A 112,635-nucleotide genomic window follows, 5' to 3' on the forward strand; every position below is an offset into this window, starting at 1 on the left:
TCCCGCACAGCAAGGTCAACATCCACGGCGGCGCCTGCGCGCTGGGCCACCCGATCGGCGCCTCGGGCGCGCGCATCATCGTCACCCTGCTGGGCGCGCTGAAGCGCACCGGCGGCAAGCGCGGCGTGGCCTCGCTGTGCATCGGCGGCGGCGAAGCCACCGCGATGGCGGTCGAGCTGGTTTAAGCGTAGTGCGTAGCGCTGGCGGCTTGCCGCCGGCGCATTCAAGCAACAGCAGTGTTATCCAGGGAGTCTGCCATGCCTACCGCATTGATCCTCGGCGCTTCGCGCGGCATCGGCCGCGAGATGGTGCGCCAGTACAAGCAGGACGGCTGGCGCGTGATCGCCACCGCCCGCAAGCAGGAAGACTGCGACGCGCTCGTGCGGCTGGGCGCGGAAGCCCACCCGCTCGACGTCACCAACGCCGACTCCATCGCCGCCCTGGGCTGGCGGCTGGACGACGAAAAGATCGACACCGCCTGGCTGGTGGCCGGCGTCTACGGCCCGGTCCATTCGGGCTTCCCGACCCAGCAGGAATTCGACAGCGTCATGCACACCAACGTGCTGGCGGCGATGCGCCTGATCCCGATCGTGGCGCCGCTGCTGGCCGCAACGCAAGGCAAGCTGGCCGTGCTGTCCTCGAAGATGGGCTCGATCGGGGCACGCCACAGCACCGAAGGCACGCTCTACCGCGCCAGCAAGGCCGCGCTCAATTCCGTGCTGGCCGATGCGGCCATCACCTGGAGACCGCAGGGCGTGACCTGCCTGTCCTTCCACCCGGGCTGGGTGCAGACCGACATGGGCGGCGAAGGCGCCCCGCTCACCCCCGAGGAAAGCGTGCGTGACCTGCGCGCCACGCTGGCCAGGGTGGATGCCTCGTCCAACGGCGCCTTCCTCGACCACGACGGCACGCCGATCCCGTGGTAACCGCAGTACAACGCATATAACAACGAACGAGACACCATGATTCTGAACGAAGAACACCAGATGATCCGCGACGCCCTGCGCAGCTATGCGCAGGAGCGCCTGGCCCCCAACGCCGCCCGCTGGGACCGCGAGCATTACTTCCCCAAGGACGAACTGAAGGAGCTGGCCCAGCTGGGCGCCTTCGGCGTGGCGGTGCCGGAGCAGTACGGCGGCGCGGGCCTGGACTACGTGGCGCTGGCCCTGGTGCTGGAAGAAATCGCGGCCGGCGACGGCGGCACCTCGACCATCATCTCGGTGAACAACTGCCCGGTCTGCAGCATCGCCATGATGTATGCGAACGAAGAGCAAAAAGCACGCTTCCTGCGCCCGCTGGCGCAAGGCGAGATGCTGGGCGCCTTCGCCCTGACCGAGCCGCATACCGGCAGCGACGCGGCCGCGCTGCGCACCACCGCGGTCCGCGAGGGCAACGAGTACGTCATCAACGGCACCAAGCAATTCATCACCAGCGGCAAGCACGGCGATGTGGCCATCGTCATGGCCGTAACAAGCAAGGCCGCCGGCAAGAAGGGCATCAGCGCCTTCTGGGTGCCGACCAATACCCCGGGCTACACCGTGGCCGGCATCGAGCACAAGATGGGCCAGCATTCGTCGGACACGGCGCAGATCGTGTTCGAAAACTGCCGTGTCCCGGCCGAGAACCTGATCGGCGAGGAAGGCATGGGCTACAAGATCGCCCTGTCCGGCCTGGAGGGCGGCCGCATCGGCATCGCCTCGCAGTCGGTCGGCATGGCGCGCGCGGCCTACGAGGCGGCCCTGGCCTACGCCAAGGAGCGCGAGAGCTTCGGCAAGCCGATCTTCGAACACCAGTCGGTGCAGTTCCGCCTGGCCGAGATGGCGATGAAGATCGAGGCCGCGCGCCAGCTCATCCTGCACGCCGCCTCGATGAAGGACGCCGGCCTGCCCTGCCTGAAGGAAGCCGCGATGGCCAAGCTGTTCGCCTCCGAGATGGCCGAGCGCGTGGTGTCGGACGCGATGCAGGTGTTCGGCGGCTACGGCTACGTGGCCGACTTCCCGATCGAGCGCATCTACCGCGACGTGCGCGTGTGCCAGATCTACGAAGGCACCAGCGACATCCAGAAGATCCTGATCGCACGAGCGTTGTGACCAGCCATCAGTGATCGGCTTTTGACGCGGATCATGCCCAATGCATTGAAGTGAACATAACGGCCACCTATACTGGCCTTTGTTCCTATAATGCATTTTTTGCCATGAAACCTTCCTCCGCGCTCTTCCTGTCCAGCCTCGCCTTTGCAGCCACCGCCCAGGCGGACGAAGCTCCCGCTTATCTCGGCGCCGCGGATTGCCGCATCGCGCAAGTAACGCCCGCGCCCGCCGAGGGCAAGATCGCCTGGAGCGGCGCCTGCAAGGACGGTTACGCAGAAGGTAAAGGCACGCTGGAATGGAAGTCCGGCGAGGACCGCAGCCCGTGGAAGATCGAGGGCGCCCTGGCGCGCGGCGAGATCAGCGGCGAAGCCACCCGGACCAGCAAGGGCGGCACCTACATCGGCACTTTCCGCAACGGCGTGCCGCACGGCGCCGGCTATTTCAGGACCAGCGGCGGCTACCAGTACGAAGGCGGCGTGGTTAACGGACGCCGCGAAGGAAAGGGCACGATGGTCGACCCGGACGGTTCGCGCTACGACGGCGACTGGAAGGACGGCGAACGCTCCGGCAAGGGCAAGGCCACTTTCGCTCTTGGCGGCAGCTACGATGGCAGCTGGTACAACGATCAGTTCAACGGCAGGGGCAAGATCGTCTACGCGGGCAACGGCCACGTCTACGAAGGCGATTTCCTGGACGGCCGTCCGGTGAACGCCAAGCCCCTCATCAAAGAGGAAGCGGCCCGCTTCAGCATGAAACGCGCCAATGCGGCCACCGGCTCGAAACTGAGCGACGAAATGGCGTATACCTACCTTCCCCCGGCGGCGAAATGGGAAGACCTGACGCCGGGCCAGCAAGACCTGGTCAGGGCCTCCTATCCGGCGCTGGAACCGGGAGACGAGCCTCCTTATCCGCTCAAAGGCTCGCGCGTCTTCCTCGAAGAAGTATCCAAGGTCTCCGGCCTGTTCCCCAACTTCAAGGGCAACGTGGCGCTCTACATCACCGTCGACGCCAAGGGCGCGCCGACCAAGGCCCAGACGGTCGGGGTGACGATCGCCGACCTGAATCGCGCGCTGTCGGTGGTCGCGCTCTCCAAGCGCTTCAAGCCAGCCCTGTGCCGCGGGCAGGCTTGCGAGATGATCTATCCGATCAACCTGAATCTGAACGCGGAGTGATCCTCCGGTTCAGGACACAGCGGCTTCGAGCAGGGTCAGGGTCTGCCGCCCGGTGTCGAGGCTAGCCCTGACGCCCATCGGCAGGGTGAACTGGTTGCGGATATGGCCGATCGAGTAGCCGCTCACGGCCGGGACGACCAGGGGCTTGAGGTGCAGGTCGAGCGTCTGGTCGAGCGTCAGCGAAATCTCCTCATGGTCGGGGCCGCAGTTGTCGCAGATGCCGATCATCAGGGCGGCCGCCTTGTCGAAGCCGAGCGCCAGGTCGAGCTGGGTCATCCAGCGGTCGATGCGGTAGGGCGCTTCGTTGACCTCTTCCAGGAACAAGATGCAGTCGCGGTAATCGCACGCATAGGGCGTGCCCGCCAGGGCCGCCACCAGCGACAGGTTGCCGCCCATGAGCGGCCCGGTAGCCACGCCGGCGGTCACGGTGCGGATGCCGTAGTGCGGCTCGCTCAGCGCGCGCCTGGCGTTCTCCTCCGCCATCGGGATCGTGTAGGTGGGCTGCGGATCGGTGAGCACGGCCATCATGTGCTCGCGCGAGTAATCCGACATCGTCGACGAAGCCACGGGTCCGTGGAAAGTCACCAGGCCGGTGCGCTTGGTGATGGCCAGGTGCAGGGCCGTGATGTCGGAGTAGCCGAGCAGGACTTTCGGGTTCTTGCGGATCAGTTCGTAGTCGAGGCCGGCCAGCAGCGAGATGCAGCCGGAGCCGCCGCGGATCGGCCAGATGGCTTTCACCTCAGGATCGGCGAACATGGCGTGCAGGTCGGCCAGGCGCTGTTGCACGGAGCCGGCGTAGTTGCCGAATACCGAGCGCAGGTAGGCGCCGGTCTTGACCCTGAAGCCGAGCGATTCGATGTTGCGCACGGCTTTCTCGATGGAGCGGTCGTTGGTGTAGCCGCCCGGGGCGATCAGGCCGACGACATCGCCCTGGCGCAGGCGTGGGGGTTTGATGAGCTGTTTCATGGGGCGATGGGGCGAGCGGCGGCGAGCGGCGTAAGCAGCGCCAGGTAGCGTAGCGGACAAGGTGGCTGCGACAAGGGCGCCGAAGCCGCGGCGGTCGATCTTCATGGACGCTTACCAACGTCGTCCCGGCGCAGGCCGGGATGACGTTCGAAGGTTGTGGGACATAGCGACTGTAGCCACTACTCCTCTTTCACAATAAAAAACGGCCCGCGCCGAAGGCGCAGGGCGCCTTGCGGACGACGGGCCGCCAACGGGGCCAATCAGAAGAACTTGTAGGTCGCCATCAGGGTGAACGAGCGGCCACGCGGGTCGGCCACGCGTGGTTCCCACGAGCTGCCGGCGCCGGTGTTGGCGTCGTAGGTGATCGCGAACGGCGGATCCTCGTCCAGCAGGTTCTTCACGCCGGCGGTCAAGGTCAGGTTCTTGAAGCCGGTGTAGTTCACACTCAGGTTGTAGATCGAGTAGGCGTCCACTTTCGGGTTGTACTCCGACGGCGTCACACGGCCGTTGGCCACGCCCGGCAGCACCTGGTCGTTATACCCCGAGCGGTAGATGTTCTGCAGCATGCCGCTCCAGTTGCCGTACTTGTAGGTCGCGTAGGCGCTGTGCTTCCACTTCAGGCCCAGGTCGCCGGTGAACAGGAAGCGGCCCACTTCGCTCTGGCCGAAGGGCGCGCCGGCGGCGACGCGCGATTTCTTCTCCAGCAGGCGCGAGCCGTCGATGCCCAGGCCCCACTGCGAACCGGTGCTGAACTTGCCGTTCAGGCGCGCGCCCACTTCGACGCCGCGCGTAATGCGCTCACTCGTATTCACCCAGCGCTGGTCGATCTGCAGCAAGGTGCCGTCCGGCGCGCGCAGGAAGAAGTCCTTGAAGTAGTCGTAGTTCGCCACCATGGTCTGGACGTTGAACGAGTCGATCGTGTTCTTCCTGCGGATTTCCCACAGGTCGGCGCTGGCCGAGAAGAAGTTCGCCGGCTCGAAGACGACGCCGATGCTGCCTTGCTTCGCGGTCTCGGGTTCGAGACCCAGACGGCCGCCGTTCACGGTTTCCGGATTCACCACAGCGCAGCCCGGCTTGGTGCTGTCGGCCTTGCCGCCCGGGCAGCTGGCCGGATCGGCGATATCCCTGCTGGAGTACGGCGACACGGTGCGGCCATTGAACAGCTGGCTGAACGACGGCGCGCGGAAGCTCTCGTTGTACGAGCCGCGGAACATCAGCGAAGCCAGCGGCTGGTAACGGAAGGAGACCTTCGGATTGGTGGTGGCGCCGAAGTCCGAGTAATCGTCGCGGCGCAGGGCGATGGTCAGTTCCAGCGCCTTGGTTACCGGTACCAGAACCTCGGTGTACACGGCCTTGATATCGCGCTTGGCGCCGCCGATCGCATTGACGTCGTCGAACGGGGCATTGAGGATCGCACGGCGGCTGGCGAGATCGCGCTCGTCGCCGTTGAACTTGTATTCCTCGCGGCGCAGGTCGGCGCCGACCGCAGCCATGACCGAGCCGGCCGGCAGCTTGAAGATCTCGCCCGAGACCGCCGCATCGAACTGGGTCAGGGTCGAGGTGCCGCCGTACAGCACCACGCCGGCGGCGGAAGTGGCCTTGATCAGGTCAATGGCTTCCTGCGACTGGGTCTGGCCCGGCATCAGGAAGGGATTGACCTTGCCCGAACCCAGCGCGGCAGCCAGCTGCGCCGTGTAGTTGTAGCCGCTGCCCAGGGTCGATTTCGATTCGCTGGAGGCGCGCGACAGGCCGACACGGTAGTCGAAGGTACGGCCGAACAGGGTCAGCGGACCGTCGGCGCCGACCAGCACGCGGCCAGCCTTGGTTTCGGTCTCGATCTCGCGGTTGCCGCACTCCATGCAGCGCCAGCGGTAGGCGATCGGCTTGCCGTAGTTGGCTGCGACGTTCGGGAAGACCTTGACCAGGGCATTGTAGACGTCGTTATAAGCCGCGCCGGTGCTCGGATAGAACGAGCTTGCGCCGAAGGTCGCGGCGTTCGGCGAGATCTGGTTCGGCGAGAAGCGCTTGGACACGTCGACGCGCGAACCGAGCGCCTCGGCGAACAGCTGATGCTGGCCCACGTTGAAGGTGGCGCGCGCCAGGGCATTGGTGTTCTTGACCGGCTGCTGCAGCACGGCCGCGCGCCCGGTATCCCAGGCGCAGCCATAGGCGGCGCTCGGCGTATCCCACAGCTTCTCGTCGTAAGGACCCATGCCGTCGATGCTGTTGCAGCCAGGGCCGCCCGGCAGGTCCAGCAGGCTGATGCCGTTGAAGGTGGTGGCGCCGCTCAGCAGGTTCGGTCCCACCGTGGTGGAGAAGATGTTGGCGTGCGGTGCGCCGCGAGTGTCGACCGACACGCCGCGGTTCGGCTGGAAGGTGTTGACGAAGTCGCGCTGGTCGCCGCGCAGGGCCTTGTTCTCGCTGTGCGCGAAGGTCGCCAGGACGTTCCAGCCATCGTTGTCGAGGTCGCCCCAGCCGCCGGTGAGCGTGGCGCGGCCGATTTCGCCGCCGCTCGCTTCGGCGACGTCGATGAAGGACTGGGCTTCCAGGCCCTTGTAGTTCTTGCGCAGGATAAAGTTGATCACGCCGCCGATCGCATCGGTGCCATAGGTCGAGGAAGCGCCATCCTTCAGCACTTCGACACGCTCCACCGCCGCCATCGGGATCGAGTTCAGGTCGACCGCCGAGCCGCTCATGCCGTGGGTCGCCACGCGGCGGCCGTTGAGCAGGACCAGGGTCGAGTCGGCGCCCTGGCCGCGCAGGTTGGCGGAGGACGCGCCGTTCCTGCCGCGCTGGGAGCCCGAGGTCACGTCGGCGTTCGATGCCAGGTTGTCCGAACCGTTGGCGTTCACGTTCAGGGTCGCAATCAGCTGCTCGGCGGTCACGATACCCTGGTCTTCCAGCTGCTTGCGCGAGATGATCTCCACCGGCAGCGCACCTTCCTTGGCGATGCGCTTGATGCTACTGCCGGTGATCTCCACCCGTTGCATCCCCTGCACCTGCGGCTGCTCCTGCGCTACCGCCGGGCTCATCACCCCGATCAGGGCGATCAAATGTGCCAGCTTCTTTACCTTCACGCGTTTCTCCTAATATTTCCCTTGGTCTGCGAACCCGGAACCGGGTCTGCTCCATGCGCAATGTCTTAGCATTCCGCCATTTTTATTGATTCAGGGTACGCCCAACAATTTGGGCCTATCCAATGAATAATCCGGAGGCCAGTATAACTAAGGGGAATGTTTTCTTTAGGAAAAACTCACTCTTTCCCTTATTTCGCTCTGGAGCTACGTGCTCTTTCCGCAACATCGACATCCAGATAACGCCAGGTCGTGAATTCCACCGGATGGCGTTTGTAGTTTTTCAACCACGGATGACGCAAATCGCCCGACAGGACATGGGTCAGCGGCACCCAGGGGTTGTAGGCGTGGATCAGCTGGTTCATCTCAAAATACAGCTTCTGGCGCGCCGGGCCGTCGCGTAACAGGCGCGCCTGCTCGTAGCGCTGGTTATAGGCCGGCAGGTTGAAGCGCGCATAGTTGGCGCGTCCCGCGTTGGGGCCGTAGAGCAGCTGGTAGAAGTTGTCGCCGTCGGGGAAATCGGCGATCCAGTTACTTTCGAACATCTGCACCGTGCCCAGGCGCGACGCCTTGATGATCTCGGTCTTCTTGTCCGACTTGAACACCACGCGCAGGCCGATGCTGTTCAGGCACTTGCGCCACAACTCGTCGCGCAGGCGTCCGCCGACGGTGGCCTCGCTGTGCATGGTCAGGGTCAGCGGCTTGCCGTCCGGGGCGCGGCGAAAGCCGTCCGGGTCGCGCCGCGTGTAGCCGTGGCGGTCCAGCAGCGCGTTCGCCAGGAGCGGATCGTAGGGCACCGGGCTGCGGTAGTTCGGGTCGTAGCCCAGCACGTTGGGCGGCAGCGGCGATTCGGCCTTGATCGCGAAGCCTTTCTTGAGCAGCGCGATGTCCTCGGCATTGTTGTAGGCCATCGAGATCGCGCGCCGCAGCGCCACCTTGTCCTTGCCGTAGCCGCCGACCACCGGGTCGTTCATGTTCATCCACATGTAATAGGTCTGGAGCACCGGGAAGCGCGACAGCACGATGCCGCGCGCCGCCAACTCCGGCTTGAGCTGGCCGTCGCGCACCACCATGTCGGTCATCGACTCGGGAATCTGCTCCAGGTAGTCGTATTCGGCGTTCAGGAAGCCCAGCATGCGGCCCTGGAATTCCTCGGCGATCTTCACCTCGACCCGGTCGACCCGCGGCAGGCGCTTGCCTTCCAGCGCGCCGGCGATCGCCCGGTCTTCCGGGTTGTCTCCCGGCGTGGCGTGGAACACGGCCGTCGAATCCGGATTGGCCAGCAGGACGATGCGGTCGCTGCGCTTCCAGTCGCCGATCATGAAGGGGCCGGTGCCGACCGGATGGTTGCCGGCCTGGCCCGGATAGGCCTCGATCACTTCGCGCGCCACCACGCCGGTGGCGGCGGTGGCGAGGTAGAACAGGAAGTTGTTGTCCGGCGCGTTCAGGCGGATGCGCAGGGTATGGCGATCAAGCGCCTGCAGGCCGGCGACGGGAACATCGTGGCCGAAGCGCTTGCGCAGGACCTCGTCGCCGGCGATCTTCCCTTCGAACATATAGGCCCAGGGCGACTTGAGCGTGGGGTCGTACAGGCGCTTGATGCTGTAAACGTAGTCCTGGGCCGTCACCTCGCGCCGCGCGCCCTTGAAGGCCGGATCGGGCGTGAACAGGATGCCGGGGCGGATGCGGAAGGTATAGGTCAGCCCGTCCGCGCTCACCTCAGGCAGGGCTGTGGCCGTGTTCGGGCGCAGTCTGGCCGGGCGCGCCAGGTAGTCGTAGCGCAGCAAGGGGTCGAACAGGTTTTCCAGCAGCGACAGGGTGGCGTTGTCGGAGGCGACCGCCGGGTCCAGCCCGGTCTCGCTGGTGGACAGGAACATGCGCAAGACCTTCTCTTCCCCGGGCGCTGCCTGAGAGGCGGCGCCGCACAGCAGTGGTAGCAACATGGCAAGGGTAGTCAGGCGGAGTTTCATGGCGGCGGGTCCTCGAAAGCGTTGCGTATCATATGCGCGCCTGCGCGGGCCAGGCAAATGCGATAGCGCGGCAGCGCAGGCTTATAACTTTTTCGCATGGCGCGGCTGCATTCTTTCATCGTGGCAGCACGAACTCGGCCTATACTCTCCGCTGCACAATCTGCTGTACCTCTGCGGCGACCGACTCATGGCACTCAATTACATCTGGACCGGCTTCTTCCTCGTGGGCTTCATTGCGGCGCTGGCGCAATGGCTCTTCCTTGGCGATACAGAGATCTTCAAGCGCATCATCGACGGCACCTTCGACTCGGCCAAGTTGGCGGTGATGGACATCGCCCTGCCGCTGGCCGGCGTCATGACCTTCTGGCTGGGGATCATGAACGTGGGCGAGAAGGCCGGGGCCATCCGGGTATTCGCGCACGTCATCGGCCCCTTCTTTTCGCGCATCTTCCCGGGCGTTCCGCGCGACCATCCAGCCAACGGCCACATGGTGATGAACTTCTCGGCCAACATGCTGGGCCTGGACAACGCCGCCACCCCCTTTGGCCTGAAGGCGATGGAGAGCCTGCAGTCGCTGAATCCGAAAAAGGATGAAGCCACCGACGCCCAGCTGATGTTCCTGGTGATCCAGACCTCGGGCCTGACCATCATTCCGCTGGCCGTCATGGCCCAGCGCGCGGTGCTGGGCGCCGCCAACCCGGCCGACATCTTCATCCCGACCCTGATCGCAACCTATACCGCCACCATCGCCAGCATCATCGCCGTCGGCCTGCGCCAGCGCATCAACCTGCTCGATCCGGTGGTATTCGGCTGGATCGGCGGCACCGCCGCGCTGATCGCCTCGATCGTGTTCAGCTTCACCTACTTCCTCGACAAGGCGCAGATCCAGCTGGTCTCGAACGTGATCGCCAACCTGGTCCTGTTCTCGGTCATCGCCGCCTTCATGACAGGCGCGGTCATCAAGAAGGTCAACGTGTTCGAGAACTTCATCGAGGGCGCCAAGGCCGGCGTCGAGACCTCGATCAAGATCATTCCCTACCTGGTCGGCATGATCGTCGCCATCAGCGTGGTGCGCAATTCCGGCGTGCTGGGCCTGATCGTCAGCGGCTTCGCCTGGATCTTCAATGCGCTCGGCCTGCAGACCGACTTCGTCGGCGCCCTACCCACCGCGCTGATGAAATCCCTGTCCGGCAGCGGCGCGCGCGCCATGATGATCGACGCGATCAAGACCTACGGCGTGGATTCCTTCGTGGGCCGGCTGTCCAGCATCCTGCAGGGCGCGTCCGACACCACCTTCTACATCATCGCGCTGTACTTCGGTTCGGTCGGCATCCGCAAGACCCGCTATGCGGTCAGCTACGGCCTGCTGGCGGACCTGATCGGCATCATCGCCGCCATTTTCGTCGCCTACCTCTTCTTCGGTTAAGGAGTCCCATGCTGCGCCGCCTAGCCCTTGTCGCCGCCCTGTTCGCCGCCCCGGCCTTCGTCCACGCCCAGCTGCCGGAACCGGTGGCCCAGGTCCTGGCCCGGAACGGCCTGCCCCAGGATGCGCTCGGGGTGCTGGTGCTCAAGGGCGACGCGGTGGTGCTGTCGCACCAGGCCGGCCTGCCGATGCAGCCCGCCTCCACCATGAAGCTGGTGACCACGCTGGTGGGCCTGGAGCGCCTCGGCCCCGTGTTCCGCGGCCGCACCGAGCTGCGCACTACGGGCGAGATCGAGGGCGAGGTCCTGCGCGGCAACCTGATCCTGAAAGGCGGCGCCGATACCGACCTCTCGGGCGAAGCGATCGAAACCATGCTGCGCGCCCTGCGCTACCAGGGCGTCAGGCGCATCGAGGGCGACCTGGTGCTGGACCGCCAGCTGTTCCAGCCGGCGCGCCAGGACCTCGGCGCGCCGCCTTTCGACGAGTCGCCGGAAGCCTATTACAACGTGATTCCGGACGCCCTGCTGGTCAACAAGAACATGGTGCAGGTCGACATGCGTTCCACCGCCAGGCGCCTGCAGCTGCGCATGCAGCCGGAGCTGGAGCGGGTATCGATTGGCTCCGACATGACCCTGGTCGATGCCGACTGCGCCAAATGGGAGGACGGCTGGAAGCTGCCCGAAGCGGTGCGCGGCAAGGACGGGCGGATCCGCATTGTCCTGCACGGCACCTTCCCCAGGAACTGCAACCGCAGCTACAGCATCAACGTGCTGGACCGCGACGACTACGTCGGCCGCCTGGTGCGCCAGACCTGGACCGCGCTGGGCGGGCGCATGAGCGGCAAGACCGTCGAAGGCGTGACGCCGCCGGAATCGGCCCTGCTGGCCGAGCACAGCTCGCGCATGCTGCCGGAGCTGGTCCGCGACATCAACAAACCCTCGGACAACGCGCTGGCGCGCACCCTCTTCCTGAGCCTGGGCAGCCTGCAGGCCGACCCCGCCAGCGGCAGCACCGCCCTGCCGCCCCCGCTTGAAGGTGAGACCACCTTCGTGCGCGCCGACGCCGCCGTGCGCGAATGGATGCGCAGCCAGCGCATCGACGACACCGGATTCGTGATCGAGAACGGCTCGGGCCTGTCGCGCATCGAGCGCATCAGCCCGAACCAGATGGGCTACCTGCTGCAGGCCGGCCTGCGCAGCCCGTGGGCGCCGGAATTCCAGGCCAGCATGCCGATCGTGGCGATGGACGGCACCATGCGCCGCCGCCTGCACGGCAGCCCGGCGGCCGGGCGCGCGCGCCTCAAGACCGGCACCCTGCGCAACGTGACGGCGCTGGCGGGCTATGTGCCGGATGCGAACGGGACTCTGTGCGTGTTCGTGGCCATGGTCAACAGCGAGCAGGCGGGGAATGGCAAGGGGCGCGCGGTGCTCGATGCGCTGGTGGATTGGGTGGCGCGCTCGGGAGCGCCTGCTCAGGAAGTGCAGGCTGCGCCGTAATTGTTGACCTTAGCGGTACGCTTACAAACTTGGGTTCCGGCCTCCGCCGGAACGACGGTTTTGAAGTTGGCGACTACGAAAGTGTCCGTTTGCCCGCTCCCTCAGCACGTCGTTCCGGCGAAGGCCGGAACCCAAGTTTCTTAGCAACTCGACACATCAACAAAAACGCCGGCCCAGCCGGCGTTTCACGTTAACCACCCTAAGCACATCCTTTAAAGATCAACGACTTACGCGAAGCTGACGCCGAAACCGCACTAATATTTATAACAGTAAAAGAGTTTGAACACGATGTTGCAAATGAGTTAGCTTTCGTGAGATTTGAGCAAGGTCAAAGCTGTCAGAATGCGCAAACAACCTATCTGCATACGCCGATTTCCCACGTTTCCGCGGTTCCGCCACCACCACCGATTGCCATGCACACCCTTTCGCTCACTGGTGAGTTCGTTCATCCCGCCACGGAATCCGCCTTCCTCGAACACCAGCTGGCGCGCACCCGCGCGCTGCTCGGCTTCACCCTGCTGTTCTGCACCTTCTTTTACCTGTGCTTCTTCGTCACCGACGTGGCGGCGCTGGGCATGGACACCGCGCTGGCGGCGACCTTCCCCGCGCGCCTGCTGGTAGCGCTCACCGCAGGCAGCTGCGCCTGGCTGGCCTACCGCCGGCCGCTGTCGGTCCGCACCACCTGGCTGGCCGCCACCGTCGCCGAAACCGTGGCGCTGGCGAGCTTCATGCACATCGCCGTGCAGCGCCCGCAGGAGTTCCACTGGCACGCGATGTCGCTGGCGATCATGCTGGTCGTGATCTACCTCTACATTCCGAACCGCCTGAGCCACGCGATCGTGCTGGCGGGTACCGCCACCGGCGTGTTCCTGGGACTGGTGCTGCGCCTGACCGCCATGTCCTTCGCCGACATCCTGACCATGGGCCTGCTGCTGGTGCTGGTGAATACCTTCGGCGCGCTGGCGGCGCGGCGCTACAACCACGTGTCGCGCGAGGAGTTCCGCCTGCAGACCGACCTGAAGGAAGTCGCCGAACGCGACCACCTGACCGGATGCTACAACCGGCGCTACCTGCACCAGCACCTGCTCGGCCTGGAACTGTCGCGCGCGCGGCGCTTCGGCCGTCCCCTGACGGTGGTGCTGTGCGATATCGACAACTTCAAGCTGATCAACGATAACTTCGGCCACACCAAGGGGGACGAGGTGATCAAGGCCTTCGCGGACCTCCTGGCCGGGGCCACGCGCGACCAGGTCGACACGGTGGTGCGCTATGGCGGCGAGGAGTTCCTGCTGATCCTGCCCGAGACCGATCTCGCCGGCGGCGAGCACCTGGCGGAGCGGCTGCGCGAGGCCTTCGCGGCGGACCGCCTGCTGCTCGGCGATAACGCGTTCGGGCTGCGCACCACCGCCAGCTTCGGTGTGGCCTGCTTCGATTTCGCCAACTCCCAGGTGAGCTACAACCTGCCGGACCTGATCTCGGCGGCCGACAAGCTGATGTACGAAGCCAAGCGCAGCGGCCGCAACCGCGTCGAGTCGATGGAGCTCAAGTAGGCTAGTAGCCTTTTTTCTTCAGCAGCTCGATCTCGGCATCGCCATCGTCCATCAGGCGCGGCCCGATGTCGGCGGTGCCCAGCCCCAGGCTGCGGGCCATGGACAGCAGCAGGCTCTGGCCGGGCACGTCGCGGCTCGGGGCCAGCTGGTAGACCGGGTCGGCGAAGGCCTCGTCCGGCGTGACCAGGCTCCAGTCCATCTCCTTGAACTGGGCGATGACGTCGTCCAGCCACAGCGCATTGATCAGGTTATGGTGCAGCAGCAGCACCTGCGGGATGTCCCTGCCCTGCAGCCTGCGCGCCAGATCGCGGTAGGCCAGCGCGCGCTGCTTCACGTGGTCGAGGTAGGCCTGGCGGATCGGCGCCAGCTCGGCATCGGTCGCATCCGGCTTGCGGTCCAGGACCTCGATCAGCTTGTCGTTCAGGCGCCAGTCGCTGGTGTCGAGCGTGACGTAGCCGTTGCGGTAGCCATGCTCACGCAGGAAGGCGCGCATGCCGTCGCGCTTCTCAGGCGTGTTCCCTTCCCGCAGGTAGGTGAAGCGGAACCACTTGCGGTAGCCCGGCAGGGCCGCGATGACGCGGTCGCAGTCGAGCAGCTCCTGCTGGTACTGCGCCAGGCTCACCTTCGCGTTGTTAAGCGAGGGATGGGTCATCGTGTGGTTGCCGATCAGGTGCCCGGCCCGGCTCCAGGCCTGGGCCAGCGCCAGGCCTTCCGGACGGTCGGCGCCGTTGCCGGCGGTGACGAACAGCGCGGCCTTGAGCTTGTGCTTTGCCAGCGCGGCCAGCATGGCCTCGTTGCGCGCCTGCGGCGACAGGCGCGGCGTGCTTGCCAGGGTAGGTCCGTCGTCGAAGCTGAAGGCGACCGGCTGGGCGTGCAGCGGCGCCGCCGCCAGGCCGAGCGCAAGCAGCGCGGCGCGCACCAGGCCGGCAAGAGAAAACGTCATCAGAGCACGCGCCGGAAAGTGCGGCGCACCAGCTCGCGGTCGCCGCAATCGAAATGCCACCACTCGGTGTTGATGCCCAGGAAGCCGGCCTGCAGCATCGCTTCGCGCAGCAGGCGGCGGTTGGCGACCTGCTCCTCGGTCAGCTGGCCGGCCTGCAGGAAGCCTTCCTCCAGCGCCGGATGCGAGAGGTTGGTCATGTCGTCGAAGCCGGTGCCCATGTCCAGCTCCCGCCCCTGCGCGTCGAGCAGGGTGATGTCGAGCGCCATGCCGTAGGAGTGGATCGAGCCGCGTTCCGGGTTGGCCAGGTACATCTGCAGGCCAGTGCCTTCCAGCGCATCCCATAGCTGCTGCTGCACGCGCTGCGGACGCAGGGCGTCCAGCACCAGCGGGGTCAGGTCGGGACGGCGCTCGGCCAGCCAGGCGACCACTTTCTCGAGGGCGCTGGCGGCGTCGACGTGCAGCCAGGCGCAGTCGTAGGGCGAATACAGGTCGCGTCCGACGAAGTTGTTGTCCGTGGCGTAGCGCAGGTCGACCTGGATGCCGGCGATGCTGCTCAGGTGGCGGAATTCGGGGCTGCCGGCGATCTCCTCGCTGGCCACGCTCAAGCTCATTTACGTACAACCCTTTTCAAGACAGGCGCGCGCGGTCGCGCCGATACAATTGGCCAGCTCGCGCGCCCCGTGCGAGAGCGGCGAATGGCTGGCGGTCAGCAGGTACAGGTTTACCGCGATGTCCGGCTCCCACGGACGGCAGATCACCTTGGCCGGCGAGGCCGAGGCGGCCGTGAACGGGTCCAGCACGGCGGTGCCGGCGCCCGCTTCGACCAGCGAGCGGGCGATCTGGTAGGTCTGCACGACGGTATTGAACACCGGGTGCACGTCGGCCGCTTCGCAGGACGCGGTCATCAGTTCGCCGAGCGGGTCGCCGTCGTTCAGGCCGATCAGTTCGCCCTTCAGGGCGGCGGGAGAAACCGGTTTGCCGCGCTCTTCCTCGCCCCAGGTGCCGATCGGCGCCATCACGGTCAGCAGGCCGTGCGCGATCGGCTCGGCCACGATGCCGGGGTGGCGCGGGTCCTGCAGCGACAGCGCCAGGTCGGCTTCGCCCAGGCGCAGCACGTTGACGATCTCGCTGGTGTGGTGGGTGGCCAGTTCGCAGCGGGTCTGCGGGAATTCGCGCCGCCACTGGGTCATGGCGCCGGGCAGCACGCTCATCGCGATGGTCGGCGTCGACACCAGGCGCACGGTCTCCACCGCGCGTCCCTTGAGGCTGGCGGCCAGGCGGCGGATGCCCTGCAGGTCGCGGTTGAGCTTTTCGGTTTCCGCGAACAGGCGGTGCGCTTCCGGCTTCGGATACAGCTTGCCGCGCACCCGCTCGAACAGCGGCATGCCCAGCTGCAGTTCGGCGTGCTGGAGCACCTTGGTCACCGCCGGCTGGGAAATGTGGAGAACCTGGGCGGCACCGCTGATGGTGCCGACCTGCATGATGGCGTGGAAAACTTCGATATGACGCAGGCGCATCGCTAATCCTTCAGTGAGAGCCGCGCAAGACGCGGATTTTCCGAAGGATACAGCGAAATGGCGCGCACCGCGACCGTCACGGCGTTGTCACCGGCGAGGGGCCGGCAGGCGCCGGCACGGGCGGAGGCGGCGGGGCGGCGGGCGCCGGGGCCGTTTCGGGAACCACCGGCGTGGGCGCGACCGGCACGGGCGGCGCCGGGACGCTCGGCGCGGTCAGCGGCGCAGGCGACGGTGGTACTGGCGGGACGGCCGGCGTCGGCGGGACCGGCGGCACCGGCGCAGTCGGGACCGGGAACACCGGCAGCGGCGCATTCGGCGGCGTGGTCAGCACTTCGAGCAGGGTCGCGGTCTCGGCATCCGGGTTGCCGGCATAGTCGGCCGGGCGGTATTTCATCTGGAAGGCGGCCAGGGTGGTGCGGGTCGCCTCATCCAGCACGCCGGTCTGCGGCAGCGAGAAACCGTGCATGACCAGCTTGCGCTGGAACCAGCCGGCGTCCGGCAGGAAGGCGTCGAAGGCTGGGCGCACCAGGGCCACGCGCGCGGCGTCAGGCCATTTCACCAGGCCTTCCTGGGCCAGGCGCTGCCACGGGAACAGCGGGCCAGGGTCCTGCTTGCGCAGCGGCGCGATGTCGCTGTGGCCGAGGACGTTTTCCGGCGCCACGCCGTGGCGCTGCACGATGTCCTTCACCAGCCCCACCAGGGCGTCGACCTGGGTTTGCGGGAAAGGCGCGAACACGCGGCCGTTCGGGGTGTCCTTCCAGCCGGCGTTGACGATCTCGATGCCGATCGAGCTGTTGTTGAGCTGGGTGTAGTTCTTCCAGCTCGAGTTGCCGGCGTGGTAGGCCGCGCGGGTTTCGTCCACCAGGCGGTAGATCACCGGCTCGGGGTCGTCGGTCAACAGGTAGTGAGCGCTCACCTGCTGCTCGGTCAGGATCTTGATCGAGGACGGCTTGTCGGCCACGGTGTAGTGCAGCACCAGGAAGCGCACGCGGCTGGACTGGCCGACGGAGTTGTAGGTGGTGTCGTAGCGCGGTCCGGTGGCGCAGCCGGCCAGCAAGGCGAGGGTAAGGGCGGCGATCAGGGTTTTCATGGTTCTTCCTGGTTGGTCTAGTCGATGCCGGGCAGCGGCCCGGCCGCCAGGCGCGCGGCGGCGTGGTGGGCGCGCAGGCCGGTCTGGCTGAGCGGGGTGTCGGGCGGCAGCGCGGCGCGCATGGTCTGCACGATCACGGGATGCAGCTCGGCGGCGCGGCCGGTCAGGGCCACCGGGCGCGGGCCGAAGCGGCGGATCATGGCCAGCGCCAGGCGCGCCAGTTCCTTGCCCGCTTCGCGCAGGATGCCCGCCGCCGCCGGGTCGCGCTCGGCGCTGGCGGCCACGGCCAGCGCCAGCTTGCCGACTTCGCCGCGCTCGCTGTGGTAGATGAACTGGCGCGAATACGACCAGTCACTGCCGCCGATGTGCTGGAACACGGCCTTGGCCATCGGCGAGGCTTCCCAGCTGCCGGGGTATTCGTCTTCGTTGCGCCAGATGTGGCGCAGCGCCTCGCGCGCGATCCAGAAACCGCCGCCGCCATCGTCGAGCACCACGCCGCGCCCGCCGGCGCGGTGCAGCTCGCCGCTGGCGTCGATGAAGGCGCCGATCGAGCCGGTGCCGGCATAGACCAGGTAGCCTTCGCCGGGACTGAAGCTGGCCAGGTAGGCGATCTCGATGTCGTTGCAGAGCGTGACCGCGCTGGATTCGATGCCGAGGAAGCCGGCCAGCCAGCGCGCCAGCTGTTCGCCCTCGCCGCCGAAACCGGTCATGCCGGCGCGGACGGCCGCCGGGCGGCCGTGCTCCAGCACCGCCTGGGCCATGCCGGCGAAGGTGGCGCGCACCGTGCCGCGGCCTTCGCTGCTGGCCATTTGCAGGGCGGACAGGCCGTCCACCGTGCCTTCGGCCACGATGTGGCCGCCGGGCGCGGCCAGGGCCCAGCGCGTCTGGGTGCCGCCGGCGTCGATGCCGAGGCCCATGCCCTCAGCGGCGTGTTGTGCGTGTGTTTGCATGACCGTCAAGTTTACGCTCCCGGCGCGCCATGGCGCGAATGAATGCTGGCGCTTGCAGCATGAGCCAGGGTTATGCCTGCGAAGTGCAGCCCAATCATCTCAGGACTTGTTCCAGACCTGCACCCGCGCGCCTTCGACGCCCAGGCGGTCGACGGCGCTGACGAACACCGCGTCGGCCGCGCCAAGCTTGTCGTCGTCCGGAATGGTCCAGTCCACGCGCGAGGCCGGGGCCACCGCGAACCGCCATTCGTTGCCGTGGCGCGCCCAGATCGCATACAGGGCGTTGGCCTTGCCTGCCTTCAGTTTAAGCTGGAGCGCGTTCTTGCGGCGCTCGGCCGCCACCAGCGGCGTGCCCGGGGCGTCGCCGCCGAGCCAGGGCGTGGCCGGCACCAGGGCCGGGCCGGTATAGCGGGTCGCGCGCAGCTGGTCGCTGATGCCTTTGCGGTTCTGCATCAGGGCCGCCATGCTGAAGTGGACATGGCCGCTGGCCGCCGGGCGGGCGCGCGTTACGCTGATCTGCTGCAGCACTTCTTCCGGCTGGTAGTCCTTGGTGGGCGCGCCGATGCGGCTGGTGAACAGGCCCGGCCACATGTGGCGGCCCTTGGTGTTCTGCGAAATCCAGTAGTCGAGCAGCACGTCGTAGGCCTGGCCGGGCTGCGAGATCGGCCAGTACAGCTGGGGCGTGAAATAGTCGAGCCAGCCGTTCTGCAGCCACAGCTCGGCGTCCGCGTACAGCTTGTCGTACTGCGAGAAGCCGGTGATGCCGGGAGGACGGCGGTCCGGCCGGCCCAGGCCGAAGGGGCTGATGCCGAAGCGCACCCAGCTCTTTTCGCGGCGGATGCCGTTGTAGATGTTCTCGATCAGGCGGTTGACGTTGTCGCGGCGCCAGGAGGCGCGATCCAGCTTGCCGCCGCTCGCCACATAGCGGTCCCAGGCCGGCTGGTCGGGGAAGTCGAGTTCGGCCTTGCCGGTCTTGCCGTCGAGGGCCGCCGCATTGCCCGCCACCTCGGCCGGCGTGGCCTCGATCGGATAGGGATAGAAATAATCGTCGATGTGCACGCCGTCGATGTCGTAGCGGCGCACCACGTCCAGGATCACGTCCAGGGTCTGCTTCGAGGCCGCTTCCTCGGCCGGGTCCATCCACATGAATTTGCCGTAGCGCTTGACCGCGGCCGGGTTGGCGTTGGTGATGTGGTTGGGCGCGGCCGGAGAACGTGCGCCGTCGTGGCGCGCGCGGTAGGGATTGAACCAGGCGTGCAGCTCGATGCCGCGCGCATGCGCTTCCGTGACCCAGAACTTGAGCGGGTCGTACCAGGGCTGTGGAGCCTTGCCCTGGGCGCCGCTCAGGTATTCCGACCAGGGTTCGATCTTGGAGGCGTAGATGGCGTCGGCGGACGGGCGCACCTGCAGCACGATGGCGTTCAGGTTGAGCGCCTTGGCGCGGTCGAGGATGGCCAGGGCTTCGGCCTGCTGCTGGGCCGCGGTGAGGTTCTGCTTGCTCGGCCAGTCGATGTTGGCGACGGTCGACACCCAGGCGGCGCGGAATTCGCGCGGGGCCGGCGGCGGCTGGTCGCCCCCCGTGACCATGGATGCGTCCGCAGGCGCGGGCGCGCCGGGCTGGGTGCTGGATGCGGTGGGCTGGGTGGTGCAGGCGGTGAGGAAGCCGCCGAGGGCCAGGGCGCCGGCCACGCCGGCAAGCGCAAAGGCGCGTTTTTTCAGGTCAGGCTGCACATCGGCTCCTTATTCTTTTCATTCTAGACTTTGACGAACCAGCGCTTGCGCCACATGAGGTACGCAACGGCGAACATGCAGGCATTGAAAGCGATGGCGTATAACAGGGAGGTATTCACCGGGCCAAGCGGCAGCGCCTTGATCGGCGCGTAGAGGCTGCGGCCGAGCGAAAGCTGGCTGCCGTCGGGCTGGGCCAGCTTGATAAAGCCCAGCATCTTGGCCACGAAACCGGAGAAGGCGAAGATGAACAGCGCGTTCATCCCGTAGATCAGGAAAGGCTTGCTCCAGGCCGCCGCGCGCTCGCGCAGGGCCGCGTGCGGATTCGCGTCCAGCAGCCAGTAGGCGGCGCCGAAAGCGAGCAGCGCCCAGCCGCTCATCAGGAGGCAGTAGGACGGCGTCCACAGGCTTTTATTGATCGGCATGAGGATGGCGTCGAGGGCCGAGCCCAGCGCCAGGCAGACCAGGCCGCCCAGCAGCAGCCACACCACCTGCTCGATGCGCGGTAAGGAAGACAGCAGCAGGCGGCCCGCCAGCACGCCGGACAGCTGGCTGCACAGGGCCGGCAAGGTCGACAGCAGGCCTTCCGGATCCCAGGTCCTGGCCTGCACCCACAGGTGGCCGTCCAGCAGCATGCGGTCGATGTAAGCGCCGAAGTCCCGGCCCGGCTCCAGCACGCCCGCGCCGATGCCGGGCACCGGGACCAGCAATTGCAGCACGCTGTAGATCGACAGCAGCAGCGCGATCGCCGCCAGTTGGCCGCGCCAGCCCAGGTAGACCACCAGCGGCGCCGCCAGCAGGGTGCACAGGGCGATGCGCTGCAGGACGCCCGGAATGCGCACGGTCTCGAGGTCGAAGCGCGGGATCAGGTTCAGCAGGAAGCCGATCAGGAAGATGATGGCGGCGCGCACGGCCAGCTTGCGCAGCAGCTGTCCCTTGTCGGCGCCGCCCGCCGCCAGGCGTCCCAGCGAGAGCGCCATGGCGACGCCGCCGATGAACAGGAAGAAGGGGAAGATGGTGTCGGTGAAGGTCCAGCCGTTCCACTTGGCGTGCGCGAGCTGGGGATACAGGCTGCCCCAGTCGCCGGGATTATTCACCAGCACCATCGCGGCAATGGTGAAGCCGCGGAAGGCGTCGAGCGATGTCAGGCGCACCGGGGCGGTGGTCATGGTCCTGCGCGGTCCCGGTTTACTTCTTGCCGAATTCGGGGTCGATCTTCACCAGCGCCGCCATGATGAAGGCCGGGATCGTGGCCAGGCAGGTCCAGATGAAGAAGTTCTTGTACCCCAGGTATTCCTGCAGGTCGCCGCTCCACATGCCCGGCACCATCATGCCCAGCGCCATCAGGCCGGTGCAGATCGCGTAGTGCGCGGTCTTGTGCGGGCCGTCGGCCACCATGATCATGTACATCATCATGGCGGTGAAGCCGAAGCCGTAGCCGAACTGCTCGATCGCCAGGAACACCGAGACGGTGGCCAGGCCGGTCGGCTGGGTCTGCGACAGGTAGACGAAGACCAGGTCCGGCAGGTGCACGGCGAACACCATCAGCCACAGGCAGCGCTTCAGGCCCAGGCGCGAGATCAGCCAGCCGCCGGCCAGGCCGCCCAGGGTCAGGGCGATGATGCCGACCGTGCCGTAGGCGATGCCGTACTGCGCGGTGGTGAGGCCCAGGCCGCCCTTCTCGACGGGGTCCTTGAGGAAGGGAGCGACCAGCTTGAGCAGCTGCGCTTCGCCCAGGCGGAAGGTCAGGATGAAGCCGAGGATCAGCCAGATGTCGCGCTTGCCGAAGAAGGCGCCGAAGGTGCCGAAGAAGTCGCGCAGCGGATTGCTGGTCGTCGGCACGGCACGGTCGCTGTCGGGCTTGGGCAGGACGAACTGGTGCCAGGCGAAGGCGGCGAAGAACAGGCCGGCCATCACGAAGAACACCACCGACCAGGCCTGGTGCACGTCGCCCAGGCTCACGGCCAGGGTGCCGGCCAGGACCACCAGCGGTCCCTGGCAGGCCAGGGTGGCGAGGCGATAGAAGGTGGAGCGCACGCCCACGAAGGCGGCCTGCTGCTGCTGGCGCAAACCCAGCATGTAGAAACCGTCGGCCGAGATGTCGTGGGTGGCGGAAGCGAAGGCCATCACCCACATCACGGCCAGGCTGACCATGAAGAAGGCCGGCAGGTGCAGCACCAGTCCCACCGCCAGCAGCGCGGCGGCGATCGCCAGCTGCAGCAGCACGGTCCAGCGGCGCTTGGTGCCGACCATGTCGACGATGGGCGACCACAGGGGCTTGATCACCCAGGGCAGGTAGAGCAGGCTGGTATAGAAGGCGATGTCGGAGTTCGAGACCCCCATGTCCTTGTACATGATGACCGACAGGCCATTCGCCACCACGTAGGGAATGGCCTGGGCAAAGTACAGGGACGGAATCCAGGTCCAGGGGCTGCGCCCGGTGCTGTTCGCTTGCGAAGTTTGCATGACTCTTTCGTGTGCCGGGCGGGAGGGTGCGCGGGAAGCCGCGCGCACCTGGTTAGGCGAGCGCCTGGCGCACGCTGCCGTGCGCCGCTTCCAGCAGCGCTTGCGCCTGCTCGACACTGGTTTGTTTGGACAAGGCCACGATCGCGGTCTTGACGTGGAACCCGCACTGCTCCAGCACCTCGCGCGCGGCCGCCTCGTCGGCGCCGGTGGCGAAAGTGGTCAGGCGGATCGCACGCCGCACCAGCTTGGCGTTGGTAGCCTTCAAGTCTACCATTAGGTTGCCGTAGACCTTGTTCAAACGCACCATGAGGGCGCTGGAAAAGGTGTTCAGGGCGATCTTCTGCGAGGTGCCGGCCTTCAGGCGGGTGCTGCCGGAGACGACTTCCGGGCCGGTGTCCAGGGTCACGCCGATCTCGGCTTCGTTCGCGACCGGGGCGTCGGTATTGTTGGCGAAGCCCACGGTCAGGGCGCCGGCGGCGCGTCCGGCCTGCAGCGCGCCGAGCACGTAAGGGGTGCCGCCCGAGGCGGCGATGGCCAGGACCACGTCGTCCGGGCCCACGTTCACGCTGCGCAGGTCGGCCGCGCCCTGGTCGAAATCGTCTTCCGCGCCTTCCACCGCCACGAACATGGCGTCGCTGCCACCGGCCAGCAGCGCCACCGCGCGGCCGTGCGGCCAGGAGAAGGTCGGATACAGTTCGACGCTGTCGAGCACGCCCAGGCGGCCCGAAGTGCCGGCGCCCACGTAGATCAGGCGTCCGCCCGCTTCCATGCGCGGCAGCGCGGCGTCGACAGCAAGCGCGATGCTGGGTGCGGCGGCGCGCACCGCGTTGACGGCGTTGATCTGGTCGTCGACGAAGACATTGACCAGGTCCGACGTGGCGTACTGGTCGAGGGCGGCGTGCGCCTGGGAGGGGGTTTCGGTTTTCAGCATGACCGTGGTTGTTGAATGCGCAGTAATCGATAAAACCAGTGTAATACCAATCCGGCAAGCGATCTTATGAAAGGATCGGCTGCGATCATGCCAATAAGTTATGTGGATCGTCTGAGCTCGGCCACGAAGTCGTAGTGGTCGCTGCGGCAGTACGAGTGCGTCAGCTCGACCGGCTCGCCTGATTCCAGGTAGCCGACCCGGGTAATGAACAGCACGGCCCGCCCTTCCGGGATATCCAGGCGCTCGGCCAGGTCGGCCGGCGCGTTCATGGCGCGGATGTGCTGCAGCGCGCGCACCGGCAAGTGGCCGGTCTTGGCCAGGTGGGCGTAGAGCGAATCGATCACACCTTCGGGGCGCGGCAGCACGGTGGCCGGGATCACGCTGACCTCGTAGGCCATCGGCAGGTCGTCGGCCAGGCGCAGGCGCTCCAGCCGCGCCACGCGGGTGCCCGGCGACAGGCCCAGCGAGAGCTGCTCGTCGGCGTCGGCCGGCAGCACCTCGCGCCGCAGCCAGTGCGAGCCCGGACGGTAGCCGCGCTGCTGCAGCTGTTCCGAAAAGCTCGACAGGTTGGACAGGGGCTGCTCGATGCGCGGCGCGATGTAGTTGCCCGAACCGCGGCGGCGCACCACCAGTCCCTGGTCCACCAGCTGGTCGATGGCCTTGCGCGCGGTGACGCGCGAAACATCCAGCAGCTCGGACAAGGTGCGTTCGGACGGCAGCGCCTGGTCGGCCTGGTAGCGCCCGTCGCGCACGTCTTGCGCGAGCTTGCGCGCCAGCTGCATGTAGAGCGGCGAGTTGTCGTCCAGGTTGACCTGGAAACCGGTGCTGGGGGGTGTCATGGACATGGAACGAGTGTAGCGGCTGTGCCGGGCGCTGGATCGGCCGGCCTCATGAAAAAATCTTGTATGCGCATGTGGCGGAGTTATGAGCATACCACTTGATGCCAATGCAAAACGGTTATGGCCGCGTGACGGCTATTCATTTGGCAAGGATTCCGCGCTGTCCGTATGCTCATCCGGGTGAACGCATCAATACGGAGACGGGAATGAACCAGGGCAGGCGGTCGGTGCTGGGAATGGTGATGCTGGGTGCGATGGAGCCGCTGTTCGCGGCGCCGCCGGCCATGGCCGGTCTCCAGCGCCGGCTCGATAGCGAGCTGGCCGCCATCGTCGACGATCCGGCCATGCAGCTGGCCAGCCTGTCGGTGCTGGCGATCCGCGCCGGCCAGCCGGTCTACGAAGGCGCTTTCGGCCGCCGTAGCATCGGCCCGGACCGCCCTGCCACGCCGGAAACGCTGTACCGGATCGCCTCGGTCTCCAAGCTGCATACCACGCTCGGCCTGATGCGCCTGGTCGAAGACGGCAAGCTGGACCTGGACGCCGACGTCTCCGGCTACCTCGGCTTCCCGCTGCGCAATCCGCATTTTCCCAAACAGCCCATCAGCCTGCGTCTGATCCTGAGCCATACCTCCTCGCTGCGCGACGACGGCGGCTATTCCTGGCCGAACACGACCGCGCTGAAAGACGTGCTGGCGCCGGGAGCGGCCGCGATGTGGTCGGCCAAGGCGGCGCCGGGCGAGTATTTCACATACTGCAACCTCGGCTGGGGCATCATCGGCACCGTCATGGAGCGGGTGACCGGCGAACGCTTCAACGCGCTGATGCAGCGCCTGCTGTTCAAGCCGCTCGGCGTCGAAGCGGGCTACCACCCGTCCGAACTGTCCCCTGGCGCGCTGGCCAACCTGGCCACCTTGTACCGCAAGCGCACTACCGATACCGAGATCTGGAACGCGGCCGGCCCGTGGATCGCCCAGGTCGACGACTACAGCGCGAAACCACCCGCAAGCCTGGCCGGCTATGTGCCGGGCGTGAATGCCACGCCCTACAGCCCGACGGGCGGCCTGCGCATCTCGGCGCGCGGCCTGGGCGTGGTCATGCGCATGCTGATGCAGGGCGGGATGCACGGTAACACCCGGATTCTCAAGCGCGAAACGCTGGAGCATATGTTCGCGCGCCAGTGGACCTACGACCCCGCCCGCGGCAACGGCGCCACCCTGGACGGTTTTTATCAGGCCTGGGCCCTGGGCAACCAGCAGTTCCCCGACCGTCCCGGCATGCGCCTGGTCGAAGGCGGTTTCGACGCCATCGGCCACCTGGGCGATGCCTATGGTTTGCGCTCGGTGTTCGCTTTTGAGCGCGCGACCGGCAACGGCATGGTGGTGCTGGTGGGCGGCAGCTCGGCCGATCCGGAAACGCAAAAGGGCAGCTACTCGGCCCTGGCGCGCTTCGAGGAGCGCATCCTCACCGCCCTGTACCGGCAGGCGATCGTCGGCCAACAGAACTGAACGGGCGTCCAAATGCGCGCATATATCTCGGTTATGAGCGCTCGCTCAGCATTCATTGGCTTGTGCGCGGCCAAACCCCTAAGCTCACCCTCCGAATCTGAAAAAATGAGTTTGAAATGCAGCACATAATCGTCATCGGCGGCGGCGTGGTCGGCCTGACTTCCGCCTGGTGGCTGGCGGAGGCAGGCTATGGCGTCACCTTGCTCGAGCGCGCGCCCGAGGTGGGCAGCGGCGCCAGCTACGGCAACGGAGGGCAGCTCAGCTACCGCTACGTCTCGCCCCTCGCCGACGAAGGCGTGCCGCTCAAGGCGCTCCAGTGGCTGTTCCAGGAGAACGGCCCGCTGCGTTTCAAACCGGAAGCCGACCTGCGCCAGTACCGCTGGCTGGCCAGCTTCCTCGCCCACTGCCGCGCCGACGTCAACCGCCGCACCACCGCCAAGCTGCTCGAACTGGGCGAACTGTCGCGCCAATCGATGAAGCAGCTGGAAGTGAAAGTGCCGCTCGAGGACTTCGACTGGCGCGACGCCGGCAAGCTGGTCGTGTATCGTTCGCGCGACATTTTCGAGAAAGCCGCGGCCAAGGCCGGCGCCGGCCAGATCTGGTCGCCGAAGGATTGCGCCGAGCGCGAGCCTTCGCTGGCGGCCGCCGAGCCGCTGCTGGCGGGCGGCATCTACAACGCCGGCGAAGCGGTGGCCGACTGCCATGCCTTCTGCCAGGCGCTGGGCGTCCAGCTGCGCCAGCATCCGAACTTCAAGGGATTCGTTCATGGCGAGGCGCGGCGCCTGCGTGCCGAGAAAGGCCGCGTTACCGGCATCGAGACCACTAGCGGCCTGTTGACGGCCGACGCCTATGTACTGGCGGCCGGCATCCAGAGCCGCGACTTGTCCGACAGCGTCGGCATCCGCCTGCCGCTCTACCCGCTCAAGGGCTACAGCCTGACCGCGCCGATCCGCACGGACGATGTCGCGCCCGAGATCAGCGTCACCGACTTCGAGCGCAAGGTGCTGTATGCGCGCATCGGCGACAAGCTGCGGGTGGCGGCCATGGTCGATATGGTGGGCGAGGACCTGCGCCACGATCCCAAGCGGGTCGACAGCCTGACGCGCCAGGTGCGCGAGACCATGCCGCGCGCGGCCGACTATTCGAAAGTGTCGGTCTGGGCCGGCCTGCGCCCGGCGACGCCGAGCAGCGCCCCGATCATCGGCGCCACGCCCTACGACAACCTGTGGCTGAACGTCGGCCACGGCCCGCTGGGCTTCACCTTTGCCTGCGGCACCGCCGCGCTGCTGGCCGGGGCGATGCAGGGCAAGGCGCCGCCATTTACGCTAGATGGGCTGACCCTGAAGGCCTGAAAGCCGGCAACCGAGCGGCATCGGCGCCGTGCCGATTCGGCAGGCGGCAGCTCCTGTTCGGGCGAAATCGCGGATAATTGCCGCCATGTCTACCCGTCCTGCCTCTTCCGCTGCCTGCCCATGCGGCGGCGCCTCGTTCGACACCTGCTGCGGTCCTTTCCTCTCTGGCGCAGCCCTGCCGGCCACGGCAGAAGCCCTGATGCGCTCGCGCTATACCGCCTACGCGCTCAAGGACGAGCCTTATTTGTTGTCAACCTGGCATCCCAGTACCCGGCCGACCGAGCCCATCATCGATGAAAAAGAGCCCATCCGCTGGCTCGGTCTTGAGATAAAATCTGCTTTACGTTTACGTCAACGTAAAGTAAATTTGCCGGACCATCCAGACAGCGACACGGTGGAATTCGTGGCCCGCTTCAAGATCGGCGGACGCGCGCACCGGCTGCACGAAGTGAGCCGTTTCCTGCGCGAGCCCGATCCCGCCGGCGGCGCCCCGCGCTGGTTCTACCTGGACGGCAGTTTCCCTGACAAAGAATAAAGCAGAGACATTTAGAGGACGGCCATGCCCCAGATCGAGAGCAAACTCAACCCGCGCAGCGAGGACTTCAAGACCAACGCCGCAGCCATGCAGGCGGTCGTGGACGACCTGCGCGCCAAGGTCGCCCAGATGGCCAAGGGCGGCGGCGAAGCCGCGTCAAGCAAGCACGTCGCGCGCGGCAAGCTGCTGCCGCGCGACCGCGTAGAGAATCTGCTCGACCCGGGCACGCCCTTCCTCGAGTTCTCCCAGCTAGCCGCCTACGAAATGTACGAAGGCGCCGCGCCGGCAGCGGGCATCATCACCGGCATCGGCAAGGTCGCCGGCCAGGAGTGCGTGATCGTCTGTAACGACGCCACCGTCAAGGGCGGCACCTATTACCCGATGACGGTCAAGAAGCACCTGCGCGCCCAGGAGATCGCCGAGCAGAACAACCTGCCCTGCATCTACCTGGTCGACTCGGGCGGCGCCAACCTGCCGAACCAGGACGACGTGTTCCCGGACCGCGATCACTTCGGCCGCATCTTCTACAACCAGGCCAACATGTCGGCCAAGGGCATCCCGCAGATCGCGGTGGTGATGGGTTCCTGCACCGCCGGCGGCGCCTACGTGCCGGCCATGAGCGACGAATCGATCATCGTCAAGGAACAGGGCACCATCTTCCTGGGCGGCCCTCCCCTGGTGAAAGCCGCGACCGGCGAAGTCGTGACCGCCGAAGACCTGGGCGGCGGCGATGTCCACACCCGCCTGTCGGGCGTGGCCGACCACCTGGCGCAGAACGACCTGCACGCGCTGTCGCTGGCCCGTAACATCGTCTCCAACCTGAACCGCAGCAAGCCGGTCCAGGGCGTGGTCGCCGAAAGCGTGGAACCCAAGTACGCGCCGGAAGAACTCTACGGCGTGATCCCGGTCGATACCCGCAAGCCCTTCGACGTGCGCGAGGTGATCGCGCGCGTGGTCGATGGCAGCGAATTCGACGAATTCAAGGCGCGCTACGGCACCACCCTGGTGTGCGGCTTCGCCCACATCTACGGCATGAAGGTCGGCATCATCGCCAACAACGGCATCCTGTTCTCGGAGTCGGCGCTCAAGGGCACCCACTTCATCGAACTGTGCTGCCAGCGCAAGATCCCGCTGGTCTTCCTGCAGAACATCACCGGCTTCATGGTCGGGCGCAAGTACGAAAACGAAGGCATCGCCCGCAACGGCGCCAAGATGGTGACCGCGGTCGCCACCGCCTCGGTACCGAAGTTCACCGTGATCATCGGCGGTTCCTTCGGCGCCGGAAACTACGGCATGTGCGGCCGCGCCTTCTCGCCGCGCTTCCTGTGGATGTGGCCGAACGCGCGCATCTCGGTGATGGGCGGCGACCAGGCGGCGTCGGTGCTGGCGACCGTCAAGCGCGACGGCATCGAAGCCAAGGGCGGCCAGTGGTCGGCGGACGAAGAGAACGCGTTCAAGCAGCCGATCAAGGACCAGTACGAGCACCAGGGCCACCCCTACTATGCCTCGGCGCGCCTGTGGGACGACGGTGTGATCGATCCGGCCGACACCCGCATGGTGCTGGGCCTGGGCCTGTCGGCGGCGCTGAACAAGCCGATCGAAGACACGAAGTTCGGCGTGTTCCGCATGTAAGGAGATGAACATGGACTATCAAACCCTGACCGTCTCCATCGCCGACAAGCTGGCCACCGTCACCCTGAACCGTCCGGACCTGCGCAACGCCTTCAACGAGCATTCGATCGCCGAGCTGGCGCTGGTGTTCGATGAACTGGGCCGCAACGAACTGGTGCGCGCCATCGTCCTGGCCGCCAACGGCCCGGCCTTCTGCGCCGGCGCGGACCTGAACTGGATGAAGAAGATGGCCGGTTATTCGCACAGCGAGAACCAGGAAGACGCCATGCGCCTGGCCGACATGCTGCGCACCATCTACCTGTGCCCGAAGCCCACCGTGGCCAAGGTGCAGGGCGACTGCTACGCCGGCGGCATGGGCCTGGTGGCGGCCTGCGACATCGTCGTGTCCGCCGATACCGCCTGCTACTGCCTGTCCGAAGTGAAGCTGGGCCTGATCCCGGCCACCATCTCGCCCTATGTCATCAAGGCCATGGGCGAGCAGGCCGCGCGCCGCTACTTCCTGACCGCCGAACGCTTCGACGCCGCCGAAGCGCTTCGCATCGGCTTCGCCCATGAAGTGGTGACGGCGGATGAACTGGACACCACCGTGGCCGGCATCGTGAAAAACCTGGTCAACAACAGCCCGAACGCCGTCATGGAAGCCAAGAAGCTGGTGCGCGAAGTGGTCGGCGCGCCGGTCACCGATGCACTGCTGGCCGATACCGCCAGCCGCATCGCCGCCATCCGCGCCTCCATGGAAGGGCGCGAGGGCGTGGCTTCCTTCCTCGAGAAACGCAAGCCCTCCTGGCTGAACTGAAGTATTGGAAGAATCATCGTGAAGCAGCACACCTCCTCCGACTGGATCGCACGCAGCCTGCGCAGCGTCTGGCATCCCTGCACGCAAATGCAGCACCACGAGGAGGTGCCGCTGATCGCGGTCAGCCACGGCAAGGGCCCATGGCTGTACGACCATGAAGGCCGCCGCTACCTGGACGCCATCAGCTCCTGGTGGGTCAACCTCTTCGGCCATGCCAACCCGCGCATCAACGCGGCCCTGAAGGACCAGCTCGACCGCCTGGAACACGCCATGCTCGCTGGCTTCACCCACGAGCCGGTGATCGAGCTGTCGGAACGCCTGGCCGAGCTGACCAATTACGCGCTGGGCCACGCTTTCTACGCCTCGGACGGCGCATCCGCGGTCGAGATCGCGATGAAGATGAGCTTCCACGCCTGGCGCAACGCGGGCTACCCGGCCAAGCAGGAATTCGTCTGCCTGCAGGGCAGCTACCACGGCGAGACCATCGGCGCCCTGGCCGTCACCGACGTGCCGCTGTTCAAGGACGCCTACGGGCCGCTGCTGCGCGCTTCCCACGTGGTGCCGGCGCCGGATGCGCGCAATGCGAACGAAGGCGAATCGAGCCAGGACGTGGCGCGCCGCGCCATCGAGGAAGTCAAAAAGCTGTTCGAGGAACGCGCCGGCAAGATCGCCGCCATCATCGTCGAGCCGCTGGTGCAGTGCGCGACCGGCATGGCGATGTACGACCCGCTCTACCTGGAACTGCTGCGCGAGCTGTGCGACCAGCACCACGTGCACCTGATCGCCGACGAGATCGCGGTCGGCTGCGGGCGCACCGGCACCTTCTTCGCCTGCGAGCAGGCGGCGATCTGGCCGGACTTCCTGTGCCTGTCGAAAGGCATCAGCGGCGGCTACCTGCCGCTCTCGCTGGTGCTCACCAAGGACGAGATCTACCAGGCCTTCTACAGCGAAGACATCACGCGCGGCTTCCTGCACTCGCACTCCTACACCGGCAATCCGCTGGCCTGCCGCGCTGCCCTGGCCACGCTCGACATCTTCCGCGACGACGATGTGCTGGCGCGCAACCGCGAACTGGCGACCAAGCTCACCATCGCGCTCGCCCCGCTGGCCGAGCACGAACGCGCGCGCCACTTCCGCCAGCGCGGCATGATCTTCGCGTTCGACGCGGTGGAACCGGATACCCGGCGCGCTTCGACCTTCTCGCGCCGCTTCTTCTCCACCGCCGTGGAAAACGAGCTGCTGCTGCGCCCCATCGGCCGCACCGTCTACCTGATGCCGCCCTATGTGCTGGACGACGAGGAAGTCGCCGGCCTGGCCGCGCGCACGCAGAAGGTGTTCGAATCCGTGATCGCGCCATGAACCTGATCGCGAACATCGACCGCAAGCTCGGCCAGCTGGCCGAGCAAAGCCTGGTGCGCCGCCTGCGCGTGGCCGACAGCGCCTGCGCGCCGAACCAGATCGTGGACGGCCGCGCCATGCTGGCCTTCTGCAGCAACGACTACCTGGGCCTGGCGGCGCACCCTGCGGTCATCGAAGCATTGCGGGAAGGCGCCAGCCTGTACGGCGCCGGCAGCGGCGCCTCGCACCTGGTCAGCGGCCATAGCCGCGCCCACGCGCTGCTGGAAGAACGCCTGGCCGACTGGATGACGCCCTGGCTGGTGCAGCCGCGCGCGCTCTACCTGTGCACCGGCTACATGGCCAACCTGGCGATCCTGACCGCGCTGGGGGCGGATGCCGACGCCATGATCTTCTCGGAAGCGCTCAACCACGCCTCCCTGATCGACGGCGCGCGCCTGGCCAAAGCCGGCGTCAGCGTCTATCCGCACGGCGACGTGGAAGCGCTCGAGCGCCAGCTGCAGGCCTGCAGCGTCAGCACCAGGATCGTGGTTACCGACAGCGTGTTCAGCATGGACGGCAACCTGGCGCCGCTGCCGCAATTGCTCGAGGTATGCGAGCGCCATGGCGCCTGGCTGGTGATCGACGACGCCCACGGTTTTGGCGTGCTGGGCGAACAAGGCCGCGGGGCGCTCGAGCACTTCGGGCTGCGCTCGCCCAACCTGGTCTACATGGGCACCCTGGGCAAGGCGGCCGGCGTCGGCGGCGCCTTCGTCGCGGCGCACAGCAGCGTGATCGAATTCATGGTCCAGCGCGCCCGTCCCTACATCTACACGACCGCCGCGCCCCCGGCCCTTGCCCACGCCCTGCTCGCCAGCCTTGATATCATAGGCGGACCCGAGGGCGCGGATCGGCGCGCTCAGCTGGCTGCCCTGGTGGCGCACCTGCGCGACGCGCTGCGTCTCAAGCACTGGCAGCTGGCGCCGTCGAACACGGCGATCCAGCCGGTCATCATCGGCAGCAACGACGACGCGCTGCGTGCATCGAGCGCCCTGCACGAGCAGGGCCTGTGGGTGCCCGCGATCCGCCCGCCGACCGTGGCCCCGGGCACCGCGCGCCTGCGCGTGACCCTGAGCGCGGCCCACGGCCACGACGAGGTCGCGCGGCTGGCGCGCGCGCTCAACGAACTGGAAAGAGCCGCGACATGAAAAACCTGAACGAACCCGAACAGCCAGTGGCCCCGCCGCCGGTGGTCACCGCGCCGCCGCGCATGCTGGAGCCGGCGCTGGAGCCGCTGCCCGAGCCGCGCGCCGCCGACATCAAGCCGCCGCGCTTCTGCTGCTTCGTCACCGGCACCGATACCGAGATCGGCAAGACCCTGGTCTCCGCCGCGATCCTGCACAAGCTGGTGCAGAGCGGCCGCCGCGCCTGCGGCATGAAACCGATCGCCGCCGGCGCCGACATGATCGGCGGAGAGCTGCACAACGAGGACGCCGACATGCTGGCGGCCGCCGGCAACGTGCATCTGCCCTCGTCGATCACGACGCCTTTCATGCTGCGCGAGCCGGCCGCCCCGCACATCGCCGCCGCGCTCGAAGGCGTGAGCATCGACCCGGTGCCGATCATCGCCGCCTATGCCGAGATCCAGGCCGCCTCCGATGCTGTGGTGGTCGAGGGCGTGGGCGGTTTCCGCGTGCCCTTCAACGACGACTTCGACAGCGCCGACCTGGCCGCCCAGCTCAACCTGCCGGTGATCCTGGTGGTGGGCCTGCGGCTGGGCTGCATCAGCCACGCGCTGCTGACTGTGGAAGCCATCGTGGCGCGTGGCCTGGTGCTGGCCGGCTGGGTCGCCAACACGGCGGACGCCGACATGCGCTTCATGCAAGAGAATATCGACGCGCTGGCACAGCGCATCCCGGCGCCGCTGCTGGGCCATGTGCCGCGTCTTGAACACCCCACGGCCGCCGCCGCGGCCGACTACATTGACCTCGCGGGACTGCCGGGCTGGCCGTCCTCGCGGGTCCAGATCTAAAAGGAATTCCCATGTCCCAAACTAACACCGTCGCCCTGCACCGCCCGACCGCCGCGATCAAAGAACGTCCCGACGCCACGTGGCCGCTGGCCGATGTGCTGGCGCTGTTCGAGCTGCCGTTCCCGGAACTGATGCACCGCGCCCAGACCGTGCACCGCGCCAACTTCCCGGACGGCGACGTCGAGCTGGCCACCCTGCTGTCGATCAAGACCGGCGGCTGCGAAGAAGACTGCGGCTACTGCCCGCAGGCGGCGCGCTACGACACCGGCGTGGAAGCCAAGAAGATCCTCGACATCGACACCGTGCTGGACGCGGCGCGCCAGGCCAAGGCCAGCGGCGCTACCCGCTTCTGCATGGGCGCGGCATGGCGCAGCCCGAAAGAGCGCGACATGGAAAAGGTCGAGAACATGGTGCGCGAAGTGAAGGCCCTGGGCCTGGAAACCTGCGCCACCCTGGGCATGCTGGAAGAAGGCCAGGCGGAACAGCTGAAGAACGCCGGCCTGGACTACTACAACCACAACATCGACACCGCGCCTGACTTCTACAACAACGTCATCTCGACCCGCGAATACCAGGACCGCCTGGACACCCTGGGCCGCGTGCGCAACGCCGGCCTGAAGGTCTGCTGCGGCGGCATCGTGGGCATGGGCGAGACGCGCGAGCAGCGCGCCGGCCTGATCGCCCAGCTGGCCAACCTGAACCCGTATCCGGAATCGGTGCCGGTCAACCACCTGGTGCAGGTGGAAGGCACGCCGCTGCACGGCGTCGACAAGCTCGATCCGATCGAATTCGTGCGCACCATCGCGGTGGCGCGCATCACCATGCCGCAGGCGCGGGTGCGCCTGTCGGCCGGCCGCCGCGAACTGGGCGAAGCCGTGCAGGCGATGTGCTTCATGGCCGGCGCCAACTCGATCTTCTACGGCGACAAGCTGCTCACCACCGGCAACCCGGAAGCGGACGACGACCGCGTCCTGCTGGAAAAGCTCGGCCTCAAGACCCGCGCGGCCACGCTGGACTCGGTGCAGAAGGAAGCCTGCGGCTGCTGATGCATCTCTTGCGCGGCCGGGAGACATGGCCGCGCACTCTTCCTCCGAACAACCATAAGCGAAAGACCTAGACGCATGTTCACCAAGATCCTCATCGCCAACCGTGGCGAAATCGCCTGCCGAGTCGCCGCCACCGCGCGCCGCATGGGCATCCGCACCGTGGCCGTGTATTCGGAAGCCGACGCCGGCGCCAAGCACGTGGCGGTCTGCGATGAGGCGGTCCTGATCGGCCCTGCCGCCGCCAAGGACAGCTACCTGCGCGGCCAGAAGATCATCGAGGTGGCCAAGGCCACCGGCGCCCAGGCGATCCACCCGGGCTACGGCTTCCTGTCCGAGAACGCCGAGTTCGCGGAAGCGGTGCAGGCGGCAGGACTGGTGTTCATCGGCCCGCCGGGTTCCTCGATGCGCGCGATGGGTTCCAAGTCGGCCGCCAAGCAGCTGATGGAGGCTGCCCGCGTGCCGCTGGTGCCGGGCTACCACGGCGACAACCAGGAGCCGGCGTTTCTCCGCCAACAGGCCGACCGCATCGGCTACCCAGTGCTGCTCAAGGCCAGCGCCGGCGGCGGCGGCAAGGGCATGCGCGTGGTCGAGCGTTCGGAAGACTTCGAAGCCGCGCTGGCCTCGTGCAAGCGCGAAGCGATCAGCTCCTTCGGCGACGACAAGGTGCTGGTGGAGAAATACCTGATCCGCCCGCGCCACATCGAGATCCAGGTGTTCGCCGACACCCTCGGCAACTGCGTCTACCTGCACGAACGCGACTGCTCGGTGCAGCGCCGCCACCAGAAGGTGCTGGAAGAGGCGCCGGCCCCGGGCATGACCCAGGACCGCCGCGCCGCCATGGGCGAAGCGGCCGTCAACGCCGCGCGCGCCGTGGGCTACGTGGGCGCCGGCACGGTGGAGTTCATCGCCAACCAGGACGGCTCCTTCTATTTCATGGAGATGAACACCCGCCTGCAGGTGGAGCACCCGGTCACCGAAATGATCACCGGCACCGACCTGGTCGAATGGCAGCTGCGCGTGGCCGCAGGCCAGCCGCTGCCGAAGAAGCAGAGCGAGCTGGCGATCCACGGCCATGCGATCGAGGCGCGCGTCTACGCCGAGAACCCTGAAAAGGGTTTCCTGCCGTCGATCGGCACCCTGCGCCACATGGACACCCCGCGCGCCGTCGAGTTCGAGCTGGGCGCGGACGGCGCCAACCCTGCCGCCGTGCGCGTCGATTCGGGCGTGCGCGAAGGCGATGCGATCTCGCCCTTCTATGACCCGATGATCGCCAAGCTGATCGTCTGGGGCGCGGACCGCACCCAGGCCCTGGCGCGCCTGTCGCAAGCCCTGGCCGAGTTCCGCATCGTCGGCCTGGCCACCAACATCGCCTTCCTCAAGCGCCTGGTCGAAGGCGAAGCCTTCTCGACCGCCGACCTGGACACCGGCCTGATCGACCGCCATGGCGCGGCCCTGTTCCCGGCGCCGTCGGCCGCCCCGCTGGGCGCGCTGGCCCTGGCCGCCCTGTCGCTGTCCCTGGGCGAAACGGTACGCGGCGCTGCCAACCCGGCCGATCCGTGGTCCCAGGCGCGCGGCTGGCGCATGAACGGCGACTACCGCCGCGTGCTGTCGCTGGCGGACGAAGGCGGCAGCTACCAGGTGGGCCTGACCTACCGCCACGACGGCTGGGAAATCGACCTCGACGGCCAGCGCCAGCGTGTGGAACTGGTCGCCCAGGACGGCGCCGAGCTGTCGCTGCGCGTGGGCGAGACCTCGCTGCACGGCTGCGTGCGCAGGGATAGCAACGTCAGCGGCGAGCTGTTCCACGTATTTACCGGTGGCCGCCATTACACCCTGTCGTACAATGACCCGATGGCGCACGCCGGCGAGCAGGAAGCCGCGGGCGGACGCCTGACTGCCCCGATGCCGGGCAAGGTGGTTGCGGTGATGGCCTCGTCCGGCCAGGAAGTGAAGAAGGGCGAGCCGCTCGTGATCATGGAAGCGATGAAGATGGAGCACACGATTTCCGCGCCGAGCGACGGCCTGGTGGAAGAAGTGCTGTACCAGGTCGGCGACCAGGTGGCGGATGGCGCGCCGCTGTTGGCATTCAAGGCGGCGTAACACAACCCTAAAAATAACAAGGGGGAGACATGCGCATACTGCTGTACCGGGGTGACGGCGTCATCGAGCCGTGGGTGCGCGAATTCGCAAGCATCATGCCGCAGGCCGAAACGGTGGCCTGGAAGGAGGGCGAAGTCCTCGCCCCCTGCGACTATGTAATCCTGTGGAACCCTGCCCCGGCCCTGCTGGAGCAGCTTTCCCTGCAGTCCCAGCTCAAGGCGATCTTCCTGATGGGCGCCGGCGTCGACGCCCTGCTCAAGTTCGGCGAAGCCCTGCCCCAGGTGCCCCTGGTGCGCCTGGGCGACGCCGGCATGGGCGTGCAGATGGCCGAGTATGTGGCGCACGCGGTGCTGCGCTACTTCCGCCGCTTCGACGAATACGAGCAGCAGGCCAGGCACGGCGCCTGGCATCCGCTGCCGCAGATCGCCAAGGAAGACTTCCCGATCGGCGTCATGGGCCTGGGCAGGCTCGGCATGCCGGTGGTCGAGGCGATGCGCCATTTCGGCTTTCCGGTGCTGGGCTGGAGCCGCACGCCCAAAAGCATTCCCGGCGTCGAGACCTATGCCGGCATGGAGCAGCTCGAGCCCTTCCTGCGCGGCACCCGGGTGCTGGTCTGCCTGCTGCCGCTGACGGCGGAGACGGCCAACCTGCTCGACCGCCACAACCTGGGCAAGCTGCAGCCGGGCGCCTACCTGATCAACGTCTCGCGCGGCGCCATCATCGCCGAGCCGGACCTGATGACCTTGATCCGTTCCGGGCACATCGCCGGCGCCACGCTGGACGTGTTCCGCCACGAGCCGCTGCCGGCGCCGCATCCGTTCTGGAACGAGCCGCGCATCAGCATCACCCCGCATATTTCGGCGCTCACCGTGCGCCCTGACGCTGTCCACCAGATCGCCGAGAAGATCGCGGCGCTGGAGAACGGCCAACCGGTCGGCGACGTGGTCGACCGCACTTTAGGATACTGAAATGATTCAACAACCCGGCCTGCCGAAGAAGGTCAAGATTGTCGAAGTGGGGCCGCGCGATGGCCTGCAGAACGAGAAAGAGGCGCTGTCGGTCGATATCAAGGTGGAACTGGTCGAGCGCCTGGCGCGCGCCGGCTTCGCCAACGTGGAGGCGGCGGCCTTCGTGTCGCCCAAGTGGGTGCCGCAGATGGCCACCAGTGCCGAGGTCATGGCGCGCATCGAGCGCCTGCCCGGCGTGATCTATTCGGCCCTGGTGCCGAACATGCAGGGCTTCGAGCTGGCGCTGGCCGGCAAGGCGGACGAAGTAGTGGTGTTCGGCGCGGCCTCGGAAGCCTTCTCGCAGAAGAACATCAATTGCTCGATCGCCGAGTCGATCAAGCGCTTCGAGCCGGTGGCCAAGGCCGCCAAGGACCATGGCCTGCGCCTGCGCGGGTCGATCAGCACGGCCTTCGGCTGCCCCTACCAGGGCGAGGTGCCGCTGGATGCGGTGGGCGACGTGGTGGCGCGCATGCGCGACCTGGGCTGCGACGAGATCGATATTGCCGACACCATCGGCGTGTCGACGGCCCGCAAGACCCAGGCGGTGATGCTGCGCGCGGCGCAGGAATTCCCGATCGAGAAGCTGTCGGGGCATTTCCACGATACTTACGGGCAGGCGCTGGCCAACATCTACGCGGCGATGGAAGTGGGCGTGGCGATCTTCCACTCGTCGGTGGCGGGGCTGGGCGGTTGCCCGTACGCCAAGGGCGCGACGGGGAATGTGGCGACCGAGGATGTGCTGTACCTGATGCAGGGGCTCGGGATCGAGACGGGCGTGGACCTGGATCAGATCGTCGATGCGGGCTTGTTCATTTCCGAGAAGCTGGGGCGCAAAAGTGTGAGCCGGGCGGGGAATGCGCTGGCGGCGAAACGCGCCGGTTGAGTTCCCGGTACGCACGCAAACTTGGATCCCGGCCGGGATCCAAGTTTTTTCGCGCAGCCGCGAAAAAGAAAAAGGCCGACAACTTTCGCTGTCGGCCTTTTCTTTGAATCTTGGTCGGAGTACAAGGATTCGAACCTTGGACCCTCTGGTCCCAAACCAGATGCGCTACCGGGCTGCGCTACACTCCGAGAAGACAGATAATAGCCCGTCGGCGTGACCTGGTCAAGGTTTCGCGGCAAAATACCCCGAAATGTCGCATTCTTCGACACAGATGAGGTGACCGCGAGGTGACCATACAGTGACTTTCACAGCATCCTACGCCAACCGGCGGCTGTTCTTCGGTATCGCCGTGTCGCTGACCGTGCACCTGCTGTTCGTGCTCGGCTACCGCGGCCTGGGACCTGCGGCGCCTGTGTTTGCCCTCGCCGAACCGGCGCCGATCGCCGTCACGATCCGCCCTCCCCCTCCGCCGGAACCGCCGCAACGCCTGGCGCCGCCGCAAACACCGGCCGCTTCCCGGCCCGCGCGCACCGCGCCCCGGAAAAAAATCATCGCCGTGCCAAAAACGCCAAAAAAAGAAGCAGAGGCCCCCTTCATCGTCCAGCAGCCGGAAACGCCGCCCGAGGACGCCCCCAAATTCGACATGGAAGCCGCGCGCCGGATTGCACGCGAGAACGCGCATCTGCGCGATCCCGGCAAGGAGGGAACAGCGCTGGCGCAATTTCCGGAAGAACCGCTACAGACGGAATCGAAGCTGGCACGCGCCATCAGCAAGGCCAAGCGCCCGAATTGCAAGGACGGCATCCCGGGAGGCCTGCTGGCGCCGCTGTACCTGATGATGGACAAGAAAAACAGCGGCTGTAAGTGGTGAACGCCGCGTTTCTTCCTACTCGCCCTTGATCTGCAAAGCGCGCTCGTACAAGGCGTTCTTCTTGCGCCCCGTGATCTGCGCCGCCAGGTTCGCCGCCTGCTTCACGCTGCACTCGGTGAGCAGGATCTGCAGGATGCGCTCCGCTTCCGCATCCTGTTCGTCGGTCTCGGCCACCGCGCCTTCCACCAGCACGACGAACTCGCCGCGCTCGCGGTGCTGGTCGGCCTTCACCCAGGCCAGCGCCTCGCTCAGCGCGCAGCGGTGCACTTCCTCGAACAGCTTGGACAGCTCGCGCGCGAACACCACCTGGCGCGTCGGCTCGAAGGCCTCCATCAGGGCTTCGACGCAATCGACGATCCGGTGCGGCGCCTCGTAGAACACCAGGGTCGAGGCCTCGCGCACCAGGGGCGCCAGGGCCGCCTCGCGCTGCCTGGACTTGGCCGGCAGGAAGCCGACGAAGTGGAAGCGGTCGTTCACCAGCCCGCTCGCGGACAGCGCGGTAATCGCCGCCGACGGCCCCGGCAGCGGCACCACGTTCAGCCCGGCGTTGCGCACCGCATCGACGATGCGCGCGCCTGGGTCGGACACGGCCGGCGTGCCCGCATCGGAAACCAGGGCCACGCGCTGGCCCGCCTGCAGGCGTTCGACGATCTTGTCCGCCACCTCGCGCTCGTTGTGCTGGTGCGCGGCGATGGTCTGCTTGTTCAGGCCGAAGCGCTGCAGCAAGGCCCCCGTCTTGCGCGTGTCTTCACAGGCTACGACGTCGGCCAGCGCCAGCAGGTGCAAGGCGCGCAGCGTGATGTCGGTGACGTTGCCGATCGGTGTAGCCACGACATACAGCGTTGCGGTAGGATAGGACTGCTGGGCCGCCTCGCCCATGACGGGAAGCCGGGCGATGTCGATGGTCTGCTGTTCTGCCATAAAAAGAGGTTCCGATGCTGAAGAAGAATAATTTCAAGGGCCTGCGCGCCGCGATCACTGCCCTTGGCGCCATGAGCGTAGCAGGTTTGCTCACCGCCTGCGGCAGCACACCCTTGCCGCCCGATACCGGCTGCGGCGTGCCGGGCGGATTGTGCGCGCCCAGGGCGCCGGTGACAAGTGCGCCGCCTGTCGAACCAAGCTATACCCCGCCGCCCCCTGCCGACGCGGGCACGCGCACCAGTCCGGTCGAACTGCCGCCGCGCGCCGACGGCACAGCGGCCGCGCCGCTGGCCGGCGGTCCCGGCGCACGCATCGCGCTGCTGCTGCCGCTCGAATCGCAAGCCCTGGCGCAGCCGGCCGAAGCGCTGCGCGCCGGCTTCATGGCCGCCTGGGAACGCGACCGCGCGGGCGTCACGGTCAACGTGGTGCCCACCGGCGACTCCACCCAGGCCACGCTCGACGCCTACGCGCGCGCCGCCGACCAGAACGACATCGTGGTCGGCCCCCTGGCCCGTTCCGCCGTGGCCGCGCTGGCGTCCAGCGGCAGCCTCCGCAAACCAACGATTGCCCTCAATCACCCGCAAACCGGCGGCCCGCTGCCGCGCCAGATGCTGGTCATCGGCCTGTCGCTGGAAGACGAAGCGCGCCAGGTCGCCGACTGGGCCGCCGCCGAACAGCCGGGCGGCCGCGCCCTGATCGTCACCGGCCCGGCCGCCTGGCAGCAGCGCCTGTCCGGCGCCTTCGCCGCGCGCTGGTCGCAGCTGGGCAACACGCATGCGGTGGCCGAACTGCCGATCGCCGACGGCTATGTCGACGGCAATGCATTGGCCGACCTGCGCGCACGCCTGCAGGCCGAGCCGCCGCAGCTGGTCTATGCGGCGCTCGACGCGGTGCAGCTGCGCCAGGTGCGCAGCGCGCTCGGCACCTCGCTGCCGACCTACGGCACCGCCTCGGTCAACCCGGGCCGCGATCCCGGCGCCGCCGCGCCGGAGCTGGCCGGCGTGCGCATCCTCGACCTGCCCTGGGCCGTGCAGCCCGATCATCCTTCGGTCAGCGTCTATCCGCGCTGGAGCGGCAACGAGGGTGTCGACACCCAGCGTCTGTACGCGCTCGGCATCGACGCCTTCCGCATCGCGCGCGAGCTGGCCCTGCGCCCGGGCAGCGTGTTCGAGGTCGACGGCGTGACCGGCCGCCTGAAGATCGACATGGGCGGCGCCACGCCAAGCTTCCGCCGTGATGAAACCGGCGTCGTCTATCGCGACGGCGGCGTGTTCGAACAAGCGGCTTTCGGGCGCTGACATGTGGCTCGGGCGCCTGTCATTACGGCAGGCCCAGGGCCAGGACTGGGAACAGGCCGCCCTCGCCTACCTCAAGCGCCACAAGCTGACGCCGGTCGAGCAGAACTTCCGCTGCAAGGCCGGCGAAATCGACCTGATCATGCGCGACGGCGCTTCCCTGGTATTCGTCGAGGTGCGCCAGCGCAGCGGCGCCGGGCACGGCGGGGCCGCCGCCAGCATCACTCCCGCCAAGATCCGCCGCCTGACCCGGGCCGCCCAGGTCTACCTGTTGCGTTTTCCCGTCACTCCACCCTGCCGTTTCGACGTGATTGCCATCGACGGCGAGCGGATTTCCTGGCTGAAGGACGTGATCAACTGAGTCATTGAAATGTAAGCAATTTTTACCATCATTGCCCGCCCGTGCTTGCCACTGCACTATAATCGTCGGCTATGAACACTCAACGCATCCTCGCTCACTTCCAGGAGAGCGCCGACCTGAAGATGAAGTCGGCCGCGGCCCTGTCCCCATCCATTTCGCAGGCGGTCGAACTGATGTTCTCCGCTCTGTCCAACGGCAACAAGATCCTGGCATGCGGCAACGGCGGTTCCGCCGCCGACTGCCAGCACTTTGCTGCCGAACTCGTCGGGCGCTTCGAGCGCGAGCGCTTCCCGCTGCCGGCGATCGCACTGACCACCGATACCTCGATCATGACGGCGGTGGGCAACGACTACAGCTTCAAGGAGATCTTCTCGAAGCAGGTGCAGGCCTTCGGCCAGGCGGGCGACGTGCTGCTGGCGATTTCGACCTCGGGCAACTCGGCCAACGTGCTGGCGGCGGTCGAGGCGGCGCTGGAGCGCGAAATGCGCATCGTAGCCTTCACCGGCAAGGACGGTGGCGCGCTCGGCAAACTGCTGACCGACGCCGACGTGCACATCAATGTCCAGCATGCCCGCACCGCGCGCATCCAGGAAGTGCACCTGCTTGCCATTCACTGTATTTGCGACGGTATCGACGTCGCGCTGTTCGGAGGAGATGAGAATGCGTAATGCGCGCCGGCCCATGGCCGTGCTGTTGACCAAAGTTGTCCTGGGTTCCGCCCTGCTGGCTTCGCTGCAGGGCTGTGTCGCCCTGGTCGCGGGCGGCGCCGCCACCGGCGTGATGGCCTCGCTGGACCGCCGCACCCTGGGCATGCAGACCGAAGACAAATCGATCACGGTCAAGGCCGAGCTCAAGATGCCGCAGATCACCGGCGAGAACGGCCACGTCAACGTCACCAGCTACAACCGCCGCGTCCTGCTGACCGGCGAAGTGCGCGACGAAGCGATGAAGCAGGCGGTCGAGCGCGAAGTGCGCGCCATCGCCAACGTGGTCTCGGTGATCAACGAGCTGGAAATCGCCGGCCCGTCGAGCTACACCTCGCGTTCCAACGACGCGCTGATCACCACCAAGGTCAAGGCCAGCCTGGTCGACATGAAGACCGTGTCGGCGAACTCGTTCAAGGTCACGACCGAGCGCGGCGTGGTCTACCTGCAGGGTCTCGTCACCCCGCGCGAAGGCAATATCGCCGCCGACGTCGCCAAGGGCGTGTCGGGCGTGAACCGGGTCGTGAAGGTCTTCGAGTACATCAGCGAAGAAGACGTCAAGCTCCTGGACAAGAACGCCCAGCCGGCCCAATAAGCTGCAATGAGCGAAACCTGAAACATCGGCAGGACTATAATGGTCCTGCCGTTTTTTTATCCGCATCGACCATGACCGCTCCTACCTCTTCCCGTTCCTGGGTCAAGCCCGCCGCCATCGCCGCGGTGGTGCTCGCGCTGGCCGGCGTCGGCTATGCCTCCTTCAGCAGCAGCACGCCGGCGCCCGACGTCACCTTCATCGGCATCGATGGCGAGAAGATCTCGACCGCTTCGCTGCGCGGCAAGGTGGTGATGGTGAACTTCTGGGCCACGTCCTGCGTCACCTGCGTCAAGGAGATGCCGGCGATGGTCGAGACCTACAACAAGTTCAAGGGACAGGGGCTGGAGTTCGTCGCCGTGGCGATGCAGTACGACCCGCCCAACTACGTGCTGAACTTCACCGAGACGCGCAAGCTGCCGTTCAAGGTGGCGATCGACTCCGCCGGCGACATCGCCAAACAGTTCGGCGACGTCAGCCTGACACCGACCACCTTCGTGATCGACAAGCAGGGGCGGATCATCAAGCGCTATGTCGGCGAGCCGGATTTTTCGCAGCTGCAGGCGCTGCTGCAAAAAGAACTGGCTGGTTAAGCCTTCGGATACAGCAGCATCTGGGTGCAGCGGAACAGGGCGATGGTCTTGCCGCTGGCCTGGTCGGTGACCGTCGCATCCCATACCTGGGTCGTGCGGCCGCAATGAACGGCCGTGGCGACGCACGTGATCAATCCTTCGCGCGCGGTGCCGAGGTGGTTCGATTTCAGTTCGATGGTGGTGAAGCTCTGGGCGCCTTCCGGGAGGTTGCTGATGCAGCCGTAGCCGGCGCAGGTATCGGCCAGGGTCACGACGCTGCCGGCGTGCAGGTAGCCGTTGGGAGCCAGGTGGAAGGGTTCGACCTTCATCTCGGCCGCGACCTTGCCGGGGCTGACTTCGAGGATGCGGATGCCCAGGTGGCCGGGGAAGAAGGCGGAGCCGAACTGGTTGAAGGATTCGGGGGTGTGCTTGGTGGTCACGATGTGTCGCTCGTTAGTGCAAAAGCGGGATCGTACACGGTGTCGGTTGTTTACGCTGGAGGGTGCACTCGAATCTGTAGGCTGCTCTTCGAAACTTGGGTTCCGGCTTTCGCCGGAACGACGGTCTTAAGGCGGACCACTAGCGGTTGAGTCGTCGTTCCGGCGAAGGCCGGAACCTAAGTTCGCAGAACAGCCCGGAAATCTTAACGCCTCCGGCGCCCGCCCCCTTCCCCACGCCTCTGCCTCGCCGCCGCATTCTGCTGCTGCAACAAGGAATCCACCCTCTCCGACGCCTCGCGCGCCAGCTCCTGCGCCTGCTCGATACTCGGAAAGAACTCCGGCTCCCGATACCCCAGCCACGCATACGCCGAGTACATGCGGCAGGTATCCTCGACCTCCTGCAAGTTCATGTAGAACAGCTGCTGCGGATGCGGCGTCAGCTTGCACACCTTTTTCTTGGCCAGCGACAGCGCCCAGTGCTCCCAGGCGCTTTGCAGCATCGGCACCTTGGTCGAAATCGGCACCAGCGACAGCATGAACTTCTCCGCCACCGACAGCGGCAAGGTATCGAGCCATTCGGCGCGCTCGTTCTGCTCCTCGGTGATGCGCGGATAGAAGAAGCCGTCCGGTACGTCGATGTTGTGCACGAAGCGCTTGAGCAGCTTCACCAGCGAGGTCTCGCCGGTCACCGACGAGATCCGGTGCAGCTGCTCCAGCGAAGGCGCCACCGCGAAGCCGGTGGCCGGCACCGGCGGGATCTTTTCCTTCATCAGCGAGCGCATCACCGAATGCGTCTCGTCGTCGTAGCCCGCGACAAAGCCTTCCTCGTGCACGCCGTAGCGCCCTGCCCGGCCGGCGATCTGCTTGGCCAGCGCGGCGGAGATCTCTTCCTCCTCATAGCCGTTGTACTTGACTGCGGTGGTCATCACGATGCGCGCGATCGGCATGTTCAAGCCCATCGCCAGCGCATCGGTGCCGACCACGATGTCGGCCTGCCCTTCGCGGAAGCGTTCGGCCTGGGCCCGCCTCACCTCCGGCGACAGGTTGCCGTAGACGGTCGCCACCGACAGGCCCTTCTCGGTAATCATGTCGCGCCACATCAGCACGTCGCGCCGCGAGAAGGCGATCACCGCGTCGCCCCGGCGCAGGTTGGACAGCTTGCGCACAGGCGAATCTTCCATCGCCAGCGGCGCCATGCGCTTGAGGACGTGCACTTCGAGCGGCACCTCCAGGCGCTCGGCCAGGGCCTCGATCGCGCGCCGCGCTTCCGGGGCGCCGACCAGGTAGACGGTGGCTGCCGGGGCGCCGCACACGGCCGTGGTCCAGGCGGCGCCGCGGTCGCGGTCGGCCAGCATCTGGATCTCGTCGATCACGGCGACTTCGACCTGGCGCTTGGTGTCCAGCATCTCGACCGTGCTGGCCACGTGGGTCGCGCCTTCCGCCAGGCGGCGTTCCTCGCCGGTGATCAAGCTGACCTTGATCTCCTCGCCATGCGGACGGGCGGCCTGCAGGCGCTCGTAGTTTTCGAGCGCCAGCAGGCGCAGGGGCGCGAGATAGACGCCGCTGGAAGCCTTGGCCAGCGCTTCCATCGCGCGGTGGGTCTTGCCGGAATTGGTGGGCCCGAGCAGCGCGATGAACTTGCGCGGCATGCGGCTGGCCACCTCGAAGGACTGCGGATACTCGGCCAGGTTGATGCTTTCCTTGGTGCGCGCGGCGTGGCGCTCTTCCTGCTCGCGTTCGACCGCATGGGTCAGACGCTGCGAAATGCGCTGGAACACGAATTCGGCCGGCTCGGAGGTTTCCAGCTCGTCGAGCACGTCGAGGAAGAGCATGGGGTTCCAGCCGAATTCGTCGGCGTCCTCGGCGATGTCCTGGACGAATTCCTCGGTCTCGGCATGCAGGCGCGCGATGGCGTCCTCAGAGGTGCGTTCCTCGATCAGCTCGCGGCGCGCCAGCAGGTCCATCTTGCGCCACTTGCTCGGCTTGGCCAGCACACCGCGCGCCGGCACCAGGCGGTAGGGCACGCGCAGGCCTTCGTAGCGCACTTCGCCGGAGAATCGCAGGAAGACGCGGCCTTCCATCTTGACCAGCTCGATGCCGCGGCGATCCAGCTCGAGCTCGCGCTCCAGGTAGGCGTCGTCGTCTTCGGTGTTGTCGGAAGGGGGATGGTCTCGGTGCTCACTCATGGTCGTTTGAACGATGTCTTCTTGTTATCAACTATAGCGTGGATGCGGCAGGCGCAGCGTTTCGATGCGGGGAGGAAAAAAGGGTCTCACACACCGCCATGATTGTTCCGTTAGCGCAAAAACACGTCGTCCCCGCGAAGGCGGGGACCCAAGTGCTGCCCGCGCTAACGAAACGCTGGCAAACTTGGGTCCCCGCCTTCGCGGGGACGACGTTGGAGGCTGCTGGTGGGTTAAGCGGCGACGCCTGCGTCGTGCGCCTGCTGGTCTGCGTGGTAGGACGAACGCACCATCGCGCCCACTGCGGCGTGCACGAAGCCCATCTCGTAGGCCTTCTCTTCGAACATCTTGAAGGTGTCCGGGTGCACGTAGCGGCGCACCGGCAGGTGCGAGTTCGACGGCGCCAGGTACTGGCCGATGGTCAGCATGTCGATGTCGTGCTCGCGCATGTCGCGCATCACTTCCAGGATCTCTTCGTCGGTCTCGCCCAGGCCCACCATCAGGCCCGACTTGGTGACCGCGCTCGGGTACATCTTCTTGAAGTCGCGCAGCAGCACCAGCGAGTGCTTGTAGTCGGCGCCCGGGCGCGCTTCCTTGTACAGGCGCGGCACGGTTTCCAGGTTGTGGTTCATCACGTCCGGCAGGCCGTCGGCGAAGATGTTCAGGGCCTTTTCCAGGCGGCCGCGGAAGTCCGGCACAAGCACTTCGATCTTGGTGTTCGGCGACAGCGCGCGGGTCTTGGTGATGCACTCGACGAAGTGGCCGGCGCCGCCGTCACGCAGGTCGTCGCGGTCGACCGAGGTGATCACGACGTAGGACAGGCGCAGGTCGGCGATGGTCTTGGCCAGGTTGCCCGGCTCGTTGACGTCCAGCGGGTCCGGACGGCCGTGGCCGACGTCGCAGAACGGGCAGCGGCGGGTGCACTTGTCGCCCATGATCATGAAGGTCGCGGTGCCCTTGCCGAAGCATTCGCCGATGTTCGGGCAGCTGGCTTCCTCGCACACCGTCACCAGGTTGTTGGCGCGCAGGATGTCCTTGATCTCGTAAAAGCGCGAGGACGCGGTCGCCGCCTTTACGCGGATCCAGTCCGGCTTCTTCAGGCGCTCGGTCTCGGCGATCGGAATGATCTTGATCGGGATGCGCGACGTCTTGCTGGCGCCCTTCTGCTTTTCGCTGGCGTTGTAGGCGGAGGCGGCGGCGTTGCCGTTATCGATTTCGGAAGTCATTGGCGTATGCCCTCAGGGCGTTCAGTTGGTTTGTTCGGTGACGGGCTCGGTGCTGCCGAGGTCGCTGGTGGCCAGCTGGCGCACCAGTTCGCGCGCCAAAGCCTGCTGGACGTCGGCCAGCGGCGCTTCGACGCCCATCGTGCGCATGTCGACCGTGGCCAGGCCGGAATAACCGCAGGGGTTGATCCACGTGAACGGCGCCAGGTCCATGGCCACGTTCAGCGACACGCCATGGTAGGTGCAGCCGTTGCCGCGCACTTTCAGGCCGAGCGCGGCGATCTTGGCGCCCTTGCGCGGACCGTCCGCCATGTAGATGCCCGGTGCGCCCGCGACGCGTTCACCCGCAAGATTATACGCCGCCAGCACATCAATCACCGCTTGTTCGATTTTCGCAACAAATTGGCGGGCGTACAGCTTGCCGCCCGGCTTGTTGCGGCGCAGATCCATGAGCAAATAGATAACGACCTGGCCGGGACCGTGGAAAGTCACTTCGCCGCCGCGGTCGGTCTGCACTACCGGAACGTCGTGCGGCGCCAGCACGTGGGCGCGGTCGGCGCCCAGGCCCAGGGTGAAGACGGGCGGGTGCTCGACGATCCACAGCTCGTCCTGGGTGTCCGGCGTGCGCGCATCGGTGAAGGCGCGCATGGCGGCGAAAGTGGGTTCGTACTCGGCGCGGCCGAGCTCGCGGATGATCGGCGTGGCGGGACGTGTCGTTGACATGAAGGTATCAAACGGGAATATGGACGGCCCCGTCATTATAAGCCAGCGCGATTCCCTGCGCCGACGGGGCCGCTTTTCCAGCCTGATCCTTAGAGAACCATCTTCACCATGTGGTGCGAGGACAGGGCGCGATAGACGTCGTCCAGCATCTCCCGGCTGGTGGCGCGCACGATGCAGGTCAGGCCCGTGTAGTTGCCCTTGGCGGAAGGACGGCTCTGCAGCTTGCCTTCGTGGAAAGTGGGGTCGTACTTGACCACGACCTCGATGATCGTCGCGGCGAAATCCGCGTGCGTCGCGCCCATCACCTTGATCGGGAAGTCGCTCGGGTATTCGATGAGGGATTCTTTCGGGTCCATGGTCCTAGTCCTGTCTTTTAAAGGTGGCATTGTAGCCAAAGCCATAGATGGTGCTGGATTGACGAAAAAAAAGGCCGGCTGATTGCCGGCCTGAACTATTCCCATTCCTTGGGGGACATAGCGGGACATACACATCGCTTTGGACCGGGAGGACAGCCCGCCGCGATGAGTCAACTGTAACGAAACAGTTCCCGCAACTCGACCGGGATGTGACGAGCTGCAGTTTTCGCGGCATGAACGGGAAAACTGGGCCTGGCACGCTTGCGCGCTCTCAAACCACCACGCATGCGCAACCCTAGAGTGGAAGCTTGCCAAAGGAGCCAGACATCATGATGCGCGCATTGATCCTCAAGGGCGATCCCACCTCGCACGGCGGCGAAGTCCTCGAAGGGAACGAATTCATCCGGGTCAACGGCCGGCCGGTCGCCCAGCGCGGCCACATGACTTCCTGCCCCCGGTGCGGCGGCGAATTCCCCATCGTCGAGGGCATCCGCTCGCACTGCATCGGCGGCATCGGCGCCGCGCTGGAAGGCATGAAGACAGGCTGCGGCGCCGAACTGATCGCGACCACGACCGCCGGCTGCATGCTGCTCGACGACGGCGCGGGCAGGGAGGCCGGCTAGGCGCGGCTGCGCTTCAACGGTCCTGGTGGCGTCCGCGCCCTTCGTCAGTGTATCCACGCTGTTCGTTACGGGCGCGGGCCGCTGCGGGCACCGGGGACGGCTCGGCCTGCATCGGCATGGCGCGCGGCGGCGGGGCGACGGCCTGGGGCGGCGGCATGCTCGGACGTGGTGGCGGAGCGACGGCCTGGGGTGGCGGCATGCTCGGGCGTGGAGGCGGAACCGCCGCCTGGAGCGGCGCCATCTGCGGAGGCGGGGGCGCAGCTTGCGCGACCGGTGCGGGCGCTGCCTGCACCATGGGCGCCGGCATCGCAGCCGGCTGCGGACGCTGGCGACGGCTCTCGAAAGCGCTGCGTGCCTCGTCGCGTCCGCTCTCACGTCCGCTTTCGCGCCAGTTCTCACGCCCGTCGTCGTCGCGCTCCATGCGCTGCCAGCTGCGGACCGGCGCCGGTTGGCGCTGCGTCACCGGCGGCTGCGCAGCCGGCGGGACAGGGGCCACCAGCGGCGCAGGGGCGGGGAGAGGAGCGGGCGCCGGCGTGACGATGCGCCCCTGCTGCGCGAAGCCGGAGACCGGCGCGGCGCTCGTCGATTGCTGCTGCGGATGCGTCGACAGCACAGGCGGACGCTGGCCGCGGGCGTAGCGTTCGCGCTCGCGCTCGCGCTCGCGGCCATTTTCGCGGGCCTCGCGCTCGGCTTCCCAGCGCTGGCGCTCGGAACGATCACGCTCGAGCCGGTCCAGGCCGGTGCGCTCGCGCACAGCCAGCGGCGGCGGCGGGGCGCCGGTGGCAGTCCCGGGCGCCACCAGCGGCGGGGTAGTCGCCTTCGGCAGGCTCGACACCACGACCGGGCCGCGCTGGCCGAACTGGGCCTGCGGCACCACGGTCAGGCCGCGATGCCGGTAATCCGGGCGGCGGTCCGGCCCGGTCTGGTCGCGCGTGCGCCAGCCATGCGAATTCAGGCGGCGCAGGCGCTCGTCCGACAGGCGGTAGCCCGGCACGAAGCGGTCATGCGGCCCGAGCGGATACCAGCCCTGGGCCGGCATCCGGCGCGAATGGAAGTGCAGGTTCCAGTCGCCGCCGCCGACCCAGCCCACCAGGGCCGGCGCCCACACCGGGCGGTGCTTGTGGCGGCCGGGCGCCCAGGCCCAGCGGTTTTTCACGTGCACCCAGCGGCCGTAGTGGAAGGGCGCATAGCCCCAGGGCGCGTTGTCGACCCAGGTCCAGCCCCAGGGCGCGATCCAGGTCCAGCGGCCGTCGCGGTAGGGCACCCAGCCGGCGGCCACGCTCGGTATCCACAGGTGGCCGTAGTCCGGATCCTGGCTCCAGCTGCCGTAGCGGTCCAGCTCTTCGTAGCCGGTCATCTCGGTGGTGACGTAGCGCGCGGAGACCGCGCTGTCCTGCTGCCTGTCGCGCGTGAGCGACCAGTCGTCGAAGACGTCGCGGCGCGCCTGCAAGGTGCGCACGTCGTCCTCGCGCACCTCGGCGCTGCGGCCGGCACGCACCAGCAGGCTGGCGCCGGCGCCTTCGACCTGGGCCTCGCCGTCGAACACGCTGACCAGGCTGGTGTCGCGCACGCGCTCGGCGTCCACGCGCAGGCGGCCCGGGCGGTTCATCCGGACGCGCGCCTGCGGCGTCGTGAGTTCGAATTCCGGCGCCACGTCCTCGCTCACGATGCGCACGCTGGCGCTGCCGTAGTGCAGGCGCAGGCGCAGGCTGTCGTCGTCCAGCTCGGTCACTTCGAGGGAGCTGTCGCCGTCCAGGCGCACCGAGGTCGAGCCGATGCGCAGCTCGGTGCGCGCGCCGGGCGCGGTGGTGACCAGGTTGCGCGAGGTGACCGGCCAGTTGACCAGGGCGTCGCTGGCGGCTTCGTTGACCTCGCCATTGATGGTGACCTTGCCCTGGGTCAGCGACACGCGGCCGACGCGGCCGGGCGGCTCGGTCTCGAGCAGGTCGTCCTGCGCCACCGCGAGCGTGGAAAACACCGCCAGGGCAAGCGCGGCAGCGGTCTTGGTCAAACGGATGGTCATGGCGGGCTCCAGCGAAAACGCGGACGGAAGGTGTCCACCTGATTACAACGCAGGCGCTGTTTCAGGGACAACAGGCGTTACAGAAAGTTGCACCTGGATCGTGACAGAAACCCGCGCGCGTCACAATCGCGCCATCTCCATCAAGCCGGCTGGCCGCCGCGCTTGACGAAGAACAGCATCGAGCCGATCACCATCAGCACCGCGCCGAAGACGCGGTTCTGCAGCTGCATGGCGCGCGGATCGCGCAGGAAGCGCTGCATCGAGGCCGCCAGGGCGGCGTAGCCATGCATCACGATGGAGTCGATGGTGACCATGGTCACACCGAGGATCGCCAGCTGGGTCAGCAGCGGCGCATCTTTCGAGATGAACTGCGGCAGCACCGCCACCATGAAGATGATGCCCTTGGGATTGGTGGCATTGGTCAGGAAGCCCGTCAATACACGCTTGCCGAGGGAAGGGTGGGCTTCCAGGCCTTCGGTGCTGGCCATCGGGCCGCTCGACGGCGCCGCGCGCCACTGGGCGATGCCCAGGTAGATCAGGTAGAGCGCGCCGACCACCTTCACCACCGTGAAGGCCAGCGAGGAAGCCAGCAGCAGGGAGCCCACGCCGGCGCCGGCGATGATCAGCACCAGGATCAGGCCCAGCTGCAATCCCAGCACGGTGCCGCTGGCTTTCTTGAGGCCGTAGGCGAGGCCGTGCGACATCGACAGCACGGCGCCGGAGCCGGGCGAAATGGCGATCAGGGTACCGGCAATGACGAAGGCGATCCAGGTAGCGAAGCTCATGCTGCGGCGGGAGAAAAGGGGAAACGGAGTGAAGGGGAGATGATACAGCGGGGAGGAGAAAACCAGCTAGCGCGCGCGGCCGCCATGGAGCGGGGCCGCGGCGCGAGCCGTGGGGTACTGCTTACTTCTTCTTCGGATTGACGGCGGCCTTCAGGGTGGCGCCGGCAGCGAAGCGCGGGGTCTTCGACGCAGCAATCTTGATCACTTCGCCGGTGGCCGGGTTGCGGCCCTTGCGTGCGGCGCGCTTGGTCACCGAGAAGGTGCCGAAGCCGGTGATGCCGACCGTGTCGCCCTTTTTCAGGCGCTCGGTGATGATCTCGATGATGGTGTTCACAGCGTCGTTTGCGGCAGCGCCGGACATCTCGGTGCGCTTCGCGAATTCCGCGATCAGTTCGCCTTTTTTCATAGGTCCCTCCGGGGTTTAAAAGAGCGGGAAGATTAGCATAAATATTGCTCTGTGTAATCTCGCTCTCCCGAAGGAGGCCTTATGCGGCGCTGGTTTCTGCCATCGGACCACCCAAACGGTTGCGCAAGGCGGCATTAATCAGGGTCTGGTAGCCGGTGCCGCAGCGCTCGGACAGGTTGCGGAATTCCTTCAGGACTTCGTCGTCGAGGTAAATCGTGATGCGGGTCTTGCGTTTGGGCGGACGGCTACGGCGAACCGGTGCTGCTTGCAGGGTCGAATCGGTGTTCATGGCATCTCCTTCATTGGACGAGGCTGCAGTACCGCAGCCCACTGCTCGCACTATACGTATGCCAGCGTCGAGCTGCCCATCAAAAGCGACGAGATGCAGATTTCCGGGACTGGAATGCAAAAAGCCGCGCTGAACCGTGCGACTGGCCCCCTGTCGTCGGTTAATATGATGCGAATTTGACATTTCGGGAGCGTGACTCATGGCTGGGGGAAGTTTGCTGGCACTACTGGACGACATTGCGAGCGTCCTCGACGACGTAACGGTGATGAGCAAGGTCGCCGCCAAGAAGACAGCCGGCGTGCTGGGCGACGACCTGGCGCTCAATGCCCAGCAGGTGACCGGCGTGAATGCCGACCGCGAACTGCCGGTGGTGTGGGCGGTCGCCGTCGGCTCGCTCAAGAACAAGGCGATCCTGGTGCCGGCGGCGCTGGCCATCTCGGCCTTCGTTCCCTGGCTGATCACACCGCTCCTGATGATCGGCGGCGCCTTCCTGTGCTACGAAGGCTTCGAGAAGCTGGCGCATAAATACCTGCACAGCAAGGCGGAGGACGAGCAGCACCACGCCGAACACGTGGCGGCCCTGTCCGACCCGGCGGTCGACCTGTGCGAGGTCGAAAAGGACAAGATCAAGGGCGCGATCCGCACCGACTTCATCCTGTCGGCGGAAATCATCGTGATTTCCCTGGGCACCGTGGCAGGCGCCCCGTTCGGCCAGCAGGTGGCGGTACTGGTCGCGATCGCGCTGGCGATGACGGTGGGCGTGTACGGCCTGGTGGCGGGCATCGTCAAGCTGGACGACGCCGGCCTCTACCTGAGCCGCAAGGCGAGCAGCGCCGCACAAGGCCTCGGCAAGCTGCTGCTGGCGCTGGCGCCCAGGCTGATGAAATTCCTGTCGGTGGTCGGCACCGCGGCCATGTTCATGGTCGGCGGCGGCATCGTCGCCCACTCGCTGCCGGCGCTGCACCACTTCTCGGAAGGCGTGGCGCACTCGGTGGAAGGCGTGCCCGCCATTGGCGGCGTGCTGGCGGCGATCGCCCCGACCGTGGTCGACGCCCTGGCCGGCGTGCTGATCGGCGCCGCCGTGCTGCTGGTGGTGACCATCGTGCAGCGCATGCGCGGCAAAAAGGCTGCCGCTCGTTAATTAAGCAGCAGTCTACGCAAACAGCGTCGGCGGCTAGACTGCCGACGCGTTCAGTTTCCCCAGCCGCAAGGCCGCCATCCCATCCCTCACCGCCCACGCCAGCGCGCCCAGCGCCATCGCAGTAAGCACCCAGCTCCCCCATCCATGATCGACCGGCGCCAGCCCGGCCGGCAAGCCGCGCCAGGCCAGCAGCGCCTGCCCGGTCAGCACATACATCGCGCCCAGGTTCATGAACAGGAACAGGTGCAGCACCCGCTCCGTCACCGGCAGCACGCGCACATCGCCCTCGATCACCAGGTCGCGCGCCGACACCAGCACTTCCAGGACGAGCAGCGCCACGATCCACCACACGAAGGGACCGTGCCACTCCCACCAGGCCAGCGACAGGAACAGCAGCGCGAACAGCAGTTCGCGCGCGCTGTGCATCCTTTCCTCGCCGGCCGCTTCCGGCCGCGAGGGCAGCCTGGCCAGCAGCTCGTGGTTGAGGAACACGTCGATGCCGCCGATCACGCCGTGAACAATTAACGCATAGACATACGGCGGCACGTTTTTTCCTTCTGTTCTAGACTTTGTAGGTCTCGCTGCGGCGGCTCAGCATGGCGCCGACGGCCAGTCCGATGGCGAAGCCGCCGTAGACCACGGCCAGCGAGGGCTTGGACAGGCGCTTCTCGTAGCCCGGGTGCAGCGGCTTGGGCGTGATCTTGTAGTCGGTGAAGGCGGCCAGGGCCGAGGTCGCGGCGGCCGCGGCCATGGTGCCGACCGGGCTCTTCTTGTCCAGCACGGTGCCCGCGAAGCGCTCGAACACGAAGGACCAGAAGGTGGCGCTGGCGTGGTGGATCAGGTAGCCGGGCACGGTGTAGCGCAGCGACAGGCCGTCGCGATGTGCCGCTTTCTCGCCGTGGACGTAGTGGCTGACCGCGTTGGTGGGCGCGTACGGGCTGCCGGTTTCCTTCTTGCCCATCAGGGCCAGCGCCGCGGTCGAGAGAATGCTGGATGCGGTGCCGGATACCAGGGCGCGCTGTAATGCCGAGTTTTGCATGGGACCCTCTTTTTGATGACGTGAAAGGAAGCATGGATGCGGATCTTGCTGACGGGAGCAAGCGGTTTCATCGGACGGCACCTGCTGCAGGCGCTGCTGGCCGAAGGCCACCAGGTCGTGTGCGCAATGAGGAAGCCAAAAAGCGACAGCGATCCGCGCATCACGACTATCCATGCTGACTTCGCCAACGATACCGAACAATCCACCTGGCTGGCGCGCTTGTCGGGCATCGACGCCGTGATCAACACGGTCGGCATCTTCCGCGAGAGCGGCAGCCAGACCTTCGAGCGCCTGCATACGGAAACCCCGCGCGCCCTGTTCGCCGCCTGCGCCGAATCGCACGAGGTGCAGATGGTGATCCAGCTGTCGGCGCTGGGCGCCGACCACGAAGCACAGACGCGCTATCACCTGTCCAAGAAGGCGGCGGACGACTACCTGGCCTCGCTTCCCGTGCGCGCCTGGATCGTCCAGCCCTCGCTGGTCTACGGCCCGGAGGGCGCCAGCGCGCGCGCCTTCCGCACCCTGGCCAGCATGCCCTTCACCCTGCGTTTCGGCAGCGCTCCCCAGCTGGTGCAACCCATCCACATCGACGACCTGGTGGCCGCCATTGCTGGCCTGCTCAGGCATCGCCTGACGATTCCACCGGAACAGGGCACGGCCATGCGCGTGCCGCTGGTGGGGCCGCAGGCCATGCCCTTCACCGACTACCTGGCGGCGCTGCGCAAGGCCATGGGCATGGGCCGCCTGCACGTGCTGCCGGTTCGCGGTCCACTGGCGCGCCTGGCGGCCAAGGCGGGGCGCCTGCTGCCCGGCGCGCTGCTGGACGAGGACGCCCTCAGCATGCTGGACCGCGGCAACACGGGCGATCCTTCGCTGGCCACGCGCCTGATCGGCCACCCGCCGCGCCCCGTCTCGCAGTTCATCACCAACCCGGGCGCGGAGCGCACGCGCGCCAAGCTGGGATGGCTGCTGCCCATCTTGCGATACAGCATCGCGGCGGTGTGGATCCTGACGGCCATCGTGTCCTACGGCCTGTATCCGGTCGAGGACAGCTATGCCTTGCTGGCGCGCAGCGGCATTCCGGAAGCGCTGCAGCCGCTGATGCTGTACGGCGCCGCCACCTTCGACCTGATCCTGGGCCTGGGCATCCTGTTCCTGGGACGGCGGCGCTGGCTGTGGCTGGCGCAGCTGGCCCTGATCGGTTTTTATACGGTCGTCATCGCCTTCAAGCTGCCGGAATTCCTGCTCCACCCTTATGGGCCGCTGACCAAGAACCTGCCCATGCTCGCGGCCATCTGGCTGCTCTACGAACTGGAGGAAAAGTAGATGGAATACGTCGTCGTGAAGTGGCTGCACATCCTGTCCTCGACCTTCCTGTTCGGCACCGGCATCGGCTCGGCCTGGTACATGCTGTTCGCCAACGTCAGCCGCGACGTGCGCGCCATCGCCGTGGTCGCCAGGTACGTGGTCGTCGCCGACTGGCTGTTCACCGCCACCACGGCCATCCTCCAGCCCGCCACGGGCTTCTACATGATCCACCTGGCCGGCTATCCGCTGCACAGCAAGTGGATCATGTGGTCGCTTGCCCTGTACGTGATCGCGGGCGCCTGCTGGCTGCCGGTGGTGTGGCTGCAGATCCGCATGCGCGACATGGCGGCGGAAGCGGCCAGGGCAGGCGGCGAGTTGCCGCCGCTGTACTGGCGCTATTTCCGGATCTGGGTCACGCTCGGGGTGCCGGCCTTCCTGGCCTTCGTGGTGATCTTCTGGCTGATGGTAGCCAAACCGATGTAGTGCTAGCTTTTCCTCAACCGAGAAAGGAATACCGATGCGGGCTTACCAAATACTTCCTGGCGCAAACATCGACGGTCTGCAATGCGTCGACTATCCGGACCGCGAGCTGGGAGCGGGCGAAGTCCGTATTCGCATGCACGCCGTCTCGCTGAACTACCGCGACTTGATGGTGGCGAGCGGCAACTACCTGGTTACCGTCGACGATCCGATCATCCCCTGTTCGGACGGCGCCGGCGAGGTGCTGGCCACCGGCCCCGGCGTCACCCGGGTCCAGAAGGGCGACCGCGTGGCCGGGTCCTTCTTTCCGCTCTGGCTGGATGGTGCGCCCAGTCCGGAAAAGATCCGCCATGCCCTGGGCGGCGACATCGACGGCATGCTGGCCGAGGAGGTCATCCTGCACGAGGATGCGCTGGCCAGGATTCCTCCCGGCCTGGACTTCCTCGAAGCGGCGACCATGCCCTGCGCGGCGGTCACGGCCTGGAATGCGATCTTCGTGTCGAGCAATCACATCAAGCCGGGCGATACGGTATTACTGCTGGGCACGGGCGGCGTCTCCATCCTCGGCCTGCAGCTGGCCAGGGCGGCCGGCCTGCGCACCATCGTCACCTCCTCGAGCGACGACAAGCTGGCGCGGGCGCGCGAACTGGGCGCCCACCACACCATCAACTACCGCAGCATTCCCGAGTGGCATGACGAAGTCCTGCACCTGACCCACAACATGGGCGCCAACGTGGTGCTGGAAGTGGGCGGGCAGGGGACGGTGAACCGCTCGGTGTCGGCGGCCGCGATGGGCGGCACCATCGCCATCATCGGCGGCGTAAGCGGTTTCGGCGGCGAGGTGAATCCGGCCTCGCTGCTGGCCACGGCCAAGCGCATGGTCGGCATCTACGTCGGCAGCCGCATCATGCTGGAAGATGTGATGCGCTTCGCCGACACCACTGGCGTCAAACCGGTGATCGACCGCGTGTTCCCGTTCTCCCAGGCCCAGGAGGCCTACCGCTACATGGAATCGGGCTCGCACTTCGGCAAGGTGGTGATCGATGTCACCAGTCAGGGATGACCAGCGGCGGCTGATTATTTTTTCAGCGGCACCAGTTCGATCTCGAACAGCTTGGGCCACAGCTTGCCGGTGACGAACAGGCGCTGGCTCTTGCCGTCCCAGGCGATGCCATTGAGCACGGCGTCGGGACTGCTGGTGCCGCGCTGGTCTTTCGGCAGCAGGCCGGTCAGGTTGATCCAGCCGATCACCTTGCCGCTGTCCTTGTCGATGCGGGCGATGACGTCGGTGCCCCAGATATTCGAATACAGCTCGCCGCCGACCACTTCCAGCTCGTTGAGCTGGTTGATCGGCGTGCCTTCGGCAGTCACCTGGATGCGGCGCAGTTCCTTCATCGTCTTGGCGTCGAGGATGCGGATGAAAGAGCTGCCGTCGCTCATGTACAGGTGCTTGGCGTCGTTCGCCAGGCCCCAGCCTTCGCCCACGTACTCGAACTTCTGCTTCAGCTTGAAGCTTTTCAGGTCGAACACATAGCCCACCTGCGAGGTCCAGGTCAGGCCGATGAGCTGGTTGCCGACCGCGGTCGCTCCCTCGCCGAACACCTCGGGCGGCAAGTCCTGCTTCTGGACCACCTTGCCGCTCTTGAGTTCGACCTTGCGGATCGAGGACTTGCCGTTCTGGCCGGTGCTTTCGTACAGGTAACCATCGCGGAAGAACAAGCCCTGGGTGAAGGCTTGCGGATCGTGGGGGTAGGTGTTCTTGACGACGAATCCGTAGACCGGAATGGCAGCCTGCGCGGCGCTGGCCAGCGCGGAGGCGAGGGCAAGAGTGGTGAACTGTTTCAGCATGGCGTGCTCAGGAATGGCGGCAGGTGACTGTATCACACGTAGGCCAGCATCCGCCCGCAAGTGATCACGGCGATCCACAGCAGCAGCGACAGCGCCGCCTGCAGCCTGGCCCAGGCCGGGATGCCGTCCCGCCATTCGGCGGCGCGGCGGTAGGGACCGAGATGGAACAGCAGGGCGTTCACGCCCGCCGCGGCGATCAGGCACAGCTTGAGCAGGAAGACGGGATTGCCCAGCATCTCGAGCGGTTGGGTGGAAAACATCAGCAGCCCGGTCGGCACCACCAGTAAGAGGCTGCCCACCGACCAGGGCAGCAGGTGGCGCGCCAGCGCCTGGACCGGCAAGTCACGGCCGAAGCCGAGCACGCGCAGGTCGAACATCGCCACCGCGCCCACCAGCACGGCAAAGCCGAGGATGTGCGCGGTCTCGACGATGGGATAGAGCCAGGCGTGGCCGCGCATGGCGGCCGCCACCGGTGTGGACGCGACCCAGGCGGCCGCGTCCTGGTATGGCATCAGCGCAGCTCCGTGGTCTTGCTGCCGATGGTGATGCGTTCGGCGCGCAATTCGTCCGGTTTGTTGCGGTTCTGGTAGCCCACCACGGTGGCCTTGCCGCCGGTGGCCAGCATGTCCTTGGCCAGGCCCCGGTTTTCCATGCGTCCCGGCGGCGCCAGCACCACCAGCCAGGTCTTGTCGGCCGTCTTCAGGCGCACGTAGCCGTGCGGCTGCATGTAGCCGGATTCCTCGATCGTGCCGGTCAGCTGCAGTGGCTTGTCGGCATCGTATTCGCTCCATCCATGGTGGGCGGAAGCGGTGGCGGCCACCAACGTGGCCAGCAGGAACAGACGTTTCATGGGCACACTCCGGTTGAGGACAGTGCCGACGATTGTACGCCCGTTATTCACTCATGCGCACGAAGTACGCCCAGGTTGTCCAGGTAGTCGCCGGCGGGCCGGGCCACCACGATCTCGCCCTGCGCCACGGAAATGCCGACCAGGGCGCGGATGTTGATGTCGTGCGTCACCAGCACGAGGTTGGCCTTGCCCGCATAGTCCCCGGTCCTGGCCTGCACCTCGGCCACCTTGGCGCGGCGGCGTCCGTCGTCGTCGTTGAACATCGAATCGAGCATGGGGGCCGGCTCGGCCTTGCCGAACACCAGGCGGGCGGTGTCCAGGCAGCGGCACCAGCGGCTCGACAGCACCGCGCCGATGGGAATGCCGTGGCTGCGCAAGGCGTCGCCGATGCGGCGCGAGTCGCGCCGGCCGGCCTCGGACAGGTTGCGCTGGGTCGCGCAGCGCTCCAGCACGAAGCCGGGCGGATCGCCGATGCCGGGATCGGTGGCGGCGTGGCGGATCAGCAGCACATGGCCGCCTGCGCGCAAGCGCTGCCACAAGGCAGTCTCCGCTGGCGCTGCGCGCAGGGGAAAGCTGGCGGCGGCCAGCAGCGCCAGGAAGGGTCGTCGTTGCATGTCTGCCTCGTTCGGCAAGCGATGCCGGATTATCGCGCCGCCGTGCTTCGGAAGGGCGCACGCTTTTGCATGCGCATGGCGTGTACACTGCCTGGATAGCCGAAACGGGGAGAACAGCATGCTGATGCAACGCTCGGCAACCGGCGCCGACCTGGCAGCGCTGTGGGAGCTGCGCACCCGCGCGGTGCGCGCCACCTGCGCCTCGCATTATCCGCCCGACGTGATCGAGACCTGGTGTGCCACGCCGCCGCCCGCCGCGCTGCCGCTGCGGGTACGGGCCGGCGGGGCCGTGGTGGCGGAAGAAAACGGACAGGTGATCGGCTACGCCATCCTCAACCAGGACACGGGCGAGGTCGATGCCGCCTTCGTGGAGCCCGCGCACCAGGGCCGCGGCATCGCCCTCCGGCTGATGCGCGAACTGGAAACCATGGCGCGGCTGCGCGGCCTGGCGCGCATGTTCCTGTCCGCATCGCTCAACGCGGTGCCGTTCTACGAGCGCGCGGGCTTTGTCCCGGTGCGCGAAGAGGTCTATCCGCATCGCAGCGGAATCGGGATCCGTTCGGTGTTCATGGAAAAACGCTTGCCGCAGCACGCATAGACCGCCTTATGCAGGATGGCTGGACCGCCGGCAGCGGCCACCCTACACTGGCGGTCCTGCCACCTGATTCGAGCGCCATGCCCCGCCTGCCGACCCCTGCCGCCATCCTGCTTGCCGCCATCCTTCCTTGCCTGCCGGCGCAGGCCGCGTGCGATCGCGTGGCGGCGGACCTGGACAGCATGACGAGCGCCGACCAGGCGCTGCGCAAGCGCATCAACCACCTGGAGGGAAAGACGCCGGCCCAGGAGAAGCTGATGGAGCATATCCGCATCGTCGACCGCGAGAACACGCGGCGCCTGAAGGCCATCGTCGCGCAATGCGGCTGGCCGACCAAGGCGAAATACGGGGAGCAGGCGGCCGGCGCGGCCTGGCTGCTGGCCCAGCACGCCGATCATGACCTGCCCTTCCAGCGGCAGGCGCTGGCGCTGATCGAACAGGCGGCGGCCGACAGCGGGCAGCCGCCGGACCAGCTGTTCGCGCTGTTGTCCGACCGCGTCGCGGTCGCCGAAGGGCGTCCCCAGCGCTACGGCACCCAGCTGATGGCGCCGGCCGGCAAGCCCTGCGCCTACGATTTCCAGCCGATGGACGACCGCGCCAAGGTGGAGGAGCGGCGCAAGGCGATGCGCATGCCGCCGCTCGAGGACTACCGCAGGATCCTGCTGCAGATGCAGCACTGCCCGATCGACGTGGTCACCGGCAGGCCGAACGACGACTACCATTACGCTCCGCCGATCGGGGCCGGCCGTTAAATCACGGGAATCGGGTTCGCGGCAATGTAGGCGTTGAACTCGTTGACCAGCTGGTGCTCGTTCGGACCGGCGTTGTTCCGCATCGGCTGGGCGGATTCGACCACCACTTCTTCCTTGTCTCCCGCCAGCGCGGCCATGGTCTGCTCGATGAAGGCGGCCAGCGGCATGGCGCGCGGGTCGTCGCTCTTGACGATCAGGTCGGTGTTCACCCAGGGCGGGGCGATTTCCTGCAGCCTGACCGAGGTGTCGCGCAGCATGAAGCGCTGCGACAGCGTGTACGAGTGCAGGGCCGCCTTGGTGGCCGAGTAGACGGCGGTCGAGGCCAGCGGCACATAGGCCAGCACCGAGGTGTTGTTGATGATGGTGGCGCGCGGCTGCTGCTTGAGGTGTTCGATCAGGGCGGAACTCATGCGGATCGGGCCGAGCAGGTTGGTCGTGACGGTGGACAGCATGGTGTCTTCGTCGATCGCGCCGGCCGCATCGTCGAAGGGCATGATCCCGGCGTTGTTGACCAGGACGTTCAGCTTGGGGAAATCCCGGGTCAGCTGGGCGGCGACGCGGCGAATGGCGGCCGGATCGGCGATGTCGAGTTCGACGGCGTGCATGCCGGGGTTGGCCTCGACCACCTCGTCCAGCAGCGCCTTGCGGCGGCCCGCGATGATGACGGTGTTGCCCAGCTTGTGGAAGGCTTCGGCCAGGCCGCGGCCGATGCCCGAGGCGCCGCCGGTGATGAGGATGGTGTTGTCGGTAAGTTGCATGCTGTTCTCCGTGTGGGTTGTTGATGTGAACCAGTCTACGGAGGGCAAACATGTCTCGTTGGTCGAATATCCCTCGAATTCGGACATTGTCGCCAGCGTTTGAGCGTCGTTCACGCGAAGGCGGGAACCCAAGTTTCCCTGCGCTGCTAATAACGCCTGAAGTATCGCTACCACTGAGCGACGAACTTAGGTTCCCGCCTGCGCGGGAACGACGATCCAAGGCCGCGTAAACAAAAACGGCGTGCATCGCTGCACGCCGTTGACGACTTCGATCGATGATCAGATGAAGGTAAAGGTCATCTCTTCCGGCAGGCGCGACTTCGGCAGGTGCGCATTGAAGTCGGCCTCGGACGAATACCCGAAGCTCACCAGCACCAGGCTGGCCAGCCCTTTCTCGTTCAGCCCGAACTCCGCGTCGAGGATCTTCTGGTCGAAGCCTTCCATCGGCGTGGCGTCGATGCCGAGGGTGGCCGCGCCCAGCAGGGCGGTGCCCAGCGCCAGGTAGACCTGCTTTTCCAGCCACTGGGCGACGTCCTTGCCGCCGTAGCGATGCTGGTGCACGTAGCCGCGGCGGCCCGCGTCCTGGCCGGCGCGCGCGGCGGCGTCGCGGAAGCGGCCGTCGCGTGCTTCCTGCTCGAGCAGATTGTTCAGGTGCGCTTCATCCATGTCGATGCGCGAGCACAGCACGATCACGTGCGAGGCATCCTGGATCTTTGCCGCGTTGTAGGAATAACCACCCTGCGCCGCCTTGGCGATGCGGGCGCGCCCTTCCGGCGTATTGGCGACGATGAAGTGCCAGGGCTGCGAATTCACCGACGAGGGGCTGTGGCGCAGCAGGCTGTACACCTTCTGCATCACGTCTTCGGGGATGCGGCGCTGCGCGTCGTAGGCTTTGGCGGTATGGCGCTCCTTGGCGGCCGACAGAATATCCATGCGTTGGTCCTTGCTACAAAAAGAAAATGGTAAGCGATCTGGCGATTACGCGTAGGCGAGCACGATTTTCCCGTGCGCCTTGCCGCTTTCGACCAGCGCGTGCGCGCGGCGCATGTTGGCGGCGTTGATGTCGCCGAAATGCTCGCTCAGCGTGGTCCTCAGGCTGCCCTGTTCGACCATCTGGGCCACGCGATTCAGCAGTTCGTGCTGGCGGATCATGTCAGGCGTCTGGAACATCGAGCGCGTGAACATCAGCTCCCAGTGCAGCGAGATCGACTTGCGCTTGAGCGGCATGGCGTCCAGGGTCTCCGGATCGTCGATCAGCGCGAACTGGCCCTGCGGCGCCAGCACCTCGACGATCTCCGCGTAGTGGCGGTCGGTGTGGGTCAGGCTGACGACGATGTCCACCGCCTCGAATCCCAGCGCGGCCAGCTGCGGCTTCATCCGCTTGCTGTGGTCGATCGTATGGTGCGCGCCCAGTTCGCGCACCCATTGCTGCGTGAGCCCGCGCGAGGCAGTGCCGATGACGGTCAGCCCCGTCATGCGCCTCGCCAGCTGGGTCAGGATCGAACCGACTCCGCCGCCCGCGCCGATGATCAGCAGGGACTTGCCTTCGCCGCCGCATTCCGGCACCTTGATGCGGTCGAACAGCAGTTCCCAGGCGGTGATCGAGGTCAGGGGCAGCGCGGCGGCCTGGGCGAAATCGAGATTGGCCGGCTTGCGGCCGACGATGCGCTCGTCCACCACCTGGAACTGGCTGTACGAGCCGGGACGGGTGAGCGAGCCGGCGTAGAACACCTCGTCGCCCGGCGCGAACAGCGTCACCTCGGCGCCAACGGCGCGCACGATGCCGCTCGCATCCCAGCCCAGGACACGCGCTTCGGTGACTGCGGCGCCGCAGCGCACCTTGGTGTCGACCGGATTGACGGCGACGGCGCGCACTTCGACCAGCAAGTCGCTGGGGCCGGCCAGCGGCATGGGAAGATCGGCATCCTGCAAGGCTTTCGGATCCTCGATCGGCAGGCCGTGCTGGGTGTAGACGATGGCTTTCATGGGTGTTCTCCAGTGCGATTGAATGCGATGGAGGCGATTCTAGGGAACGGCCGAGCAGGAAAACACCGGCATGGCAGAATTACACTTTCACTGTCAGCGTGAAAATCAACGCTGCTTTCACCATCAGGAAGAACATGATCCGACTCGACGACCTGGCCTTGTTCGTGCGCTCCGCGGCGCTGGGCAGCTTTTCGCAGGCGGCGCGCGAGGTGAACCTGCTGCCGGGACAGGCCAGCGCGGCCATCCAGCGCCTGGAGCGCGAGCTCGACATCCGCCTGTTCGCGCGCTCGACGCGCAGCCTGCGCCTGACCGAGGAAGGAAAACGCTACCTGCCCTACGCCCAGGACGCGCTGCTGGCGCTGCGCGAAGGCCGGGAAGGCATGCGCGGAGAGGACGCGGCGCTCAGCGGCACCCTGCAGATCGCGGCGCCCTCGGACTTCGGCCGCAACCTGCTGCTGCCCTGGATCTCGGCGTTCCGCAGCCATCACCCCGGGCTGGACATCCAGCTGCTGGTGTCGGACCAGGTGGCGGACATCTTCCGCGATCCGGTCGACATCGCCCTGCGCTACGGCCAGATCGACGACGCCAGCTTCATCGCCCTCCCGGTGGCGCCGGAAAACCGGCGCGTGCTGGTGGCTTCGCCCGCCTATCTCGCACGCCACGGCCGTCCACGCTCGCCGCTCGACCTGGCCACCCATAGCTGCCTGGTGTACCGGCTGCGCGGGCGCAGCTACGACCGCTGGTGCTTCCCGGCGACGGACGAGGTGGTGCAGGTGAGCGGGCCGCTGGTGAGCGACGATGCCGACGTGGTGCGGCGCTGGGCGGTGGCGGGAGAAGGCATCACCTACAAATCCTGGCTCGACGTGCACCAGGACGTGCTGGAAGGGCGCCTGGAGGTGCTGCTGCCGAAGATGCCGGGCGAGCCCACGCCCATGAACCTGGTGTGCCCGCACCGCAAGCAGTTCTCGCCGGCGGTGAAGCTGCTGCACGCGCTGGTGGCGGAGCGCTGCCGCCCCATCACCGCGCAGCTGCTGCGGATGCTCGGGCAGTAATTCAGCCTGCGCGCAGCAGCAGCAGCGCCAGCAGCAGCATCAGGCTGCCGGTGAAGGCTTCGATGCCGCGCCAGACCGCGGGCCGCGACAGCACCGGCGCGCAGCGGCGCGCGCCGAAGCCGAGCGCCGAGAACCACAGCACCGAAGCCGTCATCGCGCCCAGTGCGAAGGACAGGCGCTGGGCGGAGGCGAAGCTGCCGCCCACGGTCCCCAGCAGCACCACGGTATCGAGGTAGACGTGGGGATTGAGCAGGGAGATCGCCAGCACCGTGGCCAGCGCCTTGCCGAGGGTCTGGACGTGCTGCCCGTCCACGCTGAGCGCAGCCCCGCCGCGGGCACTGCTGGAGAAGCAGCGCAGGCCGTACCAGACCAGGAAAGCCGCGCCGCCGTAGCGCGCCACGCCCACCAGCACGGGCGAGGATTCGACCAGCGCACCCAGGCCGGCCATGCCGAGGGCGATCAGGATCACGTCGATGACGATGCAGGTGGCGACCACCGGCAGCACATGCTCGCCGCGTACGCCGGTGCGGATCACGTGCGCGTTCTGCGCGCCGATCGCCATGATCAGGCTGGCGCCGAGGCCCAGCCCCTGTAGAAAAACCTGTTGGGAAAACATGCGGCCTCCGTGGGAAAGCCATCACTATCCCTGTCCGCCGGCCTAGATTCAATTATATTCATGAAATCTAAACCTCCTTAAGCAGAACTGAACCATGAAGCTCGACGCGCGCCGCAGCGCCGCCTTCCTGGCCGCCGTCGATTGCGGCAGCCTGGAGCTGGCGGCCAGCCAGTTGAACATCACGCCCTCGGCGGTCTCGCAGCGCATCTCGGCGCTGGAACAGGACCTGGGCACGCCGCTGCTGGTGCGCAGCCGCCCTTGCCGTCCGACCGGGCCGGGCACGCGGCTGGTGCAGTACCTGCGCCGTTCTACATTGCTGGAATCGGAGTTCCTGGCCGAGATGGGCATGGATCCGGGACCGGTGCGGGTGGCGCTGGCGGTCAACAACGACACCCTGGCGACCTGGCTGCTGCCGGTGCTGGCGCCGGTCCTGCTGGAAGAACAGCTGCTGGTCGAGTTCCTGCTCGACGACCAGGGCCACACCTTCGGGCTGCTGGAACAGGGTCGGGTGGTGGCTTGCGTGACGGGCGAGTCGGCGCCGCTGCACGGCTGCACGGCCAGCGCGCTGGGCGTGATGCGCTACCGGCTGGTGGCCTCGCCGGCCTTCGCACGGCGCTGGTTCCCGGACGGCTTCTCGCGCAGCGCCGCGCTGCATGCGCCGGTGATGGTGTTCGACCGCAAGGACCCGCTTCAATCGAGCTTCCTGCTGCAGCACTTCGGACTGCCGGAGGGCGCCTATCCCTTCCACTACGTGCCGGCCAGCGATCCGTATGTGAATGCGATCCGCGCCGGCCTGGGCTACGGCCTGCTGCCGCTCGAACAGTGCGCGGCGCTGCTGGAGGCGGGCGGGCTGGTCGACCTGACGCCGCACCTGCATGTGGACGTGCCGCTCTACTGGCACGCGTGGCGCATTCAGCCGCCGCGGCTGGAGCGCATGGGGACCGCGCTGGTGAAGGCGGCGCGCGAGGTGCTGCTGCCGATCGGCCACCACTGAACGGCGCCCCACAGCAGTTCGGGGATCAGGAACAGCCAGAGCATGGGGAGCGGGTCCTGGAGCATGGCCCAGGCGAGCCACAGGGAAAAGACCAGGCGGGCGGTGGCGTCGAAGCGGCCCAGTTTCAGACTGGGTGTGATGAGGCGGAAGACGGACCAGGTGAGCACCAGGGTGCCGAGCAGGATCGCGAGCAGGAGGTGGATGGTTTCGAATCCGGGCAGTGGACCGGCGCCGAGCCACTGGTTGAGGTGCGAGAGCTGGGCGTAGAAGTGGGCGAAGGTCCAGGGAGTGGCGAAGGGCGCGATCACGATGATGTCGTAGAGGGCGCTGGCGCGGGTGAGGCGGAGGTAGGTGTGGAGTGGGAGCATTCGGTCATGCTCGCACTGTTGGGCGTTGGGGCTATTGAGGTGTGCTTAGGAACTTGGGTTCCGGCCCGCGCCGGAAGTCGTAGGCGCCAGTGGCGCGTACGACGGCCTTACGGTTGGCCACTAGCGCTCGATCCGTCATCCCGGCGAAGGCCGGGATCCAAGTTTGCTCGCACGTCACCGGAATAAAGAAAGGGCTTAGGTTCCGATCCGCCCACCGTCATTCTTCGTGATGACAATCGTCGCCGAGCGCGGGCGCTTCCCCGCGCCATACCCCGCATTCGCCGGCCACTGGCTGGTGTACTTCGCCGGATCAGCCACGTTCGCCGAGGAGGTGTTCTCGCCCGGATGCTGGATGTTCACGAACAGCGCCTTGCCATCCGGCGTTTCGGCGATGCCGGTGATCTCCGACCCCACCGGCCCCACCAGGAAGCGCTTGAGCGTATCGGCCGTGGCGGCCTTACCGACGAAGGTATCCACATTCAAGGTCGAACCATCGGCGCGCGGATAGCTCAGGGTGACTTTCTTGCCGTCGCCCACCTGCCCCGGCACGCCGGCCAGCATCATGCAGTTGGTGACGTCGGTGTAGGCGCCGTCGTCGGTCTGGAACCAGCAGATGCCGGTGGCGGTGCTGAAAGCCAGGCCGTCCGGGCTGGAGAAGTCCTGATCGGCGGTGAGGCCGGACAGGTTGACCTTGTCGGCGGCGGCAGCCGCTTCGGCGCCGAACAGATACACGTCCCAGGTGAAGCTGGTGGCGGCGGAACCGGCGGCGCCTTCCTTGACGCGCAGGATGTGGCCGTTCGGGTTGCCGTTCTGCGCCGTCGTGCCCTTCATGTCGGTGTAGACGCGCGGGTTGGCGGCGTCGGGTGCGGACTGGCTGGCGCTGCCCGGTTCCACGCGGCGGTTGCTGTTGTTGGTCAGCGCGAAGTAGATCTCGCCGTTGGCCGGATTCACCGAGCACCATTCCGGACGGTCCATCCTGGTCGCGCCGACCGCGTCGCCCGCCAGGCGTACATTGACCAGCACGTCGGCCTGGTCGGCGAACTTGTAGTTGGCGTAGGCGGCGATGGCAGCGTTGGTGATCGACAGTTCGATCCACTGGCCACTGCCGTCGGCGGCGAATTTGGCGACGTACAGCTTGCCGTTGTCCAGGTACTTGTCGCCGGTGGCGATGCGGTCCGCCGCGCTGGCGTCGGCGGCGCTCCAGAGCGTGTTCGACACGTACTTGAAGATGTATTCGTTACGCGAGTCGTCGCCCATGTAGACGGCCAGCGGCTTGCCCGCTTCGACCTTGCCGAAGGCTGCGCTTTCGTGCGCGTAGCGGCCCAGCGCGGTGCGCTTCTTGATGGCGCGGGTCTTGTCGTAGGCGTCCATCTCGACGATATAGCCCATGCCGTTCATCTCGTTGCGGTAGTCGTCGCTGCCGTTGGTCGAAACGCCGGTTTTGCTGATATTCCAGCGCGCGTACTTGTCGTCCGCGCCCCCGGTTTCCCAGCCGTGGCGCGACGCGGCGCCCTGGTCGCGGCCATAGCGCTTGAGCGCGGCCACGCTCTTGTCGGCGCGCGCGGCGTCGTCGGTGGCAGCGCGGGTGAAGTAGCCGGACCAGTTCTCCTCGCCCGACAGGTAGGTGTTCCACGGGGTCTTGCCGGTGCCGCAGTTGTTCAGGGTGCCGCGGATCTTGGTGCCGGTGGGCGAATACTTGGTGGTCACGAGCACATTGCCGCGCACCGGGCCGGAGAGCTCGACCTCGGTCTGCTGGTGCACGCGGCGGTTGAACGCGGACTCCTTCAGGTATTCCCACTTGCCGGCGTTCTTGCGCACTTCGACCACGGACAGGCCGTGCAGGGCCATCTCCTTGTCGACTTCCGCCGCGGGACGCGGCAGGCTCATGGTGCCGCCGTTCGCATGCAGGAAGAAGGACGACAGTTTTTCGTCGGTGGTCGCTTCGTGGTTCATCGCCAGCAGGCCGCGGCTGTTCTCGCTGGTCGAGGGGACGCCAGTGCTCGACAGCGGGAAGAATTCCATGCCGTCGTGGTGGTCGCCGGCGCGGTTTTCCATATCCGTATCGGTACCGTCGTTCTTGTAGGCCGGGGTGGCAGCGGTGAGCGGATCACCCAGTGCGTACAGGACCGAGGCGGTGTAGCCGGCCGGGACCACCACGGCGTCCGCCAGGCTCTTGGACACGGCGGTAAAGCCCAGCAGCTTCTCGGCCGGTGGCGTGGTGCCGGTCGGCGGAGCCGGCGCGGTGACGGTGTCGCTGTCCGAACCGCCGCAGGCGCTCAGGCCCATGGCGCCGAGGAAGGCGGTGGCGGCCGAGGCGGCGCCGCCGCGCAGCAGGCTGCGGCGGCTCAGGCGGGCGTTGAGGACGGTGCTGAAGTGCTCGTTCGACGATGGGTTGGTATCGATATCGTCATGGTCGACAGGGATGCGGGCAAAGTCGGTCGGCTTGTTCACGAAGTGGATCCTGTTCGGTGGTGGTAAAAGTCCGAACATGGTAGAGAGTCAAGATGACCACTTTGTGACGCCTTCGTAACAGATTGATGACACAGTCCGTGTTTACGCAGGACGGTGTCCCAGGCCGATGCAGGCCGCACCCATCAGCGCCAGCCCGACACCCAGGTAATCGGTCCACACCGGCTTGATGCCGTCGACCACGGCCAGCCAGGCCAGGGCGGTGGCGATATAGACCGCGCCATAGCTCGCGTACACCCGGCCGCTGGCCGCCGGATGCAGGGTGAGCAGCCAGACGAAGGCCGCCAGGCTGAGCGCGGCGGGCAGCAGCAGCCATGCCGGGCCTTTGCCGGTGAGCCAGAGCAGGGGAAGGTAGCAGCCGAGCAGCTCGGCGATGGCGGTCAGGAAGAACAGGCCGAGCATGCGGCTGGTTGCGAACAGGTCGAAGGTCATTGGGCAGGATCGTGGACGGCGGAATGCCGCCGTGATCCTATCACCTGCCCTCAGTAACGGCCCAACTCCCGCACCAGGTCGGAACGCAGTTCGGCGATCGTCGGCGTGATGCCCTTGTCGCCGGGCGTGTAGAAGATGCCGGGCAGGACGCGGTCCTGCTCCAGCTGCGGCAGCAGGTCTTCCAGCAATTCCTCGATCGAGAAGGCTTGCGCGTCGTAGCCGTCCCATTCGTATTCGGCGCACAGGCTGGCGTAGTCGCTTGCCGGCCACATCGGAAACACCAGGGTGCCGTCGTCGGTCTTGGCCAGCGCCCAGCCATCCTGGTACAGCCCCCAGACTTCCTGCGCGTCCGCGACGCGCTTGATGAAGTATTCGTAGCGCTCCGGGCCCGGCAGGGTGACGACCGCCGCCAGTTGCTGCGCGCCCAGCTTGATCGCCGAAATAATCCTTTCGCTCATCACCATTCCTGTCGAACCAGGCGACATGCCCGTAAAGTCTCAGCATACGACAACATGGCGGTTCGGCGCAGAATCTAGCGTGCGCGCCCTTGGGAGTGACGCGGGGAAACCCTACAGGACATGCAGGCCGTAGCGCACGTCGCGCCGGTTGGCCGTCTGCGCGCCCTCGACCAGGAAGGCGTCCCAGCCGAGCCGCACCGCCGGCCCCGTCTCGCGCAGGGCCGCGCTGCGCACGTCCAGCGCGCGCAGCTCCAGCTCGATCTCGTAGGCCAGGGACACGCCGGTGAACATCGACAGCAGGCTTTTCAGGGCCCTGGCCGCCATGCCGCCGGGCAGGAAGGCGTCGAAGCGCGCGCGGTCGAGCGGCCCGACCACCAGGCGCAGGCGCAGGTCGCGCTGCCAGACGCGGGCGCCGGCGATCGCGCGCGCCCCGAGCACGGCATTGCCGTCGCCCAGCATGGTCTGCTGGGGCAGCGGCACCGCGTACCAGTCGCCCACGAACTGCTCGACCATGACCGGCTGGCCGAAGTATTCGGACAGCACGCGCCCGATCTGCACGGCGGAAGCGGGACGCTGGCGGATGCTGGAGGCAAAGTAGCCCAGGGTTTCGTCCAGCACCGCGCCGTGTTCCGGGCTGGCCAGGCGCGCGCGCAGCGAGGCGTCGCCGACGCCGGCCAGCGCCAGCAGCAGCGGCAGGAAGGCGTCGCGCCCATCGAGCTGGTACTGCTGCGCCAGGCGGTACTTGCGCCAGGCCGCATAGAACAGGGCCAGCGAGCGGTTCGAGAAGGTGTCGAGGAAGGCGCGCGGTCCCTCGTCCTTGTCTTTATCGGAGGCCTGGTGCTCGGCAAGACGCTCGGTGTAGTGGGCCGGCAGGACGCCATTCCCGCCCAGCAGGCCCATGAAGGCCGGGGTAATGCGGATATGACGCAAGGCGCCGGATTCCAGCGCCGTTGCGAGCGCCGCGGGCTGGGGCTGGATGTCGCGCGGTTCGATCTGGACCGCCTCGAGCTGGCTGGGCGGGAAGCGCAGGGAGGTCGAATTCTGGAAGCGCAGATGGCGCGCGACGAGGTCCTCGCCGGTCCGGCCACGGCGCCGCAGCCAGGTTTCCAGCAGGCGCACGGCCTGGAAGAACTCGAAGCGCCAGGGCTCGCGGCACAGGCGCTCGATTACAGCAGGCTGAGGTCCCCGCTTCGCGGTTCGCATGTGAGCAGCTCCTCTCCGGTTTGGCGCGACACCATCACCAGCCGCGTGAAGCTGTTGGCGTGCACGTACAGCGCAAGAAAGCGCTCGACGATGTGGGCGAAGGCGTGGATGCCGCTGCCGACAAAGGCTTCCTCGTCGATACTCAAACGCACCTCGACGCCGCGCACCAGGCAGTTGAAGGGATTCCCCGCCATCCAGGCGCTGGCCGGCTGGTAGTCGATGGCCGCGACGCCGCCGATCTGGCGCTGCGAGGAGGGTGAGCGTGGCAGGTCGTGCAGCGCCAGCATCTCGCGGAAGGCCTCGACGCCGCCATCGGCCAGCGACAGGTGGTTCAGCGACAACAGCGAGATCAGGCGCCAGTGGGCGTTGCGTCCGCTCGGGAAGCGCCAGGAGGCGGTGGGTTTGCGCAGGAAGGAAATCTCCTTCACGCTCGATCCGCCTTCCAGTAACAGGTCGCCGCCCGGCTGGCCGTAGCTCAAGGCGCTCGGCAGGTCGCGGTTGGTGCAGGTGAGTTCGACGCTGAGCGTGTCGGTCTCCACGGCGGCCGGATCGAAGTCGATGTCGACGATGGACACCTGGGTTTCGAAACCCGGGCTTTTTTCCAGCAGGCTTTCGTCGCGCCGCATCGCCCAGTAGTGGCCATGTTCGCTGGGTGTCTGCGCATGCCGCAGCGAATAGAAAGGGCGGAACTCCACCACCGACTCGCCCTGCGGCGTCTGCCGGATCAGGCGCAGCGCATCGATCGACACCACCTCGTAGGCATAGGCGCGGCGCGCATCGGCCAGCACCGGGTAGCTCGCCGTCGTGTGGGTCAGCTGGATCGGCTCGCCGCGCTGGCGGAACAGGTTGACCACGGGCGTGCAGCCCAGCAGGACGTTGTTGGTCGAGAGCGTGCCCAGCATGCGCGCCAGGTTCGAATCGGCGCGCATGCTCGACAAGGCCAGGTGCAGCGTGACCGCGCGCGCGCCCGGCGGCAGGGCCTTGGCCAGCGCCGCCAGGTCGATGTCGAAGAAGTTGAATTTCTCGGGGAAGCAGAAGTATTCGGTGAGCAGCCGGTAGGCGGTGTGCGAGCGGGCGGGGAAGTCGATCAGGGCCTCGTCGTCCTCGAAGCCGGCCGGCTTGACCGGAATGGAGGGCAGCGCCGCCCAGCGTCCGCTGCCTGGCAGCTCGGCGTAGGCGGCCACGCTGCGCATGAAGAGGGCGTCGCGCAAGGCCGCGCAGAACGAAGCTTCGCCGTCGATGAAGACGCGCAGCGTATCCACTCCCAGCTGGCCCACGCCGCCCTGTTCTGCGGTGGCGGCCAGGGTGAAACTGATGCTGGACGACGCGCCGGCCGGCAGCCGGACCGCATCGGGGGCGTCGATGATGGCGGAGAAGCTTGCGCGCGTGAGCGCCAGCGGCGCCACCGCCACCGGATACACGGTGCGGAAGGTACAGGCCACGCCGCGCACGGGGCGGGTGGTGAGCTGGGTGCCGCGCGCGATCGTGCTGGCCGCGGTCTGCTGCTTGGCCGCGGCGGCGACATCCAGGCGCGCGATCGAGCAGGATGGAAAAGGACGCAGGTAGTGCGGATACAGCACCTCGAACAGCGCCTCGGTGAATTCCGGGTAGTCGTCGTCGAGGCGCTTGGCGATGCGCGCGTTGAGCAGGGCGAAGGATTCGATCATGCGCTCGGTGTGCGGGTCCTCGCACACCTCGCCGCTGATCAGGAGGCGTCCGGCGATCTTGGGATAGCGCTCGGCGAAGTCGCGCAGGTTGCGGCGCAGGTAACCCAATTCGCTCTCGTAATAGGGCAGCAGCTGTTCCACGCTTCAGGCTCCCCTCGCCGTCGCTGCGGCCTGCTGCGGCTTGGCGCGCCCCGGCCTCCTGATGCTGTACTGGAGGGTGGAAGGCTGCAGCACGGCGTCGAAGTTGACCGGTTCCTGCGACACGCTCACCGCCAGCACGGCCGTGATCGAGAAGCTGAGGCGGTTGACCGACTCTTCGCGCACCTCCAGCAGGGCCTTCACGTCGCGCAGGCGCGGTTCGTGGCAGGCGATGGTCTTCTCGATGCAGCTGCAGATATAGGCGCGGTCGGAAGGACTGGACAGCGAACGGTCCGCAAAGTCGGTGAGGCCGTAGCTGACCATCGACTGGCTACATTCCGGGAAGTCTTTGAGCGCGTCCTCGTCGAGGATGGAGCGGGTGTTGAGCAGCGCCTCGAGGTCGCGCGCGACCATGTCCTTCAAGTCCTCGGCGGACAAGCGTGGATGGGCGCTGCCGTTTGCGTTGCCGCCATGGGCCGCGCCACGCAGCGGCACGCCCAGCAAGCGGTCGAATAGTCCCGGCGTAAAACCATTCATCGTGCCTCCAGAAAAGAAATCGCATGGTGCCACGTTGGCTGTCGCAAATATTTGATCAAATTCACATAGGCATCTATCACGCGTTGCTATTGTTTCCGAGCAAAGTTCCGCCAACCGCAAGACGTGAGGAAAGCCAGCACATGACGAGCAAAGTTCTCTGGGGCGAAGGCCTGCTGTTGCGCCCACAGCATTTCCAGCGGCAGGACCAGTACCATGAGCACTGCCTGCACAAGGGCATCCGGGCCGTGCATCCGTATGCGTGGGGGGTGGACAAGCTGGAAGTCGACCGCGACGCCCTGGGCAGCAGCGTGCTGCGCATCCTCGAGCTGTCGCTGCGCTTCCAGGACGGCCAGCTGGTCGAAGCGCCGGGGCCCGACGCGCTGCCCGACACCGTGGACCTGAGCCAGCTGGAGGCCGCCCAGAGCGTCACCTATTACGCCGCCGTGCCAGGGCTCAAGCCCTTCACCGGCAACTTCGTCCAGCCCGGCCAGACCGACAACACCGCGCGTTTCAGGCAAGTAAACGAAGAGACGCCGGACCTGTACACGCAAGCCTCGCCGGTGCAGCTGGCCTACCTGAAAACCACGGTGCGCCTGGTCTCGGAGTTCGAGCCGCGCGACGCCTACGTGCACTTTCCGCTGCTGCGCCTGCGCCGCGCCGCCACCGGCGGCTTCGAGCTCGATATGGGCTTCGTGCCGCCGGCCTTGTCCATCGGCGCCTCGCCGGTGCTGTTCCTGCAATTGCGCCGCCTGCTCGATGCGCTGCAGGCCAAGGTCGGTGCGCTGTACGGCCACCAGCGCGAACCGAGCCGCAACGTGGTCGAATTCCGCTCGGGCGACATGTCCTCGTTCTGGCTGCTGCACACGGCCAGCTCCGCGTATGCGGCGCTGACCCACCACTTCCACCATCCGGCCCTGCATCCCGAGCGCCTGTTCGCGCAGCTGCTGGACGTGGCGGGCGGCCTGATGACGTTTTCGAAAAGCTGGACCCTGGGCGATTTGCCCTCCTACCAGCATGCCGATCCAGGGCCGGCCTTCGCCAAGCTGACCACCATCATCCGCGAGCTGCTGGACACGGTGATCTCGTCGAAGTACTTCGCCATCGCGCTGAACGAGACGCGGCCCTGCTACCACCTGGGCATGCTCGACTCGGGCAAGATCGACGAGGACACCACCTTCTATGTCGCCGTCTCGGCCGATATCCCGGCGCTGGAGCTGGTGGACGTGGTGCCGGTGCGCTTCAAGGTCGGCGCGCCGGACGATGTGGAAAAGTGCGTGCTGTCCGCCCTGCCTGGCGTGCGGCTGCAGCATGCGCCCCAGGTGCCGGCGGCGATTCCCGTGCGGCCGGACACCTGCTACTTCGTGCTGGAGTCGAAAGGGGCGATGGCCGAGCGCATGCTCAAGGCGCAGTCGATCTCGATCTACGTCCCGGCGGGCATGAAGGAGCTGAAGCTGGAATTGCTGGCGGTCGTGGCCTGAAGCGCGGATATGATCTCATCCACTCCCGCCGAACAAGCGAATGTCGGCGGGAGAACGAGGTCGTCAACGCCGCGCTACGAAATCATGGCTTACCTATGTTATCCACTTGTCAGATCGACGAAATCAATTTCGCACCACAAGCAGTGAGATCGTTATCGTAGGCATAGGGCCGGCCCTTGTGTTTAGCTCCAGCACCGTCCGGCCTGATGGCAAACTTCCCTTTGCATTTGGGGCACAGTGTCATGTCGTCTTCAAGTGCAGCCTCCATGCCCATCACGACAGTACCTGAGGACACCGAAATAACCTGACCACCGTGGTCCGTTTTGTCATTCATGCGAATTACGCCACGCCCCTCATGCTTCATATAGCCTCCTGACACAGATTGATGAGTTAACCGCTGACGAGCAAAATTTCCTGCACTATTTGTCGTTTTCCGTACCTGCCTCCAAAAGATGCCACTTCAACTCCGTACTCTCCAGCGGAAGCATCCAGTCGCGCTTCGGGTCAGGGAAGGCTTGCCCCGCCGTTATCCAGCGCTGCCGCCAAGCTTGGTTGACTTCTTGTTCAAGTGGATGACCCGGCGTGATCCACGGCTGCCACGTCCCCGTGACCGGACAACGCTTGTTACCCGTACATTCCATAGGAGGCGCCAGGCGTGGAACTGGCCGCGATAACCTGAGCGCTGTGCGCGGCGCAACTGCGCCACCGTCGTTGCGTACGGTGAGAACACGTTGCCAGACGATACCGGCGATGGTCTTCGAGCCCATTCCGTCCGGGAAGCGCAGCTGCTCGAACGCTTCGCCCTTTACGTAGAGACCGGGTCCGATGCCAGTCAAGAAAGTACGCACTTCGGCCGCTTCCTGCGGCGCTGTCGGTTGCCAATAGCCTGCAACAGGCGCTTGGAGCGCGGTGGTTGTTTCATTGATGGGCCGGAACACATAGGCGCTGTCGAGGAAATAACGGCCCTTTCTTAATGAAGCTTCGGTAGATGCCGGAGTATCTGGCGCAGGCACGACGGCCATGGCTGCCGCGAGCAGGCTTTCGCGCTTGCCATCCCAAGGTGGCAAGGATGCCGGAGGGAGGGGCAGAATCTTGTCGAGGTTTGGGAAGCGGCGGTCTGGATTGAATCCGAGTGCGTCGCGGAGCATGGCGTAACGCTGCGCGCGCGCCTTGTCGATGAAGGGCACGAACATGTTTGCCAAGTCGTCCGGGTGGTCGAACTCGTACCACAAATAGATCGCGCAGAACTGACATCCCCCCTTTACGCCTTCGTGGAGGGCGCGCATTACGCGCTCGCGGGTTGCCGGCGTTTCGCTGCCGGTTGGCATGCCGTCCGCCCCCCTAGGCAGTTCATACATCGGTTTCATCTCCACCGCGGCCGGGCCGTAACCTTGGGCGAGCGCGCATTCGAACATCTTGATCGCGATCGGGATGTTGCCCCAGTAGCCGGGCTTGAGGTTGTCTCCGCCTGCATCCATTTTCTCCCCGAGGAAGGCCATCGATTGCGGATTGCCCATCTGGGCCGCCTTCTGGAAAAAGGCATACGCGCGGTCGGGATCGCCACGCACGCCGGTACCGTTGAGGTAATAGGTACCCATCCTGTCGTAGGCAGCCGGAATACCCAGCTCGATGGCTTGCGACACCAGTGCCACCGCCTCACTTTCGCCATGCGGTGGATCGCGGCCTTCGACGTACAGGCTGGCCAGGTTTAGCATCGCCTTCCAGTGATGCCGTTCGGCGGCCTGGCGGGTCAACTGAACGATTTTCTTGTACTCGCGGTCTTCATAGAATGTCGTACGATCTTCTAACGCTCGCGCTTCGAGGAACCAGTCGTCTGCCTGGGCGTCGATGGGCGGCACCTTGCTGGCTTCAGTCTGGCACTCGAAGGAAGCAATGTGCGGATCGAAAGGCGGCAGTTCTTGCATGTATCCGGGGAGCTTCTTCTTGTCCATGTCGCAGGCCGTTAGAAAAATAAGCGTGATCAGGAAAATTGCCAGATGACGGCAACGCAACGGGGAAACAGCGGCAGAGGTGACCATGATCAACCGAAGCGCATGGTCGAGCTTCGGCTATCGTCCAGTGGGACGATGAAGCCTTCCATCTGCTTCTTCTTCGGACTAGTTGGCGGCGCCTTTTGTCGATTCTTGTTTTCGTTCATCAGCGTTATCCAATTAAAGAATGTTTCCTTAATTTCCTGCTGCGTTGCGTTTCTTCCGTTATTTCTTTCGGTCGCGAGCTGCGTCCAAATTCGTTTTCGCAGTTCAGTCGCATGGCGCGGGTCGTTTGTGGCAAGGTTGATCTCGCTGTCTACCGCCATGCTGCGCTGGTTCAGGTTGGCGCTGCCGAGCGTAAAAAATCCGTCGTCGATCAGCAGCAACTTGGAATGGATGTAGATTTCGCGGTAGCGCCACTGGCGCCTAGCCTGGTTGAACTCGCAGGCATTGAGCACGGCCACGCACACCTGCAGGCCATAGATCTCTTCGAGGATGAGTCTGGAAGGCTTGTCGATCCTGTTTGCTGTCGAAACCACGTCTGGCAAGGTTTCCTCTGTCGCCCGCATACCGTTCACGCCCCTGAATGCGTACTGCCTGGCGGCTGCCGCATCGCGCCTGGCCTGTTCATTCGCCTCTTCAATCATCTTGACCTGTCCGGTCATGCCGTCCTGCTGGCCCAGCGTCGCCAGCGTATCGAAGGTACGCGGAACCATCTGCGCCTTTTCAGGCGCTGGAATGACAACGAAGACGTACATCATCGGCAGGTCTTCCTTGGTTTTTCCAATCTTCGAGCAGTTGCGGTTCCAGCCGGCGATCACCTTTTTGCGGATCGCCAGCAGATGCTCGGCCCAGTCCTGATACTGGAAATACTGGTTTTCCATGTACAGGTAGCCCGTCCCCGCAGCTGCGACGCGGGTCGCGTTGAAGTAAATGTCCTTGATTGTGAAGTCGTCCTCCTCTGGCTGCGTCCTGACGATCTGCACCGTCGAGTCGCCGGGGGCGGCCTTACGCAGGAGAGCGGAGGGTGGCGTGGTACACACGTACGGCTTTGCGGGGGTAGCGCCACCTGCACGCTCCCAGGCCCGCTCGAAATTCTCATGGACGGCTATGAGCGCCCGGCCGCCCTCGATGCGGCAGGCATAGTCGCGGTAGGGTTTCAAGGTGTCAAAATCGAAGAGGTCCTTGACGCCCTCCGCGCGCTCCTGCTTTGTCTTGGCGCCGCCTTGTTCACGCAAGGGATTCTCGACGCAATGCTCCGGGGTATCCCAGTAGTCGGTGAGGGAGTTCAGGCCCATGACGTAAGCCACCGCCTTCTTGCCGTCGTCGTAGGCAAAGTCGATCAGGATCGGCTTCTGATGATGGGTGCCGCCTAGGGTGAACAGCTTGCGTTCTACGGCGTCGGGCTGTCTCGCTTCATGGTCAAGCGACTCGCCGATGCTGCCGGAATCGCCATCGCGTGTGCGAATGCTGATGCCCTGCAGCCGTCCTGCGAACGCCGCCTTGTACCAACTGCAGCAATACTCCTCCCTGGCCATTGCCGCCAATTTGTCGCCGGGAATATTCCATTCCTTTTTATGGCGGTTTTCCCGGGCATGTTCGCGTATCAGCTGCAGGCTTCGAGCCGCGTTGAGTTGCTGGACTGCGATATCACCAGTCTGGATGGTCCAGGGATTCTTTCCGTGAGTATGACCCGGCATGTGCTTTTGCACCTTGCCGCCGCTGTAGCTATACCAAACCAGCAGGCGTACCCGCACGCCGCGCCTTCCCGCTGCAATTAAAAGATCGCCATAGGTCTCGGCACGAGGCCAGTTGTAACCGTTACGCACCAATTCCATGCCCGGATCGAAACCCCAGCACACCAGGTCAATGCTTCCCTTCGCAGCTGCGATGTCCCTGGCGATGGCCGCGAAACCATCTTTCCCGCAGATATGCACACTGAGCTTGTTGTTGTGAGTAATGGGATGGGTTGCGTTTCCCTTTTTGTTCTTGTCTTCCACAAACCATTGAATGGTGGATGTCGCCTTACAACTGACCTCGTCGATATGGACCTGTTCGGTTCGCAGATATTTTTCAGAGCTCATGATGTTCCCTGTTCTCTTCGCAGCTGTCAGGAATAGGTACGGCCTTCCAGCGATCCGTCCAGTGCGCGTGCCCCCTCATTCGAAAGAAGCTGCTCGCGGTGCAAGGCTTTGTCCGTAGGATCAAACTTCTCCCAAGCTTTCAGGTCGAACTTATCGCCGTTCGCCAGCTCGACCGTGTATTCCTGGGTGCCGCTCGCATGCTCGATGGCGATACGCCCAAGATCGTCGGTGATGCCCTCGTCGACCTGGCTGCCGTTCTTGTAGAGTGCGTAAGGGACGTTCGCGAACGCGCGTCCATTTCCAGCATGCGTTTGCAGCATGAAGAGCAACTGCTTCTGACCTTCCGGCGGCTTCGGCTCCGTAATCGTGATCTTGTGCTCCACCGATGGCTGCGGCCGGTTCTGGGGCGCGAGGGTCTCGAGGTTGCCGTGAAATAGCGCCGGCTTGGGCGCGAAGACCTGCATGCGGTCGGTGATTTCGACCATGGCCCCGGGGCCGTGCAGCCGCACCCCTTTCTTCCCTCTGATGTCGACCCAGTCGGATTGGCTGATCAAGGACAGGACCTTATGGGCGATAAGCTGGATATCGTCGTCATGCGCCTGCACCGTGATCTTGCCGGACGCCGCAATCAGCTTCATGCCCGCCTTGTGGACGAACAGACGGAAGGTCTGCTTGACGCTCGCAAACAGGCTGTCGCCCGTTGCTATCGAGAGGCTGCGTCCGGCAGTGAGCGCCGTATGCTCGGCGCTGGCGATGTGAGTCGACTGCGCCGAGCTCGTCTCGATTCCTGCTGGACTGGCCAGGATGAGGTGGGGTTGGGAAAGTTCGGGGAATTGTTCGCCGGCGCCGCGTACCTCTTCATTCTGTGCCTTCAACACGTCCACGACGTCGTGTTGCTGCCCGCCTTCCTGGGCCAGGCCCTGCAACGCGGCCGTGGCTTGATCGTCGTGCAGCTTGTGTGCGGCATCCAGTCGCTTTGCCGTTTCCCCCATATCCTTGATCGGCCCGCGGGCGCCCTGTCGCGCTTCGGTCGTGATCAGGAGCCCTTTGGCGGCACGCGCCACGCCGTGCCCATCGGTACGCAGCTCCCAGCCTTCGCCACGCGCATCCTTGCGGCCGGCGGTGTCCTCGATGCGCGTGATGTGGCCGAGCGACAGCTGGCTGCACTGGTGGTCGCTTTTGAGCTGCACCTGGATCTGTTCTTTCGTATCGTCCAGGACGAGATGGTTGCCGCGCCTGCCGCCGCCCAGCTCCCGGCTGCGTAGGCCAGCCAGCGACTGCTGCTGTGGCAGTGACCACGGCGGCATGTGGGCCTGGTTGTAGAGCGCGCCAAGGATCAGGGGATGGTCGATGTTCCCATTGGGATAGACAACGGCCACTTCCTCACCCACGCGTGGCAGGCGGATCTGCCCGAATTCGTCGCCGGCGGCCGGGCTCAATACCCTGATCCATGGCGAGCTGTACTCGTCGTACTTGCCCAGCCGGTCCCAGTGGAACTGCAGCTTGACGCGACCGTAGCCATCCGTGTGGATGTCGGCGCCGGCCGGGCCGACGACGATTGCCGTGTGCAATCCCGTATAGATCACAGGCTCGCTGTTGTAGTGCAGGCCAGGACGCCACCGGATATCCTTGCGGATGCAGGTGAAGCGGTTCTTGTAGTGCGACGGTACGCTCGGGCCGACCTGGTAATTATTGGATATCTCATGGTCGGCGGACAAGATCAAGTAGAAGCGGTCCTTGATACTGCCACGCGATTCGCGGTCGTATTTCCCTGAGCGCGACTCGGCGCTGAAGTGGCCGCCGAGCTTGAAGGTGCGGCCGGGCAGTACACATCGCTCATTGCCCGCTGCCTCGAAATACCGAGTGTCCTTGTCTGCTTCGTCCATGCGCCGCGCCGCCAACTGTCCACCATCGCCGTACAGGCGAAAACCATAGGCGCCAAGATCTTCGTGGATCTCGTAAGCAGGGGAGTCGCCTTGCCGGTTCATGGAAAGCGCGTCGACGTGTTGGACTCTAGGATTCTTGTAGTCGAAGCTCGTGAGGGTGGTCTGGCCCGAGCCGAGACGCCGGATTGCGGCCCACTCATGGATGCCGTCGTCCTCGCGCGAGCCGCTCTGATCGTGGAACGAGATCACGTACGCTTCCTCGCCGATCGGCTCAGCCAGCAAGCTGTTGTCCGAAATGATGAGCTTGTGGCGGCCGAATTCGTGCTCGTACCAATAGTGCAGTCCAAGCGCTTCCCAGCGCCGGTGCAGGTGGTTATAGTCGGTCTCGTTGTACTGGTTGGCAACGGTGAGCTGCGGATCTTCGCCAGTCAGGCGCATGTCCCAGTCGGCTTGGCGGTAGTGCTTGAGGGTTCCTTCGGTAATCTCGCGCACGGTCTTGTTATGGAACGAGACGCAGTCTTTGCGCAGCCGGGCGAACGCGAGCCAGGGTTCGAACACCATCTGGTAAAAGGCGAAGCCACCGTCGCTGCGCAGGAAACGGAATTCGGTGATATAGCCGTTGAAGTAGCGTAACGATCCATCCTCCCGCACCAGGGAAATGGTCGCCATTTTTCCAATGACGGTTTTTAGCGGAATGCGTGGATCGTCGGACAATAACTCAGCCACACCCCGGAAGCAGCGGGAAATCGCCTCATGAAAAACCAGCTTGTTCGGCAAGAGAATCGCGGGCGGGCCATCCTCGCAAGGAAAGTCCATTCGCATGAGCCGCTTGTGCTGGGATGCATCGCTGAACGCCGAGAGCGCAGCTGAGACTTCCTGACGTTCGCCCATTGTTTGCCTCCGGTTGGCCGCTGGCGTGGCCGTAGTCGCAAAGAAAAAGTTAGCGGCTACCTTACCCTGATGCTGTCAATATGAAACTGAACAGGATCAACATTGGACTCGACATTGCGAAAGACTTAAGGCGGGGTCTCGGCGAAGCTCGCCGAGCTGCTTGCTCTCTTGCTTGGATTGCCACATACATATTGGCGCCGTTAAATGAAAAAGGGCCCCGACACAAAGTGTCGGAGCCCATAGTCAGTCAGTCTCTATTTATACGTGTTAGCAGAGCAAACTGTAGAAAACTTATTCCACCGTCACCGACTTCGCCAAGTTACGCGGCTTGTCCACATCGGTACCGCGCGCCAGCGCGGTGTGGTAGGCCAGCAGCTGCAGCGCAGCCACGTGCAGGATCGGCGACAGCTCGCCGTAGTGCTCCGGCAGGCGGATCACATGCAGGCCGTCGCCCGAGGTGATGCGCGAGTCGACGTCAGCGAACACGTACAGCTGGCCGCCGCGGGCGCGCACTTCCTGCATGTTCGACTTCAGCTTTTCCAGCAGCGCATCGTTCGGGGCGATCGTGACCACCGGCATCTCTTCGGTTACCAGCGCCAGCGGGCCGTGCTTCAGCTCGCCTGCCGGGTAGGCTTCGGCGTGGATGTACGAGATTTCCTTGAGCTTGAGCGCGCCTTCCAGGGCGATCGGGTAGTGCATGCCGCGGCCCAGGAACAGGGCGTTTTCCTTGCGTGCGAATTCTTCGGCCCAGGCCATGATCTGCGGCTCGAGCGCCAGCACCGAGGACAGCGCGACCGGCAGGTGGCGCATCTGCTTGAGGTGCTCGGCTTCTTCCGCGTCGCTCAGGCGGCCGTTGACTTGTGCCAGGGTCAGGGTCAGCAGGAACAGCGCAGCCAGCTGGGTGGTGAAGGCCTTGGTCGAGGCCACGCCGACTTCGACGCCGGCGCGGGTGATGTAGGCCAGCTTGCACTCGCGCACCATCGCGCTGGTGGAGACGTTGCAGATGGTCAGGGTGTGCGGCATGCCCAGGCTGCGTGCGTGCTTCAGCGCGGCCAGGGTATCGGCCGTCTCGCCGCTCTGCGAGATGGTCACGACCAGGGTCTGCGGGTGCGGCACGCTGTCGCGGTAGCGGTATTCGCTGGCGATCTCGACGTTGACCGGGACCTTGGCGATGCATTCGATCCAGTACTTGGCGGTCAGGCCGGCGTAGTAGCTGGTGCCGCAGGCCAGGATCAGCACGCGGTCGATTTCCTTGAACACGCCGTAGGCGCCGTCGCCGAACAGTTCCGGCATGATGCCGGTGACGCCTTCCAGGGTGTCGCCGATGACGCGCGGCTGCTCGAAGATTTCCTTCTGCATGTAATGGCGGTATGGGCCCAGCTCGGCCGCGCCGGTGTGGGCGTGCACGGTCTTGACTTCGCGCTCGACCGAGCGGCCTTCGGCGTCGACGATCCAGTAGCGGGCCAGTTGCAGGTCGACCACGTCGCCTTCTTCCAGGTAGATGATCTGGTCGGTGGTGCCGGCCAGCGCCATCGCGTCCGAAGCGACGAAGTTCTCGTTCTCGCCCACGCCGACGATCAGCGGCGAACCCTGGCGCGCGGCGACCACGCGGTGCGGCTCTTCGCGGCAGAACACGGCGATCGCGTAGGCGCCGTGCAGGCGCTTGACGGCTTGCTGCACGGTGTCGAACAGGTCGCCGTTGTACATGTGGTCGACCAGGTGGGCGATGACTTCGGTGTCGGTCTGGCTCTGGAACACGTAGCCGAGGCTGGTCAGCTCCTGGCGCAGCTCGTCGTGGTTTTCGATGATGCCGTTGTGGACAAGTGCGATGCGCGCGGTCTCTTCGTTCGGCGAGAAGTGCGGGTGGGCGTTGTGCGACGCCGGCGCACCGTGGGTGGCCCAGCGGGTGTGGGCGATACCGGTGAAGCCGTCCAGGCGCGCTTCGCGGACCTGGGATTCGAGGTCGGCCACGCGCGAGGTGCTGCGCGAACGGGTCAGGCGGCCGTCGAGGTGGACGGCGACGCCGCAGGAGTCATAGCCCCGGTATTCCAGGCGCTTCAGGCCTTCGATCAGGACGGGAGTGATGTTGCGCTTGGCGACTGCACCGACGATACCGCACATGGCTTCTACCTCATTAAAAATTGTTAACTAAAGCTATGCTAGGGCAACTGTCGTGAAATAAGCTTTCAGAATCCACCTGTTTTTGTTAGATTATTTCATGACCCTATATTGATGAAATTTTCTTTCATTTCATCGAACATATTTTAATAATATTTCACGGCGATGACAGAAGAACCCATCCTCGACGAACTAGATCGTCGCATCCTGAACACACTGCAGACTGATGCATCGCATACGAACGCCGAACTGGCGGAACTGGTGCATGTCTCGCCGCCTACTTGCCTACGCCGCGTCAAGCAGTTGACCGAGGGAGGGGTCATCGAGCGCCAGGTGGCGATCGTGAATCCGGACAAGGTCGGCGCCCGGCTGACGGCCATCGTCGAGATCACGCTCGATGTGCAGGCTGCCGAGCGCATGGACCAGTTCGAGAAGCTGGCGGCGCTGGAAAGCGCGGTGATGCAGTGCTACCGTGTGGCGCCGGGGCCGGATTTCGTGCTGATCGTGCAGGTGCCGGATATGCCGGCGTATCACGCGCTGGCGCATCGCTTGTTCACATCCCACGCGAATGTGCGGAATGTGAAGGCGTATTTTTCTACGCATCGCAGTAAGTTTGATACGCGGATTGCGGTTTGATTGAGAGCTAATTGCTACTCATGCAAACTTGGGTTCCCGCCTGCGCGGGAACGACGATGTAGAGGCTGAGCCTGAGGCTCGACTGTGGATAACTATGTGGAAGACCCCTTTGAAAACCACAGGATAAGCATGTGATTACCCTGTGTTTTTCTTGTGTTTTTCCTGTGATTACCCTGTCGGTATCCGGTGGATTACTTCTTCACCTTCACCGGGCGCTTCCAGTTTTCGATGGTCATTTGTTTCGGGCGCGAGATGGTCAGCTTGCCGGCCGGTGCGTCCTTGGTGAGGGTGGTGCCCGCACCCAGGGTGGCGCCCGCGCCCACGGTGACCGGGGCCACCAGCTGGCTGTCGCTGCCGATGAAGGCGTCGTCCTCGATCACGGTGCGGAACTTGTTGGCGCCGTCGTAATTGCAGGTGATGGTGCCCGCGCCGATGTTCACGCGCGAACCCACGGTGGCGTCGCCCACGTAGGCCAGGTGGTTGGCCTTCGAGTGCGCGGCGACGGTGCTGTTCTTGATCTCGACGAAGTTACCCACATGGACGTCCTCACCCAGCTGGGTGCCCGGACGCAGGCGCGCATACGGGCCGATCTGCGACTTGTCGCCCACCACGGCGTCTTCGATGTGGCAGAAGGGCTTGATCTGGGCGCCCGCGCCGATCCTGGCGTTCACCAGCACGCAGTTCGGTCCGATCGTGACGCCGTCGGCAATTTCCACGCGGCCCTCGAACACGCAGCCGACGTCGATCACGACATCGCGGCCGCAAACCAGTTCGCCGCGCACATCGATGCGCGCCGGATCCATCAGGGTGACGCCTTTTTCCAGCAGGGCAGTGGCGATATTCAGTTGATGACGACGCTCCAGCTCGGCCAGCTGGACCTTGCTGTTGACGCCGGCCACTTCCCACTCCGCCGACGGCTGGGCGGACACGACCGGCACGCCCTCGGCTACGGCCTTGGCGACGATGTCGGTCAGGTAGTACTCGCCCTGCGCATTGTTGTTCGACAGCGATTCCAGCCAGCTCTTCAGGCGGCTGGTGGGGATGACCATGATGCCGCTGTTGATCTCGCGGATCGCGCGTTCCGCCTCGTTGGCATCCTTTTCCTCGACGATGCGCACGATATTGCCGTTCTCGCGGACGATGCGGCCCAGGCCGAAGGGATTGGCCTGCTCGACGGTCAGGATCGCCAGCTTGTCCTTACCGGCGGCCTCGACCAGGCGCTGCAGCGAATCGGCAGTGGTCAGCGGTACGTCGCCGTACAGCACCAGGGTGGGTGCGTTTTCATCGATCTGCGGCACGGCCTGCATCACGGCGTGGCCGGTGCCCAGCTGCGGCTGCTGCAGGGCGGTGTCGATCGCGGCGCCGGTGGATTCTGCCAGCTTGGCCACCATCTCGGGCACCGCTGCGCCCCCGTGACCATAAATCACGCATAATTTGCTCGGCTTGAGGCTGCGGGCGGTGTCAATGACATGCTGCAACAGTGGCTTCCCAGCCAGCGGATGCAGAACTTTTGGCAGTGCGGATTGCATGCGCTTACCCATGCCGGCGGCGAGGATCACTACGTTCATAAGCCGTTCTCGAAAAAGTTGAAAATATGAAAAATTTTAGCACGCCAGATTCCTTGTTCCGGCGCACATTTGCCCTGTTGGCCATTGCGCTGCTGGCGCTGGTGGCGGGCTGCAGCACGATCCGCTTCACCTACAACCAGGGCGACACTTTACTTTACTGGTGGTTGGATTCCTACGTCGACTTCGAAGGTACCCAAGCCGACGTCGCCAAGCGCGACATCAATAAGTTATTCCAGTGGCACCGCCAGACCCAGCTCAAGGATTACGCTGCCTTGCTGGGAACTTTCCAGCGAGAGCTGGGCGGCACTCCCACCCAGGCCGTCCTGATCACCGGCTACCGCGAGATGCGCGTGCGCGGCGAGCGCCTGGCGCTGCACGCCGTGCCCGAGATGACCACCCTGGCGATGTCGATCACACCGGAGCAGATCGGCAACATCGAAAGCAAATTCAACAAGAAGAACGAAGAATACCGCCGCAAGTTCGTCACCGGCGACGCGGAAAAACGCCAGAAGGCCCGCTACAAGAAATCGATGGAGCAGTTCGAGCTCTGGTTCGGCAATTTCACCAGCGAGCAGGAAACGATCATGCGCCGGGCCTCGGACGCGCGTCCGCTCGACGCCCACATCTGGCTGGAGGAACGCCAGTGGCGCCAGCGCCGCATCCTGGCCATGCTGCGCAAGGTACAGCTGGAGAAATTGAACCGCGAACAGACGACGGCCCAGGTCCAGGCCATGCTGCGCGATATCTTCGGCCGCCTCGAGTCGCCCGAGCGCAAATCCTTCTACGACAACTACATCGACCAGACCACGAAGTACATCCTGACCGCGATCCGCACGGCGACCCCGGCGCAAAAAGCCCATGCCCAGCAGCGCATGCAAGGCTGGATCCAGGATTTCCAGGCCTTGGCGGCCGGCAAGTAGCGAGAAAAAGGGGAGCGGGGCCCATGCTATAGTGCCGCCCATGCAGAAAAAGTCCCACCCCAAGCCCCATGGCGCGCCGCGCATGGCGCAGCACCAGGTCCGCATCATCGGCGGCGCCTGGAAACGCAGCCTTCTCCCCGTTGTCGACGCCCTTGGCCTGCGCCCGACGCCGGACCGGGTCCGCGAAACGGTCTTCAACTGGATCAACCACCAGCTCGGCGGCGACTGGGAAGGCGTCACCGTCCTCGATCCCTTCGCCGGCTCCGGCGCCCTGGGTTTCGAAGCGGCCAGCCGCGGCGCCGCCTCGGTGACGATGATCGACAACCATGGCCCGGCAGTACGCCAGCTCGAAGCGAACCGCGACAAGCTCAAGGCCGGCAACATCACCGTCTTGCGCGCGGACGCCGTCACGATGTTGCGCGACATGGCCGCGCGCGGCCAGCGCTTCGATGTGATCTTCCTCGATCCGCCTTATCAACAAGAACTCCTGGCCAAGACCTTGCCCCTGTGCCCGGCGCTGCTGAAGGAGGACGGCATGGTCTATGCCGAAGCCGAAGCGGCCCTGCCCCTGGAAGAAGGCGAGGACAGGCCGGAATGGCTGGGCGGCTGGGAAGCGGTACGCGCCGATAAAGCCGGCATGGTCTATTACCACCTGCTCAAGTTGCACAAAAACAAAACCTAAGCGACGATTCTGCACAAGAATTGAGCAAAAGCCGCCCCACCCTGGGGCGGTTGCCGGTTTTTCAGGCATAATGCGCCTTTAACAGGGCATTCTCAGGAGCCGCAATGGTTGTAGCCGTTTATCCAGGTACGTTCGATCCGCTGACCCGCGGCCACGAGGATTTGGTGCGTCGTGCATCCGGCCTGTTCGACCGTCTGATCGTCGGCGTTGCAGACAGCAAGAACAAGCGTCCATTCTTTACGCTCGACGAACGGCTCGAGATCGCCAAGGAAGTGCTGGGCCATTATCCGAACGTGCAGGTCGAGAGTTTCTCGGGACTGCTCAAGGATTTCGTGCGCGAGCACGATGCCCGTGTGATCGTGCGCGGCCTGCGCGCGGTATCGGATTTCGAATACGAGTTCCAGATGGCGGGCATGAACCGCTACCTGCTGCCCGATGTCGAAACCATGTTCCTGACCCCGTCCGACCAGTACCAGTTCATTTCGGGCACCATCGTGCGCGAAATCGCGCTGCTGGGCGGCGATGTGTCGAAATTTGTCTTCCCCTCGGTCGACCGCTGGCTGCAAAAGAAAATCGCCACCATGGCGGCCGCACCGAAAGCCTGAGCGAGAAGTAGCATGGCCCTTTTGATTACCGACGACTGCATCAATTGCGACGTGTGCGAGCCCGAGTGCCCGAACGAAGCGATTGCTATGGGCGAAGAGTTCTACCAGATCGATCCGAACAAGTGCACCGAATGCGTCGGTCACTTCGACGAGCCGCAATGCCAGCAGGTCTGCCCGGTGGCCTGCATTCCCCTGCATCCCGACTGGCGCGAATCGCGCGAGCAACTGCTGGCCAAGTACGAGCGCCTGACTGCCGCCAAGACGGCGGCCTGATTACAAGACCGGCTCCCAGTCGCCGGTCTCCTCGCTTTTCCTGTATTTCCTCTTCACCGCGGTCTTCCACGCCACCATGTGCGCGGTCCGTTCGCGCGCCTCGCCGCGTTCCGCCACTTCGTCCCACACCTCGTTGAATACTGCCTGGTAGGTCTCCAGCGCATAGTCCGGCAGGCCCGCGCGCACGTGCGGCGGCAGCTCGGAAATCGATCGATAGGGCATGCTATGCTCCTTTCATGGATGCTCAAGACGACGATCTGGCCGGCAAGCTCCCCCATTCAGTGCACGAGAACCTCGGCACGATTGCGGAATTTCACGAGCGCAAGAAGGAGCAGTTGTCCCCAGCCCAGGCCTTTTTCGAGCGGGTGAGCCTGGTCCTGGGCACGCCGGCCTATGTCGCCGCCAATCTCGTGTTCGCAGTGTGCTGGATCGCCTGGAACCTTGTCGCACCCAATATCGGCTTCACGCAGATCGACGAGCCTCCCTTCTTCTGGCTCCAGGGCCTCATCGGCCTGAACGCCTTCATCATTTCCACCGCCGTGCTGATTCGCCAGAATCGCATGTCCAAGCTCGCCAACCACCACGCCCATGTCGACCTGCAGGTCAGCCTGCTGGCGGACGAAAAGACCAGCAAGATCATCCAGATGCTCGAAGAGCTGCGCCGCGACATGCCCGGGGTCAGGAACAAGGTCGACGAGGAGGCGGATGAGCTCGCCCAGCGCACCGATACGGAGGCGGTGATCACCGCCATCGAGCGCGAGTCAGACGGCATCAACTGCGAACGCAAATAATTCCCTGAAGAGCTGTCCTATGAACCGGCTAGGGTCATGCCCACGCCGGTTCTTTCCTTCGTCCGTCGTCTTTACCGGAAGTAATTTACAACGACCTATTGAATGTGAAATTCGTGTAATAGGTATTCTTCTGATTTAATTGATGCGCCAAAATAGGGACAACGTCTCCAAATATATCAATTTTTCAGGAAGCGATAGAAGAACAGCCGACTTACAAGATCTTCGCTTAACAACGATATTTTGTCGCTCTTTGATCACGCATTCATACGCGAACTCGCATTTTTGTATCAATCCCTGAAAATCCCAATATCTACTCTTTGTGATATTTGTTAAATCGAATACCCAAGAAAACCCCGGTGACGAAGAGTCACCCATGCATGCGCCCGGAATGGTCGGCATATCAGAGGAGAAAACGAAAGGGATATAGCCGCGGCATCGACTTCGGCGGCAGACGGGGAAGGCGGACGAAAAAAAACGCGGTATCCGTTTCCGGACACCGCGCTACACGGAGAAATCGGGAGTGCTGGTGGCGCTTAGTGGCGGCAGGCCATGGCGCGTACTTCGGCGGCCTCGACCTCGTTCAGGCCCGCAGCCCGGCGTTCGCGCGCCAGCGCATCGCGCTGGGCCTGGCGCGCGGCCAGCTCGGCCTTGGTGCGGCGCGGGCGCACGGTCAGGAACAAGGCGCGGCCGATGCCGACCAGCAGCGGACGGAAGAACATGGCCGTACCACCCAGCAGCGCCAAGGTCGCAGTAGTGCGGAACACCTGGCCGTAAGGCAAGGTGGCGGCGGTCTGGAGTAGGGTAGTTGCAGCGGACATGATCTAGCTCAATATGGTATGGTGTGAAATATAGTGCAACGCAACATATAAATCTAATTCCGTTTGTTGATAGTGCTTATACTGTTTGTGAATGATTTGATGTACACTTGTGTGCACACAACAGTCCTCCCCGAGTTCCCATGAGCTTCCTGACGCTTGACCTGAACCTGCTGCGCGTTTTCGACGCGGTGATGACCGAGCAAAACCTGACCCGCGCCGCCGGCCACCTGGCGATGACCCAGCCGGCAGTCTCCAACGCCATCAAGCGTTTGCGGGAAAGCCTGGGCGACGAACTCCTGATCCGCACCGCCTATGGCGTCAAGCCGACGCCGCGCGCCGAAGCGCTGTGGCCGGCCGTGCGCCAGGCCCTGGCGGCGCTGGAAGCGGCCGTGATGCCGGAAACCTTCGACGTTTCCAAGGCCCAGGCCACCTTCCGCATGGCGATGGCCGACGCCACCGCCGCGCTGTGGCTGCCGTCCCTGATGCGTTCGATCGAAAGCGAGGCGCCGGGCGTGAACATCCGCATGGTGCCGCTGACCACGCGCGAACCGCGTCCCATGCTGCTGCGCGGCGACATCGACCTGGCGGTGGGCTTTTTCCCGGGCGTGGCGGCCCAGCTGTCCTACGAGACCGGCTCGCCGATCCGCCACGAGCGCCTGTATTCGGGGGTCTATGTGTGCGTGATGCGCAAGGACCACCCGCTGGCCAAGGAAAAGCTGGACCTGGACACTTATTGCAAGGCCAACCACCTCCTGGTGAGCTTCTCGGGACGGGCGCACGGCCTGGTCGACGAAGCGCTGGCCCAGATCGGCCGCGAACGCCGCATCCTGCTGACGGTGAATCAGTTCTTCACGGCAGGGCGCGTGGTGGCGAATTCGGATCTGATTACGGTGCTGCCGAAGCACCTGATGGTCTCGACCGGCATGACCGATGTGCTGGTCTGGCGCGAGCTGCCTTTCCAGCTGCCGGCCGTGCACCTGGACATGCTCTGGCACGAGCGCGACGGCCGCAGCCCGGCGCACCGCTGGCTGCGCAAGAACCTGGAAAGTATGGCGGAGAGCGCATCGCCGAAGACGGGCGCGCGCAAGGTGGTGTAATGCCCTGGTGCGCGGGGCTGGGGCCAGCTCCCGCGCCCGGTCTGCTCAACGAATGGGCAGCTTGGTCGTGTTCTTGACTTCTTCCATCACCGCATAGGTGTGCGTCTCGCGCACGCCCTTCTGCAGCAGCGTCTTGCCCAGGAATTCACGGTAAGCCGCCATATCCTTCACGCGCGCCTTGACCAGGTAGTCGAAACCGCCTGCCACCATATGGCATTCCAGGACTTCCGGGATCATCTGGACGCTCTGTTTGAATGCATCGAAGACTTCAGGAGTGGTACGATCCAGTACGACCTCGATGAACACCAGCAGCGAGACATCCAGCAGCTGGGGATTGAGCTGGGCCGTATAACCCTGGATATAACCGGACTCATGCAGCTTGCGCACGCGTTCCAGGCAGGCGGCGGGGGACAGGTTGACCCGTGCGGCCAGTTCGACGTTGCTTATTCGCCCGTCATTCTGCAATTCGGCCAGAATTTTCTTACTGATCTTGTCCAGCATCGGTCTCTCTCCGTTATAAATATTATTCGGTCAGATTGTCGCACCAAAAACTATCTTTTGCTAGTCTGTCGTAAAAACAGAATTAATCCAGAAGATTTCCTTCTACAATCGAATCATTTCACCGTGTCATGACATGCGCCGGCCAGCTCCCCAGCGGTACGGCGCTTTTGCTGCGCGCGGTGGCCCGTTTCCTCCCTTTTTCGATTGAAGACCAGCCATGCAGATTGCCGCTTCCCCGGCCTCCACCTTTGTTCCGTTCGATGCGCTCCAGGCCGAAGTCAAGCGCGACCAGTCGCCGCTGCGCGCAGCCATCACCGCCGCCTACCGCCGCGATGAAACCGAAGCCGTGCAATGGCTGCTGGCCCAGGGCGCCAGCGCCAACGGCGATGCCTACATGCTGGCGCACCGCCTGGTCTCGAGCGTGCGCGAAAAGCGCACCCGTTCCTCGGGCGTGGATGCGCTGATGCACGAGTTCTCGCTGTCGTCGGAAGAAGGCGTGGCGCTGATGTGCCTGGCCGAAGCGCTGCTGCGCATTCCGGACAGCGAAACCGCCGACCGCCTGATCGCCGACAAGATCAGCAAGGGCGACTGGCGCAAGCACCTGGGCGAATCGCCCTCGCTGTTCGTCAACGCCGCCACCTGGGGCCTGCTCATCACCGGCAAGCTGGTGAGCACCAATAGCGAAAAAGGCCTGGGCTCGGCCCTCACCCGCATCATCGCCAAGGGCGGCGAACCGCTGATCCGCAAGGGCGTGGACCTGGCGATGCGCATGCTGGGCAACCAGTTCGTCACCGGCCAGACCATCGAGGAAGCGCTGAAGAACAGCCGCGAGAACGAAACCCGCGGCTACCGCTACTCCTACGACATGCTGGGCGAAGCCGCGCTGACGGAAAGCGATGCGAAGAACTACTACGCTTCCTACGAAACCGCGATCCATGCGATCGGCAAGGCCTCGAACGGCCGCGGCATCAAGGACGGCCCGGGCATCTCGATCAAGCTGTCGGCCCTGCACCCGCGCTACAGCCGCGCGCAGTACGCCCGCGTGATGGGCGAACTGCTGCCGCGCGTGCGCAGCCTGGTCCTGCTGGCCAAGCAGTACAACATCGGCATCAACATCGACGCCGAGGAAGCCGACCGCCTCGAGATCTCGCTCGACATGCTGGAAGCCCTGGCTTTCGACCCTGAGCTGGCCGGCTTCGAAGGCATCGGCCTGGTGGTCCAGGCTTACCAGAAGCGCTGCCCCTTCGTGATCGACTTCGTGGTCGACCTGGCCAAGAGGAGCGGCCGCAAGTTCATGGTGCGCCTGGTGAAGGGCGCCTACTGGGACGCCGAAATCAAGCGCGCCCAGGTGGACGGCATGCCGGGCTATCCGGTCTACACCCGCAAGGTCTACACCGACGTCTCCTACCTCACCTGCGCACGCAAGCTGCTGGCCGCCACCGACGTGATCTACCCGCAGTTCGCGACCCACAACGCGCATTCGCTGTCGGTGATCTACACCTGGGCCAAGGCCGACGGTGTCAGCAACTACGAATTCCAGTGCCTGCACGGCATGGGCGAGACCCTGTACGACCAGGTCGTCGGCAAGAACAAGCTGGACAAGGCCTGCCGCATTTACGCGCCGGTCGGTTCGCACGAGACCCTGCTCGCCTACCTGGTGCGCCGCCTGCTGGAAAACGGCGCCAACTCGTCCTTCGTGAACCAGATCGTGGACGAAAACGTCGCGATCGACACCCTGCTGGCCGATCCGTTCGAGCAGGCGCGCGCCGCCGGCGCCAAACCGCACCCGGCCATCGCCCAGCCGCTGAACATGTTCGGCGCCGAGCGCAAGAACTCCGCCGGCTACGACCTGGTCAACGAAAACGTCCTGCGCCAGGTCACCGAAGGCCTGGCCCAGCAGCGCCAGCACGCGGCCGGCCCGCTGATCGCAGGCGGCGTCGAAGGCAGCGGCACCGCCAATGTCGTCAACCCGGCGCAATCGGCCGACATCGTCGGCACCGTGCGCGAAGCCTCGCGCGCCGACGTCGAGACCGCGCTGGCTGCCGCGTCAGGCTTCGCGGCCGAATGGGCCGCCACCAGCGCCGACGCGCGCGCCGCGATCCTGGAACGCACCGCCGACCTGTTCGAGCAGAACGGCGTCGAACTGATGGCCCTGGCCGTGCGCGAAGCCGGCAAGTCGCTGCCGAACGCGATCGCCGAACTGCGTGAAGCGGTCGACTTCCTGCGCTACTACGCCGTGCAAGCCCGTACTTCGGCCGCCGAGGGCGCACTGGGTCCTGTCACCTGCATCAGCCCTTGGAACTTCCCGCTGGCGATCTTCACCGGCCAGGTGGCCGCCGCCCTCGTGGCCGGCAACGTGGTGCTGGCCAAGCCGGCGGAGCAGACCCCGCTGATCGCCCACCGCGCGGTGGAACTGTTCATCGAAGCGGGCGCCCCGCGCGCAGCGCTGCAGCTGCTGCCGGGCCGCGGCGAAGTGGTCGGCGCCGCGCTGACCGCCGATACCCGCATCAAGGGCGTGATCTTCACCGGCTCCACCGAAGTGGCGCAGCTGATCAACCGCCTACTTGCCGCGCGTGCCGAAAAAGAAGGCATCGACATTCCGCTGGTGGCCGAAACCGGCGGCCAGAACGCCCTAATCGTCGATTCGTCGGCGCTTCCGGAACAGGTGGTGCAGGACGTCCTGAGCTCGGCCTTCGACAGCGCCGGCCAGCGCTGCTCGGCGCTGCGCGTGCTGTTCCTGCAGGAAGACATCGCCGACAAGACCATCAAGATGCTCAAGGGCGCGATGCAGGAACTGGTTGTGGGCAGCCCGGACCGCCTGGCCACCGACATCGGCCCGGTGATCGATGCGGAAGCCCAGCGCAACCTGCTGGCCCACATCGAACGCATGAAGGCCACCGCGCGCAGCCACTTCGCGCTCGAGCTCCCAAGCTCCGTGACCGGCTACGGCACCTTCGTGCCGCCGACCGTGCTCGAAATCGCCTCGCTGGCGGAACTGAAGCAGGAAGTCTTCGGCCCGGTGCTGCACATCGTGCGCTACCGCCGCGCCGAGCTGGCGCAGGTGATCGACACCATCAACGCCACCGGCTACGGCCTGACCCTGGGCGTGCACTCGCGTATCGACGAGACCATCGACTTCATCGTCGAGCGTGCGCATGTGGGTAACATCTACGTGAACCGCAACATCGTCGGCGCGGTCGTGGGCGTGCAGCCCTTCGGCGGCGAAGGCAAGTCCGGCACCGGCCCGAAGGCCGGCGGTCCGCTCTACCTGAAGCGCCTGCAGCGCGCCGCGGCGCCGCTCATGCAGCACCAGCGTACTCCGGAAGCGGGCCTGGAAGCGCTGCTCGGCTGGCTGCGCAGCAGCGGCCACCAGGACATCGCCACGCTGGCCGAAGGCTACGGCCGCTCGGCGCTGCAGGGCGTGACGATCGACCTGCCGGGTCCGACGGGCGAGCGCAACCAGCTGTCCTTCACCCCGCGCGGCACCCTGCTGTGTGCGCCCGCCACCCAGGCCGGCCTGCTCAACCAGCTGGCCGCCGCGCTGGCGACCGGCAACCGCGCCCTGGTGCTGGCCGGCTCGCAGGAGCTGATTCCGGCCAAGCTGCCGGTGCTGGTCAAGGAGCGCGTGCGCTTCGTCGGCGAGGCGGAACTGGGTGCGGAAGACTTCCAGATCGCGCTGCTGGAGACCGGCCTGGCCGGCTCGCTGCGCTCGCAGCTGGCTGCGCGTCCGGGCGCGATCGTTGGTATCGTGGATACCAGCGCCAGGGAGCCGGTGGCCCTGTGGCGCCTGGTGACCGAGCGCGCGGTGTGCGTCAACACGACCGCGGCTGGCGGTAACGCAAGCCTGATGACGCTGGGCCTGTAAGAATCGATGTCGGACGCGTGGATGGGTCTCCCCCATCCACGCCAAATGAGCATAGAGTAGGAAGGGTAGAAGAGACGGTTTTACAAAAAGAGCTGCAAAATGTGCCGCAACAAGGCCGGGGGCACAAGCTCCGGCCCTGGCAAGGACAGCTCCTTACACATGGAGGTAGACATGCTGGTTGGCGTTCCAAAGGAAATCAAGAACCACGAATACCGGGTTGGCCTCACGCCCCCGTCCGTACGCGAACTCACCGCGCGCGGGCACCAGGTGCTCGTGCAGAAGAACGCGGGCGCGGAAATCGGCCTGCTCGACGAGCAGTACGTGGCCGCCGGCGCCAAGATCGTCGACACGGCGAAGGAAATCTTCGAGCGCGCCGAAATGATCGTCAAGGTCAAGGAGCCGCAGCCCGGCGAATGCGCGATGCTGCGCCCGAACCAGGTGCTCTACACCTACCTCCACCTCGCCCCCGATCCCGAACAAACCGCCGCGCTGGTCAAGTCCGGCGCGATCTGCATCGCCTACGAAACCATCACCGGCCCGGGCGGCGGCCTGCCTTTGCTCGCCCCGATGAGCGAAGTGGCGGGACGCATGGCTATCCAGGCCGGCGCCAGCCACCTGGAGAAGTCCAAGGGCGGCATGGGCCTGCTGCTGGGCGGCGTGCCGGGCGTGGAAGCAGGGCACGTGGTCATCATCGGCGCGGGCGTGGTCGGCACCAATGCGCTGCAGATGGCGGCCGGCCTGGGCGCGCGCGTGACGGTGCTCGACAAGAACGTCGACCGCCTGCGCCAGCTCGACCTGGTCTACGGCAACCGCATCTCGACCCTGTATTCGAACGCGCACGCGCTGGAAGAAAGCGTACTCTCTGCCGACCTGGTGATCGGCGGCGTGCTGGTGCCGGGCGCCGCGGCGCCGAAGCTGGTTAGCCGCGACATGGTCTCGCGCATGAAGAAAGGCTCGGTCATCGTGGACGTGGCGATCGACCAGGGCGGCTGCTTCGAAACCTCGCATGCGACCACCCATGCCGATCCGACCTTCGTGGTCGACGGCGTGATCCACTACTGCGTGGCGAACATGCCGGGCGCGGTGGCGCGCACCTCCACCTTCGCCCTCAACAACGCCACCATCGGCCATGCCGTCGCGCTGGCGAGCAAGGGCTGGCGCCGCGCACTGGCGGACGATGTCCACCTGCGCCACGGCCTGAACGTCTGCCAGGGCAAGGTCACCTACGAAGCCGTGGCGCGCGACCTGGGCTACGACTACGTGCCGGCCGAATCGCTCCTGGCCTGAAGCGGCGCCTCGGCCAGATCCCGGCACAGGCGCCGGGTGATGTGAAAGGCATACTGCGCGGCGACCGATTTCACGAATCGCATGAAATCGGGCGCCGCGTTTTCATTGGCGTTGTCGGAAATCGCGCGGATCACGGCGCAGGGCACGCCCAGCTCATGGCACACCTGCGCCACCGCGGCGCCTTCCATTTCCACCGCCACCAGTCCGGGAAGCGCGCCATTCATCGCGTCGATGCGGCTCTTCTCGTTGACGAACTGGTCGCCGCTCGCCACCAGGCCGCGGTGCACGCGCGGACGCTGGAGGCGGAATTCGCGCCTTTCTCCTTCGCTGACGGCGTCCAGGAAGTCCAGCTCGAGGAAATCCTGGGCCGCGCCAACCAGGCGCATCGACAGCTGCTGGTCGGGCTGGAAGTGGGTCTGGCCGGTCAGCGGCACTTCGAAGCGAGGGAACAGGGGACTTGCATCCATGTCGTGCTGGACCAGCGATTCCGCGACCACGATATCGCCTACCTGCACCGTTTTATCCCCGGCGCCGGCCACGCCGGTAAAGAGGATGTGGGTAACTCCGAACTTCTCCACAAGCGTTGTGGCGGTCATGGCTGCCGCAACCTTGCCAATTCGCGATAAAACGCACACAGCGTCGATTTCCCACAGTTGTCCAGCAACGTAGTCGCGCATGCCATGGATGAGCCTGGAGGGCCCTCTCATGGCTTCCACGAGCCCCACCTGTTCTTCGTGCAGTGCGCTGATGATCCCTAATCGCATGGTTTTTCGTCTTTTTTCTCTTTAAAGCGGTTTGCGGAAGTACACCACGCGTTCGGTTTCCTCGAATCCCAGCGCCAGATGCATGTCCTGGCTTGCCTTATTTTCGAGCAAAGCATCGGAAGCCATTTCACTGCAGCCCTGTTCGCGCGCCCATTGCTGGGCTTTTTCGACCAGCAAGCGGGCAATGCCTTGCCTGCGGCAGTCTGGAGCGACGTACAAGCCTTCCAGGAAGCCGACAGGAGAACTGTCGGTGCCGTTGACGTAGTCGCTCCTGAGCGCGATTTCCACCAGTCCCTGAGTTTCGCCGGCATCGGAGTAGGCCAGGAACTGTGCATAACGCTGCGGTTGTGCACAGCAGTCCTGCATTTCAGCCAGATGCTCGCTGCTTTCTGCTGGCCATAAGGCCACGCGCAGCTCGAGCCAGCCTGCTTGTTCAGGGCTTGTACAGCGCTTGATGGTGGTCATGGAGAGACTCAGTGTGGTGACGTAGCCTTGAAGATTAGCAGAAGCATATCTTCTGGCAGCTGTTCACTGCGTTTTTGCTTCTGTTGTTTACCTAAAGAATGTGTATACAAAGTTGGTAGTGATAGTAAACGGCCAAGCGTCTGTGGATAACAACGGTTTACTCCACAGTATCAAGCGCTTACATGATCGTTTACCTGCTGAACAAACCTTGCGTCCAGCTTGCACGAAACTTGGACAAAAAATGCCGGAGTCTTCAAATCGATCGTTCTGCACATCTGATCCTGTGGATATTCATCAGCTTTTCCACAGCCGGGATGGCGGGTCGGCAGTTTTAGCGTTGGTGGATCAGTGCCGGCATCGTTTTGTCGACCAGGATGGAGACAGGACATCCGAGCTGTTCAGCTGAACTCTGTTTTGCAGATCACAGGTTTGTAAGACCTTGCTTCTTTTTTTGGCAGACGGTTTTCGGCAGAGAGTTCGCAGCTGGTTTTTGAATGGGCTGGCTGGATTGGAAAAGCGGAAAGGTTTTGTTGTTGTATCTAAAGGTATGTATACAAAGCTGGTAGTGATAGTAAACGGCTCATCATTTGTGGATAAGTCCAGTTTTTTCCACAACATCAAACGTTTACGGTCGCGTTAACCTGCAGGACAAACCTTGCTTTTGCATTGCAGGAAACTTGGATAGAAATTGGATGGGGTGCGTAAACCGCTGCTTCTACACATTCGATCCTGTGGATATTCATGGGCTTTTCCACAGAGCGCATACGGACGGGGACGTTTTTGCCTGCAAAACGGGCTCTGCCTGGGCAGGCCGCGAAGCTGACAAAGGGGCGCCAGCGGGTGTGCGAAGTTGCAACAGCCCGGGCAAAAAAATTTTTTTTCTGAAGCTCGTCGGGTTTACAACCAAGATCTGTATACCACGTTGGTAGTAGTGGTTAACGCCTGCCCAGTTCTGTGGACAAGCTGGTTAACGCTCCAAAAATCAAACGTTTACGTTCCGGATAAGCCGGTGCACTGCCGCGCAAAGTTCCTGGTGGCAAATCTGGACAAGATTTTTGCCTGTGCAAAAAAGCCGAGTTTTGCACAAACGATACCTGTGGATATCAAGTCGGTTATCCACAGATGGGCTCTAGACTTCCGTTTACGATCTGGTAAGCTCCACTCATCGAACTACGGTCGGAGGCATGTTGGACCTCGCTGCACTGTCGTACCTGCTCGCTTTTTGCATGCCGGAGCCCGGCGGCATGCCCATTCGAGCGCTGCGATGAGCATGGAGTCCGCAGGCGACTACGACTACATCATCGTCGGAGCCGGCACCTCCGGCTGTGTGCTGGCCAAGCGGCTGACCGAGCGCCAGGATCTCAAGGTCCTGATCATCGAAGCGGGCGGCAAGGACGACTACCTGTGGATCCATATCCCGGTCGGCTACCTGCACTGCATCGGCAATCCGCGCACCGACTGGCTGTTCCGGACCGAGCCGGATGCGGGCCTGGGCGGACGTTCGCTGATCTACCCGCGTGGCAAAGTCCTGGGCGGCAGCTCGTCGATCAACGGCATGATCTACATGCGCGGCCAGAAAGCGGACTACGACCGCTGGGCCGACGTGACCGATGATCCTTCCTGGCGCTGGGACCAGGTGCTGCCGCTGTTCAAGCGCAGCGAAGACCACCATGGCGGCGCCAGCGACATCCACGGTGCCGGCGGCGAGTGGCGCGTCGAGCGCCAGCGCCTGTCGTGGAAGATCCTGGACGCCTTCCGCGATGCGGCCGAACAGGAAGGCATTCCCAAGATCGCCGATCTGAATGCGGGCGGCGGCCAGGGGTCTGCCTATTTCGAGGTCAACCAGCGCCGCGGCATCCGGCTCAATACGGCGCGCGCCTTCCTCAAGCCGGCGGCCCAGCGCGAGAACCTGACCGTGATGACCGGCTGCCACGTCGAGCGCTTGCTGTTCGAGGACACGGAGCAGGGCAAGGTCTGCGTCGGCGTGCAGTTCACCGGCGGCGGCCGCGCCTTTACCGCCAGGGCGCAGCGCGAAACCCTGCTGGCGGCGGGCGCGATCGGTTCACCGCAGATCCTGCAATTGTCCGGAATCGGGCCGGCGGCCCTGCTTCACGAACACGGCATCGCGCCATTGGTCGATGCGCCGGGCGTGGGCGAAAACCTGCAGGACCACCTGCAGCTGCGCATGATCTTCAAGATCAAGGGAGCGCCGACCCTGAATACCCGGGCCGGCAACTGGTTCGGGAAAGCCTGGATCGGTCTCGAGTACGCCTTGAGGCGCAGCGGTCCGATGTCGATGGCGCCGTCGCAGCTGGGCGCGTTCGCCTGTTCGCGGCCCGGATTGGCGGCGCCGGACCTGCAATTCCACGTCCAGCCGCTGTCGCTGGATAAGTTCGGCGACCCGCTGCACCGCTTTCCCGCCTTCACGGCGAGCGTGTGCAACCTGCAGCCGACCTCGCGCGGGCATGTGCGCATCGCGTCCGGCGACAGTTATGCGGCGCCGAAGATCACGCCGAACTACCTGAGCACCGAGGCCGACCGCAAGACCGCCGCCGCCGCGCTGCAGCTGACGCGCCGCATCGCGGCCGCGCCCGGCCTGGCGCGCTACCAGCCGCAGGAATACCTGCCTGGTCCGGCTTATCAGACGGAAGAGGAGCTGGCGCAAGCCGCCGGCATGATCGGCACCACGATCTTCCATCCGGTGGGTACCTGCCGCATGGGCAGCGCCGGCGATCCGCTGGCCGTGGTCGACAGCCGGCTGCGGGTGCGCGGCGTGCACAAGCTGCGCGTAGTGGATGCCTCGATCATGCCCTTCATCACCTCGGGCAATACGAATTCCCCGACGATCATGATTGCGGAGAAGACCGCGACCGACATCCTCTCCCGGATGGAAGAGCCGCGTGGATAACTCTGTGCATAAATAGCTGAATAGCACGGGGATTGCCTGTGCAAAACTGCACACCCACCTTGCGCAGGTTCAAAGCAACAAACACGCACACTGTAGCGCTGGCGTATTGTGAGCCTCCAGCCTAGTATGTATTATTACTTGAGCAATGTTGCCTTTGCAGTAGCACGTGGGAGAACCAATGGCGGATGTCATCCTGGAGACAAGGGATCTGACCAAGGAATTCAAAGGATTCACGGCAGTTAGCAACGTCAACCTCAAGGTCCAGCGCGGCCATATCCATGCGCTGATCGGCCCCAATGGCGCGGGCAAGACCACCTGTTTCAATCTCCTGACCAAGTTTCTGGTCCCGACTTCCGGGCAGATCCTGTTCAATGGCAAGGACATCACCGGCGCCCGGCCCGCCCAGATCGCCCGCATGGGGGTGATCCGCTCCTTCCAGATCTCGGCTGTTTTCCCCCACTTGAGCGTGCTCGAAAACGTGCGCATCGGCCTGCAGCGCCGGCTCGGCACCAGCTTCCATTTCTGGCGCAGCGAGCGTTCGCTGGAGAGCCTGAATACGCGCGCGATGGAGCTGCTGGCCGAGGTCGGCCTGGACGGCTTCGCCCATGTGTTGACGGCCGACTTGCCGTATGGCCGCAAGCGGGCGCTCGAGATCGCCACGACCCTGGCCATGGAACCGGAACTGATGCTGCTGGACGAGCCCACCCAGGGCATGGGCCATGAAGATGTCCACAGGGTTACCGAACTGATCAAGAAAGTCTCGGCAGGGCGCACCATCCTGATGGTGGAGCACAACATGAGCGTCGTGTCCGGCATCTGCGACCGCATCTCGGTGCTCCAGCGCGGCGCCGTGCTGGCCGAAGGCAGCTATGCCGAAGTCTCGCGTAATCCACAGGTGATGGAAGCGTATATGGGCAGCAGCGACGGCCATTTGCAGGGAGCGCACTGATGACCCCCGCACTGGAAATCCGCGACCTGCACGCCTGGTACGGCGAATCGCACATCCTGCACGGCATCGGCCTGAGCGTGAACCCGGGCGAAGTCGTCACCCTGCTGGGCCGCAACGGCGCCGGCCGCACGACCACCCTGCGCGCCATCATGGGCCTGACGGGGCGGCGCAGCGGTTCGATCAAGGTCAACGGCCTTGAAGCCATCGCCCTGCCGACGCACCGCATCGCCCACCTCGGCATCGGCTATTGCCCGGAAGAGCGGGGGATATTTTCGTCCTTGTCCACAGAGGAAAACCTGCTGCTGCCGCCGCGCCTGAAAGGAGCGGAAGGGGGCATGAGCGTGGACGAGATCTACGAAATGTTCCCCAACCTCTACGAACGGCGCAACAGCCAGGGCACGCGCCTGTCGGGCGGCGAGCAGCAGATGCTGGCGGTGGCGCGCATCCTGCGCACCGGCGCGCGTCTGCTGCTGCTGGACGAGATTTCCGAGGGCCTGGCGCCGGTCATCGTGCAGGCCCTGGCGCGCATGATCACGACGCTCAAGTCCAAGGGCTACACCATCGTCATGGTGGAACAGAACTTCCGCTTCGCCGCACCGCTGGCGGACCGGTTTTACGTGGTGGAGCATGGCCAGGTGGTCGAGACGATCGCCGCGGCCGAACTCGATGCCAGGATGCCGGTGCTGACCGAGCTCCTGGGTGTGTGATTTTCCAGAACAGAACGGAGACAAGAAAATGAAACTACGTGCCCTCACTGTGGCCGTCGCTGCCAGCGCCGGCTTTGCCCTGCCTGCCCATGCCCAGATCTCGGGCGACGTGATCAAGATCGGTTTCATCACCGACCTGTCCGGCGTGTATTCGGACATCGACGGCAAGGGCGGTATCGAAGCCATCCAGATGGCGATCGCCGACATGGGCGGCGCCATCAACGGCAAGAAGATCCAGCTGGTCACGGCCGACCACCAGAACAAGCCGGACGTCGCCGCCTCCAAGGCGCGCGAATGGTTCGACCAGCAGGGCGTCGACCTCCTGATCGGCGGCACCAATTCCGGCGCCAGCCTGGCCATGGCCAAGGTGGCGGCCGAGAAGAAGAAGGTCTTCATCGCCATCGGTTCGGGCACGGCCCAGCTGACCAACGAGCAGTGCACGCCCTACACGGTGCACTACGCCTACGACACCGTGGCGCTGGCGCGCGGCACCGGCGCGACCATGATCAAGCAGGGCGGCAAGTCCTGGTACTTCCTGACCGCCGACTACGCCTTCGGCCAGTCGCTCGAGAAGGACACCGCCGACGTGGTCAAGGCCAACGGCGGCACCGTGCTGGGCAGCGTCAAGCACCCCCTGTCGGCCTCGGACTTCTCGTCCTTCCTGCTGCAGGCGCAGTCGTCCAAGGCCCAGGTGCTGGGCCTGGCCAACGCCGGCGGCGACATGATCAACGCGGTCAAGGCGGCCAACGAATTCGGCCTGACCAAGAAGATGAAGATCGCCGGCCTGCTGGTCTTCATCAACGATATCCACACCCTGGGCCTGAACACCACCCAGGGCATGTACCTGACCGACGGCTGGTACTGGGACCAGAACGCCGACACCCGCGCCTGGTCGAAGCGCTATTTCGCCAAGATGAAGAAGCAGCCCTCGATGCTGCAGGCGGGCGATTACTCGGCCGCGACCCAGTTCCTGAACGCGGTCAAGGCCACCGGCACGGACAACGCCGACAAGGTCATCGCACACATGAAGAAGACCCCGATCAACGACATGTTCGCCAAGAACGGCACCATCCGCCCGGACGGCCGCATGGTCTACGACATGTACCTGATGCAGGTGAAGAAGCCTTCGGAATCGAAGTACCCGTGGGATTACTACAAGGTCGTCGCCACCATCCCGGGCGACCAGGCCTACACCAAGAAAGCCGAAACCAAGTGCTCTTTGTGGAAGTAAGCCAACCCGGCTATTTCCACCGTTGTTAGCGTTTGATTCGTCACCCCCGCGAAGGCGGGGGCCCAAGTTTCGCAGCTCAGCCAGACCCCCATGGAAATCTTCGGCATCCCCTCCCAAGCCCTGATGAGCCAGCTCCTGCTGGGCCTGGTCAACGGCTCCTTCTACGCCATGCTCTCGCTGGGCCTGGCCGTCATCTTCGGCCTGCTCAACGTCATCAACTTCTCGCACGGCGCCCTGTACATGGTGGGCGCCTTCGCCGCCTACATCGGCGTCACCAGCTTCGGCCTGAACTACTGGATGATGCTCCTGCTGGCCCCGCTGCTGGTGGGCGCCTTCGGCATCCTGGTCGAGCGCAGCATGCTGCGCTGGCTGTACAAGCTGGACCACCTGTACGGCCTGCTGCTGACCTTCGGCATCACCTTGCTGCTGGAAGGCGTGTTCCGCTCCTTCTTCGGCGTCTCCGGCCAGACCCTGGACGTGCCGGAACAGCTGGCCGGCGCCACCGACCTCGGCTTCATGATCCTGCCCAACTACCGCGCCTGGGTCGTCGTGGCCTCCATCGTGGTCTGCCTGGGCACCTGGTTCGTGATCGAAAAGACCCGCCTGGGCGCCTACCTGCGCGCCGGCACCGAGAACCCCAAGCTGGTCGAAGCCTTCGGCATCAACGTGCCGCTGATGGTCACCCTGACCTATGGCTTCGGCGTGGCGCTGGCCGGCCTGGCGGGCGTGCTGGCGGCGCCCGTGATCAACGTGACGCCGCTGATGGGCTCCAACCTCATCATCGTCGTGTTCGCCGTGGTGGTGATCGGCGGCATGGGCTCGATTCTGGGCTCCATCCTGACCGGGCTGGCGCTGGGCGTGATCGAGGGCCTGACGCGGGTGTTCTATCCGGAAGGGTCGGAAGTGGTGGTGTTCGTCGTGATGGTCATCGTATTGCTGCTGCGCCCGGCCGGGCTGTTCGGCAAGGAAAAGTGAAGAGGGCGCCATGAATAAGAAATTCCTGTACCTGATCGCCCTGGCTGTGGCGCTGGCCGCGCCCTTCTTTGCCTATCCGGTGTTCCTGATGAAGCTGCTGTGCTTCGCCCTGTTCGCCTGTGCCTTCAATCTCCTGATCGGCTTCACCGGCCTGCTGTCCTTCGGCCATGCCGCTTTTTTCGGCAGCGCCGGCTATGTGACCGGACACCTGCTGACGGTCGTGGGCCTGCCGACCGAGCTGGGCATCGTCTGCGGCGTGCTGGCCAGCAGCCTGCTGGGCCTGGTGATCGGCTCGCTGGCGATCCGCCGCCAGGGCATCTACTTCTCGATGATCACCCTGGCGCTGGCCCAGATGGTGTATTTCGCCGCCCTGCGTTCCCCCTACACGCATGGCGAGGACGGCCTGCAGGGCGTGCCGCGCGGCCGCCTGTTCGGCGCGCTCGACCTGTCCAGCGACCTGACCATGTACTACGTGGTACTGGCCCTGTTCGTGGCCGGATTCGCCCTGATTGTCCGCACCGTGCATTCGCCCTTCGGCCAGGTGCTCAAGGCGATCAAGGAGAACGAGGCGCGCGCCGTCTCCCTGGGCTACGAGGTCGACCGCTACAAGCTGCTGGCCTTCGTGCTGTCCGCAGCCCTGGCAGGGCTCGCAGGAGCCACCAAAACGCTCGTATTGGGCTTTGAGACGCTGACCGACGTCCACTGGACCATGTCGGGCCTGGTGGTCCTGATGACGCTTGTAGGGGGCATGGGAACGCTTGCCGGGCCCATCCTTGGCGCCTTCCTCATCATTGCCCTGGAAAACAAGCTGGGCGACCTGGGCGCCTGGCTGTCGGAGTCGCTCGGCATCGCGTGGTTCGGCAGCCTGGGCGAATCGGTGGGCATGGTCACCGGCTTGATCTTCATTGTCTGTGTTCTATTGTTCCGGCGTGGTATTGTGGGGGAAATCGGTGCTCTGCTCAGTAAGGGGCGCAAGGCGAATGCCTGAGCGCTACTCTCCGTGCAGGAGCGCCGCCACTGCTTGCGCCGGGAGAGAGCATGGGTGTCGAGTCGCACCAGGTCACAGTCAATGGTCTGAACATGCATTACGTCAGCATGGGCGAAGGTCCGCCCGTGCTGCTGCTCCACGGTTTTCCTGATACCCATTCCATCTGGCGCAAGCAGATCCCGGCGCTCGCAGCGGCCGGGATGCGCGTCATCGCGCCCGACATGCGCGGCTATGGACAGACCGATGCGCCTTCCAGCACCGGCGCCTACGCCATCGAATTCCTGCGCGCGGACGTGCTTGGCCTGATGGATGTGCTCGGCATCGAGAAGGCGGCCATCGTCGGCCACGACTGGGGCGGGCTGGTCGGCTGGCAAGTCTGCATGGATGCGCCGCACCGGGTGGAACGCTTCGTCGCCATGTCGACCGGCCACCCGGCGGCGATCGCCAACGCGGGCGTGGAGCAGCAGATGCGTTTCTGGTACATCCAGGGCTTCCTGATGCCGGTCGTCGCCGAGCAGGCGATCATGGCCAACGACTGGTTCTTCATTCGCCAGCTGACGCGCAACAAGGAACAGCAAAAATTGTGGCTGTCGGCGCTGGAGCCGGAAGGGCGACTGACCGCCGCGCTCAACTACTACCGCGCCAATCTCAAGCTGGGTTCGTCGCGCCGCTGGGGGCCGGTCGAGGTGCCGGTGATGGGTATCTGGAGCGACCGCGATCCTGCGCTGGGCGAAAAACAGATGCTCGATTCGGCGGAATACTGCCGCGCGGGCTTCCGCTACGAGCGCCTGGACGGCGTGGGGCACTGGATGCAGCTGTCCGCGACGGACAAGCTCAACGCGCTCCTGATCGACTTCCTCCTCAACTCATAGCGCGGCGGCGTAGATCGCCCGCGCATGTTCGCGGCTGAGTTCGCGCGGGTTGTTTCCCAGCAGCCGGGTTTGCAGCATCGCATCGTCGGCCAGGCGGTCGAGATCGCTTTCCGTGATGCCGACCTGGCGTAGACTCGTTTCGATTCCCGTCATCCTGGCTGTTTGCTGCGTCGCAGCAATGAGGGCCCGCGCGCGTGCTTCGTCGCTACCGCTGGCTTGCGGGACGACGATGTCCGCCAGCTCCGCATAATGCCTTTCCGCATCGGGCAGGTTGAACTCCAGTACGTGCGGCAGGACCAGGGAATTCGACAAGCCGTGCGGCACATGGAAGATGCCGCCGATCGGATACGCCAGCGCATGCACCGCCGCCACCGGCGCGTTCGAGAACGCCTGCCCGGCCAGGCAGGCGCCAAGCAGCATCGCCTGGCGGACCTGCAAATCCTGGCCGCGTTCGCAGGCCGGCAGCAGGTTCCGCGACAGCAGGCCGAGCGCTTCCCGCGCCAGCGCGTCGGATAGCGGATTTTTCTTGTGGCGGCTGGTGTAGGCTTCAATGCCGTGCACCATCGCATCGATGCCGGTTGCGGCGGTGACCTTCGGCGGCAGGCCGAGGGTCAGGCTGGCGTCCAGTACCGCAAGGTCCGCGTACAGCTGGGGCGCCACGACGCCGGTCTTGGTCGTGGCGCCGGTGGTGACGATGGCGATGTTGGTGACTTCGGATCCCGTGCCGGCGGTGGTCGGCACCTGGACCAGGGGCAGCCGCTTGCCTGCCACCTTGCCGATGCCGTAGATCTCCGGCAGCGCCTGGCTCCCCTGTGCCAGCACCGCCACCAGCTTGGCGACGTCCATCGAACTGCCGCCGCCGAAGCCGATGATCAGGTCGGCATCGTGCCGGCGTGCCGCTGCGACGGCGGCCAGTACGACGTCTTCCGGCGGATCGGCGACCACGTCAGAGAACACCGCGGATTGCATGCCATGCCGCACAAGATCCATCAGCGCCGCTTGCATCAGTCCGGTGCGCAGGAAGCCGGCGTCGGTGACGAGCAGGGGACGCTTCGTTCCCGGGAAACGCTCGGCGAGCAGGTGGCCCAGATTGGCGCTGGCGCCCGGTTCGGACAGGATGCTGGCGACGGTGCCGAAAGCGAAGGCGGTCATGCTGGTCTCCATGGGTGTGGTGCTGGAAGCTTACCGCATCCGCGCCCCTCGTTGGTCTTGCGCTCGAGAACTTCGCTTGCCGTAAAATGCAGGCTCTGCACCAATCCGAAAGTTCCCCATGATCGATTTAGTTTGGCTCGGCGGCGCCGCGTTTGCTGCCGGGCTGGTCGACGCCGTTGTCGGTGGCGGCGGCCTGATCCAGATTCCCGCCATCTTTTCCATCCTGCCGAAAGAAGCGCCGGCCACGCTGCTTGGCACCAACAAGTTCGCCAGCATTTTCGGCACCAGCGCCGCAGCGATCAATTATTCGCGCCGGGTGCGGGTAGCGTGGAGCACTGCGGCGCCGGCGGCGCTGGCCGCTTTCGCGTTGTCCTTTGCCGGCGCCTGGACTGTCACCCGCGTACCGGCCGACTTTGTACGTACGCTGCTGCCGATTATCCTGGTGGCGGTGGCGATCTATACGTTCAGGAAGAAGGACCTCGGGGCAGTGCATGCACCTGTGCATAGCGGCCTGGCCGAGCGCTATTGGGCCATCGGCATTGGCGCGGCGATCGGTTTCTACGATGGCTTCTTCGGTCCAGGTACCGGCAGCTTCCTGATCTTCCTGTTCGTGCGCTTCTTCGGCTTCGACTTCCTGAGCGCATCTGCGGCGGCGAAGATCGTCAATGTGGCATGCAATTTCTCGGCCTTGCTGTGGTTCGGCTATAGCGGCCACCTGTTGTGGCAGATCGGCTTGATGATGGCAGGCTGCCAGATCGCCGGCTCCCTGATTGGGACCAAGCTGGCGCTGAAGCACGGTAGTGGTTTCGTGCGCAAGCTGTTCTTGTTCGTGGTGACGGGACTGATCCTGAAGACCGCCTACGATGCTTTCACCAAGATCGGTTGGTAGTCGGACTGTTCCACGTGAAACAATGAAGCCGGGATCGTCCCGGCTTTTTTGTTGATTGTTTCACGTGAAACCAAAATGCTCGAAAGCCAATAACTGCTGAGTATTGTTTCACGTGGAACAAAATTTCGTCGTTTTCGGACCGGTTGAGGGTCCCGCAAGAAAAAAGAATCTATAATCGCGCATTAGTCTCCTCGCTTTACTCCCATCATGCTATTTCCTACTGAATTCGACGTGATCGTCGTCGGCGGCGGCCATGCCGGTACCGAAGCCGCACTAGCGTCCGCACGCACGGGGCAGAAGACCTTGCTGCTCACGCATAACATCGAAACCCTGGGCGCGATGTCCTGCAACCCGTCCATCGGCGGTATCGGCAAGGGCCACCTCGTGAAGGAAGTGGACGCCCTCGGCGGCGCCATGGCTATCGCCACCGACGAGGCCGGCATCCAGTTCCGCATCCTGAACTCGTCCAAGGGCCCGGCCGTGCGCGCTACCCGCGCCCAGGCCGACCGCGTCCTGTACAAGGCGGCGATCCGTGCGCGCCTGGAGAACCAGCCGAACCTGTGGCTGTTCCAGCAGGCGGTGGACGACCTGATGGTGGAGGGCGACCGCGTGGTCGGCGCCGTCACCCAGATCGGTCTGCAGTTCCGCGCCCGTGCTGTGGTGTTGACCGCAGGCACCTTCCTCGATGGCAAAATCCACGTCGGCTTGCAGAATTATTCGGGCGGTCGTGCCGGCGATCCGCCCGCATCCTCGCTGTCGGCGCGCCTGAAGGAACTCAAGCTGCCCCAGGGCCGCCTGAAGACCGGCACGCCGCCGCGCATTGACGGCCGCAGCATCGACTTCTCGGTGCTGGCCGAACAGCCCGGCGACCTCGATCCGGTGCCGGTGTTCTCGTACATGGGCAATGCCGCCATGCACCCGCGCCAGGTGCCGTGCTGGGTCACGCACACCAACGAGAAGACCCATGACATCATCCGCTCCGGCCTGGACCGCAGCCCGATGTACACCGGCGTGATCGAAGGCGTGGGTCCGCGCTATTGCCCGTCGATCGAAGACAAGATCCACCGTTTCGCCTCCAAGGAATCGCACCAGATCTTCCTGGAGCCGGAAGGCCTGACCACCAACGAGTTCTATCCGAACGGGATCTCGACCAGCCTGCCGTTCGACGTGCAGCTGGACCTGGTGCGCTCGATGCGCGGCCTGGAGAACGCCTTCATCCTGCGTCCCGGCTATGCGATCGAATACGATTACTTCGACCCGCGCGGCCTGAAGGCCTCGCTCGAAACCAAGGCGATCAAGGGCCTGTTCTTCGCCGGCCAGATCAACGGCACCACCGGCTACGAAGAAGCCGCGGCCCAGGGCCTGCTGGCCGGCCTGAACGCCGCGCTGCAAACCCAGGGCAAGGACGCCTGGACGCCGGGCCGCTCGGAAGCCTACCTCGGCGTGCTGGTCGACGACCTCACCACCCAGGGCGTGGCCGAGCCTTACCGCATGTTCACCAGCCGCGCGGAATACCGCCTCTCGCTGCGCGAGGACAACGCCGACATGCGCCTGACCGAGATGGGGCGCAAGCTGGGCGTCGTCGACGACGCGCAATGGGCAGCCTTCGAGACCAAGCGCGAATCCGTGGCCCGCGAGCTGGAACGCCTGCGCTCCACCTGGGTCAACCCGCGCATCCTCGCCGCCGCCGAATCCGAGCGCGTGGTGGGGCAGGCGATCGAACGCGAATACAACCTGGCCGACCTGCTGCGCCGTCCAGGCGTCGAGTACGACACCCTGATGAGCATGACCGGCAACGAAGGCCAGCCGCTGGCCGGCCCGGGTGTCGAGGACCCGGCCGTCAAGGAACAGGTCGAGATCCAGATCAAGTACGCGGGCTACATCGACCGCCAGGCGCGCGAAGTGGAACGCCACGAGCACTACGAAAACCTGAAGCTGCCGGAGAACCTGAACTACCTGGAGATCGCGGCGCTGTCGATCGAAGTGCGCCAGAAGCTGGACAAGCAGCGTCCCGAGACCCTGGGCCAGGCGTCGCGCATTTCGGGCGTGACCCCGGCGGCGATCTCGCTGCTGCTGGTGCACCTGAAAAAGCGCGGCGCCAAGGGCTTCAGCAACGCAGCCGTGGAGCAGGCCGAATGAGGGGATTCGACCGCGCCGCGCTGGCGCAAGTGCTGGCCCAGGGCATCACGGAGATGCAGCTGGACGTACCCGAGGCGCAGCAGCACCAGCTGATGGATTACGTCCAGCTGATGTATAAGTGGAACTCGGTCTACAACCTGACCTCGCTGCGCGACCCGATGCAGATGGTGACCCACCACCTGCTGGACTCGCTCGCGGCCGTGCCGGCATTCAAAGGCGCGCGCAATGTGCTGGATGTCGGGGCAGGGGGCGGATTGCCGGGCATCGTGCTGGCCATCTCAAGGCCGGACATGAAAGTGTCGATGATCGACACCGTGCACAAGAAAACCGCCTTCCTCACGCAGGTGAAGGCGGAGCTGGGCCTGGCCAACGTCACGGTCTACACGAAAAAAGTGCAGGAACTCGAGGTGAGCGACAAATTCGACGTCATCACCTCGCGCGCTTTCGCCGACCTGTCGGATTTCGTGGAGTGGTCGGGCCACCTGCTGGACGAGGGCGGCCAATTCATCGCCTTGAAAGGCGTGGCCCCGAGCGAGGAACGCGAGCGGCTGCCAGGCGAATGGAAAGTGACGGATTTGCAGCCCCTGCAGGTGCCAAGGCTGGGAGCCGAACGCCATCTCGTTTTCATCCAACGAAATGGCTAAATCATATTAACTGTATAAATCGTTTATACCGTTTATACCTTATAAATCATTCGAATGGTTTGTACGGTATGAACGGTATATCGTCTTGTTGTCGCATCCACGGAAAAGAATAGATGGCGAAGATATTTTGCGTTGCGAATCAAAAAGGGGGAGTCGGGAAGACCACTACCTCCGTCAACCTCGCGGCAGGCCTTGCGAAGCTGAACCAGCGTGTGCTGCTGGTCGACCTTGATCCCCAGGGCAACGCCACGATGGGGGCGGGCATCAACAAGGCCGAGCTGGAAGGTTCCATCTACCAGGTGCTGCTGGGGGAGCTTGACGTCGCCGCCGCGCGCCTGCGTTCGGAGGCCGGCCGCTTCGA

The 112,635-nt window shown here is 65.3% G+C and carries 106 protein-coding genes, 1 tRNA gene and 1 pseudogene (2 of these 108 only partly in view); 55 read left to right on the forward strand and 53 right to left on the reverse strand.

Annotated features, from left to right (window positions below; translation table 11 throughout):
* The 4 genes from KBW95_RS04195 to KBW95_RS04210 form a co-directional block, all read left to right on the forward strand.
* Window positions 1-185, forward strand: partial view of an acetyl-CoA C-acyltransferase gene (locus KBW95_RS04195; protein ID WP_211522932.1) — the 3' portion only. 1,015 nt of this gene lie to the left of the window's left edge; only the last 185 of its 1,200 coding nucleotides appear in the window; the start codon falls outside the window, past its left edge; it ends in the stop codon at window positions 183-185.
* A 72-nt stretch (window positions 186-257) separates the two neighbouring features.
* Window positions 258-926, forward strand: coding sequence for an SDR family oxidoreductase (locus KBW95_RS04200; protein WP_211522933.1), 669 nt, complete (start codon window positions 258-260; stop codon window positions 924-926).
* Between the two features lie 36 nt (window positions 927-962).
* Window positions 963-2,090, forward strand: coding sequence for an acyl-CoA dehydrogenase family protein (locus KBW95_RS04205; RefSeq protein ID WP_211522934.1), 1,128 nt, complete (start codon window positions 963-965; stop codon window positions 2,088-2,090).
* A gap of 104 nt (window positions 2,091-2,194) precedes the next feature.
* Window positions 2,195-3,262, forward strand: a complete 1,068-nt coding sequence (locus KBW95_RS04210; RefSeq protein WP_211522935.1) for an MORN repeat-containing protein — start codon at window positions 2,195-2,197, stop codon at window positions 3,260-3,262.
* Window positions 3,263-3,271: 9 nt separating this feature from the next.
* Here KBW95_RS04210 and KBW95_RS04215 read toward each other — a convergent pair whose 3' ends face one another.
* The 3 genes from KBW95_RS04215 to KBW95_RS04225 form a co-directional block, all read right to left on the reverse strand.
* The gene (locus KBW95_RS04215) at window positions 3,272-4,228 is read right to left on the reverse strand and encodes an LD-carboxypeptidase (RefSeq protein ID WP_229429542.1); all 957 of its coding nucleotides are present in this window, start codon (window positions 4,226-4,228) and stop codon (window positions 3,272-3,274) included.
* A gap of 260 nt (window positions 4,229-4,488) precedes the next feature.
* Window positions 4,489-7,305: a TonB-dependent receptor domain-containing protein gene (locus KBW95_RS04220; protein WP_373888753.1), complete on the reverse strand. Its 2,817-nt coding sequence runs from the start codon at window positions 7,303-7,305 to the stop codon at window positions 4,489-4,491.
* Window positions 7,306-7,493: 188 nt separating this feature from the next.
* Window positions 7,494-9,272, reverse strand: a complete 1,779-nt coding sequence (locus tag KBW95_RS04225) for an ABC transporter substrate-binding protein (protein ID WP_211522937.1) — start codon at window positions 9,270-9,272, stop codon at window positions 7,494-7,496.
* A gap of 187 nt (window positions 9,273-9,459) precedes the next feature.
* Here KBW95_RS04225 and KBW95_RS04230 point away from each other — a divergent pair, with 187 nt between their 5' ends.
* From KBW95_RS04230 to KBW95_RS04240, 3 genes are all read left to right on the forward strand, one after another.
* On the forward strand, window positions 9,460-10,698 hold the full coding sequence (locus KBW95_RS04230; protein WP_211522938.1) for a nucleoside recognition domain-containing protein: 1,239 nt from the start codon (window positions 9,460-9,462) through the stop codon (window positions 10,696-10,698).
* An 8-nt stretch (window positions 10,699-10,706) separates the two neighbouring features.
* Window positions 10,707-12,191, forward strand: a complete 1,485-nt coding sequence (gene dacB / locus KBW95_RS04235) for a D-alanyl-D-alanine carboxypeptidase/D-alanyl-D-alanine-endopeptidase (RefSeq protein ID WP_211527564.1) — start codon at window positions 10,707-10,709, stop codon at window positions 12,189-12,191.
* A gap of 413 nt (window positions 12,192-12,604) precedes the next feature.
* Complete coding sequence (locus KBW95_RS04240; RefSeq protein ID WP_211527565.1) at window positions 12,605-13,741, forward strand: diguanylate cyclase; 1,137 nt, start codon at window positions 12,605-12,607, stop codon at window positions 13,739-13,741.
* Window position 13,742: 1 nt separating this feature from the next.
* Here the strand turns inward: KBW95_RS04240 and KBW95_RS04245 are convergent, their stop codons facing one another.
* The 10 genes and pseudogenes from KBW95_RS04245 to KBW95_RS04290 form a co-directional block, all read right to left on the reverse strand.
* Entirely contained in the window at window positions 13,743-14,684 is a 942-nt protein-coding gene (locus KBW95_RS04245) for a polysaccharide deacetylase family protein (RefSeq protein ID WP_211522941.1), read from the reverse strand.
* Window positions 14,684-15,295, reverse strand: coding sequence for a M15 family metallopeptidase (locus tag KBW95_RS04250; protein WP_211522942.1), 612 nt, complete (start codon window positions 15,293-15,295; stop codon window positions 14,684-14,686). The genes KBW95_RS04245 and KBW95_RS04250 overlap by 1 nt, the downstream gene beginning before the upstream one ends.
* A complete protein-coding gene (locus KBW95_RS04255; protein WP_211522943.1) occupies window positions 15,296-16,201 on the reverse strand; it encodes a LysR family transcriptional regulator in 906 nt (301 codons plus the stop codon).
* Between the two features lie 322 nt (window positions 16,202-16,523).
* A pseudogene (locus KBW95_RS04260) lies at window positions 16,524-17,291 on the reverse strand (N-acetylmuramoyl-L-alanine amidase); the annotation flags it as partial.
* A gap of 17 nt (window positions 17,292-17,308) precedes the next feature.
* Complete coding sequence (locus KBW95_RS04265) at window positions 17,309-18,241, reverse strand: N-acetylglucosamine kinase (protein WP_211527567.1); 933 nt, start codon at window positions 18,239-18,241, stop codon at window positions 17,309-17,311.
* Between the two features lie 99 nt (window positions 18,242-18,340).
* Window positions 18,341-19,972, reverse strand: a complete 1,632-nt coding sequence (locus KBW95_RS04270) for a family 10 glycosylhydrolase (RefSeq protein ID WP_211527568.1) — start codon at window positions 19,970-19,972, stop codon at window positions 18,341-18,343.
* Window positions 19,973-19,995: 23 nt separating this feature from the next.
* Window positions 19,996-21,138 carry an acyltransferase family protein gene (locus tag KBW95_RS04275; RefSeq protein WP_211522947.1) on the reverse strand — a complete coding sequence of 381 codons (1,143 nt, stop codon included), beginning with the start codon at window positions 21,136-21,138 and terminating at the stop codon, window positions 19,996-19,998.
* A gap of 19 nt (window positions 21,139-21,157) precedes the next feature.
* The gene (locus KBW95_RS04280; RefSeq protein WP_211522948.1) at window positions 21,158-22,435 is read right to left on the reverse strand and encodes an MFS transporter; all 1,278 of its coding nucleotides are present in this window, start codon (window positions 22,433-22,435) and stop codon (window positions 21,158-21,160) included.
* Between the two features lie 52 nt (window positions 22,436-22,487).
* Window positions 22,488-23,366: an N-acetylmuramic acid 6-phosphate etherase gene (murQ, locus tag KBW95_RS04285; RefSeq protein ID WP_211527569.1), complete on the reverse strand. Its 879-nt coding sequence runs from the start codon at window positions 23,364-23,366 to the stop codon at window positions 22,488-22,490.
* 98 nt (window positions 23,367-23,464) lie between these two features.
* Window positions 23,465-24,205 carry a GntR family transcriptional regulator gene (locus KBW95_RS04290; protein ID WP_211527635.1) on the reverse strand — a complete coding sequence of 247 codons (741 nt, stop codon included), beginning with the start codon at window positions 24,203-24,205 and terminating at the stop codon, window positions 23,465-23,467.
* 206 nt (window positions 24,206-24,411) lie between these two features.
* Between KBW95_RS04290 and KBW95_RS04295 the strand changes: the two genes are divergently transcribed.
* The 12 genes from KBW95_RS04295 (at window position 24,412) to KBW95_RS04350 (ending at window position 38,428) form a co-directional block, all read left to right on the forward strand.
* The gene (locus tag KBW95_RS04295) at window positions 24,412-25,710 is read left to right on the forward strand and encodes a serine hydrolase (RefSeq protein WP_229429543.1); all 1,299 of its coding nucleotides are present in this window, start codon (window positions 24,412-24,414) and stop codon (window positions 25,708-25,710) included.
* 116 nt (window positions 25,711-25,826) lie between these two features.
* On the forward strand, window positions 25,827-27,062 hold the full coding sequence (locus KBW95_RS04300) for a D-amino acid dehydrogenase (protein ID WP_211527570.1): 1,236 nt from the start codon (window positions 25,827-25,829) through the stop codon (window positions 27,060-27,062).
* Between the two features lie 85 nt (window positions 27,063-27,147).
* Window positions 27,148-27,597, forward strand: a complete 450-nt coding sequence (locus tag KBW95_RS04305; RefSeq protein WP_211527571.1) for a YchJ family protein — start codon at window positions 27,148-27,150, stop codon at window positions 27,595-27,597.
* A gap of 24 nt (window positions 27,598-27,621) precedes the next feature.
* Window positions 27,622-29,229, forward strand: a complete 1,608-nt coding sequence (locus KBW95_RS04310; protein WP_211527572.1) for a carboxyl transferase domain-containing protein — start codon at window positions 27,622-27,624, stop codon at window positions 29,227-29,229.
* Window positions 29,230-29,239: 10 nt separating this feature from the next.
* Window positions 29,240-30,025 carry an enoyl-CoA hydratase/isomerase family protein gene (locus KBW95_RS04315; RefSeq protein WP_211527573.1) on the forward strand — a complete coding sequence of 262 codons (786 nt, stop codon included), beginning with the start codon at window positions 29,240-29,242 and terminating at the stop codon, window positions 30,023-30,025.
* Between the two features lie 18 nt (window positions 30,026-30,043).
* Window positions 30,044-31,384 (forward strand): adenosylmethionine--8-amino-7-oxononanoate transaminase, encoded by a 1,341-nt coding sequence (gene bioA / locus KBW95_RS04320; protein WP_211527574.1) that lies wholly within the window; start codon window positions 30,044-30,046, stop codon window positions 31,382-31,384.
* Window positions 31,381-32,568, forward strand: coding sequence for an 8-amino-7-oxononanoate synthase (gene bioF, locus KBW95_RS04325; RefSeq protein WP_211527575.1), 1,188 nt, complete (start codon window positions 31,381-31,383; stop codon window positions 32,566-32,568). The genes bioA and bioF overlap by 4 nt, the downstream gene beginning before the upstream one ends.
* Entirely contained in the window at window positions 32,565-33,392 is an 828-nt protein-coding gene (gene bioD / locus KBW95_RS04330; RefSeq protein WP_211527576.1) for a dethiobiotin synthase, read from the forward strand. The genes bioF and bioD overlap by 4 nt, the downstream gene beginning before the upstream one ends.
* 11 nt (window positions 33,393-33,403) lie before the next feature.
* Window positions 33,404-34,438 carry a biotin synthase BioB gene (bioB, locus tag KBW95_RS04335; protein ID WP_211522957.1) on the forward strand — a complete coding sequence of 345 codons (1,035 nt, stop codon included), beginning with the start codon at window positions 33,404-33,406 and terminating at the stop codon, window positions 34,436-34,438.
* Window positions 34,439-34,513: 75 nt separating this feature from the next.
* A complete protein-coding gene (locus tag KBW95_RS04340) occupies window positions 34,514-36,538 on the forward strand; it encodes an acetyl/propionyl/methylcrotonyl-CoA carboxylase subunit alpha (RefSeq protein WP_211527577.1) in 2,025 nt (674 codons plus the stop codon).
* Window positions 36,539-36,567: 29 nt separating this feature from the next.
* Window positions 36,568-37,506, forward strand: a complete 939-nt coding sequence (locus KBW95_RS04345) for a glyoxylate/hydroxypyruvate reductase A (protein ID WP_211527578.1) — start codon at window positions 36,568-36,570, stop codon at window positions 37,504-37,506.
* A 1-nt stretch (window position 37,507) separates the two neighbouring features.
* The gene (locus KBW95_RS04350; RefSeq protein WP_211527579.1) at window positions 37,508-38,428 is read left to right on the forward strand and encodes a hydroxymethylglutaryl-CoA lyase; all 921 of its coding nucleotides are present in this window, start codon (window positions 37,508-37,510) and stop codon (window positions 38,426-38,428) included.
* A gap of 111 nt (window positions 38,429-38,539) precedes the next feature.
* On the opposite strand, the gene KBW95_RS04355 is transcribed toward KBW95_RS04350, so the two are convergent.
* Window positions 38,540-38,616, reverse strand: a tRNA-Pro gene (locus KBW95_RS04355).
* A gap of 161 nt (window positions 38,617-38,777) precedes the next feature.
* Here KBW95_RS04355 and KBW95_RS04360 point away from each other — a divergent pair.
* Window positions 38,778-39,299 carry a hypothetical protein gene (locus KBW95_RS04360; protein ID WP_211527580.1) on the forward strand — a complete coding sequence of 174 codons (522 nt, stop codon included), beginning with the start codon at window positions 38,778-38,780 and terminating at the stop codon, window positions 39,297-39,299.
* Window positions 39,300-39,314: 15 nt separating this feature from the next.
* On the opposite strand, the gene rsmI is transcribed toward KBW95_RS04360, so the two are convergent.
* Window positions 39,315-40,220, reverse strand: a complete 906-nt coding sequence (gene rsmI, locus KBW95_RS04365) for a 16S rRNA (cytidine(1402)-2'-O)-methyltransferase (protein ID WP_211527581.1) — start codon at window positions 40,218-40,220, stop codon at window positions 39,315-39,317.
* Between the two features lie 14 nt (window positions 40,221-40,234).
* On the opposite strand from rsmI, the gene KBW95_RS04370 reads away from it, so the two are divergent.
* From KBW95_RS04370 to KBW95_RS04390, 5 genes are all read left to right on the forward strand, one after another.
* Window positions 40,235-41,518 (forward strand): penicillin-binding protein activator, encoded by a 1,284-nt coding sequence (locus tag KBW95_RS04370; RefSeq protein WP_211527582.1) that lies wholly within the window; start codon window positions 40,235-40,237, stop codon window positions 41,516-41,518.
* A gap of 1 nt (window position 41,519) precedes the next feature.
* Window positions 41,520-41,876, forward strand: coding sequence for a YraN family protein (locus tag KBW95_RS04375; protein WP_211522964.1), 357 nt, complete (start codon window positions 41,520-41,522; stop codon window positions 41,874-41,876).
* Between the two features lie 71 nt (window positions 41,877-41,947).
* Window positions 41,948-42,544, forward strand: a complete 597-nt coding sequence (locus KBW95_RS04380; protein WP_211522965.1) for a phosphoheptose isomerase — start codon at window positions 41,948-41,950, stop codon at window positions 42,542-42,544.
* Window positions 42,537-43,175: a BON domain-containing protein gene (locus tag KBW95_RS04385; protein ID WP_229429544.1), complete on the forward strand. Its 639-nt coding sequence runs from the start codon at window positions 42,537-42,539 to the stop codon at window positions 43,173-43,175. Before KBW95_RS04380 ends, KBW95_RS04385 begins: the two co-directional genes overlap by 8 nt.
* Window positions 43,176-43,246: 71 nt before the next feature.
* Window positions 43,247-43,765: a peroxiredoxin gene (locus KBW95_RS04390; RefSeq protein ID WP_211522966.1), complete on the forward strand. Its 519-nt coding sequence runs from the start codon at window positions 43,247-43,249 to the stop codon at window positions 43,763-43,765.
* On the opposite strand, the gene KBW95_RS04395 is transcribed toward KBW95_RS04390, so the two are convergent.
* From KBW95_RS04395 to KBW95_RS04415, 5 genes are all read right to left on the reverse strand, one after another.
* Window positions 43,762-44,187 carry a PaaI family thioesterase gene (locus KBW95_RS04395; RefSeq protein WP_211523098.1) on the reverse strand — a complete coding sequence of 142 codons (426 nt, stop codon included), beginning with the start codon at window positions 44,185-44,187 and terminating at the stop codon, window positions 43,762-43,764. The genes KBW95_RS04390 and KBW95_RS04395 overlap by 4 nt on opposite strands.
* A 200-nt stretch (window positions 44,188-44,387) precedes the next feature.
* Window positions 44,388-46,370, reverse strand: a complete 1,983-nt coding sequence (locus tag KBW95_RS04400; protein ID WP_211527583.1) for a helicase-related protein — start codon at window positions 46,368-46,370, stop codon at window positions 44,388-44,390.
* Between the two features lie 230 nt (window positions 46,371-46,600).
* Window positions 46,601-47,593: a lipoyl synthase gene (lipA, locus tag KBW95_RS04405; protein ID WP_211522968.1), complete on the reverse strand. Its 993-nt coding sequence runs from the start codon at window positions 47,591-47,593 to the stop codon at window positions 46,601-46,603.
* A gap of 21 nt (window positions 47,594-47,614) precedes the next feature.
* Complete coding sequence (gene lipB, locus KBW95_RS04410) at window positions 47,615-48,313, reverse strand: lipoyl(octanoyl) transferase LipB (RefSeq protein WP_211527584.1); 699 nt, start codon at window positions 48,311-48,313, stop codon at window positions 47,615-47,617.
* Between the two features lie 89 nt (window positions 48,314-48,402).
* Window positions 48,403-48,669, reverse strand: coding sequence for a DUF493 family protein (locus KBW95_RS04415; RefSeq protein WP_211527585.1), 267 nt, complete (start codon window positions 48,667-48,669; stop codon window positions 48,403-48,405).
* A 329-nt stretch (window positions 48,670-48,998) separates the two neighbouring features.
* Here KBW95_RS04415 and KBW95_RS04420 point away from each other — a divergent pair, with 329 nt between their 5' ends.
* On the forward strand, window positions 48,999-49,292 hold the full coding sequence (locus KBW95_RS04420; RefSeq protein ID WP_229429545.1) for a PAAR domain-containing protein: 294 nt from the start codon (window positions 48,999-49,001) through the stop codon (window positions 49,290-49,292).
* A gap of 13 nt (window positions 49,293-49,305) precedes the next feature.
* Here the strand turns inward: KBW95_RS04420 and KBW95_RS04425 are convergent, their stop codons facing one another.
* The 4 genes from KBW95_RS04425 to KBW95_RS04440 all read right to left on the reverse strand — a co-directional run bounded on the left by KBW95_RS04425 (window position 49,306) and on the right by KBW95_RS04440 (window position 52,795).
* On the reverse strand, window positions 49,306-51,315 hold the full coding sequence (locus tag KBW95_RS04425) for a DUF6600 domain-containing protein (RefSeq protein WP_211527586.1): 2,010 nt from the start codon (window positions 51,313-51,315) through the stop codon (window positions 49,306-49,308).
* A gap of 140 nt (window positions 51,316-51,455) precedes the next feature.
* On the reverse strand, window positions 51,456-52,100 hold the full coding sequence (locus tag KBW95_RS04430; protein ID WP_211527587.1) for a LysE family transporter: 645 nt from the start codon (window positions 52,098-52,100) through the stop codon (window positions 51,456-51,458).
* A gap of 121 nt (window positions 52,101-52,221) precedes the next feature.
* Window positions 52,222-52,506, reverse strand: coding sequence for an HU family DNA-binding protein (locus KBW95_RS04435; RefSeq protein WP_211522973.1), 285 nt, complete (start codon window positions 52,504-52,506; stop codon window positions 52,222-52,224).
* A 79-nt stretch (window positions 52,507-52,585) separates the two neighbouring features.
* The gene (locus tag KBW95_RS04440; RefSeq protein ID WP_211522974.1) at window positions 52,586-52,795 is read right to left on the reverse strand and encodes a BrnA antitoxin family protein; all 210 of its coding nucleotides are present in this window, start codon (window positions 52,793-52,795) and stop codon (window positions 52,586-52,588) included.
* Window positions 52,796-52,994: 199 nt separating this feature from the next.
* Here KBW95_RS04440 and KBW95_RS04445 point away from each other — a divergent pair, with 199 nt between their 5' ends.
* A complete protein-coding gene (locus tag KBW95_RS04445) occupies window positions 52,995-53,936 on the forward strand; it encodes a DUF808 domain-containing protein (protein ID WP_211527588.1) in 942 nt (313 codons plus the stop codon).
* A 33-nt stretch (window positions 53,937-53,969) separates the two neighbouring features.
* On the opposite strand, the gene KBW95_RS04450 is transcribed toward KBW95_RS04445, so the two are convergent.
* Together KBW95_RS04450 and KBW95_RS04455 are read right to left on the reverse strand one after the other, a co-directional pair.
* Window positions 53,970-54,482 (reverse strand): hypothetical protein, encoded by a 513-nt coding sequence (locus KBW95_RS04450; protein ID WP_211527589.1) that lies wholly within the window; start codon window positions 54,480-54,482, stop codon window positions 53,970-53,972.
* Between the two features lie 16 nt (window positions 54,483-54,498).
* Window positions 54,499-54,975 (reverse strand): hypothetical protein, encoded by a 477-nt coding sequence (locus KBW95_RS04455; protein WP_211522977.1) that lies wholly within the window; start codon window positions 54,973-54,975, stop codon window positions 54,499-54,501.
* A 36-nt stretch (window positions 54,976-55,011) separates the two neighbouring features.
* Between KBW95_RS04455 and KBW95_RS04460 the strand changes: the two genes are divergently transcribed.
* The 3 genes from KBW95_RS04460 to KBW95_RS04470 are packed head-to-tail and all read left to right on the forward strand — an operon-like array spanning window position 55,012 to window position 57,826.
* Window positions 55,012-56,301, forward strand: a complete 1,290-nt coding sequence (locus tag KBW95_RS04460; protein WP_211527590.1) for an SDR family oxidoreductase — start codon at window positions 55,012-55,014, stop codon at window positions 56,299-56,301.
* Window positions 56,302-56,766, forward strand: a complete 465-nt coding sequence (locus KBW95_RS04465) for a DUF2269 domain-containing protein (RefSeq protein WP_211527591.1) — start codon at window positions 56,302-56,304, stop codon at window positions 56,764-56,766.
* Window positions 56,767-56,800: 34 nt separating this feature from the next.
* Window positions 56,801-57,826: an NAD(P)-dependent alcohol dehydrogenase gene (locus KBW95_RS04470; RefSeq protein WP_211527592.1), complete on the forward strand. Its 1,026-nt coding sequence runs from the start codon at window positions 56,801-56,803 to the stop codon at window positions 57,824-57,826.
* 14 nt (window positions 57,827-57,840) lie between these two features.
* Here the strand turns inward: KBW95_RS04470 and KBW95_RS04475 are convergent, their stop codons facing one another.
* The 4 genes from KBW95_RS04475 to KBW95_RS04490 are packed head-to-tail and all read right to left on the reverse strand — an operon-like array spanning window position 57,841 to window position 60,075.
* A complete protein-coding gene (locus tag KBW95_RS04475) occupies window positions 57,841-58,611 on the reverse strand; it encodes a glutaminyl-peptide cyclotransferase (RefSeq protein ID WP_211527593.1) in 771 nt (256 codons plus the stop codon).
* 32 nt (window positions 58,612-58,643) lie between these two features.
* Window positions 58,644-59,123: a DUF6644 family protein gene (locus KBW95_RS04480; protein ID WP_229429546.1), complete on the reverse strand. Its 480-nt coding sequence runs from the start codon at window positions 59,121-59,123 to the stop codon at window positions 58,644-58,646.
* Window positions 59,123-59,461, reverse strand: coding sequence for a DUF6152 family protein (locus tag KBW95_RS04485; protein ID WP_211522982.1), 339 nt, complete (start codon window positions 59,459-59,461; stop codon window positions 59,123-59,125). The genes KBW95_RS04480 and KBW95_RS04485 overlap by 1 nt, the downstream gene beginning before the upstream one ends.
* A gap of 47 nt (window positions 59,462-59,508) precedes the next feature.
* The gene (locus KBW95_RS04490; RefSeq protein WP_211527594.1) at window positions 59,509-60,075 is read right to left on the reverse strand and encodes a histidine phosphatase family protein; all 567 of its coding nucleotides are present in this window, start codon (window positions 60,073-60,075) and stop codon (window positions 59,509-59,511) included.
* A gap of 118 nt (window positions 60,076-60,193) precedes the next feature.
* Between KBW95_RS04490 and KBW95_RS04495 the strand changes: the two genes are divergently transcribed.
* Both KBW95_RS04495 and KBW95_RS04500 read left to right on the forward strand, forming a co-directional pair.
* Window positions 60,194-60,673 (forward strand): GNAT family N-acetyltransferase, encoded by a 480-nt coding sequence (locus KBW95_RS04495; RefSeq protein ID WP_211527595.1) that lies wholly within the window; start codon window positions 60,194-60,196, stop codon window positions 60,671-60,673.
* Between the two features lie 8 nt (window positions 60,674-60,681).
* Window positions 60,682-61,422 (forward strand): DUF6624 domain-containing protein, encoded by a 741-nt coding sequence (locus KBW95_RS04500; protein WP_211522985.1) that lies wholly within the window; start codon window positions 60,682-60,684, stop codon window positions 61,420-61,422.
* Here the strand turns inward: KBW95_RS04500 and KBW95_RS04505 are convergent.
* The 3 genes from KBW95_RS04505 to KBW95_RS04515 form a co-directional block, all read right to left on the reverse strand.
* Entirely contained in the window at window positions 61,419-62,180 is a 762-nt protein-coding gene (locus tag KBW95_RS04505; protein ID WP_211522986.1) for an SDR family oxidoreductase, read from the reverse strand. The two genes, KBW95_RS04500 and KBW95_RS04505, sit on opposite strands and share 4 nt — an antisense overlap.
* Before the next feature lie 279 nt (window positions 62,181-62,459).
* Window positions 62,460-63,113 carry an oxygen-insensitive NAD(P)H nitroreductase gene (gene nfsB, locus KBW95_RS04510; RefSeq protein ID WP_211522987.1) on the reverse strand — a complete coding sequence of 218 codons (654 nt, stop codon included), beginning with the start codon at window positions 63,111-63,113 and terminating at the stop codon, window positions 62,460-62,462.
* A gap of 45 nt (window positions 63,114-63,158) precedes the next feature.
* Window positions 63,159-64,166 (reverse strand): zinc-binding alcohol dehydrogenase family protein, encoded by a 1,008-nt coding sequence (locus tag KBW95_RS04515; protein ID WP_211527596.1) that lies wholly within the window; start codon window positions 64,164-64,166, stop codon window positions 63,159-63,161.
* Window positions 64,167-64,300: 134 nt separating this feature from the next.
* On the opposite strand from KBW95_RS04515, the gene KBW95_RS04520 reads away from it, so the two are divergent.
* Window positions 64,301-65,218: a LysR family transcriptional regulator gene (locus KBW95_RS04520; protein ID WP_211527597.1), complete on the forward strand. Its 918-nt coding sequence runs from the start codon at window positions 64,301-64,303 to the stop codon at window positions 65,216-65,218.
* Window position 65,219: 1 nt separating this feature from the next.
* Here the strand turns inward: KBW95_RS04520 and KBW95_RS04525 are convergent, their stop codons facing one another.
* Window positions 65,220-65,834, reverse strand: a complete 615-nt coding sequence (locus tag KBW95_RS04525; RefSeq protein WP_211527598.1) for a LysE/ArgO family amino acid transporter — start codon at window positions 65,832-65,834, stop codon at window positions 65,220-65,222.
* Window positions 65,835-65,928: 94 nt separating this feature from the next.
* Between KBW95_RS04525 and KBW95_RS04530 the strand changes: the two genes are divergently transcribed.
* Entirely contained in the window at window positions 65,929-66,828 is a 900-nt protein-coding gene (locus KBW95_RS04530) for a LysR family transcriptional regulator ArgP (protein WP_211522991.1), read from the forward strand.
* On the opposite strand, the gene KBW95_RS04535 is transcribed toward KBW95_RS04530, so the two are convergent.
* From KBW95_RS04535 to tssE, 7 genes are all read right to left on the reverse strand, one after another.
* Window positions 66,747-67,196, reverse strand: coding sequence for a hypothetical protein (locus tag KBW95_RS04535; protein WP_211522992.1), 450 nt, complete (start codon window positions 67,194-67,196; stop codon window positions 66,747-66,749). The two genes, KBW95_RS04530 and KBW95_RS04535, sit on opposite strands and share 82 nt — an antisense overlap.
* Before the next feature lie 195 nt (window positions 67,197-67,391).
* Window positions 67,392-69,647 (reverse strand): PhoX family phosphatase, encoded by a 2,256-nt coding sequence (locus KBW95_RS04540; protein ID WP_373888754.1) that lies wholly within the window; start codon window positions 69,645-69,647, stop codon window positions 67,392-67,394.
* Between the two features lie 102 nt (window positions 69,648-69,749).
* Window positions 69,750-70,097, reverse strand: coding sequence for a YnfA family protein (locus tag KBW95_RS04545; protein WP_211522994.1), 348 nt, complete (start codon window positions 70,095-70,097; stop codon window positions 69,750-69,752).
* A gap of 50 nt (window positions 70,098-70,147) precedes the next feature.
* Window positions 70,148-70,555 carry a DUF2750 domain-containing protein gene (locus KBW95_RS04550; RefSeq protein WP_211522995.1) on the reverse strand — a complete coding sequence of 136 codons (408 nt, stop codon included), beginning with the start codon at window positions 70,553-70,555 and terminating at the stop codon, window positions 70,148-70,150.
* Between the two features lie 111 nt (window positions 70,556-70,666).
* Window positions 70,667-71,758: a type VI secretion system baseplate subunit TssG gene (gene tssG / locus KBW95_RS04555; RefSeq protein ID WP_211522996.1), complete on the reverse strand. Its 1,092-nt coding sequence runs from the start codon at window positions 71,756-71,758 to the stop codon at window positions 70,667-70,669.
* The gene (tssF, locus tag KBW95_RS04560) at window positions 71,722-73,566 is read right to left on the reverse strand and encodes a type VI secretion system baseplate subunit TssF (RefSeq protein WP_211522997.1); all 1,845 of its coding nucleotides are present in this window, start codon (window positions 73,564-73,566) and stop codon (window positions 71,722-71,724) included. Before tssF ends, tssG begins: the two co-directional genes overlap by 37 nt.
* 3 nt (window positions 73,567-73,569) lie before the next feature.
* The gene (gene tssE, locus KBW95_RS04565) at window positions 73,570-74,100 is read right to left on the reverse strand and encodes a type VI secretion system baseplate subunit TssE (protein ID WP_211522998.1); all 531 of its coding nucleotides are present in this window, start codon (window positions 74,098-74,100) and stop codon (window positions 73,570-73,572) included.
* A gap of 140 nt (window positions 74,101-74,240) precedes the next feature.
* On the opposite strand from tssE, the gene tssK reads away from it, so the two are divergent.
* Window positions 74,241-75,578 carry a type VI secretion system baseplate subunit TssK gene (gene tssK / locus KBW95_RS04570; protein WP_211522999.1) on the forward strand — a complete coding sequence of 446 codons (1,338 nt, stop codon included), beginning with the start codon at window positions 74,241-74,243 and terminating at the stop codon, window positions 75,576-75,578.
* A 109-nt stretch (window positions 75,579-75,687) separates the two neighbouring features.
* Here tssK and KBW95_RS04575 read toward each other — a convergent pair whose 3' ends face one another.
* The 5 genes from KBW95_RS04575 to glmS all read right to left on the reverse strand — a co-directional run bounded on the left by KBW95_RS04575 (window position 75,688) and on the right by glmS (window position 84,551).
* On the reverse strand, window positions 75,688-75,942 hold the full coding sequence (locus tag KBW95_RS04575; RefSeq protein WP_211523000.1) for a PAAR domain-containing protein: 255 nt from the start codon (window positions 75,940-75,942) through the stop codon (window positions 75,688-75,690).
* A gap of 55 nt (window positions 75,943-75,997) precedes the next feature.
* Entirely contained in the window at window positions 75,998-77,617 is a 1,620-nt protein-coding gene (locus KBW95_RS04580; protein WP_229429555.1) for a tetratricopeptide repeat protein, read from the reverse strand.
* A gap of 2 nt (window positions 77,618-77,619) precedes the next feature.
* Window positions 77,620-79,653 carry a phospholipase D-like domain-containing protein gene (locus tag KBW95_RS04585; RefSeq protein ID WP_211523002.1) on the reverse strand — a complete coding sequence of 678 codons (2,034 nt, stop codon included), beginning with the start codon at window positions 79,651-79,653 and terminating at the stop codon, window positions 77,620-77,622.
* A 26-nt stretch (window positions 79,654-79,679) separates the two neighbouring features.
* Window positions 79,680-82,430 carry a type VI secretion system Vgr family protein gene (locus KBW95_RS04590; RefSeq protein ID WP_211527600.1) on the reverse strand — a complete coding sequence of 917 codons (2,751 nt, stop codon included), beginning with the start codon at window positions 82,428-82,430 and terminating at the stop codon, window positions 79,680-79,682.
* Window positions 82,431-82,721: 291 nt separating this feature from the next.
* Complete coding sequence (gene glmS / locus KBW95_RS04595) at window positions 82,722-84,551, reverse strand: glutamine--fructose-6-phosphate transaminase (isomerizing) (RefSeq protein ID WP_211523004.1); 1,830 nt, start codon at window positions 84,549-84,551, stop codon at window positions 82,722-82,724.
* Window positions 84,552-84,713: 162 nt separating this feature from the next.
* Between glmS and KBW95_RS04600 the strand changes: the two genes are divergently transcribed.
* A complete protein-coding gene (locus KBW95_RS04600) occupies window positions 84,714-85,184 on the forward strand; it encodes an Lrp/AsnC family transcriptional regulator (RefSeq protein WP_211527601.1) in 471 nt (156 codons plus the stop codon).
* A 191-nt stretch (window positions 85,185-85,375) separates the two neighbouring features.
* On the opposite strand, the gene glmU is transcribed toward KBW95_RS04600, so the two are convergent.
* Window positions 85,376-86,752: a bifunctional UDP-N-acetylglucosamine diphosphorylase/glucosamine-1-phosphate N-acetyltransferase GlmU gene (glmU, locus tag KBW95_RS04605; protein WP_211527602.1), complete on the reverse strand. Its 1,377-nt coding sequence runs from the start codon at window positions 86,750-86,752 to the stop codon at window positions 85,376-85,378.
* Between the two features lie 26 nt (window positions 86,753-86,778).
* On the opposite strand from glmU, the gene KBW95_RS04610 reads away from it, so the two are divergent.
* The 4 genes from KBW95_RS04610 to KBW95_RS04625 all read left to right on the forward strand — a co-directional run bounded on the left by KBW95_RS04610 (window position 86,779) and on the right by KBW95_RS04625 (window position 89,232).
* Complete coding sequence (locus KBW95_RS04610) at window positions 86,779-87,672, forward strand: DUF6279 family lipoprotein (RefSeq protein WP_211527603.1); 894 nt, start codon at window positions 86,779-86,781, stop codon at window positions 87,670-87,672.
* Window positions 87,673-87,712: 40 nt separating this feature from the next.
* Entirely contained in the window at window positions 87,713-88,354 is a 642-nt protein-coding gene (gene rsmD / locus KBW95_RS04615; RefSeq protein ID WP_229429547.1) for a 16S rRNA (guanine(966)-N(2))-methyltransferase RsmD, read from the forward strand.
* A gap of 104 nt (window positions 88,355-88,458) precedes the next feature.
* Window positions 88,459-88,959, forward strand: a complete 501-nt coding sequence (gene coaD / locus KBW95_RS04620) for a pantetheine-phosphate adenylyltransferase (RefSeq protein WP_211523008.1) — start codon at window positions 88,459-88,461, stop codon at window positions 88,957-88,959.
* Window positions 88,960-88,971: 12 nt separating this feature from the next.
* A complete protein-coding gene (locus tag KBW95_RS04625; protein ID WP_211523009.1) occupies window positions 88,972-89,232 on the forward strand; it encodes a YfhL family 4Fe-4S dicluster ferredoxin in 261 nt (86 codons plus the stop codon).
* On the opposite strand, the gene KBW95_RS04630 is transcribed toward KBW95_RS04625, so the two are convergent.
* Entirely contained in the window at window positions 89,233-89,454 is a 222-nt protein-coding gene (locus tag KBW95_RS04630; protein WP_211523010.1) for a ChaB family protein, read from the reverse strand. It lies immediately after the preceding gene.
* Window positions 89,455-89,468: 14 nt separating this feature from the next.
* Between KBW95_RS04630 and KBW95_RS04635 the strand changes: the two genes are divergently transcribed.
* Window positions 89,469-90,023 carry a DUF1003 domain-containing protein gene (locus tag KBW95_RS04635; protein ID WP_211523011.1) on the forward strand — a complete coding sequence of 185 codons (555 nt, stop codon included), beginning with the start codon at window positions 89,469-89,471 and terminating at the stop codon, window positions 90,021-90,023.
* Between the two features lie 533 nt (window positions 90,024-90,556).
* On the opposite strand, the gene KBW95_RS04640 is transcribed toward KBW95_RS04635, so the two are convergent.
* Complete coding sequence (locus tag KBW95_RS04640; RefSeq protein ID WP_211523012.1) at window positions 90,557-90,841, reverse strand: hypothetical protein; 285 nt, start codon at window positions 90,839-90,841, stop codon at window positions 90,557-90,559.
* 140 nt (window positions 90,842-90,981) lie between these two features.
* On the opposite strand from KBW95_RS04640, the gene KBW95_RS04645 reads away from it, so the two are divergent.
* Complete coding sequence (locus KBW95_RS04645) at window positions 90,982-91,938, forward strand: LysR family transcriptional regulator (protein ID WP_211523013.1); 957 nt, start codon at window positions 90,982-90,984, stop codon at window positions 91,936-91,938.
* A gap of 45 nt (window positions 91,939-91,983) precedes the next feature.
* Here KBW95_RS04645 and KBW95_RS04650 read toward each other — a convergent pair whose 3' ends face one another.
* Entirely contained in the window at window positions 91,984-92,439 is a 456-nt protein-coding gene (locus KBW95_RS04650) for an Lrp/AsnC ligand binding domain-containing protein (RefSeq protein ID WP_211518786.1), read from the reverse strand.
* 217 nt (window positions 92,440-92,656) lie between these two features.
* Between KBW95_RS04650 and putA the strand changes: the two genes are divergently transcribed.
* Both putA and ald read left to right on the forward strand, forming a co-directional pair.
* Complete coding sequence (gene putA, locus KBW95_RS04655; RefSeq protein WP_211527604.1) at window positions 92,657-96,304, forward strand: trifunctional transcriptional regulator/proline dehydrogenase/L-glutamate gamma-semialdehyde dehydrogenase; 3,648 nt, start codon at window positions 92,657-92,659, stop codon at window positions 96,302-96,304.
* Window positions 96,305-96,475: 171 nt separating this feature from the next.
* Window positions 96,476-97,591: an alanine dehydrogenase gene (gene ald / locus KBW95_RS04660; RefSeq protein WP_211527605.1), complete on the forward strand. Its 1,116-nt coding sequence runs from the start codon at window positions 96,476-96,478 to the stop codon at window positions 97,589-97,591.
* Here the strand turns inward: ald and KBW95_RS04665 are convergent.
* Both KBW95_RS04665 and aac(6') read right to left on the reverse strand, forming a co-directional pair.
* Window positions 97,561-98,355: a 5'-methylthioadenosine/adenosylhomocysteine nucleosidase gene (locus tag KBW95_RS04665; RefSeq protein ID WP_211527606.1), complete on the reverse strand. Its 795-nt coding sequence runs from the start codon at window positions 98,353-98,355 to the stop codon at window positions 97,561-97,563. The genes ald and KBW95_RS04665 overlap by 31 nt on opposite strands.
* A 21-nt stretch (window positions 98,356-98,376) precedes the next feature.
* Window positions 98,377-98,820 (reverse strand): aminoglycoside 6'-N-acetyltransferase, encoded by a 444-nt coding sequence (gene aac(6') / locus KBW95_RS04670; protein WP_211527607.1) that lies wholly within the window; start codon window positions 98,818-98,820, stop codon window positions 98,377-98,379.
* Between the two features lie 1,270 nt (window positions 98,821-100,090).
* On the opposite strand from aac(6'), the gene KBW95_RS04675 reads away from it, so the two are divergent.
* The 7 genes from KBW95_RS04675 to KBW95_RS04705 all read left to right on the forward strand — a co-directional run bounded on the left by KBW95_RS04675 (window position 100,091) and on the right by KBW95_RS04705 (window position 107,450).
* Window positions 100,091-101,728: a GMC family oxidoreductase gene (locus KBW95_RS04675; protein WP_211523102.1), complete on the forward strand. Its 1,638-nt coding sequence runs from the start codon at window positions 100,091-100,093 to the stop codon at window positions 101,726-101,728.
* Window positions 101,729-101,906: 178 nt separating this feature from the next.
* Complete coding sequence (locus KBW95_RS04680; protein WP_211523018.1) at window positions 101,907-102,677, forward strand: ABC transporter ATP-binding protein; 771 nt, start codon at window positions 101,907-101,909, stop codon at window positions 102,675-102,677.
* Entirely contained in the window at window positions 102,677-103,384 is a 708-nt protein-coding gene (locus KBW95_RS04685) for an ABC transporter ATP-binding protein (RefSeq protein WP_211527608.1), read from the forward strand. The genes KBW95_RS04680 and KBW95_RS04685 overlap by 1 nt, the downstream gene beginning before the upstream one ends.
* A gap of 28 nt (window positions 103,385-103,412) precedes the next feature.
* The gene (locus KBW95_RS04690) at window positions 103,413-104,615 is read left to right on the forward strand and encodes an ABC transporter substrate-binding protein (protein ID WP_211523020.1); all 1,203 of its coding nucleotides are present in this window, start codon (window positions 103,413-103,415) and stop codon (window positions 104,613-104,615) included.
* Between the two features lie 90 nt (window positions 104,616-104,705).
* Window positions 104,706-105,590, forward strand: a complete 885-nt coding sequence (locus KBW95_RS04695; protein ID WP_211523021.1) for a branched-chain amino acid ABC transporter permease — start codon at window positions 104,706-104,708, stop codon at window positions 105,588-105,590.
* Between the two features lie 10 nt (window positions 105,591-105,600).
* A complete protein-coding gene (locus tag KBW95_RS04700; protein WP_211527609.1) occupies window positions 105,601-106,578 on the forward strand; it encodes a branched-chain amino acid ABC transporter permease in 978 nt (325 codons plus the stop codon).
* Between the two features lie 50 nt (window positions 106,579-106,628).
* Window positions 106,629-107,450, forward strand: coding sequence for an alpha/beta fold hydrolase (locus KBW95_RS04705; protein ID WP_211527610.1), 822 nt, complete (start codon window positions 106,629-106,631; stop codon window positions 107,448-107,450).
* Here the strand turns inward: KBW95_RS04705 and KBW95_RS04710 are convergent.
* Window positions 107,445-108,602: an iron-containing alcohol dehydrogenase gene (locus KBW95_RS04710; RefSeq protein WP_211527611.1), complete on the reverse strand. Its 1,158-nt coding sequence runs from the start codon at window positions 108,600-108,602 to the stop codon at window positions 107,445-107,447. The genes KBW95_RS04705 and KBW95_RS04710 overlap by 6 nt on opposite strands.
* Before the next feature lie 118 nt (window positions 108,603-108,720).
* Here KBW95_RS04710 and KBW95_RS04715 point away from each other — a divergent pair, with 118 nt between their 5' ends.
* From KBW95_RS04715 to KBW95_RS04730, 4 genes are all read left to right on the forward strand, one after another.
* Entirely contained in the window at window positions 108,721-109,491 is a 771-nt protein-coding gene (locus KBW95_RS04715; RefSeq protein WP_211527612.1) for a TSUP family transporter, read from the forward strand.
* A 207-nt stretch (window positions 109,492-109,698) separates the two neighbouring features.
* On the forward strand, window positions 109,699-111,630 hold the full coding sequence (mnmG, locus tag KBW95_RS04720; protein WP_211527613.1) for a tRNA uridine-5-carboxymethylaminomethyl(34) synthesis enzyme MnmG: 1,932 nt from the start codon (window positions 109,699-109,701) through the stop codon (window positions 111,628-111,630).
* A complete protein-coding gene (gene rsmG / locus KBW95_RS04725) occupies window positions 111,627-112,274 on the forward strand; it encodes a 16S rRNA (guanine(527)-N(7))-methyltransferase RsmG (protein WP_211523027.1) in 648 nt (215 codons plus the stop codon). The genes mnmG and rsmG overlap by 4 nt, the downstream gene beginning before the upstream one ends.
* 113 nt (window positions 112,275-112,387) lie before the next feature.
* Window positions 112,388-112,635, forward strand: the start of a protein-coding gene (locus KBW95_RS04730) for a ParA family protein (protein WP_211527614.1). 523 nt of this gene lie beyond the right edge of the window; 248 of the gene's 771 nt are visible here — the first part of the coding sequence; its start codon is at window positions 112,388-112,390; its stop codon lies off the right edge, out of view.

It is taken from the genome of Massilia sp. ZL223, from assembly GCF_018119395.1.
GTDB lineage: Bacteria > Pseudomonadota > Gammaproteobacteria > Burkholderiales > Burkholderiaceae_D > Telluria.

Coding starts and splice junctions, on each gene's coding strand:
- KBW95_RS04200 (WP_211522933.1), top strand. CDS start 258: ATGCCTACCGCATTGATCCTCGGCGCTTCGCGCGGCATCGGCCGCGAG.
- KBW95_RS04205 (WP_211522934.1), top strand. CDS start 963: ATGATTCTGAACGAAGAACACCAGATGATCCGCGACGCCCTGCGCAGC.
- KBW95_RS04210 (WP_211522935.1), top strand. CDS start 2,195: ATGAAACCTTCCTCCGCGCTCTTCCTGTCCAGCCTCGCCTTTGCAGCC.
- KBW95_RS04215 (WP_229429542.1), bottom strand. CDS start 4,228: ATGAAACAGCTCATCAAACCCCCACGCCTGCGCCAGGGCGATGTCGTC.
- KBW95_RS04225 (WP_211522937.1), bottom strand. CDS start 9,272: ATGAAACTCCGCCTGACTACCCTTGCCATGTTGCTACCACTGCTGTGC.
- KBW95_RS04230 (WP_211522938.1), top strand. CDS start 9,460: ATGGCACTCAATTACATCTGGACCGGCTTCTTCCTCGTGGGCTTCATT.
- dacB (WP_211527564.1), top strand. CDS start 10,707: ATGCTGCGCCGCCTAGCCCTTGTCGCCGCCCTGTTCGCCGCCCCGGCC.
- KBW95_RS04240 (WP_211527565.1), top strand. CDS start 12,605: ATGCACACCCTTTCGCTCACTGGTGAGTTCGTTCATCCCGCCACGGAA.
- KBW95_RS04245 (WP_211522941.1), bottom strand. CDS start 14,684: ATGACGTTTTCTCTTGCCGGCCTGGTGCGCGCCGCGCTGCTTGCGCTC.
- KBW95_RS04250 (WP_211522942.1), bottom strand. CDS start 15,295: ATGAGCTTGAGCGTGGCCAGCGAGGAGATCGCCGGCAGCCCCGAATTC.
- KBW95_RS04255 (WP_211522943.1), bottom strand. CDS start 16,201: ATGCGCCTGCGTCATATCGAAGTTTTCCACGCCATCATGCAGGTCGGC.
- KBW95_RS04265 (WP_211527567.1), bottom strand. CDS start 18,241: ATGCAAACACACGCACAACACGCCGCTGAGGGCATGGGCCTCGGCATC.
- KBW95_RS04275 (WP_211522947.1), bottom strand. CDS start 21,138: ATGACCACCGCCCCGGTGCGCCTGACATCGCTCGACGCCTTCCGCGGC.
- KBW95_RS04280 (WP_211522948.1), bottom strand. CDS start 22,435: ATGCAAACTTCGCAAGCGAACAGCACCGGGCGCAGCCCCTGGACCTGG.
- murQ (WP_211527569.1), bottom strand. CDS start 23,366: ATGCTGAAAACCGAAACCCCCTCCCAGGCGCACGCCGCCCTCGACCAG.
- KBW95_RS04290 (WP_211527635.1), bottom strand. CDS start 24,205: ATGACACCCCCCAGCACCGGTTTCCAGGTCAACCTGGACGACAACTCG.
- KBW95_RS04295 (WP_229429543.1), top strand. CDS start 24,412: ATGAACCAGGGCAGGCGGTCGGTGCTGGGAATGGTGATGCTGGGTGCG.
- KBW95_RS04300 (WP_211527570.1), top strand. CDS start 25,827: ATGCAGCACATAATCGTCATCGGCGGCGGCGTGGTCGGCCTGACTTCC.
- KBW95_RS04305 (WP_211527571.1), top strand. CDS start 27,148: ATGTCTACCCGTCCTGCCTCTTCCGCTGCCTGCCCATGCGGCGGCGCC.
- KBW95_RS04310 (WP_211527572.1), top strand. CDS start 27,622: ATGCCCCAGATCGAGAGCAAACTCAACCCGCGCAGCGAGGACTTCAAG.
- KBW95_RS04315 (WP_211527573.1), top strand. CDS start 29,240: ATGGACTATCAAACCCTGACCGTCTCCATCGCCGACAAGCTGGCCACC.
- bioF (WP_211527575.1), top strand. CDS start 31,381: ATGAACCTGATCGCGAACATCGACCGCAAGCTCGGCCAGCTGGCCGAG.
- bioD (WP_211527576.1), top strand. CDS start 32,565: ATGAAAAACCTGAACGAACCCGAACAGCCAGTGGCCCCGCCGCCGGTG.
- bioB (WP_211522957.1), top strand. CDS start 33,404: ATGTCCCAAACTAACACCGTCGCCCTGCACCGCCCGACCGCCGCGATC.
- KBW95_RS04340 (WP_211527577.1), top strand. CDS start 34,514: ATGTTCACCAAGATCCTCATCGCCAACCGTGGCGAAATCGCCTGCCGA.
- KBW95_RS04345 (WP_211527578.1), top strand. CDS start 36,568: ATGCGCATACTGCTGTACCGGGGTGACGGCGTCATCGAGCCGTGGGTG.
- KBW95_RS04350 (WP_211527579.1), top strand. CDS start 37,508: ATGATTCAACAACCCGGCCTGCCGAAGAAGGTCAAGATTGTCGAAGTG.
- rsmI (WP_211527581.1), bottom strand. CDS start 40,220: ATGGCAGAACAGCAGACCATCGACATCGCCCGGCTTCCCGTCATGGGC.
- KBW95_RS04370 (WP_211527582.1), top strand. CDS start 40,235: ATGCTGAAGAAGAATAATTTCAAGGGCCTGCGCGCCGCGATCACTGCC.
- KBW95_RS04375 (WP_211522964.1), top strand. CDS start 41,520: ATGTGGCTCGGGCGCCTGTCATTACGGCAGGCCCAGGGCCAGGACTGG.
- KBW95_RS04380 (WP_211522965.1), top strand. CDS start 41,948: ATGAACACTCAACGCATCCTCGCTCACTTCCAGGAGAGCGCCGACCTG.
- KBW95_RS04385 (WP_229429544.1), top strand. CDS start 42,537: ATGCGTAATGCGCGCCGGCCCATGGCCGTGCTGTTGACCAAAGTTGTC.
- KBW95_RS04390 (WP_211522966.1), top strand. CDS start 43,247: ATGACCGCTCCTACCTCTTCCCGTTCCTGGGTCAAGCCCGCCGCCATC.
- KBW95_RS04400 (WP_211527583.1), bottom strand. CDS start 46,370: ATGAGTGAGCACCGAGACCATCCCCCTTCCGACAACACCGAAGACGAC.
- lipA (WP_211522968.1), bottom strand. CDS start 47,593: ATGACTTCCGAAATCGATAACGGCAACGCCGCCGCCTCCGCCTACAAC.
- lipB (WP_211527584.1), bottom strand. CDS start 48,313: ATGTCAACGACACGTCCCGCCACGCCGATCATCCGCGAGCTCGGCCGC.
- KBW95_RS04415 (WP_211527585.1), bottom strand. CDS start 48,669: ATGGACCCGAAAGAATCCCTCATCGAATACCCGAGCGACTTCCCGATC.
- KBW95_RS04420 (WP_229429545.1), top strand. CDS start 48,999: ATGATGCGCGCATTGATCCTCAAGGGCGATCCCACCTCGCACGGCGGC.
- KBW95_RS04425 (WP_211527586.1), bottom strand. CDS start 51,315: ATGACCATCCGTTTGACCAAGACCGCTGCCGCGCTTGCCCTGGCGGTG.
- KBW95_RS04430 (WP_211527587.1), bottom strand. CDS start 52,100: ATGAGCTTCGCTACCTGGATCGCCTTCGTCATTGCCGGTACCCTGATC.
- KBW95_RS04435 (WP_211522973.1), bottom strand. CDS start 52,506: ATGAAAAAAGGCGAACTGATCGCGGAATTCGCGAAGCGCACCGAGATG.
- KBW95_RS04440 (WP_211522974.1), bottom strand. CDS start 52,795: ATGAACACCGATTCGACCCTGCAAGCAGCACCGGTTCGCCGTAGCCGT.
- KBW95_RS04445 (WP_211527588.1), top strand. CDS start 52,995: ATGGCTGGGGGAAGTTTGCTGGCACTACTGGACGACATTGCGAGCGTC.
- KBW95_RS04455 (WP_211522977.1), bottom strand. CDS start 54,975: ATGCAAAACTCGGCATTACAGCGCGCCCTGGTATCCGGCACCGCATCC.
- KBW95_RS04460 (WP_211527590.1), top strand. CDS start 55,012: ATGCGGATCTTGCTGACGGGAGCAAGCGGTTTCATCGGACGGCACCTG.
- KBW95_RS04465 (WP_211527591.1), top strand. CDS start 56,302: ATGGAATACGTCGTCGTGAAGTGGCTGCACATCCTGTCCTCGACCTTC.
- KBW95_RS04470 (WP_211527592.1), top strand. CDS start 56,801: ATGCGGGCTTACCAAATACTTCCTGGCGCAAACATCGACGGTCTGCAA.
- KBW95_RS04475 (WP_211527593.1), bottom strand. CDS start 58,611: ATGCTGAAACAGTTCACCACTCTTGCCCTCGCCTCCGCGCTGGCCAGC.
- KBW95_RS04480 (WP_229429546.1), bottom strand. CDS start 59,123: ATGCCATACCAGGACGCGGCCGCCTGGGTCGCGTCCACACCGGTGGCG.
- KBW95_RS04485 (WP_211522982.1), bottom strand. CDS start 59,461: ATGAAACGTCTGTTCCTGCTGGCCACGTTGGTGGCCGCCACCGCTTCC.
- KBW95_RS04490 (WP_211527594.1), bottom strand. CDS start 60,075: ATGCAACGACGACCCTTCCTGGCGCTGCTGGCCGCCGCCAGCTTTCCC.
- KBW95_RS04495 (WP_211527595.1), top strand. CDS start 60,194: ATGCTGATGCAACGCTCGGCAACCGGCGCCGACCTGGCAGCGCTGTGG.
- KBW95_RS04500 (WP_211522985.1), top strand. CDS start 60,682: ATGCAGGATGGCTGGACCGCCGGCAGCGGCCACCCTACACTGGCGGTC.
- KBW95_RS04505 (WP_211522986.1), bottom strand. CDS start 62,180: ATGCAACTTACCGACAACACCATCCTCATCACCGGCGGCGCCTCGGGC.
- nfsB (WP_211522987.1), bottom strand. CDS start 63,113: ATGGATATTCTGTCGGCCGCCAAGGAGCGCCATACCGCCAAAGCCTAC.
- KBW95_RS04515 (WP_211527596.1), bottom strand. CDS start 64,166: ATGAAAGCCATCGTCTACACCCAGCACGGCCTGCCGATCGAGGATCCG.
- KBW95_RS04520 (WP_211527597.1), top strand. CDS start 64,301: ATGATCCGACTCGACGACCTGGCCTTGTTCGTGCGCTCCGCGGCGCTG.
- KBW95_RS04525 (WP_211527598.1), bottom strand. CDS start 65,834: ATGTTTTCCCAACAGGTTTTTCTACAGGGGCTGGGCCTCGGCGCCAGC.
- KBW95_RS04530 (WP_211522991.1), top strand. CDS start 65,929: ATGAAGCTCGACGCGCGCCGCAGCGCCGCCTTCCTGGCCGCCGTCGAT.
- KBW95_RS04535 (WP_211522992.1), bottom strand. CDS start 67,196: ATGCTCCCACTCCACACCTACCTCCGCCTCACCCGCGCCAGCGCCCTC.
- KBW95_RS04545 (WP_211522994.1), bottom strand. CDS start 70,097: ATGACCTTCGACCTGTTCGCAACCAGCCGCATGCTCGGCCTGTTCTTC.
- KBW95_RS04550 (WP_211522995.1), bottom strand. CDS start 70,555: ATGAGCGAAAGGATTATTTCGGCGATCAAGCTGGGCGCGCAGCAACTG.
- tssG (WP_211522996.1), bottom strand. CDS start 71,758: ATGCGAACCGCGAAGCGGGGACCTCAGCCTGCTGTAATCGAGCGCCTG.
- tssE (WP_211522998.1), bottom strand. CDS start 74,100: ATGAATGGTTTTACGCCGGGACTATTCGACCGCTTGCTGGGCGTGCCG.
- tssK (WP_211522999.1), top strand. CDS start 74,241: ATGACGAGCAAAGTTCTCTGGGGCGAAGGCCTGCTGTTGCGCCCACAG.
- KBW95_RS04575 (WP_211523000.1), bottom strand. CDS start 75,942: ATGAAGCATGAGGGGCGTGGCGTAATTCGCATGAATGACAAAACGGAC.
- KBW95_RS04580 (WP_229429555.1), bottom strand. CDS start 77,617: ATGGTCACCTCTGCCGCTGTTTCCCCGTTGCGTTGCCGTCATCTGGCA.
- KBW95_RS04585 (WP_211523002.1), bottom strand. CDS start 79,653: ATGAGCTCTGAAAAATATCTGCGAACCGAACAGGTCCATATCGACGAG.
- KBW95_RS04590 (WP_211527600.1), bottom strand. CDS start 82,430: ATGGGCGAACGTCAGGAAGTCTCAGCTGCGCTCTCGGCGTTCAGCGAT.
- glmS (WP_211523004.1), bottom strand. CDS start 84,551: ATGTGCGGTATCGTCGGTGCAGTCGCCAAGCGCAACATCACTCCCGTC.
- KBW95_RS04600 (WP_211527601.1), top strand. CDS start 84,714: ATGACAGAAGAACCCATCCTCGACGAACTAGATCGTCGCATCCTGAAC.
- glmU (WP_211527602.1), bottom strand. CDS start 86,752: ATGAACGTAGTGATCCTCGCCGCCGGCATGGGTAAGCGCATGCAATCC.
- KBW95_RS04610 (WP_211527603.1), top strand. CDS start 86,779: ATGAAAAATTTTAGCACGCCAGATTCCTTGTTCCGGCGCACATTTGCC.
- rsmD (WP_229429547.1), top strand. CDS start 87,713: ATGCAGAAAAAGTCCCACCCCAAGCCCCATGGCGCGCCGCGCATGGCG.
- coaD (WP_211523008.1), top strand. CDS start 88,459: ATGGTTGTAGCCGTTTATCCAGGTACGTTCGATCCGCTGACCCGCGGC.
- KBW95_RS04625 (WP_211523009.1), top strand. CDS start 88,972: ATGGCCCTTTTGATTACCGACGACTGCATCAATTGCGACGTGTGCGAG.
- KBW95_RS04630 (WP_211523010.1), bottom strand. CDS start 89,454: ATGCCCTATCGATCGATTTCCGAGCTGCCGCCGCACGTGCGCGCGGGC.
- KBW95_RS04635 (WP_211523011.1), top strand. CDS start 89,469: ATGGATGCTCAAGACGACGATCTGGCCGGCAAGCTCCCCCATTCAGTG.
- KBW95_RS04640 (WP_211523012.1), bottom strand. CDS start 90,841: ATGTCCGCTGCAACTACCCTACTCCAGACCGCCGCCACCTTGCCTTAC.
- KBW95_RS04645 (WP_211523013.1), top strand. CDS start 90,982: ATGAGCTTCCTGACGCTTGACCTGAACCTGCTGCGCGTTTTCGACGCG.
- KBW95_RS04650 (WP_211518786.1), bottom strand. CDS start 92,439: ATGCTGGACAAGATCAGTAAGAAAATTCTGGCCGAATTGCAGAATGAC.
- putA (WP_211527604.1), top strand. CDS start 92,657: ATGCAGATTGCCGCTTCCCCGGCCTCCACCTTTGTTCCGTTCGATGCG.
- ald (WP_211527605.1), top strand. CDS start 96,476: ATGCTGGTTGGCGTTCCAAAGGAAATCAAGAACCACGAATACCGGGTT.
- KBW95_RS04665 (WP_211527606.1), bottom strand. CDS start 98,355: ATGCGATTAGGGATCATCAGCGCACTGCACGAAGAACAGGTGGGGCTC.
- KBW95_RS04675 (WP_211523102.1), top strand. CDS start 100,091: ATGGAGTCCGCAGGCGACTACGACTACATCATCGTCGGAGCCGGCACC.
- KBW95_RS04680 (WP_211523018.1), top strand. CDS start 101,907: ATGGCGGATGTCATCCTGGAGACAAGGGATCTGACCAAGGAATTCAAA.
- KBW95_RS04685 (WP_211527608.1), top strand. CDS start 102,677: ATGACCCCCGCACTGGAAATCCGCGACCTGCACGCCTGGTACGGCGAA.
- KBW95_RS04690 (WP_211523020.1), top strand. CDS start 103,413: ATGAAACTACGTGCCCTCACTGTGGCCGTCGCTGCCAGCGCCGGCTTT.
- KBW95_RS04695 (WP_211523021.1), top strand. CDS start 104,706: ATGGAAATCTTCGGCATCCCCTCCCAAGCCCTGATGAGCCAGCTCCTG.
- KBW95_RS04700 (WP_211527609.1), top strand. CDS start 105,601: ATGAATAAGAAATTCCTGTACCTGATCGCCCTGGCTGTGGCGCTGGCC.
- KBW95_RS04705 (WP_211527610.1), top strand. CDS start 106,629: ATGGGTGTCGAGTCGCACCAGGTCACAGTCAATGGTCTGAACATGCAT.
- KBW95_RS04710 (WP_211527611.1), bottom strand. CDS start 108,602: ATGACCGCCTTCGCTTTCGGCACCGTCGCCAGCATCCTGTCCGAACCG.
- KBW95_RS04715 (WP_211527612.1), top strand. CDS start 108,721: ATGATCGATTTAGTTTGGCTCGGCGGCGCCGCGTTTGCTGCCGGGCTG.
- mnmG (WP_211527613.1), top strand. CDS start 109,699: ATGCTATTTCCTACTGAATTCGACGTGATCGTCGTCGGCGGCGGCCAT.
- rsmG (WP_211523027.1), top strand. CDS start 111,627: ATGAGGGGATTCGACCGCGCCGCGCTGGCGCAAGTGCTGGCCCAGGGC.